The 115,343-nt window shown below is 53.3% G+C and carries 101 protein-coding genes, 4 tRNA genes and 1 pseudogene (1 of these 106 running past the window's edge); 69 read left to right on the top strand and 37 right to left on the bottom strand.

Annotated features, from left to right (window positions below; genetic code table 11):
• Window positions 1–3,465, top strand: the 3' portion of a protein-coding gene (locus B2U47_RS16090) for a PilC/PilY family type IV pilus protein (protein ID WP_296676166.1). 210 nt of this gene lie to the left of the window's left edge; 3,465 of the gene's 3,675 nt are visible here — the last part of the coding sequence; its start codon lies beyond the left edge, outside the window; the stop codon is at window positions 3,463–3,465.
• Between the two features lie 43 nt (window positions 3,466–3,508).
• Window positions 3,509–7,177 carry a PilC/PilY family type IV pilus protein gene (locus tag B2U47_RS16085; RefSeq protein ID WP_296676164.1) on the top strand — a complete coding sequence of 1,223 codons (3,669 nt, stop codon included), beginning with the start codon at window positions 3,509–3,511 and terminating at the stop codon, window positions 7,175–7,177.
• Here the strand turns inward: B2U47_RS16085 and prmC are convergent, their stop codons facing one another.
• The 3 genes from prmC to hemA are packed head-to-tail and all read right to left on the bottom strand — an operon-like array spanning window position 7,178 to window position 10,432.
• A complete protein-coding gene (gene prmC / locus B2U47_RS16080) occupies window positions 7,178–8,089 on the bottom strand; it encodes a peptide chain release factor N(5)-glutamine methyltransferase (RefSeq protein ID WP_296676162.1) in 912 nt (303 codons plus the stop codon). It abuts the gene before it with no gap.
• Window positions 8,082–9,161, bottom strand: coding sequence for a peptide chain release factor 1 (gene prfA / locus B2U47_RS16075; RefSeq protein ID WP_296682883.1), 1,080 nt, complete (start codon window positions 9,159–9,161; stop codon window positions 8,082–8,084). The genes prmC and prfA overlap by 8 nt, the downstream gene beginning before the upstream one ends.
• Complete coding sequence (gene hemA / locus B2U47_RS16070; protein WP_296682880.1) at window positions 9,158–10,432, bottom strand: glutamyl-tRNA reductase; 1,275 nt, start codon at window positions 10,430–10,432, stop codon at window positions 9,158–9,160. The genes prfA and hemA overlap by 4 nt, the downstream gene beginning before the upstream one ends.
• 142 nt (window positions 10,433–10,574) lie before the next feature.
• Between hemA and B2U47_RS16065 the strand changes: the two genes are divergently transcribed.
• The 9 genes from B2U47_RS16065 to ychF all read left to right on the top strand — a co-directional run bounded on the left by B2U47_RS16065 (window position 10,575) and on the right by ychF (window position 17,515).
• Window positions 10,575–12,296, top strand: coding sequence for a tetratricopeptide repeat protein (locus B2U47_RS16065; protein WP_296682877.1), 1,722 nt, complete (start codon window positions 10,575–10,577; stop codon window positions 12,294–12,296).
• Window positions 12,297–12,323: 27 nt separating this feature from the next.
• A complete protein-coding gene (lolB, locus tag B2U47_RS16060) occupies window positions 12,324–12,959 on the top strand; it encodes a lipoprotein insertase outer membrane protein LolB (RefSeq protein WP_296682874.1) in 636 nt (211 codons plus the stop codon).
• 56 nt (window positions 12,960–13,015) lie between these two features.
• Entirely contained in the window at window positions 13,016–13,858 is an 843-nt protein-coding gene (gene ispE / locus B2U47_RS16055) for a 4-(cytidine 5'-diphospho)-2-C-methyl-D-erythritol kinase (RefSeq protein ID WP_296682872.1), read from the top strand.
• 20 nt (window positions 13,859–13,878) lie between these two features.
• Window positions 13,879–13,953 (top strand) — tRNA-Gln (locus B2U47_RS16050).
• 58 nt (window positions 13,954–14,011) lie between these two features.
• Window positions 14,012–14,086, top strand: a tRNA-Gln gene (locus tag B2U47_RS16045).
• A gap of 48 nt (window positions 14,087–14,134) precedes the next feature.
• Entirely contained in the window at window positions 14,135–15,076 is a 942-nt protein-coding gene (locus B2U47_RS16040; protein WP_296682886.1) for a ribose-phosphate pyrophosphokinase, read from the top strand.
• A 160-nt stretch (window positions 15,077–15,236) separates the two neighbouring features.
• Entirely contained in the window at window positions 15,237–15,809 is a 573-nt protein-coding gene (locus tag B2U47_RS16035; RefSeq protein ID WP_296674837.1) for a 50S ribosomal protein L25/general stress protein Ctc, read from the top strand.
• An 11-nt stretch (window positions 15,810–15,820) separates the two neighbouring features.
• Window positions 15,821–16,396, top strand: coding sequence for an aminoacyl-tRNA hydrolase (gene pth / locus B2U47_RS16030; RefSeq protein ID WP_296674840.1), 576 nt, complete (start codon window positions 15,821–15,823; stop codon window positions 16,394–16,396).
• 24 nt (window positions 16,397–16,420) lie between these two features.
• Window positions 16,421–17,515, top strand: coding sequence for a redox-regulated ATPase YchF (gene ychF, locus B2U47_RS16025; protein WP_296674843.1), 1,095 nt, complete (start codon window positions 16,421–16,423; stop codon window positions 17,513–17,515).
• Here ychF and B2U47_RS16020 read toward each other — a convergent pair.
• Genes B2U47_RS16020 through B2U47_RS16010 form a run of 3 tightly spaced genes read right to left on the bottom strand, consistent with a single transcriptional unit; the run spans window position 17,505 to window position 20,442 of the window.
• Window positions 17,505–18,737 (bottom strand): TIGR03862 family flavoprotein, encoded by a 1,233-nt coding sequence (locus B2U47_RS16020; protein WP_296675084.1) that lies wholly within the window; start codon window positions 18,735–18,737, stop codon window positions 17,505–17,507. The genes ychF and B2U47_RS16020 overlap by 11 nt on opposite strands.
• 5 nt (window positions 18,738–18,742) lie before the next feature.
• Window positions 18,743–19,516, bottom strand: a complete 774-nt coding sequence (locus B2U47_RS16015; RefSeq protein ID WP_296674844.1) for an ABC transporter permease — start codon at window positions 19,514–19,516, stop codon at window positions 18,743–18,745.
• Window positions 19,513–20,442, bottom strand: a complete 930-nt coding sequence (locus B2U47_RS16010) for an ABC transporter ATP-binding protein (protein WP_296674847.1) — start codon at window positions 20,440–20,442, stop codon at window positions 19,513–19,515. The genes B2U47_RS16015 and B2U47_RS16010 overlap by 4 nt, the downstream gene beginning before the upstream one ends.
• A 73-nt stretch (window positions 20,443–20,515) precedes the next feature.
• On the opposite strand from B2U47_RS16010, the gene mtgA reads away from it, so the two are divergent.
• Both mtgA and B2U47_RS16000 read left to right on the top strand, forming a co-directional pair.
• Window positions 20,516–21,238 carry a monofunctional biosynthetic peptidoglycan transglycosylase gene (mtgA, locus tag B2U47_RS16005; RefSeq protein ID WP_296674849.1) on the top strand — a complete coding sequence of 241 codons (723 nt, stop codon included), beginning with the start codon at window positions 20,516–20,518 and terminating at the stop codon, window positions 21,236–21,238.
• 210 nt (window positions 21,239–21,448) lie between these two features.
• Entirely contained in the window at window positions 21,449–22,990 is a 1,542-nt protein-coding gene (locus tag B2U47_RS16000; RefSeq protein ID WP_296674852.1) for an ATP-binding protein, read from the top strand.
• A gap of 75 nt (window positions 22,991–23,065) precedes the next feature.
• Here B2U47_RS16000 and B2U47_RS15995 read toward each other — a convergent pair whose 3' ends face one another.
• Entirely contained in the window at window positions 23,066–23,998 is a 933-nt protein-coding gene (locus B2U47_RS15995; RefSeq protein WP_296674855.1) for a LysR family transcriptional regulator, read from the bottom strand.
• A gap of 160 nt (window positions 23,999–24,158) precedes the next feature.
• Here B2U47_RS15995 and B2U47_RS15990 point away from each other — a divergent pair, with 160 nt between their 5' ends.
• The 5 genes from B2U47_RS15990 to B2U47_RS15970 all read left to right on the top strand — a co-directional run bounded on the left by B2U47_RS15990 (window position 24,159) and on the right by B2U47_RS15970 (window position 29,804).
• Window positions 24,159–25,580 (top strand): form I ribulose bisphosphate carboxylase large subunit, encoded by a 1,422-nt coding sequence (locus B2U47_RS15990; protein ID WP_296674857.1) that lies wholly within the window; start codon window positions 24,159–24,161, stop codon window positions 25,578–25,580.
• Between the two features lie 161 nt (window positions 25,581–25,741).
• Window positions 25,742–26,098 carry a ribulose bisphosphate carboxylase small subunit gene (locus B2U47_RS15985; RefSeq protein WP_296674859.1) on the top strand — a complete coding sequence of 119 codons (357 nt, stop codon included), beginning with the start codon at window positions 25,742–25,744 and terminating at the stop codon, window positions 26,096–26,098.
• A 71-nt stretch (window positions 26,099–26,169) separates the two neighbouring features.
• A complete protein-coding gene (locus B2U47_RS15980) occupies window positions 26,170–26,484 on the top strand; it encodes a hypothetical protein (RefSeq protein ID WP_296674862.1) in 315 nt (104 codons plus the stop codon).
• Window positions 26,485–26,514: 30 nt separating this feature from the next.
• On the top strand, window positions 26,515–27,327 hold the full coding sequence (locus B2U47_RS15975; protein WP_296674863.1) for a CbbQ/NirQ/NorQ/GpvN family protein: 813 nt from the start codon (window positions 26,515–26,517) through the stop codon (window positions 27,325–27,327).
• A gap of 131 nt (window positions 27,328–27,458) precedes the next feature.
• Complete coding sequence (locus B2U47_RS15970; protein ID WP_296674866.1) at window positions 27,459–29,804, top strand: nitric oxide reductase activation protein NorD; 2,346 nt, start codon at window positions 27,459–27,461, stop codon at window positions 29,802–29,804.
• Window positions 29,805–29,807: 3 nt separating this feature from the next.
• Here the strand turns inward: B2U47_RS15970 and B2U47_RS15965 are convergent, their stop codons facing one another.
• Window positions 29,808–30,731, bottom strand: a complete 924-nt coding sequence (locus tag B2U47_RS15965; protein ID WP_296674868.1) for a LysR family transcriptional regulator — start codon at window positions 30,729–30,731, stop codon at window positions 29,808–29,810.
• Between the two features lie 168 nt (window positions 30,732–30,899).
• On the opposite strand from B2U47_RS15965, the gene B2U47_RS15960 reads away from it, so the two are divergent.
• The 3 genes from B2U47_RS15960 to B2U47_RS15950 all read left to right on the top strand — a co-directional run bounded on the left by B2U47_RS15960 (window position 30,900) and on the right by B2U47_RS15950 (window position 35,627).
• Complete coding sequence (locus B2U47_RS15960) at window positions 30,900–32,279, top strand: ribulose-bisphosphate carboxylase (protein WP_296674871.1); 1,380 nt, start codon at window positions 30,900–30,902, stop codon at window positions 32,277–32,279.
• Window positions 32,280–32,435: 156 nt separating this feature from the next.
• Window positions 32,436–33,239, top strand: coding sequence for a CbbQ/NirQ/NorQ/GpvN family protein (locus B2U47_RS15955; protein WP_296674873.1), 804 nt, complete (start codon window positions 32,436–32,438; stop codon window positions 33,237–33,239).
• A gap of 135 nt (window positions 33,240–33,374) precedes the next feature.
• Window positions 33,375–35,627 carry a nitric oxide reductase activation protein NorD gene (locus tag B2U47_RS15950; protein ID WP_296674874.1) on the top strand — a complete coding sequence of 751 codons (2,253 nt, stop codon included), beginning with the start codon at window positions 33,375–33,377 and terminating at the stop codon, window positions 35,625–35,627.
• A 213-nt stretch (window positions 35,628–35,840) separates the two neighbouring features.
• On the opposite strand, the gene B2U47_RS15945 is transcribed toward B2U47_RS15950, so the two are convergent.
• Window positions 35,841–36,305, bottom strand: coding sequence for a hypothetical protein (locus B2U47_RS15945; protein ID WP_296674877.1), 465 nt, complete (start codon window positions 36,303–36,305; stop codon window positions 35,841–35,843).
• Window positions 36,284–37,105, bottom strand: coding sequence for a hypothetical protein (locus tag B2U47_RS15940; RefSeq protein ID WP_296674880.1), 822 nt, complete (start codon window positions 37,103–37,105; stop codon window positions 36,284–36,286). Before B2U47_RS15940 ends, B2U47_RS15945 begins: the two co-directional genes overlap by 22 nt.
• A gap of 363 nt (window positions 37,106–37,468) precedes the next feature.
• On the opposite strand from B2U47_RS15940, the gene cas2 reads away from it, so the two are divergent.
• Window positions 37,469–38,704 (top strand): CRISPR-associated endonuclease Cas2, encoded by a 1,236-nt coding sequence (gene cas2, locus B2U47_RS15935; protein ID WP_296674882.1) that lies wholly within the window; start codon window positions 37,469–37,471, stop codon window positions 38,702–38,704.
• A gap of 36 nt (window positions 38,705–38,740) precedes the next feature.
• Here cas2 and B2U47_RS15930 read toward each other — a convergent pair whose 3' ends face one another.
• From B2U47_RS15930 to B2U47_RS15920, 3 genes are all read right to left on the bottom strand, one after another.
• Window positions 38,741–38,959 (bottom strand): hypothetical protein, encoded by a 219-nt coding sequence (locus B2U47_RS15930; RefSeq protein WP_296674885.1) that lies wholly within the window; start codon window positions 38,957–38,959, stop codon window positions 38,741–38,743.
• Between the two features lie 304 nt (window positions 38,960–39,263).
• Window positions 39,264–40,580, bottom strand: coding sequence for a sodium:proton antiporter NhaD (nhaD, locus tag B2U47_RS15925; RefSeq protein WP_296674888.1), 1,317 nt, complete (start codon window positions 40,578–40,580; stop codon window positions 39,264–39,266).
• 59 nt (window positions 40,581–40,639) lie between these two features.
• Window positions 40,640–40,792 carry a hypothetical protein gene (locus B2U47_RS15920; protein WP_296674890.1) on the bottom strand — a complete coding sequence of 51 codons (153 nt, stop codon included), beginning with the start codon at window positions 40,790–40,792 and terminating at the stop codon, window positions 40,640–40,642.
• Window positions 40,793–40,873: 81 nt separating this feature from the next.
• Between B2U47_RS15920 and B2U47_RS15915 the strand changes: the two genes are divergently transcribed.
• Entirely contained in the window at window positions 40,874–41,077 is a 204-nt protein-coding gene (locus B2U47_RS15915) for a hypothetical protein (RefSeq protein WP_296674893.1), read from the top strand.
• 96 nt (window positions 41,078–41,173) lie between these two features.
• Here B2U47_RS15915 and B2U47_RS15910 read toward each other — a convergent pair whose 3' ends face one another.
• The 5 genes from B2U47_RS15910 to B2U47_RS15890 all read right to left on the bottom strand — a co-directional run bounded on the left by B2U47_RS15910 (window position 41,174) and on the right by B2U47_RS15890 (window position 48,451).
• Entirely contained in the window at window positions 41,174–42,070 is an 897-nt protein-coding gene (locus B2U47_RS15910) for a DMT family transporter (RefSeq protein ID WP_296674895.1), read from the bottom strand.
• A 70-nt stretch (window positions 42,071–42,140) separates the two neighbouring features.
• A complete protein-coding gene (locus B2U47_RS15905) occupies window positions 42,141–45,575 on the bottom strand; it encodes a pyruvate carboxylase (RefSeq protein ID WP_296674898.1) in 3,435 nt (1,144 codons plus the stop codon).
• Window positions 45,576–45,692: 117 nt separating this feature from the next.
• The gene (locus B2U47_RS15900) at window positions 45,693–46,082 is read right to left on the bottom strand and encodes a hypothetical protein (RefSeq protein ID WP_296674901.1); all 390 of its coding nucleotides are present in this window, start codon (window positions 46,080–46,082) and stop codon (window positions 45,693–45,695) included.
• An 18-nt stretch (window positions 46,083–46,100) separates the two neighbouring features.
• Window positions 46,101–47,768 (bottom strand): vWA domain-containing protein, encoded by a 1,668-nt coding sequence (locus B2U47_RS15895; RefSeq protein ID WP_296674903.1) that lies wholly within the window; start codon window positions 47,766–47,768, stop codon window positions 46,101–46,103.
• 5 nt (window positions 47,769–47,773) lie between these two features.
• Window positions 47,774–48,451 carry a hypothetical protein gene (locus tag B2U47_RS15890; protein ID WP_296674906.1) on the bottom strand — a complete coding sequence of 226 codons (678 nt, stop codon included), beginning with the start codon at window positions 48,449–48,451 and terminating at the stop codon, window positions 47,774–47,776.
• Between the two features lie 203 nt (window positions 48,452–48,654).
• Between B2U47_RS15890 and gnd the strand changes: the two genes are divergently transcribed.
• Both gnd and zwf read left to right on the top strand, forming a co-directional pair.
• Window positions 48,655–50,094 (top strand): decarboxylating NADP(+)-dependent phosphogluconate dehydrogenase, encoded by a 1,440-nt coding sequence (gene gnd / locus B2U47_RS15885; RefSeq protein ID WP_296674909.1) that lies wholly within the window; start codon window positions 48,655–48,657, stop codon window positions 50,092–50,094.
• Window positions 50,091–51,581, top strand: coding sequence for a glucose-6-phosphate dehydrogenase (gene zwf / locus B2U47_RS15880; protein WP_296674910.1), 1,491 nt, complete (start codon window positions 50,091–50,093; stop codon window positions 51,579–51,581). Before gnd ends, zwf begins: the two co-directional genes overlap by 4 nt.
• 11 nt (window positions 51,582–51,592) lie before the next feature.
• Here zwf and B2U47_RS15875 read toward each other — a convergent pair whose 3' ends face one another.
• Complete coding sequence (locus tag B2U47_RS15875; RefSeq protein WP_296674913.1) at window positions 51,593–51,892, bottom strand: YhbY family RNA-binding protein; 300 nt, start codon at window positions 51,890–51,892, stop codon at window positions 51,593–51,595.
• Between the two features lie 46 nt (window positions 51,893–51,938).
• Between B2U47_RS15875 and rlmE the strand changes: the two genes are divergently transcribed.
• From rlmE to B2U47_RS15715, 32 genes are all read left to right on the top strand, one after another.
• Window positions 51,939–52,559: a 23S rRNA (uridine(2552)-2'-O)-methyltransferase RlmE gene (rlmE, locus tag B2U47_RS15870; protein WP_296674916.1), complete on the top strand. Its 621-nt coding sequence runs from the start codon at window positions 51,939–51,941 to the stop codon at window positions 52,557–52,559.
• A gap of 58 nt (window positions 52,560–52,617) precedes the next feature.
• Complete coding sequence (gene ftsH, locus B2U47_RS15865) at window positions 52,618–54,546, top strand: ATP-dependent zinc metalloprotease FtsH (RefSeq protein ID WP_296674919.1); 1,929 nt, start codon at window positions 52,618–52,620, stop codon at window positions 54,544–54,546.
• 60 nt (window positions 54,547–54,606) lie between these two features.
• Window positions 54,607–55,416 (top strand): dihydropteroate synthase, encoded by an 810-nt coding sequence (folP, locus tag B2U47_RS15860; protein WP_296674922.1) that lies wholly within the window; start codon window positions 54,607–54,609, stop codon window positions 55,414–55,416.
• Window positions 55,417–55,435: 19 nt separating this feature from the next.
• Window positions 55,436–56,770 (top strand): phosphoglucosamine mutase, encoded by a 1,335-nt coding sequence (gene glmM / locus B2U47_RS15855; RefSeq protein WP_296674925.1) that lies wholly within the window; start codon window positions 55,436–55,438, stop codon window positions 56,768–56,770.
• Between the two features lie 79 nt (window positions 56,771–56,849).
• Window positions 56,850–57,602 (top strand): triose-phosphate isomerase, encoded by a 753-nt coding sequence (gene tpiA, locus B2U47_RS15850; RefSeq protein ID WP_296674927.1) that lies wholly within the window; start codon window positions 56,850–56,852, stop codon window positions 57,600–57,602.
• A gap of 16 nt (window positions 57,603–57,618) precedes the next feature.
• Window positions 57,619–58,125 carry a preprotein translocase subunit SecG gene (secG, locus tag B2U47_RS15845; RefSeq protein ID WP_296674929.1) on the top strand — a complete coding sequence of 169 codons (507 nt, stop codon included), beginning with the start codon at window positions 57,619–57,621 and terminating at the stop codon, window positions 58,123–58,125.
• A 21-nt stretch (window positions 58,126–58,146) separates the two neighbouring features.
• Window positions 58,147–58,231: transfer RNA gene (locus B2U47_RS15840), tRNA-Leu, on the top strand.
• Window positions 58,232–58,588: 357 nt separating this feature from the next.
• A complete protein-coding gene (gene ndhC / locus B2U47_RS15835) occupies window positions 58,589–58,945 on the top strand; it encodes an NADH-quinone oxidoreductase subunit A (RefSeq protein WP_296674932.1) in 357 nt (118 codons plus the stop codon).
• Complete coding sequence (locus B2U47_RS15830) at window positions 58,936–59,412, top strand: NuoB/complex I 20 kDa subunit family protein (RefSeq protein ID WP_296674936.1); 477 nt, start codon at window positions 58,936–58,938, stop codon at window positions 59,410–59,412. The genes ndhC and B2U47_RS15830 overlap by 10 nt, the downstream gene beginning before the upstream one ends.
• Before the next feature lie 3 nt (window positions 59,413–59,415).
• Window positions 59,416–60,132, top strand: a complete 717-nt coding sequence (locus B2U47_RS15825) for an NADH-quinone oxidoreductase subunit C (protein WP_296674939.1) — start codon at window positions 59,416–59,418, stop codon at window positions 60,130–60,132.
• Entirely contained in the window at window positions 60,132–61,385 is a 1,254-nt protein-coding gene (locus B2U47_RS15820; protein WP_296674942.1) for an NADH-quinone oxidoreductase subunit D, read from the top strand. The genes B2U47_RS15825 and B2U47_RS15820 overlap by 1 nt, the downstream gene beginning before the upstream one ends.
• Window positions 61,385–61,906, top strand: a complete 522-nt coding sequence (gene nuoE, locus B2U47_RS15815; RefSeq protein ID WP_296674945.1) for an NADH-quinone oxidoreductase subunit NuoE — start codon at window positions 61,385–61,387, stop codon at window positions 61,904–61,906. The genes B2U47_RS15820 and nuoE overlap by 1 nt, the downstream gene beginning before the upstream one ends.
• Window positions 61,907–61,910: 4 nt before the next feature.
• A complete protein-coding gene (nuoF, locus tag B2U47_RS15810) occupies window positions 61,911–63,191 on the top strand; it encodes an NADH-quinone oxidoreductase subunit NuoF (protein WP_296674948.1) in 1,281 nt (426 codons plus the stop codon).
• A gap of 3 nt (window positions 63,192–63,194) precedes the next feature.
• The gene (gene nuoG, locus B2U47_RS15805) at window positions 63,195–65,564 is read left to right on the top strand and encodes an NADH-quinone oxidoreductase subunit NuoG (RefSeq protein ID WP_296688450.1); all 2,370 of its coding nucleotides are present in this window, start codon (window positions 63,195–63,197) and stop codon (window positions 65,562–65,564) included.
• Window positions 65,565–65,568: 4 nt separating this feature from the next.
• The gene (gene nuoH / locus B2U47_RS15800; RefSeq protein ID WP_296674956.1) at window positions 65,569–66,639 is read left to right on the top strand and encodes an NADH-quinone oxidoreductase subunit NuoH; all 1,071 of its coding nucleotides are present in this window, start codon (window positions 65,569–65,571) and stop codon (window positions 66,637–66,639) included.
• Between the two features lie 10 nt (window positions 66,640–66,649).
• On the top strand, window positions 66,650–67,141 hold the full coding sequence (gene nuoI, locus B2U47_RS15795) for an NADH-quinone oxidoreductase subunit NuoI (RefSeq protein WP_296674959.1): 492 nt from the start codon (window positions 66,650–66,652) through the stop codon (window positions 67,139–67,141).
• Window positions 67,142–67,150: 9 nt separating this feature from the next.
• A complete protein-coding gene (locus B2U47_RS15790; RefSeq protein WP_296674962.1) occupies window positions 67,151–67,750 on the top strand; it encodes an NADH-quinone oxidoreductase subunit J in 600 nt (199 codons plus the stop codon).
• Window positions 67,747–68,052 carry an NADH-quinone oxidoreductase subunit NuoK gene (gene nuoK / locus B2U47_RS15785; RefSeq protein ID WP_296674965.1) on the top strand — a complete coding sequence of 102 codons (306 nt, stop codon included), beginning with the start codon at window positions 67,747–67,749 and terminating at the stop codon, window positions 68,050–68,052. The genes B2U47_RS15790 and nuoK overlap by 4 nt, the downstream gene beginning before the upstream one ends.
• A gap of 3 nt (window positions 68,053–68,055) precedes the next feature.
• Window positions 68,056–70,044: an NADH-quinone oxidoreductase subunit L gene (gene nuoL / locus B2U47_RS15780; RefSeq protein ID WP_296674968.1), complete on the top strand. Its 1,989-nt coding sequence runs from the start codon at window positions 68,056–68,058 to the stop codon at window positions 70,042–70,044.
• Between the two features lie 28 nt (window positions 70,045–70,072).
• Window positions 70,073–71,626, top strand: a complete 1,554-nt coding sequence (locus B2U47_RS15775; protein WP_296674971.1) for an NADH-quinone oxidoreductase subunit M — start codon at window positions 70,073–70,075, stop codon at window positions 71,624–71,626.
• Window positions 71,626–73,065, top strand: coding sequence for an NADH-quinone oxidoreductase subunit NuoN (gene nuoN, locus B2U47_RS15770; protein ID WP_349675722.1), 1,440 nt, complete (start codon window positions 71,626–71,628; stop codon window positions 73,063–73,065). The genes B2U47_RS15775 and nuoN overlap by 1 nt, the downstream gene beginning before the upstream one ends.
• A complete protein-coding gene (locus B2U47_RS15765; RefSeq protein ID WP_296674976.1) occupies window positions 73,062–73,352 on the top strand; it encodes a DUF2818 family protein in 291 nt (96 codons plus the stop codon). The genes nuoN and B2U47_RS15765 overlap by 4 nt, the downstream gene beginning before the upstream one ends.
• Before the next feature lie 66 nt (window positions 73,353–73,418).
• A tRNA-Met gene (locus tag B2U47_RS15760) sits at window positions 73,419–73,495 on the top strand.
• Window positions 73,496–73,560: 65 nt separating this feature from the next.
• Window positions 73,561–74,037 (top strand): ribosome maturation factor RimP, encoded by a 477-nt coding sequence (gene rimP, locus B2U47_RS15755; protein WP_296674979.1) that lies wholly within the window; start codon window positions 73,561–73,563, stop codon window positions 74,035–74,037.
• Window positions 74,034–75,527: a transcription termination factor NusA gene (gene nusA / locus B2U47_RS15750; RefSeq protein ID WP_296674982.1), complete on the top strand. Its 1,494-nt coding sequence runs from the start codon at window positions 74,034–74,036 to the stop codon at window positions 75,525–75,527. Before rimP ends, nusA begins: the two co-directional genes overlap by 4 nt.
• A gap of 22 nt (window positions 75,528–75,549) precedes the next feature.
• Window positions 75,550–78,474: a translation initiation factor IF-2 gene (gene infB / locus B2U47_RS15745; RefSeq protein WP_296674984.1), complete on the top strand. Its 2,925-nt coding sequence runs from the start codon at window positions 75,550–75,552 to the stop codon at window positions 78,472–78,474.
• Between the two features lie 3 nt (window positions 78,475–78,477).
• Window positions 78,478–78,882 carry a 30S ribosome-binding factor RbfA gene (gene rbfA, locus B2U47_RS15740; RefSeq protein WP_296674987.1) on the top strand — a complete coding sequence of 135 codons (405 nt, stop codon included), beginning with the start codon at window positions 78,478–78,480 and terminating at the stop codon, window positions 78,880–78,882.
• Window positions 78,883–78,888: 6 nt separating this feature from the next.
• The gene (truB, locus tag B2U47_RS15735; protein WP_296674989.1) at window positions 78,889–79,794 is read left to right on the top strand and encodes a tRNA pseudouridine(55) synthase TruB; all 906 of its coding nucleotides are present in this window, start codon (window positions 78,889–78,891) and stop codon (window positions 79,792–79,794) included.
• A 304-nt stretch (window positions 79,795–80,098) separates the two neighbouring features.
• Complete coding sequence (locus tag B2U47_RS15730; RefSeq protein WP_296674992.1) at window positions 80,099–80,398, top strand: hypothetical protein; 300 nt, start codon at window positions 80,099–80,101, stop codon at window positions 80,396–80,398.
• A 373-nt stretch (window positions 80,399–80,771) separates the two neighbouring features.
• Window positions 80,772–81,095: a hypothetical protein gene (locus tag B2U47_RS15725; protein WP_296674995.1), complete on the top strand. Its 324-nt coding sequence runs from the start codon at window positions 80,772–80,774 to the stop codon at window positions 81,093–81,095.
• A gap of 6 nt (window positions 81,096–81,101) precedes the next feature.
• A complete protein-coding gene (locus B2U47_RS15720) occupies window positions 81,102–81,803 on the top strand; it encodes a prolipoprotein diacylglyceryl transferase (protein ID WP_296674997.1) in 702 nt (233 codons plus the stop codon).
• Window positions 81,793–83,163: a radical SAM protein gene (locus B2U47_RS15715; RefSeq protein WP_296675002.1), complete on the top strand. Its 1,371-nt coding sequence runs from the start codon at window positions 81,793–81,795 to the stop codon at window positions 83,161–83,163. The genes B2U47_RS15720 and B2U47_RS15715 overlap by 11 nt, the downstream gene beginning before the upstream one ends.
• On the opposite strand, the gene B2U47_RS15710 is transcribed toward B2U47_RS15715, so the two are convergent.
• Window positions 83,164–83,583, bottom strand: coding sequence for a secondary thiamine-phosphate synthase enzyme YjbQ (locus B2U47_RS15710; protein ID WP_296675008.1), 420 nt, complete (start codon window positions 83,581–83,583; stop codon window positions 83,164–83,166).
• A gap of 64 nt (window positions 83,584–83,647) precedes the next feature.
• Here B2U47_RS15710 and gcvA point away from each other — a divergent pair, with 64 nt between their 5' ends.
• The 6 genes from gcvA to mltB all read left to right on the top strand — a co-directional run bounded on the left by gcvA (window position 83,648) and on the right by mltB (window position 92,927).
• Window positions 83,648–84,607, top strand: a complete 960-nt coding sequence (gcvA, locus tag B2U47_RS15705) for a transcriptional regulator GcvA (RefSeq protein ID WP_296675010.1) — start codon at window positions 83,648–83,650, stop codon at window positions 84,605–84,607.
• 330 nt (window positions 84,608–84,937) lie between these two features.
• On the top strand, window positions 84,938–88,834 hold the full coding sequence (purL, locus tag B2U47_RS15700; protein ID WP_296675013.1) for a phosphoribosylformylglycinamidine synthase: 3,897 nt from the start codon (window positions 84,938–84,940) through the stop codon (window positions 88,832–88,834).
• Window positions 88,835–88,840: 6 nt separating this feature from the next.
• Window positions 88,841–89,656, top strand: a complete 816-nt coding sequence (locus B2U47_RS15695; RefSeq protein ID WP_296675016.1) for a DUF3025 domain-containing protein — start codon at window positions 88,841–88,843, stop codon at window positions 89,654–89,656.
• 94 nt (window positions 89,657–89,750) lie between these two features.
• Window positions 89,751–90,938, top strand: a complete 1,188-nt coding sequence (locus tag B2U47_RS15690) for a glycoside hydrolase family 18 protein (RefSeq protein ID WP_296675086.1) — start codon at window positions 89,751–89,753, stop codon at window positions 90,936–90,938.
• 74 nt (window positions 90,939–91,012) lie between these two features.
• Complete coding sequence (locus tag B2U47_RS15685) at window positions 91,013–91,678, top strand: hypothetical protein (RefSeq protein ID WP_296675019.1); 666 nt, start codon at window positions 91,013–91,015, stop codon at window positions 91,676–91,678.
• Between the two features lie 91 nt (window positions 91,679–91,769).
• Entirely contained in the window at window positions 91,770–92,927 is a 1,158-nt protein-coding gene (gene mltB, locus B2U47_RS15680) for a lytic murein transglycosylase B (RefSeq protein WP_296675022.1), read from the top strand.
• A gap of 58 nt (window positions 92,928–92,985) precedes the next feature.
• Here mltB and rapZ read toward each other — a convergent pair whose 3' ends face one another.
• The 9 genes from rapZ to B2U47_RS15635 all read right to left on the bottom strand — a co-directional run bounded on the left by rapZ (window position 92,986) and on the right by B2U47_RS15635 (window position 99,654).
• A complete protein-coding gene (gene rapZ / locus B2U47_RS15675; protein ID WP_296675024.1) occupies window positions 92,986–93,852 on the bottom strand; it encodes an RNase adapter RapZ in 867 nt (288 codons plus the stop codon).
• 9 nt (window positions 93,853–93,861) lie between these two features.
• Entirely contained in the window at window positions 93,862–94,338 is a 477-nt protein-coding gene (locus tag B2U47_RS15670; protein WP_296675026.1) for a PTS sugar transporter subunit IIA, read from the bottom strand.
• Window positions 94,339–94,341: 3 nt separating this feature from the next.
• Window positions 94,342–94,674: a ribosome hibernation-promoting factor, HPF/YfiA family gene (hpf, locus tag B2U47_RS15665; RefSeq protein ID WP_296675029.1), complete on the bottom strand. Its 333-nt coding sequence runs from the start codon at window positions 94,672–94,674 to the stop codon at window positions 94,342–94,344.
• Window positions 94,675–94,752: 78 nt separating this feature from the next.
• Window positions 94,753–96,195, bottom strand: a complete 1,443-nt coding sequence (locus tag B2U47_RS15660) for an RNA polymerase factor sigma-54 (RefSeq protein ID WP_414717823.1) — start codon at window positions 96,193–96,195, stop codon at window positions 94,753–94,755.
• A 164-nt stretch (window positions 96,196–96,359) separates the two neighbouring features.
• Window positions 96,360–97,085, bottom strand: a complete 726-nt coding sequence (lptB, locus tag B2U47_RS15655) for an LPS export ABC transporter ATP-binding protein (protein WP_296675089.1) — start codon at window positions 97,083–97,085, stop codon at window positions 96,360–96,362.
• Window positions 97,085–97,597 carry a lipopolysaccharide transport periplasmic protein LptA gene (gene lptA / locus B2U47_RS15650; protein ID WP_296675035.1) on the bottom strand — a complete coding sequence of 171 codons (513 nt, stop codon included), beginning with the start codon at window positions 97,595–97,597 and terminating at the stop codon, window positions 97,085–97,087. The genes lptB and lptA overlap by 1 nt, the downstream gene beginning before the upstream one ends.
• Window positions 97,566–98,129: an LPS export ABC transporter periplasmic protein LptC gene (gene lptC / locus B2U47_RS15645; RefSeq protein WP_296675038.1), complete on the bottom strand. Its 564-nt coding sequence runs from the start codon at window positions 98,127–98,129 to the stop codon at window positions 97,566–97,568. Before lptC ends, lptA begins: the two co-directional genes overlap by 32 nt.
• Entirely contained in the window at window positions 98,126–98,677 is a 552-nt protein-coding gene (kdsC, locus tag B2U47_RS15640) for a 3-deoxy-manno-octulosonate-8-phosphatase KdsC (RefSeq protein WP_296675041.1), read from the bottom strand. The genes lptC and kdsC overlap by 4 nt, the downstream gene beginning before the upstream one ends.
• Entirely contained in the window at window positions 98,677–99,654 is a 978-nt protein-coding gene (locus tag B2U47_RS15635) for a KpsF/GutQ family sugar-phosphate isomerase (protein WP_296675044.1), read from the bottom strand. The genes kdsC and B2U47_RS15635 overlap by 1 nt, the downstream gene beginning before the upstream one ends.
• Before the next feature lie 125 nt (window positions 99,655–99,779).
• Here B2U47_RS15635 and B2U47_RS15630 point away from each other — a divergent pair, with 125 nt between their 5' ends.
• Entirely contained in the window at window positions 99,780–100,316 is a 537-nt protein-coding gene (locus B2U47_RS15630; RefSeq protein ID WP_296675047.1) for a hypothetical protein, read from the top strand.
• A 9-nt stretch (window positions 100,317–100,325) separates the two neighbouring features.
• Here the strand turns inward: B2U47_RS15630 and B2U47_RS15625 are convergent, their stop codons facing one another.
• The 4 genes from B2U47_RS15625 to B2U47_RS15610 form a co-directional block, all read right to left on the bottom strand.
• Window positions 100,326–101,633, bottom strand: coding sequence for a DUF2201 family putative metallopeptidase (locus tag B2U47_RS15625; protein WP_296675050.1), 1,308 nt, complete (start codon window positions 101,631–101,633; stop codon window positions 100,326–100,328).
• Complete coding sequence (locus tag B2U47_RS15620; RefSeq protein WP_296675053.1) at window positions 101,626–102,669, bottom strand: AAA family ATPase; 1,044 nt, start codon at window positions 102,667–102,669, stop codon at window positions 101,626–101,628. The genes B2U47_RS15625 and B2U47_RS15620 overlap by 8 nt, the downstream gene beginning before the upstream one ends.
• A gap of 97 nt (window positions 102,670–102,766) precedes the next feature.
• Window positions 102,767–103,705, bottom strand: coding sequence for a DUF4412 domain-containing protein (locus tag B2U47_RS15615; protein WP_296675055.1), 939 nt, complete (start codon window positions 103,703–103,705; stop codon window positions 102,767–102,769).
• A 3-nt stretch (window positions 103,706–103,708) separates the two neighbouring features.
• A complete protein-coding gene (locus B2U47_RS15610; RefSeq protein WP_296675058.1) occupies window positions 103,709–105,301 on the bottom strand; it encodes an AAA family ATPase in 1,593 nt (530 codons plus the stop codon).
• A gap of 48 nt (window positions 105,302–105,349) precedes the next feature.
• Here B2U47_RS15610 and mrcB point away from each other — a divergent pair, with 48 nt between their 5' ends.
• Genes mrcB through tsaB form a run of 4 tightly spaced genes read left to right on the top strand, consistent with a single transcriptional unit; the run spans window position 105,350 to window position 110,969 of the window.
• On the top strand, window positions 105,350–107,782 hold the full coding sequence (mrcB, locus tag B2U47_RS15605; RefSeq protein WP_296675060.1) for a penicillin-binding protein 1B: 2,433 nt from the start codon (window positions 105,350–105,352) through the stop codon (window positions 107,780–107,782).
• A gap of 5 nt (window positions 107,783–107,787) precedes the next feature.
• A complete protein-coding gene (locus B2U47_RS15600) occupies window positions 107,788–108,336 on the top strand; it encodes a tetratricopeptide repeat protein (RefSeq protein WP_296675064.1) in 549 nt (182 codons plus the stop codon).
• A 13-nt stretch (window positions 108,337–108,349) separates the two neighbouring features.
• On the top strand, window positions 108,350–110,287 hold the full coding sequence (locus B2U47_RS15595; protein WP_296675067.1) for an ATP-dependent DNA helicase: 1,938 nt from the start codon (window positions 108,350–108,352) through the stop codon (window positions 110,285–110,287).
• The gene (gene tsaB / locus B2U47_RS15590; protein ID WP_296675070.1) at window positions 110,268–110,969 is read left to right on the top strand and encodes a tRNA (adenosine(37)-N6)-threonylcarbamoyltransferase complex dimerization subunit type 1 TsaB; all 702 of its coding nucleotides are present in this window, start codon (window positions 110,268–110,270) and stop codon (window positions 110,967–110,969) included. The genes B2U47_RS15595 and tsaB overlap by 20 nt, the downstream gene beginning before the upstream one ends.
• 86 nt (window positions 110,970–111,055) lie before the next feature.
• On the opposite strand, the gene ung is transcribed toward tsaB, so the two are convergent.
• From ung to cysZ, 3 genes and pseudogenes are all read right to left on the bottom strand, one after another.
• Window positions 111,056–111,760 (bottom strand): uracil-DNA glycosylase, encoded by a 705-nt coding sequence (gene ung, locus B2U47_RS15585; protein ID WP_296675073.1) that lies wholly within the window; start codon window positions 111,758–111,760, stop codon window positions 111,056–111,058.
• Window positions 111,757–111,969: pseudogene (locus tag B2U47_RS15580) on the bottom strand (PD-(D/E)XK nuclease domain-containing protein); the annotation flags it as partial. The pseudogene B2U47_RS15580 and the gene ung, both read right to left, overlap by 4 nt.
• A 50-nt stretch (window positions 111,970–112,019) precedes the next feature.
• Entirely contained in the window at window positions 112,020–112,748 is a 729-nt protein-coding gene (cysZ, locus tag B2U47_RS15575) for a sulfate transporter CysZ (RefSeq protein WP_296675076.1), read from the bottom strand.
• Between the two features lie 78 nt (window positions 112,749–112,826).
• Here cysZ and B2U47_RS15570 point away from each other — a divergent pair, with 78 nt between their 5' ends.
• A complete protein-coding gene (locus B2U47_RS15570; RefSeq protein WP_296675078.1) occupies window positions 112,827–113,450 on the top strand; it encodes an NAD(P)H-dependent oxidoreductase in 624 nt (207 codons plus the stop codon).
• 49 nt (window positions 113,451–113,499) lie between these two features.
• Here B2U47_RS15570 and aceK read toward each other — a convergent pair whose 3' ends face one another.
• A complete protein-coding gene (gene aceK / locus B2U47_RS15565) occupies window positions 113,500–115,245 on the bottom strand; it encodes a bifunctional isocitrate dehydrogenase kinase/phosphatase (RefSeq protein WP_296675081.1) in 1,746 nt (581 codons plus the stop codon).
• Window positions 115,246–115,343 lie beyond the last annotated feature (98 nt).

Here is a 115,343-nt window from a genome sequence, read left to right as displayed (position 1 = left end):
GAGGTGTTTGACAGCGTGATGGCTTCAGCACCTTCCAACCTGAATATTGGTTTGATGCGTTACGGTGGGCATGGGGAAAATGCCGCCAATGGGGTCAGCTTCCCGGTGAAGCCGGTTGATTTGGCAAAAGACGGTACAGGGGATGCGCAAACCATTATTTCCGACCGTATCTCCCCGGCACTCGACAATTTGCCTGATCCGGCAAGCAAACAGCCGGTGCGGACTTTTTTGCAGGATGTTGCCAACAACTGGACCGCCCAAGGGTATACCCCGATTGTGGATGCATTGTACGAAGCAGCACTGTATTACCGAGGAGATAATGTGAATTGGGGCAGGCTGCAAGCTGATCAGGTACGGGCAGCTCACCCGGCTACCTATAGTGGAACATTAAGCTATGACCCGGAGGGCGGTGGTTGCGATGCGCCCTATGAGTGCCTCAAAGAATACTGCTACGGAAAAATCGTGCCCGACAGTTGCAGTATCAAATCTGTGCCCATGTGCCAATGGGGAGAAACCAGCCCGACCGGTGGTTGCTGCGCTTATGAGCCAAATGCTTACGATGAGGCAGGGAATGCCACCGGCTGGGTGTGCAAGGATGACAACAAGACTTGTCCTACTTACGGTTGTGTTACCTACGAAGATAAAGACAAGGAAGTATGCAAAGCGCAACACTGTACGGGTGCTGTTACCGGGGATGCGCAGTACGTTTCCCCCATGCAGTACGGTTGCCAGGCCAATTACATTGTACTGATGTCAGATGGCAAGCCCGAGTATTCCGGGGGAACGGGTGTGCTGCCCCCTTCTGCCACCCCGATTCAAACCCTGACAGGCAATAGTTGCGCCGATAGCCCTTCCGGTTATAAAAGTGGTACGTGCGGGTCGGAATTGACCAGTTTTCTTGCCACCAAAGATCAGAATGGCAGTCTGGATGGCGATCAGTTCGTCAACACGTTTACTGTTGCTTTCGGGGTGGATGATGCTACGGCTACGGAATACCTCGCCAGCCTTGCCAACCTGTCAAACGGTGCGATGGCTGCGCGGGATGCAGAGGGTTTGAAACTGGCTTTCGAGCGCATTTTGCAGCAGGTGAATACCGCCAACCCGACAGTGATGGCATCTGCCACGCCTTCCTACAAATTGCAGGCGGGCAAACTGCCTGTTCCCATGCTGGCACGTCAGGAACAACCGCAGGGTTTATTCCGGCAGACATTCGGTCTGCTGGGCGACGGTATCGGTAATGTGGAAGTCCGCAGCCTGTTGCTGGATGTGTTTAATCCGCTGCAACAGTTCCGCCAGTTGGCAGCCACTAACGGGGCGTTTTCTGCCAACAACCTGCAAGAGCTGACCGATGCTTTCAACAGTATTCTGGACAAGATTGATGCTTCGGCAGCGTCGTTCAGTTCACCTGCCTATAACGTGGACAAAAATGTCATGTTGGCACACAGCGATGAAGTGTTCCTTCCAGTATTTGAACGTGATTTGTTGCCGCTGTGGTCGGGCAATCTGAAAAAATTCAAGCTCAAGAATGGCGTGATTGTTGGCAAGGATGACCAGCCAGCCGTGGATGCGCAGGGTGTCTTTACTGATACGGCGTGGGATTTATGGTCGGATACAGCCAGTGGCAAGGATGTCAAGGCGGGTGGTGCTGCCAACAAATTGCCAGCACCAGCCTCGCGTATGCTGTATACCGATGCCGTTGGGTTGAACTTGAGCGCCCTGAATATTGGCAATACTGCGCTCAAGATCGGTAATTTGTACGTGGATAATGACGGTAACAATGGGCATGACAACAACCCGACAGGTTGTGACCCGGATAACTCCGATGCGGATACACACCCTGCCTGCGTCACCTACCGCACCAACCTGATCAATTTTGTGCGCGGGGCTGGCAAGGATGGTCAACAGCGCTTCCACATGGGGGATGTGATGAACAACAAACCGCTGGTAGTGGATTACACCAGCAACGGGTATGTGCTTGTCGGCACAAATGAGGGATTCCTGCACGCTATTGATAGCGCTACCGGTGTGGAAAAGTGGGCATTCATGCCCAAAGACTTGTTGAAGAATTCAGCCATTTTCTACGACAACACCCAAGCCAAACAGCATGTGTATGGTATCGACGGCTCGTTTACCCCCTGGTTCCGCGACAAGAATGCCAATGGCAAGGTCGACAAGGCAGACGGTGACAAATTCTACCTGTTCTTCGGGATGCGTCGGGGCGGGCGTGCTTACTACGCACTGGATTTATCCGACATTGAAACGCCCAAAGTGCTATGGAAAATGACCCAGGATACTACCGGTTTTGCGGAACTGGGTGAAAGCTGGTCGAAACCGGCGTTGGCGCGGATGCGTTTTGCGGAGGGTCTGAAAGACGTACTGGTGTTCGGTGGCGGTTTTGACCCGGCATTGGAAGAAGCTGACCCAAGCAAACGGGCAGATGACAGTATGGGGCGTGATGTCTTCATCGTTGATGCTGAAAGCGGCACGTTACTGTGGTCATTGCGGCAAGCGGTGACAGGTGCTGCTGACAGTTTGCTCAATAGTATTCCGGGCGATATTCGGGTGCTGGATATGGATCGCAACGGTGCGCTGGATCGTCTGTATTTCGCCGATACCGGCGGCAAGGTCTGGCGGGTCGACATGGACATGGACGTGCGTGATGCCGATAGCAGCTTGTATGACTACAACAAGGCCAAACTGACGGTATTTGCGAATTTGGCAGGCAGTGGCACGGACAAACGCAAGTTTTATTACGAGCCAGATGTAGCCTTGATGCAAAAAGATGGGCATACCGTCCTGACTGTGGCATTGGGCAGCGGCTACCGTTCCCGCCCGCTCAATGCTGACATCCAGGATCGTTTCTACGTGATGCTGGATGAAAACGTCTATCAGCCACCGTCAGATACCCGTTTGCCGCTGACAGACACCGACCTGACAGAAGCCGATACGCTGGCACTGCAAGGCAAGACCTTGCAGGATGGCAGCAGCAAGGGCTGGTATATGGCGTTGCCGAATAGTGGGGAAAAGGTACTGGCTCCGGCACTGACGTTCCTCAACAAAGTGGTGTTTACCACGTTCGCCAATGACGGAGCAGCCAGCACTGACCCCTGCAAGGTTTCACCCAATACGGCACGGGCGTATGTGCTGGATCTGTTTGATGGGCAGGCAGTTGCCAACCTTGACCGTTCACTGGATGACAGCAAGGACAAGTCCGTGGTGGCGGGTGTTAATGAAATCCTCGGTTCGGCACAGATTCTGTTCCGCAACCCGGCAGCATCGGATGGCACAAGCTGTACTGCAACAGACTGCCGCCAGACGGTGGAAATCCGGGTTGGCAAAATGCAGGCTCCGTTGATGGATTCAGGCAATAGTCAGAACGGAAGTGGTAATAGAGCAGGGTCAACTGACCTGAGCGACATTTTGCCAAGGATTTTCTGGCGTGATGACAGAATATCCGGGAATTGAGCGGGACTGGACAGGGCAATAAGAAATACAGCGGACAATAACCATGAAAACTAAACGTCGTGCCTTGCAACTGTTGCTAACCCTCTTGCCACTGGCTTTTGCCACGGCATTGATGGCGGATGAAACCGAAATCTACTCGGCTTATGAAGGCAGCCCAAATGTCCTGTTCCTGCTGGATGTTTCCGGCAGTATGCGCAAGACCATTGATGACGGTGATGGCAATACTGCCAACGACAAGACCCGGATGCAGGTACTCAAGGAGTCCTTCAGTCAGGTCATGTCAACCGCCCCAGAGGGCATCAATATTGGCTTGATGCATTACGCCAATCATGGGCTGGGCAATGATTACTGGTGGAGTTCCGTCAAGGGTGTCAATGTGCCGGTCTTGCCGATTGACAGCCAGATTCAGGATGTTATTGCCCCTTACAAGCATAATGACAACCTGCCTGATCCAACAGGGACAACCACGGTGCGCCAGTTTCTTGCCAGTGTGGTCAATGACTGGGGTGGAACCAGCAGCTATGTGGAAGGCTACACCCCCATTGTCGATGCCTTGTATGAAGCTTCCCGCTATTTCAAGGGCGATGCAGTTGCCTGGGGGCGCGATGAACCCATCATGGGGTGGGCTGCCCACCCCATGGCTTATACAGATTCTGTCACCTGTAAAGCCGGAAAATCCACGCAGGAAAGCTGTGTCAAAACCTGGGGCGAATGCAACGCCAGCGTCAGCAACTGTACCAGCGAATCCTACAACGTTTGCTGCAACTGGGTTACAACCGGTGGGGATGGCTCAGGTTACTGCGAAAACAACGATTACACCTGTTCGACCACAATTGAAACCTGCCAGCATAGCGTTTGTACCGAATTTGAAGGCACACCAGCTTACAAAAGCCCGATCAAGAACAAGTGCCAGCCCAGCTATCTGGTGCTGATGTCGGATGGCAAGCCCGAATATCCCTATTACCCTGGCGCAACGGAAGTGGACGGAACTCATTACTATCCGCCATCCTCGGCACGTTATCCGGGCAATTCAACGGTTGGTGCAACCACGGGTTACGCGGCTGACCGTACTGATCACATGAACCGTCATTTCAGCCAGAAAGTTGAAAACTACCTAGGGATTGCCAATACGGCCTGTGTGGATGGTGTGGATGCCGCTGTTGGGTACAAAAGCGGAACCTGCGGGCCGGAAATTACCCATTGGCTGGCAAATACCGATTTGAGCACAGCACTGGGGACTGACAAAAAGGAAACCGTCAAAACCTATACCATCGGCTTTGCCATGCAGGATGAGCCGAAAGGCAAAAAGTATCTGGAACTGCTGGCACAGCAAGGCAATGGCGAATTCTTTACCGCCAACAACACCAGCGAACTGGTTGATCGTTTCAACGAAATTCTGGATGAAGCGGGCAAATCGGTGACGTTTACTTCACCTTCGTATGCGGTCAACCAGAATACGCTGTTGTCTCATAGCAGCGACGTTTACATTCCGGTCTCCCAACCCGGTAGTGCAACTGGCTGGGAAGGCAACCTGAAAAAGTTCACCCGCAATACCGAAGGGGTGATTGTCAATGAAAATGGTACGCCCGCCTTTACCGAACAAGGTGAAGCTACGGAAGCCACGGATGATGTCTGGGGGCCAGCCGGTGAAGAAGTTTCTGCCGGTGGAGCTGCCAGCCAGTTGCCAGCGCCGGATGACCGCAAGTTGTATACGGATGTCAGTAGCTCTACTGACCTGACAGCCACCTCCAACGCCCTGAAAGTCTCCAATTCAAACATTACTGGAGCCATGTTGGGCGGGACATTCACAACCCAACACTATCTGCCGGATTTTTACAACGGTGTATCTGATGGCATCAGTTGTGCGGGGTGGTACAAGGACTGTAATGGCAATAATCATATTGTCTTGGGTAACCCAGTCACCAATGCCAACTGTGTCAATATCCAGGAAGTGACCACCTGTCCAGTCAATAACGTCAGTGCCAGTGAACGTGAGCAGTACATCGAATTTGCCCGGGGGAAAACGCCAGTCACGGGTGAGCCACGTCAGCACATGGGTGACATTCTCAACAGTAAACCGGTTGTGCTGAGCTATGCGGATGAACAACGCATTTTTGTTGCCACCAATGAAGGCTTCCTGCATTCGATTGATACCACCGAGGGTGAAGAGCAATGGGCTTTCATGCCCAAAAGCCTGCTGGACAACATCCGCCTGTTCTACAATCAGACACCCAGCAATGAGCACATGTACGGTATTGATGGCCCGATTACGCCGTGGCTGGTGGACTGGAATGGCAACGGCAAGATCGAAAAGTACAGCAACACCAAGGACAACAACGAAGACGGATTGAAGGATACCAACGACGATGACAAAGCCTACCTGTTCTTTGGTCTGCGCCGTGGCGGCAAAGCCTATTACGCGCTGGATGTTACCGAGCCGGACAAGCCCTTGCTGAAATGGAAATATGAAAACGTTGATGGTGTGGATGATAACGAGTGGGATGAACTGGGTGAAACTTGGTCAAAGCCCGCTCTGGCAAAAATGCGTACCGGCAGCTCTACCAGCAACACGTTAAAGACAGTGCTGGTATTTGGTGCAGGTTACGATGCCGCCAAAGATGAGCAGACGGTCGCCAACAGAATCGCTGATGGTGCGGGTCGCGATGTCATGATCGTGGATGCGCTGGATGGCACGTTGCTATGGTCATTGCGCAATGACGTAAACGGTGCAGATGACCTGTTGCTCCACAGTATTCCGGGCGACATCCGCGTGATGGACATGGATCGCAACGGCGCACTCGATCGCCTGTATTTCTCTGATACGGGTGGCAACATCTGGCGGGTGGACATGGATCATGACCTGCGTGACAGTGATGCCGACATGTACAACTACGATGATGCCAAGCTCACCAAGATTGCCGCACTGGGAACCAGCAGTGACAACACGGTTGACCCGCGCAAGTTCTTCTACGAACCGGATGTGGCTCTGATCCAGCACAATGGTCAATCGCTGATGACCATTTCCATTGGTAGTGGCTACCGCACCCATCCGTTGAATACTGCCACCAATGACCGTTTCTATGTGCTGATGGAACCCAACGTCTACAACGAGCCACCCAGCAATTTTGCCGCCATCACCAATACCGACCTGACGGTGCACAGCAATGCCGACTTGGATTTGCTGAAACAAACCTACAAGGGTTGGTATTACGACTTCAGTCTGAGCGGTGAAAAAGTGCTGGCTCCGGCAGTGACGTTCCTCAACAAGGCGTTGTTTACCACCTTTGCGCCAGTGGATGAAAACGGTAATCCGGTAACTGTTGCCGCAGAATCCTGTGCAGCGCCGGTTAGCAGTGCCAGGGCTTATATCCTGGATCTGTTTACCGGCAAACCAGTTGCCAATCTGGATGGCAATGCTACCAACGGTACATCTGGCAAGGACGAGTTCGTGGTGGCGGGGATCAATGAAATCCTCAATTCAGCCCAGATTGTGTTCCGCCCGCCGGAATATGTGACGGGTGATGATGGTTCTGTGACCGGCTGTACGGATGGTTGCCAGCAAACGGTTGAAATCCGCGTGGGCAAAATGAGCGTGCCCCTGATGGATGAAGACAACAGTAACAATGCAGGCAGCAAAATGTCGGAAAAAACCGACCTGACTGACATCATCCCACGCATTTTCTGGCGGGACAACAACGTCTCCAACCCTTGATCAGTCGAGGTATTGCCCCAGACTGACCCGCTCGTTGCCTGCCAAATCCGGCAGGCAACGCACTTGCTGGAAACCGGCAGCTTGCAGCAAAGCCGTCACTGCCTTGCCTTGGTTATAACCATGTTCCAGCAATAGCCAGCCACCATTTTCCAGCCATTGCGGTGCGGTTTGCACGAGGTGGCGGATGTCATCCAGCCCATCCACACCGGATGCCAGTGCCGTGCTTGGCTCGAAGCGCACGTCGCCCTGATTCAGGTGCGGGTCTTGTGCTTCGATGTAGGGCGGGTTGGAAATGATCAAGTGGAAACGTTGGGGGGGTAGGGCGCTGAACCAGTCGGAGAGGATGAACTGTACGTTGTGGATGGCGTGGGTACGGGCATTTTCTGCGGCGACGGCGAGGGCAGCGGGTGAGAAGTCGATGGCGGTTATTGGCAGGTCGGGGCGTTCGGTGGCGAGAGCCAGGGCGATAGCGCCGGTTCCTGTGCCGAGATCCAGGGCTGCGCCCTTGCCCCCCATCCCCAGCCCTTCCCCCGCAAGGGGGGCAGGGAGTAAAGAGAGGGCGGTTTCGACTAGCAGCTCGGTTTCGGGGCGAGGAATCAAGGTATCCGGGGTGACTTTGAGGTTCAGCGTCCAGAATTCGCGCTGGCCTGTTAGATAGGCAACCGGTACACCTCGCGCCCGTTCTGCCAGCAAGCGCTGAAACTCTGCCCTAATAGCGGGATCAACTTCTTTCTCAGGCCATGTAAACAACCATGTGCGTGGTTTTTGCAAGCAGTGCGCCAGCAATATCTCCGCATCCGCCCTAGCTGATTCCGACACTATCAGTTGTTGCACCGCCCAAACCAACAACTCCCGAACTCTTGACCCCTGCCCCCCTTGCGGGGGAAGGGCTGGGGAAGGGGGGTTATTCATCCGCCAGCGCCGCCAACTGATCCGCCTGATACTCGTTGATCAGCGGCTCAATCACCTGATCGACACTGCCCGCCATGATTTCATCCAGCTTGTACAAGGTCAGGTTGATGCGGTGGTCAGTCACCCGCCCCTGCGGGAAATTGTAGGTGCGGATGCGTTCGGAACGGTCGCCCGAACCGACCAGGTTCTTGCGGGTTTCTGCCTGTTCGTTGGCCTGTTTTTGCCGTTTACCCTCAAAGATGCGTGCCTGCAACAGCCCCATCGCCTTGGCGCGGTTCTTGTGCTGGGAACGTTCATCCTGACATTCGACCACAATGCCGGTCGGCAGGTGGGTGATGCGGATTGCGGATTCGGTCTTGTTGATGTGCTGCCCGCCCGCCCCGGAGGCGCGGTAGGTGTCTACCTTCAAATCTGCCGGGTTGATGTCCACTGCTTCCACTTCGTCCAGTTCCGGCAGTACCGCAACGGTGGCGGCGGAGGTGTGGATGCGCCCCTGCGATTCGGTGGCGGGTACACGCTGTACCCGGTGGGCGCCGGATTCAAATTTCAAGCGGGAATAAGCCCCTTGTCCGATGATGCGGGTAATGATTTCCTTGTAACCGCCGTGTTCACCCTCGCTCTGGCTGATGATTTCGATTTGCCAACGACGTAATTCGGCATAGCGCGAGTACATGCGGAACAGATCGCCTGCAAAAATGGCGGCTTCATCACCCCCTGTTCCTGCGCGGATTTCCAGAAACACGTTGCTGTCGTCGTGCGGGTCTTTGGGCAGCAGCAGTTTTTGCAGTTCCAGTTCCAGTTCGGCACGGCGGGCTTTGGCAACGTCGATTTCTTCGGTAGCCATGTCGCGCATTTCAGGGTCAGCCAGCATTTCCTGCGCGGCTTCAATGTCAGCGGCGGTTTGCTGGTAATCGCGGAAGCCTTGGGCAACCGGCTCAAGCTGGCTGTATTCAATCGACAGCTTGCGGAACTGGTTCTGGTCACTGATTACGTCGGCTTCGCCCAGCAGGGCAGAGATTTCGGTGTAACGTTCGCTCAGGGCTTCAAGTTTGTGCAGGATGGATGCTTTCACGGGTGTTGGTCGCTGGTGTCCGTCGGGGACAGGTTAAACAGGATGCGGGCGTGTGCCAGTAACTGGTGGTCGCCATTGCGGGCTGCGTGGTGCATGGCCTGGGTGGCATCATGCGACAGTTTGTTGGTCAGGGTATGGGCGAGGAATTGCAGGGTTTCTTCCGCACTTTTGCCGTTATGCAGCATGGTGGTGGCTTTCTCGAACACTTCCTGACGCAGGCGCTCGGCGTGGGCACGGTACTGGCGGATGGTATCCATGTGATCCTGCGCCCGCAGCCAGTCCATGAATTTGTCAACTTCTTCCAGTACCATGCCTTCGGCTTGCTCGGCAGCCGCGCGGCGGGATTGCAGGTTTTCCTCGATCACGGATTGCAAATCGTCGACGGTGTAAAGGTACACATCATCCAGTTCAGCCACTTCCTGCTCAATATCGCGTGGTACGGCAATGTCCACCATGAACATGGGGCGGTGTTTACGGATCTTGAGGGCGCGTTCTACCGTGCCTTTGCCGAGGATGGGTACGGGGGCAGCGGTGGAAGAAATCACGATGTCGGCTTGCGGCAGGTATTCGCCAATATCCTGCAAGCCAATGCCTTTGCCACCGTATTCGGTAGCCAGTTTTTGCGCCTTGTCCACACTGCGGTTGGCCACCAGTATCTTGCCAATGTGGTTGGTGGCAAGGTGTTTGCCGACCAGTTCAATGGTTTCACCTGCACCGATCAGCAGGGCAGTCTGTTTTTCCAGTTTGCTGAAAATCTGTTTCGCCAGACTGACGGCAGCGAATGCGACCGAAATCGGGTTGGCGCCGATGCTGGTTTGGGTGCGTATCCGCTTGGCAGTGGAAAAAGCGTGCTGCATCAGCTTGTTGAGGTGGTTGCCGGTGACAGCGTTGTCAGTAGCGGCTTGCAGGGCTGATTTCAGTTGCCCGAGAATCTGTGGTTCACCCAGTACCAATGAATCCAGCCCACAGGCTACCCGCAGGGCATGACGCACGGCGTCGTCTTGCTGGTGGATGTACAAATAGGGGAGAAGCTGGTCAGCGGGAATGTTGTGCCAGTTCGCCAGCCAGCCGACCAGGGTTTCCACGGGTTGTTGCTGATGACTGGCAGCGTAGATTTCGGTACGGTTGCAGGTGGAGAGAATAAGGTTTTCAGGCACAACCTGATGGGCAGAGCGCAACGCTGCCGACATGCTGTCGGGCGCAAAAGAAACCTTTTCCCGAATGGCGACCGGGGCGGTTTTATGGTTAACTCCAACGATCAGGATAGACATTCAGATACTTATACGGGATACATTATTTCGGAACCGCGAATTTTCTGATACGTTATACCTGATTACAAGGTGATTAACGGAATATACCCTTAAATCTCTTACAAGCAATGCAATCAGGTATGACGCCACACCGGAGAGATACATGCAGAATTTCCAGTTGCCCCGCCGTTTGGCAAAAGTAGCCCTTGCTGTCTTGGCGGGTAGTCTTGCATGGGGTAGCCCGAGCTTTGCGGAACAGCAAGCCGGTAATGTAGCTACTTTCAGCAGCCCCCTCAGTTATCGTATTTACAATATTCTGGCAGCGGAAATGTACCTGCGTGATGGCAAGCCGGGTCAGGCTGCCCTGCATTATCTGGCCGTCGCCCAGCAGGACAGCGACCCCAAACTGGCACAAAAGGCAGCGGAACTGGCTATCAATGCGCAGGATAACCAGTTAGTCGGACGAGCGCTGGATCATTGGCTCAAACTGGAACCTGCCTCGGCGGAAGCCTTGCAATACCGGGCGCTGAGCAACCTGCGGGCGGAACGTTACGATGAAGCCGCCAAGGATTTGGTCATGATCCGCAAAGATGTGGAACAGCGTGACGGGCGCGGGCTGGAATTCATCGTTTCCTTGCTGGCACTGGAGCCACAGGGCGGCAAGTCGTATGAAACCTTCAAACGCTACGTTGATACCGCAGACAAATCAGCACCGGCGCAGTTGGCACTGGCATCACTGGCTCTGGGGGCGGAAAAGTTTACAGAAGCCCTGCAAGCGGCTGAAACAGCCAAACAGTCTGGCAACAAGGAACAAAAAGCCCAGGCAACACATCTCGCCTCTAAAGCCCTGTTGGCGCTTAACCGGTTGGATGAAGCCGTCAAGGAATTGGAGCCGGTTGCCGCCAGCAGCAAAAACAGCAACCTGAAGCTGGATTACGCCCGCATGTTGATCCTGTCCGACCGGCGCAAGGAAGCAACCCCGCTCTACAAACAGTTGTACAACAGTCAGCCTGACAATACCGACATCCTCTATACCCTTGGTCTGTTGCATCTGGAGCAGAAAGAATTTGCCTTCGCTGAGCCATTGATCAAAAAACTGCAACAGGTTCCAGGGCGTGCCGAAGACGCCAATTATTTCATGGGACAATTGCAGGAGGGCTTGAAGCACCCCAAAGAAGCGATTGCCGCCTACAAGGGCGCGGTGCGGCACAACAATTTCGGCCTGGAAGCCACCAGCCGTGTTGCCAGCTTGCTGGAAGAAACCGAAGGGGCGGAAGCTGCCCGTCAATGGTTGCAGGATGAAGCAAAATCTGCCAGCAGTGATTCCCATAAAATACAGTTGCTGCTGGTGGAAGGTCAGCTTTGGCATGATAAAAAACAGTACCAGGATGCCATTGCCAGTTTTGACAAGGCGTTAGCCATCAAAGCTGATGATTTCGATGTCTTGTATAGCCGCTCGCTCAGTCGGGAAAAAATGGGTGATTTTGCGGCGGCTGAAACCGATTTGCGTACCTTGCTGACCTTGCAACCTGATAATGCCACTGTCCTGAATGCACTGGGTTACATGCTGGCAACCAATACTGACCGTTTTGCTGAAGCCGAACCTCTGATCCGCAAGGCGCTGGAATTACGTCCCACTGATGCTGCCATCATGGATAGCATGGGTTGGGTCGCGTTCCGCATGGGCAAGCAGGACGAGGCAGAAAGCTGGTTACGCAAGGCATTCAATCAGTTGCCTGATCCTGAAGTTGCCAGCCATTTGGTGGAAGTCCTGTCGGTTGCGGGCAAGTCTGCCGAAGCCAAAACCCTTTTGCAGGACATGCTGGGCAAATTTCCTGATGACCCTTTGTTGTTGAAGGTCAAGGAAAAGCTGGTTGGTCTCTGATAATTGACTCACGTTTAGGATACAGCAATGAAAACATGGATACTGGCGGCATCCTTATGCCTGCTGACACTTGGCGGTTGTGCCACCCAAAACAAGAATGCCAGCCAGCAAACCGGTTCTGGCACGGCAACCAGCCCGCAGGTGGCGTGGGAACAGCGTCAGGCCGATTTCGCCCGCATGAGTTCCTGGCGAATGCAGGGGCGGGTCGGCGTACAGTTCCGTGAGGAAAGTGCTTCATTCGGCATTTCCTGGCTCCAGAACGGCAGTGACAATTACGAAATGAATATCAAGAACCCGCTGACAGGTTCCGTGGTGGCTTATCTGCAAGGCTCTGCCAACAAGGTCAGCCTGCAAGCCAATGGCAAAACCTATCAGGATGCCAATGCCGAGCGTCTGCTGCAAAGCCAGATGGGTGTTTCCCTGCCGCTGGATGGCATGAAGTACTGGATACGGGGTATCCCTTCCCCCAAATCAGCGGTTGATGCAGTGAAACTGGATGCGCAAGGGCGTCCGCAGACCTTGCAGCAATCCGGGTGGTTGGTGGAATACACCGGCTGGCAAGGTGATAGTGCCAAAGCCATGCCTGAAAAAATCAACCTGAGTCGTGCGTCAGAAAATACCCGCGTCAAGGTTCTTGCCAAAGACTGGCAAACCCGTTTCTAACCCCCCATCCCCAGCCCTTCCCCCGCAAGGGGTGAAGGGGGCGAAGATATGATTTGATGGAAATATTGGTACTTCCGGCTCCAGCCAAGCTCAATCTGTTCCTGCACATCACCGGGCGGCGGGCAGATGGTTATCATCTGCTGCAAACCCTGTTCGTGTTTCTGGATTTTGTTGATGAAATTACCTTGTCCGTGCGTGAAGATGGCAGGATTTGCCGTCCGCAAGGCGCTGTAGATGTGCCGGAAGATGCTGATCTGACAGTACGGGCTGCCCGCTTGCTGCAACAGGAAACCGGTTGCCATCTGGGCGCAGACATCAGCGTGCAGAAAAATATTCCGATGGGTGGTGGTCTGGGAGGTGGCAGTTCGGATGCTGCCACGGTGCTGCAAGGTTTGAACCGTTTGTGGCATTGCGGGCTGGATGACGACCATCTGGCAGCATTAGGCTTGCGTTTGGGAGCGGATGTGCCCGTGTTTGTGCGTGGTCGTGCCGCCTGGGCGGAGGGGGTGGGGGAAATCCTTACCCCTGTGGACTTACCGCTTGTCTGGTATGTGGTGATTCACCCCGGCGTACCTGTCCCCACCGCCCAACTTTTTGCAGCGCCGGACTTGACACGCGACTGCCCGCCCATTACATTAGCCGCCTTCCACGCAGGCCAGGGGAGCAATGTGTTCCAGCCGGTGGTGGAGCGGTGTTTCCCGGAAGTTGCCCGAGCAATCGGCTGGCTGACGGGATATGCAAAAACAAGGTTAACCGGCTCCGGCAGTTGCCTGTTTGCCACTGTCAGTAGCAAGCAAGAAGGTGAAAATATCCTGCGAGGCTTGCCATCCGGGTGGTTCGGTTTTGTTGCGCAAGGTCACTCTGTTTCACCTTTGCAGCAGAAACTGGTAGCATTGTAAAAGTTTCACTTTGGTTCAACAGGGCTGTCGCCAAGCGGTAAGGCACTGGATTTTGATTCCAGCATACCTAGGTTCGAATCCTAGCAGCCCTGCCATTCCTTTTGACCAAAGTGTAAGCCTTTCCGACCCCATAGGATTAAAGCGTGTTTCAACAGGGCTGTCGCCAAGCGGTAAGGCACTGGATTTTGATTCCAGCATACCTAGGTTCGAATCCTAGCAGCCCTGCCATTTTCTCTTCCCCCTACTCAAAGCGGATCAAGCATGTCTGACGATAGAATGATGGTGTTTACAGGTAATGCCAACCCTGAACTCGCCCACAAAATCGTCGATCACCTCGGTATTCCTTTAGGCAAGATCAAGGCGGAGCGTTTCAGCGATGGTGAAGTGCACGTCGAACTGCTGGAAAACGTGCGTGGTCGTGATGTCTTCGTAATACAGTCTACCTGTGCACCGACCAACGACAATATCATGGAATTGCTGATCGTCGCTGATGCCCTGTACCGTTCTTCAGCGGGGCGCATCACTGCGGTTATCCCCTATTACGGTTATGCGCGACAGGATCGTCGGGTGCGTTCACGGCGTGTGCCGATTTCCGCCAAACTGGTGGCGGACATGATTTCTAGTGGGCATGTTGACCGCGTATTGACCATCGACCTGCATTCCGATCAGGTGCAAGGGTTCTTTGACCTGCCAGTTGACAATATTTATGCCTCTGGTGTGTTGTTGAATGACATTCTGGCACAAAATCTTCCCAACCTGATGGTGGTTTCACCGGACGTGGGCGGGGTAGTGCGTGCACGCGCTTTGGCCAAAGGTCTGGAAGATGCTGACCTTGCCATCATTGACAAGCGTCGTCCTGAACCCAACAAATCCGAGATCATGAATATCATCGGTAATGTGGAAGGGCGTCATTGCATCCTGATTGATGACCTGATTGACACAGGTGGCACACTCTGCAATGCGGCAACTGCGCTCAAGCAGCACGGTGCATTGAGTGTGCGGGCGTATGCAACCCACGCGGTCTTTTCCGGCAAGGCAGTCACCAATATTGATAATTCCCAGCTTGATGAGGTTGTTGTCACCGACTCGATTCCATTAAGCGAAAGTGCCAGAACATGTGCTAAGATTCGCCAGCTTTCGGTAGCCGGTGTACTGGCGAAAACGATTTTACGCATCAATCAGGATGAGTCTGTCAGCTCCCTGTTTGAAGGTTTATGATTTTGTACCCCTCACCCTAACCCTCTCCCTCAAGGGGAGAGGGAACGAGAGGGTTCCCTTCTTGCTCCCCTCGCCCCTTGAGGGAGAGGGGCTGGGGGTGAGGGGATTTTAACCCGACCGGGTCTGGTCGCGGACACTGGTCATTATTTGGAGAAACAACATGTCAAAGAAATACGTCCTGAATGCACAGGTACGTGAGTTGCAGGGCAAGGGTGCGAGCCGCCGCCTGCGTAACGAAAACCTGGTTCCTGCCGTGATTTACGGTGCAGGTCAGGAAGCTAAATCCATCACGCTGCGTCATAACGAAATGATCCGCAACCTTCAGGAAGAAGGGTTTTATTCCCAGATCATTACGGTTGACTTCGGTGATCATCAGGAACGGGCGATCCTGCGTGACCTGCAACGTCATCCTTCCAAGCCGGTTGTGATGCACGCTGACCTGCAACGCATCACTGACGATCAGGAAATCAGTGTCCACGTTTCCCTGCACTTCCTCAACGAAGACGTTTCCAAAGGTGTGAAAGAGCAGGGTGGTACCATTAGCCACGTGGTTGCCGAGGTTGAAGTCGCCTGCTTGCCGAAGAACCTGCCTGAATACATCGAAGTTGACATGATCAACATCGAAAAAGGCCAGATTCTGCACCTGTCTGACCTGAAACTGCCAGAAGGCGTCAGCCTGCCAGCATTGGCACTGGGTGAAGACCATAACTCAGCCGTTGCTGCCTGCCACTAAGGTAGATGCCGATGGGAACCCCGATACGCCTGATTGCAGGCTTGGGCAACCCCGGTAGCCAGTACGACAAAACCCGGCACAATGCCGGGTTTTGGTTTGTTGACGAACTGGCACGGCGTTACTCGGGTCAGTTCGCTGCTGAAAAGCGCTTTTCCGGCGATGTCTGCAAGCTGCAAGTGGGCAGCAATGTGGTCTGGCTGATCAAGCCGATGACCTTTATGAACCGCAGTGGTTTGGCAGTGCGTCAGTTGGCTGATTTCTACCGTATTCCGGTGGAACAGGTATTGGTGGCACATGATGAACTGGACATTCCCGCCGGGGATGTACGCCTGAAACAGGCCGGTGGTCATGGTGGTCATAACGGTTTGCGTGATTTGCACGCCCATCTGGGTGCAGATTACTGGCGGTTGCGTTTGGGGGTTGGTCATCCCGGCGACCGCAACAAGGTGGTGGATTACGTGTTGTCACGCCCTTCGCAAGACGATGAAATCGTTATCCTGCGGGCAATTGATACTGCCGCCGACCAGATTGGACTGATTTTGCAGGGTGAAATGCAAAAAGCCATGCAGGCATTGCACACCCGTTAATTTGATACACAAGGTACGGAAGTCATGGGATTCAAGTGTGGAATTGTTGGTTTGCCGAATGTGGGTAAGTCTACCCTGTTCAATGCCTTGACCAAGGCGGGGATTCAGGCCGCGAATTACCCTTTCTGTACCATTGAACCCAATGTGGGCATCGTGCCCATGCCTGACCCGCGTCTGGATGCGCTGGCTACCATCGTCAAGCCGGAACGCATTATTCCAACCACGATGGAATTTGTCGATATTGCCGGGCTGGTAGCCGGTGCGTCACAAGGCGAAGGGCTGGGCAACAAGTTCCTTGCCCATATCCGTGAAACCGACGCGATTGCACAAGTGGTGCGCTGCTTCGACAATGACGACATTATTCACGTGTCAGGGAAAATCGACCCCGCGTCAGACATTGATACCATCAATACCGAGCTAGCGCTGGCGGATCTGGATACGGCTGAAAAGGCCGTCAACCGCCTGACCCGTTCCGCCAAATCCGGCAGCAAGGATTTGCTGGCACAAAAAGCCTTAGCTGAACGCTTGTATGCCCATCTGTCCGAAGGCCATTCCGCCCGTTCACTGCCGATGTCCCCGGAAGAGCGTGCAATGGCAGTGCGTGAATTCCACCTGATTACCATCAAACCGCTGATGTTCATTGCCAACGTCAATGATGATGGTTTTGAAAACAACCCGTATCTGGATCAGGTGCGTGAAATCGCGGTGCGTGAAAACGCTGTGGTTGTGCCGGTGTGTGCGGAGATGGAATCGGAACTGTCGCAACTGGATGATGCCGAACGCGACGAATTCCTGGCGGGCATGGGGTTGGATGAGCCGGGCTTGAACCGGGTAATCCGCGCTGGCTACGATTTGCTGGGCTTGCAGACCTATTTCACCGCCGGTGTGAAAGAAGTGCGGGCTTGGACGATTCCGAAAAAAGCTACCGCACCGCAGGCGGCGGGCGTGATCCATACCGACTTTGAGCGTGGCTTTATCCGGGCGCAGACGATTGCGTATGAGGATTTCATTGCTTACAAAGGTGAGCAGGGCGCGAAAGAAGCCGGGAAAATGCGGGCGGAAGGCAAGGATTACATCGTCAAGGATGGCGATGTGATGAACTTCCTGTTTAACGTGTAAGTTTCATGCGGGTGTCGTGCAACCAGCGCACGACACCTTGTCCCGCTTGCCTGCCGCTTGCAAAGCAGGCCGTCAGCAAATAGCCCCCCGTGGGCGCTTCCCAGTCCAGCATTTCTCCGGCACAGAATACGCCCGGTAATTTCCTTAGCATCAGATTTTCATCCAGTTCCTCAAAGGGTACACCGCCTGCGGTGCTGATGGCTTCATCAATGGGTGTCGTTGCGGTGACGGTGACAGGCAGTGCTTTCAGGGTGGATGCTAGGAGAGGAATGGTTTGCCAGTGTTGTTTTTCGAGTGTTTCAAACAATAGGGTAGTTTTGGCTCCATCCAGCTTAAAACGGCTTTTCAGGTACGCCCCTAATGTCTTGCTGGCTGGCTTTTTGTGAAGGGCATCTTCAATGTGAGCCTGGCTATGGTTGGGCAACAAGTCCAGATGGAAGGTTGCGCAACCCTGTAAGTCGAGCATGTCCCGCAAGCGGGCAGCAAAGGCGTAAATCAGGCTGCCTTCCACCCCACGTTCCGTGATGATCATTTCACCCATGCGGGTTTCTGTGTGCCCGCTCAGGTCGGTGAAACTGAGGGTGACGGATTTCAGCGGGGAACCGGCACAGCGGCTACGCAAATGTTCGCTCCACTGGCACAGGAAGCCGCAGTTGGCTGGCTTGAGTGGCGTGACTGGAATGGCCTTTGTCGCCAACAGGGGAATCCATGTGCCATCGCTGCCGAGTTTTTTCCAGCTTCCGCCGCCCAGTGCCAGCATAACGGCGGAATAGGGTGCGGTGATGTGCCCTTGCGGGTTCTGAAAAACTAGCTGCCTTTGCTCATCCCAGCCCAGCCAGCGGTGGCGCGGGTGCAGGCGCAAGCCCTGCTGTTTCAGACGCGCCAGCCAGGCACGTAACAGTGGTGCCGCCTTCATTTCCTTGGGAAATACGCGCCCGGATGTGCCGACGAATGTTTCAACTCCCAAGTCGCTACACCACTGGCGCAGTTCCTCAGCGCCAAACTGTTCCAGCAATGGTTGTATCTGTGACTGGCGTTCGGCATAGCGGCTGCAAAAGGTGGGGAAGGGTTCAGCATGAGTGATGTTCAAGCCACCAATGCCTGCCAGCAGGAACTTACGCCCGACAGTGGGCATGGCGTCGTACAAATCGACCAAATACCCGGCTGCCAGCAGTTGTTCGGCAGCCATCAGACCCGCCGGGCCACCACCGATGATGACCACTGGTTTCAACTGCGAATCCCCGTCCCCTTGTTCAACAGGTACATGCTATACCCGCCCAACATGAGGATAAACGCCATAATCACCCCATAACTCACCCACAGCGGAATATCCGATACCCCCAGAATCCCATAACGGAAGCCATTCACCATGTACAGTACCGGGTTGAGCAGTGATACCTTCTGCCACAGCGGTGACAGCATGGCGATGGAATAAAACACCCCGCCCAGATAGGTCAGCGGCGTCAGTACAAAGGTGGGGATGATATTGATGTCGTCGAAACTTTTTGCATACACCGCATTGATCAGCCCCGCCAGCGAGAACAGCACCGCCGTGAGGATCACGATCGTCACCATCACCCAGAAATGCTGCATCTGCAAGTGGGTGAAAAACAGTGAAACCACGGTCACGGCAACCCCGACAGTCATGCCGCGAGCCACGCCGCCACTGACAAACCCTGCCAGAATGATCCAGTTGGGGGTAGGTGACACCAGCATTTCGGCAATATTGCCCTGGAATTTGCTGCCGTAGAACGACGCCACCACATTGGCGTAGGCATTGGTGATGACGGTCATCATGATCAGCCCCGGCATGATGAAGTCGATGTAGCGATGTCCATCCATGTTACCAATCTGCGGGCCGATCAGGTTGCCGAAAATCACGAAATACAGTGACGTGGTAATGACCGGCGGCAGGATGGTCTGTTTCCAGATGCGGGTAAAACGCAGGATTTCCTTGATCAGGATGGTGTAATACGCAATCCATTTCTGTTGGGTGTTCATGCCTTGTTGCCCTCCACCAGTTCCAGGAAAAGCTGTTCCAGCCGGTTGGTCTTGTTGCGCATACTCTGGACAGTAATGCTCTGCTGGTTGAGGAAACTGAACACTTGATTGAGCGAATAGTGTTCCTTGTGGAAAGCCACTTCCAGTGTGGTCGGGTCAAGCAGGGTGCAGTGGCACAGGTTGCTGCTGGTTGCGGGCAGGTGCTCCAGCGGCGAGGCCAGGTCGAACACGTAGCTTTCGGTATCCAGCCGGTTGAGCAACTGTTTCATGCCGGTGTTTTCGATCAGCTCGCCCTTGTCGATGATGCCGATATTGCGGCACAGGCTTTCGGCCTCTTCCAGATAGTGGGTCGTGAGGATGATGGTCGTACCTTCGGCATTCAGCTTGCGCAGGAATTCCCACATCGAACGGCGGATTTCAATGTCCACCCCGGCAGTCGGTTCGTCGAGGATCAACAGGCGCGGCTGATGGATCAGGGAACGGGCAATCATCAGGCGGCGCTTCATCCCGCCGGAGAGGTTACGGGCTTGCTCACGGGCTTTTTCCCACAAGCCCAGTTGCTTGAGCAGGGTTTCGGCACGTACAAACGCTTCCTGACGCGGAATGCCGTAATAGCCGCCCTGATTGACCACGATTTCTACCACCGGCTCGAACATGTTGAAATTGAATTCCTGCGGAACCAGCCCGATCTGTGCCTTGGCCTGTTCACGCTGGGTGTCGAGGTCGTAACCAAAAATGTTCACCTTGCCCGCCGTTTTGTTCACCAGCGAACTGACGATGCCAATGGTGGTGGATTTGCCCGCACCGTTTGCCCCCAGCAAGGCGAAGAAATCCCCTTGTTCTACCTGCAAATCAATGCCTTTCAGCGCTGTGAAACCGTTGTGGTAGGTTTTGCGTAATCCCTGAATATCGAGTGCCGTTGTCATGTGGTTTTTCTGTCGGAATCGAAAGCTGGGATGGTAGCACGTCTCCCGTGAATAGGGTTTAATACGCGCCATTATGAAATTGAATGATACTGCTACCTCAGGTTCTGCCCGCTGGAAAAGCTGGCTCTGGCGCATTCCGCTGCGCGTGTTCGTGGTCTTGTGCCTGTTGCTGCTGGTGTTTCGCTGGCTGCCTGTACCGACCTCGGCTTTCATGCTGCGCCAGGACATTACCGCCATTTTCAGCCAGGAAACGCCCTTTGTACGTCATGACTGGGTGAGTCTGGATGATATTCCGCGTCATGTGCAACTGGCTGTGATTGCCTCCGAAGACCAGCGTTTTGCCGAGCACTGGGGGATTGACATGGAGGCGACCGAAGCTGCTATCCGTGCTGAAATGCGCGGCAAAGCCAAAGGTGGCGGCAGTACCATCACCCAACAACTGGCGAAAAATCTGTTCCTGTGGGAAGAGCGCAGTTATATCCGCAAGGGGCTGGAGTGGGGTATTGCCAGCCTGATTGAAATTTTCTGGTCGAAGGAACGCATTCTGGAGGTCTACCTGAATACTGCCCAGTTCGGCAGGGCGGATTACGGGGTAGGGGCAGCGGCGCAAAACCTGCTGGGCAAGCCTGTCAGCAACCTAGGCGCAGCGGATGCAGCCTTGCTGGCGGCGGTATTACCTGCCCCGCGTAAATACAGCGTGACCAAACCCTCCGGCTATGTACGCGCCCGTCAGGGGCGGATTCTGAGGCAAATGCGCTCAATTGGCGGGGCAGCCTATTTGCAGCGGCTGGATTGATCTATCGGGACTTGACAATCGCTTGCTGGCGGTCATCAATGCTACCCACCCGCTGAAGGCAGTGATGAAAAACAAGGTGGATGAGTACCAAAAGAAGTTTGCCGAGATGAAAATCAAACAGGCATCGAAGGTGTAACGCCCGCGCCATGCGGTCTGCCTGCGGGTGTAAACGTGCTATCCTAAGCCCATGAACATCTGAGGCAGACCACCATGTTGCAGCGTTTACCCGTTGGTATCCAGACTTTTTCTGAGCTTATCAGCCGTCAGTGCCTGTATGTTGACAAGACGGAAGCGATTGCTCGGCTATTGAAGCAGGGCAAGTATTTTTTCCTGTCACGCCCGCGCCGCTTCGGCAAATCCCTGCTGCTTTCCACCATCAAGGAAATCTACCAAGGCAACCGCGCCTTGTTTGCGGGTTTGTGGATCGAAAATCAGCGGGATTGGAATCAAGTGCATCCCGTTATCCACCTGTCATTTGCCAGCATGGGCTACCGTGAACTGGGGTTGGAAGCTGCACTTTTATTGCAATTACAGTCCATTGCAGCGGATTACGGTTTGGTTTGCCAAAATACCAGCAGCATTGCGCGACTGTTTGCCGAGTTGCTGGAAAAGATCGCCGCACAGCACGGCAAAGTAGTGCTGCTGATCGACGAATACGACAAACCGCTGATTGATTACCTTGACGACATCCCGCAAGCCAAAGCCAACCAGCAAATCATGAAAACCTTTTATTCGGTGCTCAAAGACAGTGACCCGCATCTGGAGTTTTTGCTGATTACCGGGGTATCGAAATTCAGCCGTGTGTCGATTTTTTCTGACCTGAATAACCTGTTTGATCTGTCGATGGATCGCAGTGCCGCGACGTTATTGGGTTACACGCAAGCAGAACTGGAACACTATTTTACCCCGTACATGCCTGAAACCGAGCAGTACCTCAACCTGAGCCGCACGGCATTGCTGGAGAAAATCCGCCTCTGGTACAACGGTTATACGTGGGATCTGCGCAACAAGGTTTACAATCCTTATTCGATCCTGAGCTTTTTTCAGGCGCAAGCGTTCCGTAATTTCTGGTTTGAATCCGGCACACCCACCTTCCTGCCCAAGTTAATGCGCAGTAACAAGGTTTATCGGGTCGATGATCTGGAAGTGGATGAACTGGCACTGGGCAATTACGACTTGGAGCGTCTACAACTTGCTCCAGTATTGTTTCAGACTGGCTATTTGACACTGAAAAGCATTGATGATTGTGACCTGTATCAGCTTGGCTACCCCAACCGTGAAGTGAAAGGCTCAATGTCGATGTACCTGATGGCGGAATGGGCGCATGAAGAACCCGCCCGCACCACGCCGTTGGTGGTCAAATTGCACAAGGCATTCCAGAAAAACGATGTACCCGCCGTGATTGACATCATCAAGACGGTGTTCAAAAAAATCCCCTACCAGATTTTCCTGCAAGAACGCGAAGCGTATTACCACAGCCTGATTTACCTGACGTTTTTCTATCTGGGGCAATACGCCGAAGCTGAAGTCAACGACAGCAACGGGCGGGTGGATTGCGTGGTGAAAACCCCGACCCACATTTACATCCTCGAATTCAAGCTGGATAAGACCGCCAAAGCCGCGTTGGAACAGATCAAGAATCGCGACTATGCCGGGGCATTCCGCACTGATTCACGCCCGAAAGTGCTGCTCGGCATCAATTTCAGCAGTGAGGCCAAGAGCGTGGATGATTGGCTGATGGAAATGGAGTAACAGGGATACACGCTGACCTTCTTTATCACTGGGCAATCGCATTAAAAAAATCTTTTTTTACAATGTTCTAAATCATTAATCCTGTGCCTGGTTAGGTTGCTCCCAGATCCTGACAAACCTAGGGGCTTCAGACATCACAAAGCGTTTGAACTCCCGTGCAATCGGTGACAGCCGCTTGCCCTTGCGCATCACAACATGCCAATGGCGTCGAATTGGAAAATTTTCTACCTGTAAAATCACCAGCCGTCCACTATCCAGTTCCGGCTGAATGGTGTGCATTGACACAATTCCTAAGCCTAACCCCGCTTCAACGGCGTGTTTGATGGTTTCATTGCTGCGCATTTCCAGTGTATTTTTGCAACTGGCATGATGTTTATGCAGGTGACGCTCAATCGCACTGCGTGTGCCTGAGCCTTTTTCTCGCACGATAAAGCGTTCCGCCAAGACATCACTCAGCAAAAGCTGACGTTCAACGCCCACCAGCGGGTGGTTGGGCGCAGCAATCACTACCAGCGGGTTTTCCATCAATCGCTCGGATTGTAAGCCGTGACCTTTGGGCGGCTCACCCATGATCACCATATCCGGTTCGTGGTTTTCCAACTGATCCAACAGGGTGTGGCGGTTGGTGACATCCAGTGTGATATTGATGCCTTCGTGTTGCTGTGAAAACTCCGCCAACAATTGGGTAACGAAGTAATTGGCTGTGGTTGCTACCGATACGATCAAGTGCCCGCCTTTGGTACCTTTGAGTTCTTTCATCACGCCCAACATATCGTTATGGGCTTGCAAGACACGGCTGGCGTAGTGCTGCACCTCCTTGCCTATCGGGGTAAGGCGCATTTTCTTGCCCTGTCGCTCAAACAAAGCCAAGCCACTTTCATCTTCTAGTTGTTTGATTTGCATGGAAACAGCCGGTTGAGTCATGAACAGCTTTTCCGCTGCACGGGTGTAGCTTTCGTATTGTGCGACCGCTTCAAAAATGCGGATTTGACTCAATGAGTACGGCATGGAATTCCTCCTAAAAACATCAGTATTACTTATATTTATCAGTTTAATTATTGAGTTTCAATTATACTTACTCTTTGCCATACTTCTCCCCATCAGCAAGCAGTGCTTGTTGTTTAGGCAAAAACACTTTTCTTACAACCTCGTTGGAGGCAATCACTTCATGGCAGTTAAAAACTACAGCGCCGGTGTTAAAGAATACCGCGAAACCTACTGGATGCCGGATTACACCCCGAAAGAAACCGACATCCTAGCTTGCTTCAAAGTTACACCACAGGCAGGTGTTCCACGTGAAGAAGTCGCCGCAGCGGTAGCCGCAGAATCTTCCACCGGTACATGGACTACCGTTTGGACTGACCTGTTGACCGATCTGGACTACTACAAAGGCCGCGCTTACGCTATCGAAGACGTACCTGGCGATGACACTTGCTTCTACGCTTTCGTAGCATACCCCATCGACCTGTTTGAAGAAGGTTCAGTCGTTAACGTCATGACCTCGTTGGTTGGTAACGTGTTCGGTTTCAAAGCACTGCGTGCGCTGCGTCTGGAAGACATCCGCTTCCCTATCGCTTACGTCATGACGTGCAACGGTCCACCACAAGGTATCCAAGTTGAACGTGACATCCTCAACAAATACGGTCGTCCGATGTTGGGTTGCACCATCAAGCCTAAACTGGGTCTGTCTGCCAAGAACTACGGTCGTGCGTGCTACGAAGGTCTGCGCGGCGGTTTGGACTTCACCAAAGACGACGAAAACGTCAACAGCCAGCCATTCATGCGCTGGAGACACCGTTTTGACTTCGTAATGGAAGCGATCCACAAAGCCGAAGCCGAAACCGGCGAACGCAAAGGTCACTACCTGAACGTAACTGCACCAACGGCTGACGAAATGATGCGCCGTGCAGAATACGCGAAAGAAATCGGTGCGCCGATCATCATGCACGACTACATCACCGGCGGTTGGGCAGCGAACACCCAATTGGCGCAATGGTGCCAAAACAACGGCATGTTGTTGCACATCCACCGTGCGATGCACGCGGTACTCGACCGCAACCCGCACCACGGTATCCACTTCCGCGTACTGACCAAAATTTTGCGTCTGTCCGGCGGCGACCACCTGCACTCCGGTACCGTTGTTGGTAAGTTGGAAGGCGACCGTGAAGCGACCTTGGGCTGGATCGACATTATGCGTGACAGCTACATCAAGGAAGACCGTTCACGCGGTATCTTCTTCGACCAAGACTGGGGTTCCATGCCGGGCGTATTGCCGGTTGCATCCGGTGGTATCCACGTATGGCACATGCCTGCGCTGGTCAACATCTTCGGTGATGATTCCGTCCTGCAATTCGGTGGCGGTACATTGGGTCACCCGTGGGGTAACGCTGCTGGCGCGGCTGCTAACCGTGTGGCGGTTGAAGCTTGCGTGGAAGCACGTAACATGGGTCGCGAAATTGAGAAAGAAGGTAAAGACATTCTGGTTAATGCCGCGAAGTCCAGCCCTGAACTCAAAATTGCGATGGAAACTTGGAAAGAAATCAAGTTTGAGTTTGACACCGTTGACAAGCTCGACGTTGCTCACAAGTAATTTTTAATCCCCTCACCCCCTAGCCCCCTCTCCCTCAAGGGGCGAGGGGGAACAAGAGATAACCACTCTTAGCCTCTCTCCCCTTGAGGGACGACCCCGCAGGGGGCTGGGTGCGGGGTTGGGGTGAGGGATTCTTAACCTAAATTTTGGAGTTTATGAAAATGAGTGATATGCAAGACTACAAATCAAGCTTGAGCAATCCCGAAAGCCGCAAGTTTGAAACTTTTTCTTACCTGCCAGCGATGAATTCGGATCAAACACGCAAGCAAATCCAGTACATCGTTAACAAAGGCTGGAATCCGTCTATCGAACACACTGAGCCAGAAAATGCTTCCGGCAGCTACTGGTACATGTGGAAACTGCCAATGTTCGGCGAAACCAACGTTGACACCATTTTGGCAGAACTCGAAAACTGCCACGCTGCGCACCCGAACAACCACGTTCGTCTGCTCGGCTTGGACAACTACGCACAATGTGCGGGTGCTTCGATGGTTATCTATCGCGGTAAAACTGTCTAATTGATTAGGTGACAGTGTGTGGGGGTGTATACAATACCCCCCCACATTAATCGCTAGAGGAGTACCGTTTCATGGCAACAAAACCCGACCGTTACATCGGCATCGACAATGACATCAACGGTGGCATGACCACGATTGGTAAGATTATCCGCGATGCGTGGGTCTTTGGCCTGATTCCCGAAACCGAAACCTGTCAAAATTGGAACCTAGCCGGGATTGACGCTTTGCTGCAAAAGGTTAATGCCGAGTGGGACAAATACGGCTGTCTAGTCAGCCGCCTTCCCCCTGAGTTGGCAGCACGCCACCAACAAATTCACGGTGCCGCGATTGCTAAAGCACGCGCGGCAGGCTGGTCGGGCGAACACGAAACCGACTACGAAGATTAAAAACTTCACAGAATTTCAAGAGGATTAGCCATGTCTGCATCCGTTGACCCAAACCAATACACCGTTAAACACGAACCTTATTACGAAGCAGTTGGCGACGAAATTGCGCTTTATGAAGCGGCTTACAGCGCACGGATGCCGATGATGCTCAAAGGCCCGACCGGTTGTGGTAAATCGCGTTTCGTCGAACACATGGCCTGGCGGCTAAAACGCCCGCTGATCACGGTTGCCTGTAACGAAGACATGACCGCCTCCGACCTCGTGGGGCGTTTCCTGCTCGATAAAGATGGCACGAAATGGCAAGACGGCCCGCTGGCAACGGCGGCACGCATGGGCGCAATCTGCTATTTGGATGAAATCGTGGAAGCGCGGCAAGATACCACCGTCGTGATTCACCCGCTGACCGACCACCGCCGTACCTTGCCGTTGGACAAAAAAGGCGAACTGGTGAATGCGCACCCCGATTTCCAGTTGGTCATTTCCTACAACCCCGGCTACCAGAGCCTGATGAAGGATTTGAAGCAATCCACCAAGCAACGGTTTGGCGCACTGGATTTTGACTACCCGCGTGAGGCGATTGAAATTGCCATCGTTGCCAAAGAATCCGGCGTGGATGAAAAGACGGCGGCGAAACTGGTACAAATTGCCCACCGTGCGCGTAACCTCAAAGGTCACGGGCTGGATGAAGGCATTTCCACCCGCTTATTGGTTTACGCAGGACAATTGATCGGCAAAGGGGTGACACCGTTAGCGGCGTGTTCAATGACAATGGTGACACCGTTGACTGACGACCCGGATATGCGGGATACATTGAACGCAGCGGTACAGACGTTCTTTGGGTAATAAAGAAGAAGACCCTCACCCCCAGCCCCCTCTCCCAGAGGTAGAGGGGGAGCAAGAGGGTGTTTTCTTAGCCCCTCTACCTCTGGGAGAGGGGTTGGGGTGAGGGTAATTTCGGAGACAGGCAGGCAACTATGGCAATCCATCTTGAAGAATATCGGGAGTTCCTCGAAAAAATAACGCCGCGCGTGCGTGATGTCCTCGATGGTTCCTACCAAGAAGCCACGCGGGTGATGTCGCCCGGCGGGTTGCAAGATTATCTGGACGGTGCAAAAGCCATTCAGAAACTGGGGCGCGGCGAAGACCTGATCATCACCTATTTGCAGGAAATGCCGCTGGTTGCCAAAGAATGCGGCGAAGACATTATCCCCGATGTGGTCACGGCGGCGATGAAACTGTCGTCGATGGTATCGGGCGAAGTCATTACCCTGATGATTTCCAGCCTGCCTACCGCTTCGCGTCACTTGGGCGATGCGGAACTGGTGCGCGGCTACCTGACCTTTATCCACCAGTTTGCCTCGACCGCAGCACGTGGCTTGCGCCCGATGCTGAATCACATGGATGAATTGCTCTCCAAACTGACCTTGAGCGGCTTGCGTCGTTGGGCGAATTTTGGGGCGCAAGCCTACCGCCGCGATTTCAATAACCTCACCAAGTATTTTGATTTGGAATCAGCGGATAGCCGTGCGACGTTGCAGAAAGAACGCCGGGGCGTGCTGTTCGTCAAAACCCAGCGCAAATTGAATTTCTACCTGCGGGCGTTGTGGGGACGGGATTTCTTCCTGCGTCCGACGGGTGCGGATTACACCGATTTTCGCCCTTACATCGAACACCGCATTTTCCACATGCCGGATGCGGTGGATGACATCGGCGATATTCCGGGGCTGGAATTGTATCGCGCTACCGCTGCGCACATGGCTGCGCATTTGATGTATACCCGCAAGGCATTGTCGGCGGAACAACTTAGCCCTGCGCAATTGTTTTTCATTGGTTTTATGGAAGATGCGCGGGTCGAATACAAAGCCACGCAAGCCTTTCCGGGGCTAAAGACCTTGTGGAGTCGGCTGCTGACCGCGAATTATGACGGGGCGGTGGAACACCCGACCATGCGTTTGCTGGAAAACATCGCGCTGATGTTGTTGGATGAGCTGGTCACAGGCAAGGGTGATGAGGCGATTAGTGCTTTCGTGGCGAAATTCCACGCCAATATTGCCGACAAGCAGGATGACGGGCAGTTCTCGTGGCTGATGGGCGTGGAGCTGTACAACCTGTTTGCCGGGCGGCGTGAAGTGCCGAGTTTGCGGATTCTGGAGCGCATCCGCATCCCCTACCGCGATGACAACCGTTATGTCTGGACGATGGAAGAAATGACGTGGGATGTCGGGTTTGAATACGTCCCTGCCAGCCAGCGTCAGGTACGCCGCCAAGTCAATGTGATGATGATGGCGAACGAGGTCGATTGCGAACTGGCGGGCGATGACGCACAGGAAATCTGGACGTGTTCCACCGAAATGCGTCCGTATGAAGACGATTTGACCGACAACACCAAGACTTTCAATGAGATGTGGGGTAAAGAGCCAGTTTCTGAACCGTTTCATTATCACGAATGGGATTACCACATTCAGTTACACCGCCCCGATTGGGTGACGGTGTACGAAAAACGTCAGCAACGCGGTGATCCTGATGATATTCGCGCCATTATCGACGCTTACCGTCCGGTAGCGCACCGCATCAAGCAAATTATCGACTTGCTGACCCCCGAAGGTGTGCAGCGCCAACGTGGTTTGGAAGATGGTGATGAAATCGACATCAATGCGGCAGTGGATGCGATGATTTCGCTACGCATGGGTGAACAGCCCAACCCACGCATTACGATGCGCAATGTCATCAAAAACCGTGATTTAGCTGTAGTGGTATTGCTGGATTTGTCGGAATCGACCAATGAGGCGATGAAAGGTTCAGACAAAACAGTGCTGCAATTGACCCGTGAAGCTTCCACCTTGGTGGCAACCGCGATTGAAGGCATCGGCGACCCGTATGCGATTCACGGCTTTGCGTCGGATGGGCGGCATGATGTGCAGTATTTCCGCTTGAAAGATTTTAATCAGCATTTTGATGATGAGGCCAAATCACGGCTGGCGGGGATGAAGGGCGGGCTTTCCACCCGCATGGGGGCAGCGTTACGCCATGCCGCCCACCATTTGCACAAGCAACCGGAACGCCGCAAGCTGGTGCTGCTGGTGACGGATGGCGAACCAGCGGATATTGACGAGCGCGACCCGCAGCATTTGCGTTTCGACGCGAAAAAGGCGGTGGAGGAGTTGTATGCCACGGGTGTGCAAACCTACTGTCTGACGCTTGACCCACACGCCGATGATTATGTGAAGCGGATTTTTGGGCAGAATAATTACACGGTGATTGACCATGTGGAGCGGTTGCCGGAGCAGTTGCCGCTGTTGTTTGCGAGTTTGACGAAGTAGGGTCTAAGCCAGCAACAACTGCTGATAATCCTGCGAATACGTCGCTGCTTCCGCGATCACGTATTCCTTGAACGCCTGCGCTGCTGGGGAAAGCCATTTCCCCTCCCGCGTCACGATGTGCCAGTAGCGCTGGATGGGGAAACCGACCACATCCAATATTGCCAGCGAATGCGTTTCTATTTCCAACTGAATACTGTGTAACGACACAATCCCCAAGCCCAGCCCCGCAATCACCGAATACTTGATCGACTCATTGCTACCCATTTCCAGCGTACTGGTAAAGGTATGCCCGTGTTCGGCAAAGAACCGTTCAATCGCGGCGCGTGTTCCCGACCCAGGCTCGCGCACCACAAACTTTTCGCCAATAATCGCAGACACCGGAATGTCCTTTTGTCCCGCTAACGGATGATTGGCAGGCGCAATCAGCACCAGTGGATTGCACATCAAGCGTTGCGAATGCAAGTCCAGATTCGACGGCGGCTCGCCCATCACTACCAAATCTGCCTCATAATTCTGCAATTGTTCCACCAAGGTCTTGCGGTTGGTGATATTGAGAGAAACGGTAATGCCTTCATTCTGTTGTGAAAAACCCGCCAACATCCGGGTGATGAAATAAATCGACGTGTTGGCAGCGGAAACCTTGATATAGCCTTGATGAACATTCTTGAGTTCTTCAAGCGTTTCCACCATACCCTGATATTTTGCTGCAATCTCGCAGGTGTAGGTGTGCATCGCCCGCCCTGCCGCCGTCATTACAATGCGTTTACCTTGACGCTCAAACAAAGACAACCCTACGTTATCTTCCAATTGCTTGACCTGCATCGAGATAGCGGGTTGGGTCATGTGCAACAATTCGGCGGCGCGGGTGAAGTTTTCCGTCTGGGCAACGGTCTGGAAGATCTGGATCTGGCGAAATGAGATGTGCATCTTGACTAATCCACTCGGAAATTCAGGGTTTCTTGCTATCACTGTAACATAATAAAACCTGATGTTTAAGTAAGAACAAATGAGTTTTCATTATATTAAGCATCACTTATACTTGCGCTAATTGAAAGTTATTGAACCTTATCTATCCATACCTTGAGGAGAGAAACCATGGACCAATCTGGACGTTACGCTGATCTTAGCTTGAAGGAAGAAGATCTGATTGCAGGCGGCAAGCACATTCTGGTTGCCTACAAAATGAAGCCTGCGGCTGGCTACGGTTATCTGGAAGTTGCTGCACATTTCGCCGCTGAATCTTCCACCGGCACTAACGTTGAAGTATGCACCACTGACGACTTCACCAAAGGCGTGGATGCGTTGGTGTACCATATCGACGAAGCCACTGAAGAAATGCGTATTGCCTACCCACTGGATTTGTTCGACCGCAATGTGACCGATGGCCGCATGATGCTGGTGTCGTTCCTGACACTGGTTATCGGTAACAACCAAGGCATGGGCGACGTTGAACACGCCAAGATGTATGACTTCTACATGCCTGAGCGGGCTATCCAGTTGTTCGATGGCCCATCCAAAGACATCTCCGATATGTGGCGCATCCTCGGTCGCCCGGTCAAGGACGGTGGTTACATCGCAGGCACCATCATCAAGCCCAAGCTGGGTCTGCGCCCTGAGCCGTTCGCCCACGCTGCTTACCAGTTCTGGCTCGGTGGCGACTTCATCAAGAACGATGAACCGCAAGGCAACCAGGTATTCTGCCCAGCGAAAAAAGTTTACCCACTTGTATATGACGCCATGAAACGTGCGCAAGACGAAACCGGGCAAGCCAAAATCTTCTCTGCCAATATCACCGCTGACGACCACTACGAGATGTGCGCCCGTGCTGACTTCATCCTCGAAACCTTCGGGCCGGATGCGGACAAGGTTGCGTTCCTGGTTGACGGTTACGTCGGTGGCCCTGGCATGGTAACCACTGCACGCCGTCAATACCCTAACCAATACCTGCACTACCATCGTGCTGGTCACGGCGCGGTCACTTCCCCATCCGCCAAACGTGGTTACACTGCGTTCGTGCTGGCGAAAATGTCCCGCCTGCAAGGTGCTTCCGGCATCCACGTCGGCACCATGGGCTATGGTAAAATGGAAGGCGACGCCAGCGACAAACTGATCGCGTACATGATTGAGCGTGACGAGTGCCAAGGGCCGGTCTACTTCCAGAAGTGGTACGGCATGAAGCCAACTACCCCAATCATCTCTGGCGGTATGAACGCACTGCGTCTGCCGGGCTTCTTCGAGAACTTGGGTCACGGTAACGTCATCAACACCTCCGGTGGTGGTTCTTACGGTCACATTGACAGCCCAGCGGCTGGCGCAATCTCCTTGCGTCAATCCTATGAGTGCTGGAAATCCGGTGCTGACCCGATTGAATTTGCGAAAGAGCACAAAGAATTTGCTCGCGCATTCGAGTCATTCCCTGGCGATGCTGACAAGATCTACCCAGGCTGGCGCGAAAAGCTGGGCGTACACAAGTAAGCCGCAAGCTACAGTGAAAGCCCCCCCATCCCCGACCCTTCCCCCGCAAGGGGGGAAGGGAGCAAGAGGGTAATTGGGAGCGCATCTTTTCCCTCCCCCCTTGCGGGGGAGGGTTAGGGTGGGGGGTAATCTTGAACCTTTATCGGAATCCCACCCATGACCGACGCTACCCAATACACCATCCAACACGAACCCTTCTACCAAGCCACCGGACGCGAAGTCGAACTGTACCAAGCTGCGTACCGTTCCCGCTTGCCCGTGATGGTGAAAGGTCCAACGGGGTGTGGCAAATCGCGTTTCGTCGAACACATGGCGTGGAAACTCGGCAAGCCACTGATTACCGTCGCTTGCAACGAAGACATGACCGCCTCCGATCTGGTCGGACGCTATTTACTCGAAGCCAATGGCACACGCTGGCTGGATGGCCCATTGACCACCGCCGCCCGCATTGGCGCAATTTGCTACCTCGATGAAATCGTTGAGGCACGCCAGGATACTACCGTAGTCATTCACCCGCTGACGGATCACCGCCGCACCTTGCCCTTGGATAAAAAAGGCGAGTTGGTACAGGCTCATCCCGATTTTCAGTTGGTGATTTCCTACAATCCGGGCTACCAAAGCCTGATGAAAGATTTGAAACAGTCCACCAAGCAACGCTTCGTGGCATTCGATTTTGATTACCCCGCTGCTGAAGTGGAATCCACCATTTTGCAAAATGAAGCAAAGGTGGACGCGGCAATGGCGGATAAGCTGGTGAAGATTGCCCACACCGCCCGTAACCTAAAAGGGCATGGGCTGGACGAAGGCATTTCCACCCGTTTGCTGGTGTACGCCGCCAATTTGATGCGCGACGGGATTGCCGCCGGTGACGCTTGCCGCATGGCACTGGTCAGCCCGATCACCGATGATGCCGACATCCGCAGCACCTTGAACCACGCGATTGACGCGATTTTTGGGTAGGAAGAAACCCCTCACCCCCTAGCCCCCTCTCCCTCAAGGGGCGAGGGGGAACAAGAGAATAATGGCATTCCTTTCTTAGCCCCTCTCCCCTTGAGGGAGAGGGGTTGGGGTGAGGGGTAATTCCCGGAGTCAATTATGCAAGAAGCCAACGAAACCATCGCCCGTTACCGCGCCCAACTAAGCTGCAACTTCAAGCAGCTTGATGAAGCCTTCGCCGCCTGTATGCAGGACGCACTCGCGCTGTTGAGCGAGCAAGGCATCAAGGATTACCTCGACGGTGCGTCGTTGGTGTGCAAAATCGGGCGCGGTTTCGACCCCGTGCTGACCTATCTGGAAGAAATGCCGGTCATCGCCCACAAGCTCGGCGAAGGAATGTTGACCCGTGTTAGCCAAGCGGTGTGGAAAATCTCGCGTACCCCGAACGGGCGCATTATTCCCATCTTCTTGCAGACCCTACCCGACGTATGCCGCCGTCTCGAAAGCGAGGAATTGGTTGGGCATTACATCGCCCTGCTGTTTGAAATGATGGAGCGCACCACAGGTTCGATCCACGGTTTCCACACCACCATCCCCAGCCCCGGCTTGCCCAAATTGCTGGAACAAATGCCTTATTTAATGAGCCAGTTAGCCTTGGGCGGCTTGAAAAACTGGATCGACTACGGCATCCGCAACTACGGCAAACACCCGCATCGGCAAGAAGAGTATTTCAGCCTGCAATCCGCTGATGCCAAGGCGATGTTGCAGCACGAACGCCACGGCACACTGTTTACGCATAACGAGCGCAAGCTGAATTTGTATTTGCAAGCCTGTTGGCAGAGCCACGAATACCTCGTGCCGTATTCGGTGGATTTCCGCGATGTGCGCGAACAGCAACCGTACTTTGATGAATACGGGATGCGCATTCCCGATGTGTTCGACGATGCACACGGTGTGACGGGGATTGACCGTTACCGCGCGGTGTTGGCGCACATGGCGGCGCATCAACGCTGGACGCATAAAGTGGTGGCAGATAATTTCAGCCCACAGCAGCGCATTGCGATTGAACGCCTCGAAGACAGTCGGGTGGAATATCTGGCAATGCAGGAATATCCCGGTTTACGGCGGATATTCACGGCGTTGCACCCTGCCCCGCTGGAAAACGAGTGCGATTCCAAGACCGAATCTTGCTTCCGGCATCGGTTGGCGATGTTGTCCTGGGCGATTTTGAATCCGGCGCATGGCTATCAGAACGCGAAAATCAATGAATTTGCGGGCAAGTTCCACGCAAAAATGGCAGAAGGCAACGCGACGACGGCGGATATGGTGACTGTGGCGATTTCGTTTGTGGCACAGACGCGCTTGCAAACTGACCAGTTGCCGAGCGTGTATTTCAACCATACCGCCATTCCTTACCGCGATGATAACCGCCATTTGTGGCAGTACATCGAGGAAAGCGACGACGAAGAATTCTTCGACGAACACAAGCAAACCGCGCAGCAAAACGAACAATCCGGTTTGCCACCGCGCCATTACCCTGAGTGGGATTACAGCACGCAGACCTATCGACCGGATTGGACAAGCGTGTATGAAAGTTTGCATCCGGCGGGTAATCCGGCAGTGATTGATGCGCTGTTGCAAAAACACGCGGCGTTGGCGAAGCGTTTGAAGCAGATTGTGGATTTGTTGAAGCCGCAAAATTACACGCGGGTACGCTATCAGGAAGAAGGCAGCGAGCTGGATTTGGATGTGGCGATCCGTTCGCTGATTGATTTCAAGGGCGGGGCGAACCCTGACCCGCGCATCAATATGAGCCACAAGCATGACGGGCGCAATATCGCGGTGATGCTGCTGCTGGATTTGTCGGCTTCGATCAGCGAAACGCCGGAAGGCTGCACGCAAAGCATTCTGGAACTGAGCCAGGAAGCGGTGTCGTTGCTGGCGTATGCGATTGAGGCGTTGGGCGACCCGTTTGCGATTGCCGGGTTTGCGTCCAATACGCGCCATGAGGTGCGTTACCAGCACATCAAGGGTTTCAAGGAACACTGGAACGATGAGGTGAAGGGGCGGCTGGCAGCGATGCAGGCGGGGTATTCGACGCGGATGGGTGCGGCGGTTCGCCATGCGGCGCATTATCTGGAGCATCAACAGGCTGATAAAAAACTGCTGCTGATTTTAACCGATGGCGAACCGTCGGATATTGATGTGGATGACCCGCAATTATTGACGCAAGATATGCGCCAAGCGGTGAAAGAACTGGATCAGAAAGGCATTTACAGCTATTGCATTAGCCTTGATCCGCGAGCGGATGAATATGTGCGGGATATTTTCGGCAAGCGCGTTACCGTGGTGGATAATGTACAGCGGTTGCCGGAAAGGATGACGCAGGTGTTTGTTACGTTGACGGGGTGAGTGAAAATATTATTTTTCAAAAAACCCCGAAAAACTGACTCACCAAGTTAAATTAGCGAAGAATATTGTTAAAATACCCTGTATATTCATAACGTTATGACATTAGCCAATACAACTATAAATTTTCAAACCATTGATCAACAATCTAATTATTATTTGTAGAAGCACCATCCTACGCTACCGATAACTGCTATTATTTCCCTGTATCCAAAATCATTCCTCTAGAAAAGACCTAAGCAGCCTTACCCTATCAAAATGACCTAGCAAGTTATATATATATAACTCATATTTTAATGTTGTTAATGGAAAGCTCATGCCAAAAGCATTAAATATTTCAATACTATTACTCCACTCTTTATTAACAACCCACTTATCACCTATCAAATTAACTGGGTCAGCCATGACATCTATATTTAATCCATTAAACTTTATAATGCAAAAATTAGAAATAATTCGCTCGGATTGAGTATATTCATAATTCTTGAAAATATAATTCAAAAATTTATTACTTATTTCTAATCCTGTTTCCTTAGTCGTTATTATGTCAACATCATTAATCTCACTAACAATGCCTCTAATAAAATGATTGGCTCCACCTGTTATCGCCCAAAGGCCATTAACAGGCAATAGCTCTTCATTTAACTTCAATATTTTATTTATGCCATCTTTTGCTTCCATAGTGATGCAATCCTATCTCCATGTTTATTATATATTGAGAATGGTATATTAGGTGTAATCAACTTTGCTTCATTATAACGAGAAAAAACATCAATAATTATCTGGCTATCAGCACTTGTATTTTTCGATAAAAACTCATCAACGCCCTTCATAAGATCGACTGTTTTTTTAGTTTTCATGGTTTCTTCAAAAAACTCATAAATTAAGCCAATTGATAGAATTGTGAATGCAAGTTTAGGGATAGTTAGCGATGGATCATCTTTTATGTATGGCATTAATATTAATAAAGAAAATATTAATATTACAATCGCAACAACAAACATCCTCATGTTTTCCGCATAAGAATAATTATAGAAATGTGAGTTCTTAAAACTATTTTCATGAATCATCCATCTCAATTTTTCAAGACCTGAATAAGAATCTTCTTTGAAATATGTTACAGAGTCCTGTTGCTGTTCTATTTTTTTCTTAACAGCATCGACAACTCCTAAGCTTACTTGGCTTTTTAAATTAGCCACATCTTCAACATCAATACTATCAGGCATAGTATTTCCCAACATTGAATGCTTTTGCAAGTTATGCCCAAGCATATATAAGCGATCAACTTGAGATTTTAAGTAAGAAATACTGATTTGACAAAAAAACAAGGCCGTCATAATTATATACAACAAGTAGCCATTCACAAAAACTGATACCACTAAAAATAGTAGCATAATTTTAAATAGCCATTTTCTAAAAGATGAATATCTTGCCGCTTCGTCATAGACAGAAGTATAATAATGCTCTAAGTCGTCAATCACAAAGCCCCCAATCTTATTAGTAAATATTTGGATTGTACCACAAATCAATTTTGGTTAAAGATTTCTCATCAAACTGTGGCTACAATCTATGACTTTTCCAAAAACGCTAGCACAATGTCTTCTTCATCTTCATGCAAACACCCAAAGCATTGATTTTTATAGAATTAATCTAAACTCCAGCCACCAATCTGTTTCACACTCTTGTGACCAAACAGGAGATAATATAACACTGAAATACAAGCTACATAACAGTCGAAAAGACTGGAATGGAATTTTTTTCAGCAAGTCAATCCTAATTATCTTGAATTTTCAGTGATTTATTGGCAGTCTATTAATTTAAATAATTGTAATATTGTTTTCTTTATGGACACCTACCTCGCCTGCTTCGACATCCAAGACGACCGTAACCGGCTACACATCGTAGCATTGCTGGAGGCATATGGCCTGCGGGTACAGAAATCTGTGTTTGAGATCAGTGTACAGTCGACGAAGCAGTTGCTAGCGCTGAAAATTTCCCTAAAATTCTGGCTAGAACCTGGCGACGATCTGCGTTTCTACCACCTGTGCCACGATTGCCGCAGCAAGTCTCACATAGTAAAGAGAGACGAGCGAATTGCTGATTTCCCCCCTACTGATAATGCTGCAAGCACAGCCACTGACGTTTTCCCATTCTATTCCCTGTTACCTCTGCGCGGTCTAGTCGTCACATTGCGGTGCGTCTCCACTGCCCGTCCGTCCTTTTTCCACCAACCTGCCCTCACCGCATTTTTGCGCTTCCTCACCGGTTCGCCGGACGCTTATGACCAACTTGTTCGCCTAGATGCGCCGGAAAGCGGGCAGGTAGCCTACCGCAAGCATGATCATTACCGTTTCTTGCTAATCGGGTTGGCTGGCAGTGATGCGCTGCTGGAGATGATGCTGACCAAACTGGCGCAATTGCCGTTCAGTGCCCCCAAACAAGGGCATGAACTGCCATTTGCCGACAACTGGAAACTCGAAGCGGTGCAAGACATGTTCAGCGGAACCATCATCACCAGTATGGAGCAGGCTGGCTACTACGGGGAGAAAGAGTTACGAGGCGAGGCAGCGCTGTGGGCTGGCAAGCAACAAGTGCAATGGCGATGGTTGGCTCCTGCTCTGCTGCTCAAAAATAAGCAGCAACGCGAGGCGAATGGTGTAAAAGCCAAGGGTGATAAGCGCTATGTGCGCGATAGTGCGGAAGTGGGCGCCAACTTACTATTCAGCCGCCTGCATAGCAGCGTGGCGGATTTACTGCGCCGTCGGGGCGAGATCCAGCCGCTACAACAAACCGTCCCGGATTCTACTGTGATAGCCTCCCACTTGTTTTGGTTAGATGCGGGCTATAGAGGTGCGAACCATAAGTATAAGGAAATGGGCGGGATCAACGGGCACATTCACCTGCAACTCCCCACAGATTTGTCCACGTTCTGGTGGGAATTGCTAGTACTGGGGCAATACCTTGGATTAGGTCAACGCACCACATTCGGCTGGGGACGTTATCTGCTGGTGGATGCCGACGGAGAGCAAACCTACCACCGGGTTCCTCCCGCCAGTTCATTGCTGCCACCGAATCAATAAGGCCAAACTTCATTGATTTCCATTAAATGAAGCCTATTATCCACGTGTCACCATAGCTTTGCGCAGCAACTCCAGCCCGCGCTCAGTCTTGCCACCTCCTCGCTCTGCCCGTAGCAAAAAGTGGGGTTCTTGCTGATTCAATGGATTGCTTGGGTCTTGCTTGAGCTTGAGAATATCGGCCCTAATTTCTTCCAATGTCGGATTACCCAACCACTGCTGACGCTCTTCGGTGTAGTTGTGCTTAACAGAGTCCATGCAGCTCCTCAAGCAATTCTGCTTCGTTTAAGTGAAAGGGGGAAGATAGCAGCAGCAAGGCGCATCTCACGCACAAAACCAGCCGGATCAAGGTGCAGCGAAGGTAGCACAGAATCAGGCACTTGGATTATTACCGTTGTCATACGTTATTTCCTCACATGCTGTGACGTCGATGGCTCAGTATAGTAAACGCAAACACATGGTATCCCTACCTCCGTCAGAGAAAATCATCGGGGTCAATGGAACAACCATCCAGATCGTATTCATCAAACACCGGCTTCGCCACGCTATACGGTGGTTCCTGTTACACACCATTAAGCCACAGGTGTACCAAAATGCTGGCGATATAACCCAGCATGATCGCACCTGACCATTTCAAATGAGAATTGAAGGTATACATGCCGCGTGCCTGCCCCATCAGTGCCACCCCGGCAGCCGAGCCGATGGACAGCAGCGAGCCACCGACCCCGGCAGTCAATGTCACCAGCAACCAGCCACCCAGTGACATATCCGGGTGCATGGTCAACACCGCAAACATCACCGGAATATTGTCCACCACCGCTGAAATGATCCCCACCAACACGCCTGCCCACACCGGCCCCATGCCGGTATAGATCACTTCGGAAACCAGCGCCAGATAACCCAGCGCACCCAGCCCGCCAACGCACAACACCACGCCGTAGAAGAACAGCAGCGTATCCCACTCCGCCTTCTGCAACTGGGAAAAAATGTCGAAACGCCCGACCTCAGCCACTTCGTTGTCATTGTCGGGAATATTGTCGGAAATCTTCAGATACCAGCCAAACAATTGCAGGGCCGCCAAACCGGTCATCATCCCCAGCACGGGTGGCAGGTGCAGCGAGTTGTGGAACGTCACCGCCGTCACGATCGTGCCAATAAACAGGGCGAGAATCACCAGTCCGCCGCGCTTGATGGAAACGGTGGCTGTCAACGGATCAGGATGCCCCTTGTCGATGAAGAACGACATGATCAGCGCAGGCACAAACCAGTTCACCAGTGACGGCACGAACAACTCGAAAAACTCCCAGAATTTGACGACACCGGACTGCCACACCATCAGGGTAGTAATGTCGCCGAACGGGCTGAATGCCCCACCCGCATTGGCTGCCACCACCAGATTGACGCACGACATGGCAAGGTATTGCGGGCGGTTGGGGGCAACCGCAATCACCACTGCCGACATCAGCAATGCAGTGGTCAGGTTGTCAGCTATAGAGGAGATGAAAAACGCCAGAATCCCGGTGATCCAGAAAATCCAGTACAGCGAAAAGCCCTTCGACACTAGCCAGGCGCGTAATGCCTCAAAGATGTTGCGCTCTTCCAGCGTACTGATGTAAGTCATCGCCGCCAGCAGGAACAGCAACAACTGGGCGTATTCCAGCAAGTTGTGGTTGAAGATTTCCTGCATTTCCTCAATCTTGCCCACGCTAGCGTAGGCCAAAGCGACCAGTACCCAGATGAGTCCGGCGGCGAACATGACAGGCTTGGACTTACGCAAATGGAAGCGTTCTTCCAGTATCACAAGCGTGTAGGCGGCAAAAAAGATCAGCAGCGCGATAATGCCGTAGCCTGAGCCGGTAAAGCTGGCAATCTCAGTCATGGTAGTTCCTTATGGGCGTTTCAAGAAGTTAGCATCATGCGCAAAATAATTTCCGTGCGTCATTGAGGCAAGTCATTGTTTTGGCGCTTTTCTGATGCGATGCAGCGTTCCGGCGTACTCATCAGGTCACGTTTATTCGCCGCTGCCCAGAAGCTGGGGTCGTTGAAATCGACTTTTTGTATCAGTTTGGCGTGCAGCTTGCCCAGTGTCATGCAATATGCATTACGTTGTTGCGCTTTCTGAAAAATCGGTGATCCCTACCCATTATTTTCTCCATGATGATTGGTGGTGACGTGACTACCGACCAACGCCAACAAATCGCCACCATCATAGGTAGTTTGCTCAAGGATCTTGGCAGTCTTGATCCTGAGTCCCTTCTGGCTGTTGCCGAAGTGAACAAAGCACTTGTCGCTCCACAGGATAAACCCAAAGCCCGTAACTTGTTGGGTAAAGTCTGGAATGGATTGAAAGACACCCTCAGCACAGTCAAACAGTAGTGCGGAAGCAGTTCAGGGGATTCTGGCGACAGGAATGGGGGTGGCAGCGGGGATTAATCAGCGATCGATAACATCATGCCAACACCTTCGTGCTGTTCATGTCTCACCCTTCACCAATCCTGCTATGGGTAAACGTGCTTGCCCCAGCATCACCAGCAACCCGGCGGCAATGATAATCCCGATCCCTGCCATCGCCAGCAACGTCAGGCTTTCATCCCATAACCACCAACCCAATACCGCCGCGAAAATCACCGACGCATAGGTAAACGCCCCCAATTGCCCCGCAGGAGCATGACCATACGCCGCCGTCAACGCCCACTGCGCCAAGGTTGCCAACACCCCCAACAGGAATAACCACAGCAAGGTTTCCCCAGTCAGCGGCAACCACGCTAATGCTGCCGGAATCACCGACAACATACTGGCAAACAAGGCAAAATAAAACACCACCCGCAAAGCTGGCTCCTCGCTCGAACGCATCCGTCGGATACTTACCTTGGTTGAGCCGCCCATCACTGCACCAACCAGCCCCAATACCACCGCCAGATTGAAAACTGCCTCCTCCTGAAACGGGTTCAGCACCAACAGCACCCCGGCAAACCCCAAGCCAATCGCCACAAAGTTACGCCAGGACAAGCGTTCCCCCACCCAGAAAAACGCCACAATCGGTACGAACAGCGGCATGGTTTGCTTCAACAACGCGCTTTGCGCCAAGGGCAGATGCCCCCAAGCATAGAACATGCAGCTCATGGCGGTGACGCCCAGCAGCGAGCGCAAAAAATGCAGGTGCAAGCAATCGGTTTTCACTGCCCGCAGCCCACTGCGCCACAACCACGGCAACAGCAGCAACAGCGCAAACGCATTGCGGAAAAACACGGTTTGTTCCGTCGAGACCACGCCGTTCAGGTGTTTAATCACCATCCCCGCGCTCACCAGAAAAAATTCGGATGCTAAAATCAGCAACGCGCCGTAAGCTAGGCCGGATAGTGGCAGCATAGCCGTAACCTTCTCCAGTTCCCTCCACCCCTTGCGGGGGGAGGGCGAGGCAGAGAGGGGAGTTTCCCGTTTATTCCATTTCAACCACAAGATCACCTTGTTCAACCAGTTCCCCGGCTTTCAGGTGAATCGCCCGGATTTTACCCGGCAGTGGTGCAGTGATGGTGGTTTCCATCTTCATCGCTTCGATAACGAACAACGGAGTGTTCTGCTCCACTTCGTCACCGACCTTGGCCATGATCGTAGACAGCTTGCCTTGCAGCGATGTGCCGATTTCCTTGTCCCCCACCGCCTTGCGGTTGGTTGCCTTGGTCGGTTTGACGGAAAGGTCACGTACCTGCACGGAACGGATTTGCCCGTTGAAGTCAAAGGTAACGGTACACATGCCGTTTTCATCGGCAGGTGAGCGGTACAGCAGGCGGATGATCAGCACCTTGCCCTTGCCGAGTTCCACCAAGACTTCTTCGTTGAGCTTCAAGCCGTAGAAGAATACCGGGGTTGGCAAATGGCTGAGGCTGCCGTATTCCTGCTGGTGCTTGTAGAAGTCACGGAACACTGCCGGGTACATTTTGTAGGACAGGAAGTCGAGGAAGGTTTGTTCAGGGTCAAACTCCTGCTTGAATGCGGCAAATTCGGCATCAAGGTCAACCGGCTTCAGATGGTCGTTGGGGCGACCCGGATACGGCTTTTCACCCTTGAGAATAATGTCGCTCAATGGTTTCGGGAAGCCGCCTGGTACTTGACCCAGACCACCCTTGAACAGATCGATCACGGAATCCGGGAATGCCAGCGATGCACCGCGTTCCATCACATCCTGCTCGGTCAGGCCGTTGGAGGTCATGTAAATCGCCATGTCGCCCACGACCTTGGAAGACGGGGTAACTTTCACGATGTCGCCGAACATGCGGTTGACCACCGCGTAGTTTTCCTTTACTTCCTCGAACTTGTGTTCCAGACCCAGCGCCACCGCTTGCGGACGCAGGTTGGAATACTGACCGCCCGGAATTTCGTGGTTGTAGACTTCCGCCGTACCCGCTTTCAAGCCGGATTCAAACGGATAGTACATTTCGCGCACGTCTTCCCAGTAGTTGGCGTAGTCGTTGAGCGACTTGAGGTTGAACGGCTGTTCACGCGGCTGCCCTTCCATCGCAGCAATCAGCGAGTTCAGGTTGACCTGTGAGGTCAGGCCGGACATGGAACTCATGCAACCATCCACCACGTCAACCCCGGCTTCAATCGCTTTCAGCAAGGTAGCTGACTGGATAGATGCCGTGTCGTGCGTGTGCAGGTGGATCGGGATGTTGACGGCTTCTTTCAATGCGGAAATCAGGGTGGTGGCGGCATACGGTTTCAGCAAGCCTGCCATGTCTTTGACTGCCAGCATGTGGGAACCGGCATCTTCCAGTTGGCGTGCCAGGTCAAGGTAGTATTGCAGGTTGAACTTGTTAGACGGGTCAGTGTTCAGCACGTTGCCGGTGTAGCAGATCGTACCTTCGGCAATCCCGCCGGTACGCTCGCGCACCACCTGGATGGACTTGCGCATCCCTTCGATCCAGTTGAGGGAGTCAAAGATACGGAACACGTCGATACCATTTTCCCACGACTTCTCGATGAAGGCTTCCACCACGTTGTCCGGGTAAGCGGTGTAACCAACCGCGTTCGAGCCACGGAACAGCATCTGGAACAGGATGTTTGGCATCGCTTCGCGCAGCAGTTGCAGACGTTCCCACGGGCATTCGTGCAGGAAACGCATCGCCACGTCAAAGGTTGCCCCGCCCCACAATTCCAGCGAGAACATTTGCGGGTGGTTCTTGGCGAAACCTTCTGCCACTTTCAGCATGTCTTCGGTACGCACACGGGTAGCCAGCAAGGACTGGTGCGCGTCACGCATGGTAGTGTCGGTATAGAAAATGTTCGGCTGTTCTTTGACCCACTGGCAGAATTTTTCTGCGCCCATTTCGGTCAGCAGGTTTTTGGTACCTTTCGGATAATCGCCCACCTTGTCGAACGCAGGCACGATCGGCTTGCGGAAATGCTTGTGCGGGTCAACGTATTTTACGTCCGGGTTGCCGTTAACGGTGACGTTGCCGATGAATTTCAGCGTCTTGGTTCCCCGGTCAAAGCGCAGCGGGGTATGGAACAGTTCCGGGTGGTTGTCAATAAAGGTGACAGTGCAGTTGCCACTGGTGAAGACCGGGTGTTCCAGCACGTTTTCGAGGAAGCCGATGTTGGTTTTGACCCCACGGATACGGAATTCCTGCAAGCCACGCAAGTTGCGGCGGATGGCACCATCCAGCGTGCGTCCCCACGCGGTTACTTTTACCAGCATGGAGTCAAAGAACGGGGAAATTTTCGCCCCCGGATAAGCTGCACCAGCATCCAGGCGGATACCGAAACCGCCGGTACTGCGGTAAGCGATGATCGTACCGTAGTCAGGTTTAAAGCCGTTTTCCGGATCTTCAGTAGTGATACGGCATTGTACTGCGTAACCATTGCACTGGATGTTGTCCTGACTGATGTTTAGGTCAGCTAGGCTAGCACCGCCAGCAATCAGGATTTGGCTGCGTACAATGTCAATCCCGGTGATTTCTTCGGTGATGGTGTGTTCCACCTGCACCCGTGGGTTGACTTCGATGAAGTAGATGTTTTCATCTTTGTCGACCAGAAATTCAACTGTACCGGCACAGGAATAGTCTACATGGCGGGTGATGGCCAGTGCGTATTTGTAGAGGTTTTCACGGGTTTCATCTTTCAGGCCGGTACTGGGCGCGACTTCCACCACTTTCTGGAAGCGGCGTTGCACGGAACAGTCACGTTCATACAGGTGGACGAGGTTGCCGTGGTTGTCTCCCAAAATCTGGATTTCAATGTGCTTGGGCGAGTCGATGTATTTTTCGAGGAATACGGTGGCGTCGCCGAAGGCTTTCAGGGCTTCGTTGCGGGCGTCGTTATACGCGCCTTCCAGTTGGGAAGAGTCACGCAGTACGCGCATCCCGCGACCGCCACCACCGGCAGCGGCTTTCATCATCAGCGGGTAGCCGATGCGGTCAGCTTCGCGGCGGGCGATTTCTACGGTGTCCAGCGGTTCTTTGCTGTCCTGGATGATTGGCAGGCCAGCGGCAATGGCGTTTTCCTTGGCTGCTACCTTGTCACCCAGCTTTTGCATGGCTTCAGGGGTCGGGCCAACAAAGATGATGCCTTCTTCACGGCAACGGCGAGCCAGCGTCACGTTTTCGGACAGGAAACCATAACCAGGGTGGATAGCATCGGTATGGGTACGCTTGGCAACCTCAATGATGGCCTCAATGTCCAGATAGGGCTTGAGTGGCTCGTCGTCCTTGCCGATCTGATAGGCTTCATCAGCCTTGTAGCGGTGCGGGGAGAAACGGTCTTCGTAAGTGTAGATCGAAACCGTACACAGCTTGAGTTCGGCTGCGGCACGCAGGATACGGATAGCAATTTCGCCACGGTTGGCGACCAGAAGTTTCTTGATGGGCCGGGTCATCGGACTACCTTTAGTCAAAGTGGAACAGGCTGCGGCTAGCTGTGACTTACGGTGCGGTCAAATGCCGCACTTTTGTTGTGACGATAGTTTGCGGGAGAGCGGGGCTGCTGTAAAGCGTTAGGGGAAGCTGATGACTTTCCAGCCGCTAGGTCGGATGCTGCCATCAGATAGCAAAATTTTCTCGCTGGCCTGTATCTGCTCGTAACGTTTGAGGTTGTCTTCACTCATGCGCCCAAATACGGTGCGGAAGATGGTCGCTTTCGTGGGGATGGCATCCAGCTTGCCCAGCATGGCCTTGTCTGTGCCGATGATGATGTTTTTGTAGCGGGTGCGGGCTTGCAGGTTGTTGATCCAGCTTTCCATTGCCGGAAATTGTGGTTTGAGGGCGTAGGAGGTATCTACAACCACAAGCACGTCTGGCTGGTGTTGTTGCAGGTAGAGGTGCGTGCCTGCCCATGCAGCAGCGTGCAGGACGATAAACAGGCCAAAGATTTTCAGGGCTTTCAAGCTGTACCTCCTGCCGGTTTACATTTCAGCATTCAACAGGTTGCCGATGCGGAACGAGGCGGAACCAGTGCTGGATTCGGTGTAAGCACCTTCTGCCCAGCTTGCCATGTCCTTGAGGGCAGGGGAGCTGAGTTCATAAGCAATCGTATGGATGGGTACACCCAGTTGCTCCAGCAGGAGTTTGGCTTCCTCGAAATCGATTCCGGTATTGGTTTCACCGTCGGATAGCACGAAAATGACGGTCTTGTAGTCAGGGTGAGTTTTCTTGAATTCCAGCAACAGGTCAGCCGCTACCAGGGTGGCGCTGTAAGTGGCGGTCTTGCCACCCACGGAAAGCTGTTCCACCGCGCCATTGAACAGCGATTTCTGCTGGACGTTGAACGAGCTGATGGGCAAATCCACGTTGACGGTATCGCTGTAGGACACCAGCCCGATGGCGTTGTTGGCACTGATCAGGTCGGAGGATTCGATCAGGGCTTTTTTCAGGTTTTTGATGCGTTCGCCTTCCATCGAGCCGGAAATGTCGGTGACGAACACAGCAGCAATCGGTTTGCCCCCGGATTTTTTCTGTTTCCACAGTTTTTGTGCCTGGGCAATCACATTGCCGTCAGGAATTTTGTAAGCGTCTTTGTAATCCGGGCTGGTTCCAAACCCGTATTTTTGCAGTACGTCTTGCTGGGTTTTGACGAACTGGGCGAAACGTTTCAGCACTTCCTGTTCTGCCGGGTCGGCTTCACTGGTGGCGTATAGCGGGTTGTCGTGGCGCACACCGAAGGGCACAAACTGGTAGTCTTCCATGCCTTTGGTGCTGAGCCAGGTTTGTTCACTGCCGACGAAACCGTCCAGTACGCCGCTGCCCATCGCCGCATCACGCATTTGCAGGGTATTTTGTGCCACGAATGGCACGCCCAACTGGAAGGCTTCAAATGCGCTGGCAACGTCCGGTGACAGCATCTGGGTCTGATCCCCCTTGGCGAATGCATCCAGTACCGTGATCAGAAAATTCAGCCCGGTGGCTGACTGGTAGGGGTTGGTGTAACCCATCGCAAACGAGCCATTGCTGACATTGGTTAAGAGCTTGGCAACATCCAGCTTGCCATCGGCGCTGATCTGGTCGAGTTTGGATTTGCGGGCAATGATGCCGCCGACACTGGGGGCTGTCACCTCCGCAACGGTGGTGAGCTTGTTGCTACCGCTATTGACCAGATTACCCCACAAAGCGTTAGCAGGGGAGTAGCCTTCAGCGATGTATTGTCCGGTCATGATGAATTGCGCACCCAGCCCTGAATCCAGCTTGCGGATGGTGACAGCAGCTTTTTTGCCATTGTCGAGGGTCTGGCCTTGCTGGTTGAACTTGTCGGCCAACTCCAGGTAGACACCATCCTGACCCTTGCCTGCCTTGTCAGCAGAGGTAAAGATTTCTGCCACTTCAGTGGTGGCATCGTCTTTTATGTCAATCAGCAGCGGGTATTCCGCCAGATCGGGCAACATCGCCAGCAGGTTGGTGGGGGTAAGCTGGATATTGGCACGATACTGGTTTTCATTGTGCGTTGGCTGCACGACGTTTTGCACGATGTCGTGGATTTGGGATTCAATCTTGTTCTGGGTGTCAGTGGTTTCACCGCAACCGGCAAGAACTGTTGCCAACAGGGTAAGGGAAGTCAGGGTGGTGATGCGGTATTTCATGATGACTATTTTCCTGTCTGGTTGGCGGTCTGGGCAAGGCTGACCAGACGTGCCAGTGTGTCCAGCCGTTCAAACTGGCTGATGGAGCGGATATTGGCGACTTCCACGGCGGTTTCATTCAGGGCGGTGAACAGCTTGTCGTTTTCTGCCAGTAGCCCGTTGATGCGTTGCTCCTGTTCCTCATGCAATTCGGACTGGTCAGACTGGCGGCTCAGACCGGCGAGACTGTGCCCGACGGCTACCATGTCGGTGAGGTTCTGGATGACGTGTTCCTGTACACTGCGGGCGGCACTCAGGTAGGTCAGGGGTGCAAATTGCTTGCCGATAAAGCGGGTTTCCACCACTGACTGGTAGTCGTTGAGGATGTCGTTGAGGATGTCAGCCTGCCTGACTCCAGCATTGATCCGCAGGTCGTGGAGGCTTTTGCGGGCGCTTTGCAGCCGATCCAGCAGGGCTGTGTGTTCGCGCAGGTTGCGTTCATGCAGCCAGATGGCTTCGTCCAAATCCTTGTGACCGGTAAGGCGGTACATCAGGGGTACGCTCAGGGCAATCAGCAGCGCAGCAAGGGCATAAGCAGCCAACATCCACCACGGTGGCTGGAACCACCAGGCAAACAGGCCAACCAGCCCGGCGGACAAGGCCAGTGCGACAAGGGTGTAAGCCGCGATGGAGCGGTGAGGCATTGCAGCAGAAATGGGAATTCTCCTTGCACGGTTGCTTATACTGTTACTGTAGCAAAAGGCTGCTCAGGCTACGCTGAAAAAGCATAACCCTTTGTCTGGACAAGCATACGATAAACGTTGGCGGGAAGGGTTAAACATCCGATAAAACCGATGTTATCCTTGTCTTGCCAATCGCCCCACACTAACACCAAAACGAGGTAGGCATGAACACCACACATATTGGTCTGATCGGTCTCGGCGTCATGGGTTCCAACCTGGCACTGAACCTGAGCGATAAAGGCTATTCCCTCAGCGTTTACAACCGCACTTACGCCAACACGGAACAATTCATGCAGGAACAGGCGCAGGGCAGGGCAATCCGGCCTGCGGCAACCTTGCCCGAATTGGTCAGCCAGCTTGGTAGCCCGCGCATCATCCTGTTGATGGTGACGGCAGGTCGGGCGGTGGATGCGGTGATCGAACAATTGCTGCCTTTGCTTGTGCCCGGCGACATCGTTATTGATGGCGGCAATTCTTTCCATAAAGACACAACCCGGCGCTGGCAGCAACTGATTGCCCAAGGCATCCGTTTTGTTGGCATGGGTGTTTCCGGTGGGGAAGAGGGTGCAAGGCATGGGCCTTCGCTGATGCCCGGTGGCAATGCCGAAGCATGGCTTGTTATCCGGGACATGTTCCAGACTGTAGCAGCCCACGTTGACGGTGAGCCGTGCTGCCAGTGGCTGGGCGAAGGTGGCTCCGGTCATTACGTCAAGATGGTGCATAACGGCATCGAGTACGGCGACATGCAACTGATTGCGGAAGCCTGTCACCTGATGCGTCACGCACTGGGGATGGATTACGCCGCAATGGCGGACACCTTCGTGGCGTGGAATGGCGGCAAGCTGGAATCTTACCTGATCGAAATTACCAGCCAACTGCTGCGCCAAAAAGATACGGATGGCAGCCCGCTGGTAGACAAAATCCTCGACCGTGCCGGGCAAAAGGGTACGGGTTTGTGGACGGCGCAAGACGCGCTGGAACACGCCGTTCCTTTGACGCTGATTTCGGAGGCTGTCCATGCGCGGATGCTGTCTGCCCGCAAGGATGAGCGCGTTGCTGCTTCCACCCTGCTGGGCGGTATGGCGGAACCTGTTGAGGCAGGCCAACATCAAGCCTATCTTGATGCCATCCACGATGCGCTTTACGCCGCCAAGCTGGTGTCTTACGCGCAAGGTTTCATGCTGCTGCAAACGGCAGCGGCAGCAAATGGCTGGCATTTGCCTTACGGCGACATCGCCTTGTTGTGGCGGGCAGGTTGCATTATTCGTAGCCGTTTCCTCGCTGACATCAAGGCTAGTTTTGCACGTGATCCCGTGCCACAAAGCCTGTTGCAAGACCCGTTTTTCGCGGAGGAACTGCGACAGGCGGCAAGTGGCTGGCGCAAGGCGGTAACGCTGGCGGTGATGCAGGGTGTACCTGCCCCTGCCTTGTCTTCCGCGCTGGCATTTTACGATGGCTACCGTTGTGCCAACGGTTCGGCAAACATTTTGCAGGCACAGCGTGATTTTTTTGGGGCGCATGGTTATCAGCGGGTGGATCGTGATCCGGCGTTACATTTCCATACCAACTGGAACGGGGATGGTTCTGAGGAGCAACTGCCATGAAGTGCGGTGGAATTTCCCACGCCTACGTCATTTTCGGCGCAACCGGCAACCTTGCCACCCAGAAACTGCTGCCCGCTCTGTACCAGTTGCATTGCATGGGGCATCTGGCGGCGGATGTGGAAATCCTGGGTTGCGGGCGTACTGCCCACTCCCAGGCAAGCTGGCGCGAGGAAGTACGCAAGCAGATGACAAGCGCAGGTTTGGCTGCCAGCCCATGTCTGGATAGTTTTATCCAGCGGCTGGATTACCTGTCCGGCAGCCTCAATGATGCAGCGTTCTATCAGGCTTTAGGAACGTGGATTGGTGGTAATGGTTGTGAAAACAACGTCATTTTCTATCTGTCAGTCAGCCCGGACTTGTATGTGAACGTGACTGAGGGGCTGGCAACGGTAGGTTTGTTGCAGGAGGACAGCGGCTGGCGGCGCATGGTGATCGAAAAGCCGTTTGGGCACGATCTGTCATCTGCCAGTGCCTTGCAGCACAGTCTGGAAGTGCATTTGCGTGAAGAGCAGATTTACCGCATCGACCATTACGTCGGCAAGGAAGCGGTGCAAAACCTGCTGGTGCTGCGTTTCGCCAACCTGATTCTGGAACCATTGTGGAACCGCCATCATATCGACCATATCCAGATTACCCATGCCGAAACGGTGGGTGTGGATGGGCGAGCCAGTTATTACGATAAAAGCGGCGGCGCAGTGCGTGACATGATCCAGAGCCATTTGCTGCAAGTGATGGCCTTGCTGGCGATGGAACCGCCTGTCTCACTGGAAGCCGAAGCCTTGCGTGATGAAAAGGTCAAGGTGCTGAAATCTATCCGCCCGTTGGTTGTGGATAAACTTGCCAGTCATGCCGTTCGGGGGCAATACGCAGGGGGCGACCTCAAGGGTACAAGTGTGCCGGGCTATTTGCAGGAAGAAGGGGTGGTGGCAGGCAGTCATACCGAGACTTACGCAGCATTGAAACTGCACATCGACAACTGGCGCTGGAAGGATGTTCCGTTTTACCTGCGTACCGGCAAGCGTTTGCAAGAACGTCGTTCGATGGTGGCAGTCCGTTTTCGCCAGCCACCCATGCAATTGTTTCATGGCAGTGGCATCGCCCAGCCGCACCCCAACTGGCTGCTGATCGGCATTCAGCCGGAAGATGCCGTGCGTATGGAAATTTCTGCCAAAGTACCGGGGCTGGAAATGCGCACCCGCCAGATTGTGATGGATGCTGCCGTTGCCCACCCCGGTGAGCGCAAGGCTGAAGCCTATGAAGAGTTGCTGCTGGATGTGATCCAGGGCGACCGCTCACTGTTCCTGCGTTACGATGAGGTGAAAGCCGCGTGGAATGTGGTTGACCCGGTGTTGCAGTTCTGGGGTCAGGATGAGCAATTGCCGTTGCAATACCCCGCCGGAAGCTGGGGGCCGAAAGCTGCGGGGCAACTGTTTGGCGACAGCGGGCGCGAATGGCGGCACACGCTGGCTTGCAATGGTGTTGGCTGACGGGAGAGGGTTCAGAAATCCTGTTTGAGGATGTCAGGGCGGTCAGTGTTGCGGCGGTACAGGATGGCGATGTTTCCGATCCGTTGAACCAGTTCGCATTGGCTATCGGCAACGATCTGGGCAATGATTTCATCGCGCAGGTCGCGGTCGCCAACGCTCAATTTCACTTTGATCAATTGATGGTAATCAAGGGCTGAAATGATTTCTTCCAGTATGGTCGGTTTCATACCGTGCTGACCAACCATGACAACTGGCTTGAGATCGTGGGCGCGGGTGCGCAGGCGTTTTTTCTGTGCTTCGGTCAGTTCCATGATACGCTTCCGTAAATTTGCGAAGTGTAATGAGTGATAACGAGGCATGGCAAGAAGCAAAAGCAGCAACCGCTGGTTAGGTGAACATTTCAGCGACGAATATGTCAAAAAGGCACAGCAGGAAGGCTACCGTTCCCGCGCAGTGTACAAGTTGAAAGAGATCCAAGAAAAGGATCATATTCTGCGTCCTGCCATGAAAGTGGTGGATCTGGGGGCTGCTCCCGGAGGATGGAGCCAGTATGCGACCCAAATTCTGGGGAAAAAGGGTCGAATGGTGGCGAGCGACATCCTGCCGATTGATCCTTTGCCGTTTGTCGAGTTTGTGCTGGGCGATTTCCGCGAAGATGCCATTCTGGCGGAAATCCTGCATTTGTTGGGTGATGACAAGGCTGACCTTGTTATTTCCGATATGGCACCCAATATGAGTGGTGTAGATGCCGTTGATCAGCCGCGTGCCATTCATCTGTGTGAACTTGCACTGGATATGGCGCGACAGGTATTAAAGCCGGGTGGGACGTTTCTGGTGAAACTGTTCCAAGGAGACGGGTCGGAAGCGTTTCTGCGGGATGTGCGCAGCAGTTTCAAGGTCGTAAAAGTCAGGAAACCAGCCGCATCAAGACCCCGGAGCCGGGAGGTTTATGTGTTAGCGCAGGGTTTTGTGTTGTAATATTCGCGTAATGGGTGTTACATCGGGAATCACCCCCTGTTGAGAGTGGAGAAATCATTTGAACGATTTAACCAAAAATTTGCTGATCTGGGCTGTTATTGCATTCGTCCTGATTGCAGTGTTCAGCAAATTTAGTGTGCCTGCCCAACCGGCAGCTTCCTTGCCGTATTCGGATTTCCTGACGAATGTCCGCAGCGGCAGTGTCAAGGAAGTTGAAATCAAGGGGCAGAAAATTGTTGGTTTGGATAGCAACAATAGTCGCTTTGTGACTTATAGTCCTCCCAATGATCCCAAGCTGGTGGATGATCTGGTAAGCAATAAAGTCAAGTTTCAGGCAGCCCCGCCGGAAGAGCGTTCCATCTTCTGGGACATCATCATTAGCTGGGTTCCGTTTCTGCTGATCATTGGTTTGTGGATTTACATCATGCGCCAGATGCAAGGCGGTGGCGGTGGTCGTGGGGCGATGTCCTTTGGTAAGAGCCGTGCCCGCATGATGACTGAAGATCAAGTCAAGGTGAATTTCAACGATGTTGCTGGTTGTGATGAAGCCAAGGAAGAAGTGGGTGAACTGGTTGAGTTTCTGCGTGACCCAGGCAAGTTTCAGAAACTGGGTGGCAAGATTCCGCGCGGTGTACTGATGGTTGGTTCGCCGGGTACAGGTAAAACCCTGTTGGCGAAAGCGATTGCGGGTGAGGCAAAAGTACCGTTTTTCAGCATTTCTGGTTCTGATTTCGTCGAAATGTTTGTAGGTGTGGGGGCATCCCGTGTCCGTGACATGTTCGAGCAAGCTAAAAAGCACGCACCATGTATTATTTTCATCGACGAGATTGATGCGGTAGGTCGTCAGCGTGGTGCAGGTCTGGGCGGTGGTCACGATGAGCGTGAGCAGACACTCAACCAGTTGCTGGTTGAAATGGATGGTTTTGAGGGCAGTGAAGGCATTATCGTCATCGCTGCGACCAACCGCCCGGATGTGCTGGATGCCGCGCTGCTGCGTCCTGGTCGTTTCGACCGTCAGGTGGTTGTGCCACTGCCGGATGTACGTGGTCGTGAGCAAATCCTCAAGGTTCACATGCGTAAAGTGCCGTTGGGTGACGACGTGAAGCCATCCCTGATTGCGCGTGGTACACCTGGGTTTTCTGGTGCTGATCTTGCCAATCTGGTCAACGAAGCAGCTTTGTTTGCTGCCCGTGCCAACAAGCGCACTGTGGATATGACTGAATTCGAGAAAGCCAAAGACAAGATCATGATGGGTGCTGAACGCAAGTCAATGGTGATGAAGGAAGAGGAAAAGCTGGCAACAGCTTACCACGAGGCTGGTCATGCTATTGTCGGTTTGAGCGTGCCTGAACACGATCCTGTTTACAAGGTCAGCATCATTCCGCGTGGTCGTGCCTTGGGCGTAACCATGTACCTGCCGGAAGAAGACCGCTACAGTGCCAGCAAGCAGCGTCTGGAGAGTCAGATTTCCAGTCTGTACGGTGGTCGTATTGCCGAAGAGCTTATCTACGGGTTTGAAGGCGTGACTACCGGCGCTTCCAACGACATCGAACGGGCTACCAGCATTGCCCGTAGCATGGTGACGAAATGGGGGCTGTCTGACAGCATGGGGCCATTGGCCTATTCGGAAGACGAAGGGGAAGTGTTCCTTGGTCGTTCTGTGACTCAGCACAAGCACATGTCGGATGAAACTGCCCATGCGATTGATCGGGAAATCCGTGAAGTTATTGACCGTAACTATGACCGAGCCAAACAGATTTTGACCGACAAGTTGGATATTCTCCATGCCATGGCCAAAGCGCTGGTTAAGTATGAAACCATCGACCGTGGACAGGTGGATGCTATCATGCGTGGTGAAGAACCACCGCCGCCAGCCGATTGGAATGATGATGATTCCAGTGGTGGTCGGGGCAGCAAGGTATCTGCTTCCGGTGGCAAAACAGGTTCCGGTGACAATGTTATTGGTGGAGCTGCCAGCTCCCACTGATAGGTTAGCATGAACAAAGGCGCGGGATCCGTTCCGCGCCTTTATTTTTTGGGTGACAGGATGAATTGGCAGGTTGGACACACTGTGCAGGTAATGGGCATCCTGAATGTGACGCCTGATTCCTTTTCGGATGGGGGCAGTTTCCATGCCCGTGATAAAGCCTTGCAGCGTGTCGAACAGATGGTGCAAGAAGGTGCTGACATCATTGATATTGGTGGTGAGTCCACACGCCCAGGTGCAGCAGCCGTGAATGTGGAGCAGGAACTGGAACGGGTAATTCCTGTGATTGAAGCTGTCCGTGCCCGTTTTGATGTGCCTGTGTCTGTCGATACCAGTAAGCAGGAGGTCATGTTTCAGGCAGTCATGTCTGGTGCAAACATGATCAATGATGTGCGTGCCTTACAGGAACCAGGTGCTTTGACAGTGTGTGCCAGTCTGTCAGTACCGATATGCTTGATGCACATGCAAGGCGAGCCGCGTACCATGCAACAGAACCCGCAATATGCGGATGTCGTACAGGATATTTGTCAGTTTTTCGCCGAGCGTATTGCAGTTTGTGAACAGGCAGGTATTGCCCGTAGTCGGCTATTGCTTGATCCGGGGTTCGGTTTTGGTAAAACATTGCAACACAACCTGGATTTGTTGCGTCGGCTCAACAGGCTTGCTGTTTTTGGACTACCTTTGTTGGTCGGTATTTCACGTAAATCCATGATTGGCAGCCTGTTGGGTAATCGGTCTGTTGATGGACGTTTGCATGGCAGTGTAGCTGCTGCGGTGATTGCCGCCATGCAGGGTGCGCGGATTGTGCGGGTGCATGATGTGCAGGCAACCGTGGATGCGATGAAGCTGGTTAATGCTTGGCAAGAATGAACAAGGTGAGGTTTGGGTAATGGCGAGAAAGTATTTTGGTACAGACGGGATTCGCGGCAAGATTGGGCGTTATCCGATGACACCTGATTTCGTCCTGAAGCTGGGTTGGGCAGCAGGTAAGGTGCTGGCAAGCACTGGTCATCCGCTGGTGCTGATTGGCAAAGATACCCGCATTTCCGGCTACATGCTGGAATCTGCCCTGCAAGCCGGGCTGGTGGCAGCCGGGGTCAACATCCGTCTGCTAGGGCCAATGCCAACGCCAGCCGTGGCGTATTTGACCCGGGCGTTCCGTGCGTCTGCCGGAATTGTGATCAGTGCTTCCCACAATCCTTACGATGACAACGGTGTGAAGTTCTTTTCCGGCAAAGGTACCAAGTTGCCGGACTCGATTGAGGAAGAAATTGAGAGCTGGCTCGAAAAAGAGTTCAAAACGGTTTCTTCCGATGAGTTGGGTAAAGTGGAGCGTGCCAAGGACGCTGCTGGTCGTTACATTGAATTCTGCAAGCGGGCGTTACCTAGCGATGTTTCCCTGAAAGGGCTGCGCATTGTGGTAGATTGTGCCAATGGCGCTACTTATCATGTTGCCCCTGATGTGTTACGTGAACTGGGAGCCGAGGTGATTGCGATTGCCAATGACCCGGATGGCCTGAATATTAATGATGAATGTGGTGCAACCCATGTGCAGGGATTGCAGGAAACGGTATCTCGTTACCGTGCGGATGCCGGGATTGCGCTTGATGGTGATGGCGACCGTCTGATCATGGTGGATCAAAAGGGGCAGATGGTCGATGGTGATGAAATCCTCGCTATTATTGCTCATCATCGGCACGCTGACGGCAAATTGCAGGGTGGTGTCGTTGGTACATTGATGAGTAATCTGGGGCTGGAAAAAGCGGTAGAGGCGCTAGGCGTGCCATTTTACCGTGCCAACGTTGGCGATCGTTATGTCATTGAATTAATGGAAAAGCACGACTGTGATCTGGGCGGGGAGTCCTCCGGACATATTATCGTGCGTGATTTCATTACGACCGGAGACGGCATCATTGCAGCCTTGCAAGTGCTGCGTGCCATGCGGGCTACTGGCAAGTCGCTGCATGATTTGAAGCAGGTCATGCTGAAATATCCGCAAACCTTGATCAATGTCCCGACCCGGCAGAAAATTAACCTGAACGAATCCGAATCTATCCAGTCTGTGGTTCGTCAGGTTGAGGAAGTGCTGGGCAGTCGTGGACGTGTGCTGCTGCGTGCTTCAGGCACTGAGCCACTGATCCGGGTCATGGTTGAGGGTGAAGATGCCGTGGAAACCAAGGCATTGGCAGAAACCATTGCTGAAGCAGTACGTACTGCCGCATAAGTGCCTGCCTGCTGTGGAGATTGATTTCCAAGACTCATGCAGGTAATCTTTCGCCCTTGCTTTGAGGAGAGGTGAAATCATGCGTCAAAAACTGGTGGCAGGAAACTGGAAGTTGAACGGATCAAAGGCAAGTATCGAGTCTTTGGTTGATGGCATTCTGACAGGTTTGAACGGTCTGGATAACGTGGCGGTCGCTGTATGTGCACCGTATGTATACATTCCCATGACCCAAGGATTGCTGGTTGGTAGCAATGTTGGGTTGGGTTCGCAGGATATTGCCGACCAGGATTCAGGCGCCTTCACTGGCGAAGTTTCCGGGTCGATGTTGAAAGAATTTGGCTGTGAATATGCTATTGTCGGGCACTCTGAGCGCCGTGCCTTGTACGGTGAAAAGGATGAAGACACTGCCCGCAAGTTTGCGGCTGCCCGCAAGCATGGTTTAACACCTATTCTGTGTGTGGGTGAAACATTGGAAGAGCGTGAGGCTGGTATCACCGAACAGGTGGTTGCCCGCCAACTTGATGCGGTAATTGCGCTCGTGGGTGTGGAAGCACTCACGGACGGTGTGATTGCTTATGAACCTGTCTGGGCAATCGGTACAGGTAAAACGGCTACGCCACAGCAGGCGCAGGATGTCCACGCTTTTATCCGTGGCAAATTGGCAGGCTTGAGTGCGGTAGTCGCTGAGAAGGTACAAATTTTGTATGGTGGCAGCGTCAAAGGTGCAAATGCTGCCGAGTTGTTTGCAATGCAGGATATTGATGGTGGTCTGATCGGTGGTGCATCTCTGGATGCCCGCGAATTTCTTGCCATCTGTCAGGCTGGAAATTAAGGTTAATCAAAATACTATGTTATACAATGTCTTGCTTATCGTTTTGATCGTTGTTTCTGTTGCCATGATTGTGCTGATCATGATGCAGCAGGGTAAAGGTGCAGATGCTGGCGCTGCGTTTGGCAGTGGTGCTTCTGGTACTGTGTTTGGCTCGCGCGGTTCCGCCAACTTTCTCAGCCGCACTACCGGCATCCTGGCTACGGTCTTTTTTCTGGTGGCGTTGGCATTGGCATTTCTGGCATCAGGCCGAACCATTCAGTCTGGCAGTATCATGGATGCGGCTACACCGGCTGCGGTCAAAACGGAAGTTGTTCCGGTAGCCCCGGCAAACACGGATGTTCCGCCTGCACCGACAGCCGACAAGACAGATGTTCCGTCGTCACCCGCAGCCAAAACCGACAAACCGGTAGAAACGGACAAGCCTGCTGAAGCTGAATCAAAGGCTGAAACAGATGCAAAGCCTGCTGCTGACGAGAAAAATCCAGCGAATGCTGAAAAAGCCGTGCAAGACAAAAAAGACTAACGTAGAATATGCCCCTGCTTTGCCGACGTGGTGGAATTGGTAGACACGCTATCTTGAGGGGGTAGTGGCGAAAGCTGTACCGGTTCGAGTCCGGTCGTCGGTACCAAACTTTAAAAGCCTGTTACTGTTGAGGTAACAGGCTTTTTTCGTTATGGGGTTCTGTTTTCCTTGAGATTGTCGACATATTTACGGAAAATTTATATAAAAACAGGCTATTCTTCCCTACAATGTTGACAATCTTGTTGAAGGTCGATGGTTACTCAATAGTTGAGTGAGTAAAGCCTCAAAGCTCGTAATTGTTGATATACTGACAATACCCACTTTGGGGAGTTAATCTGTCGTTCATGCATCGTTATATTCGATGCCATAATGAACAATGGCACAAAACATGTGGTTTTGTGATCATGACGACATACGACCGGAAGTGAGAGAGGCACGAACGGTTTGCACCAGGAGTTACATAATGCTAGGAGAATACCTTCCTATTCTCGTGTTTCTGGCAGTAGGCTTCGGTTTGGCAGTTATTCTGCTGGGCTTGGGTTTGCTGGCAGGGCCGCGCCGTCCCGACACGGAAAAAGACTCACCGTTTGAGTGTGGCTTTCCTGCCTTTGAAGACGCACGCATGAAATTTGACGTGCGATACTACTTAGTTGCAATCCTGTTCATCATCTTCGATCTTGAAATTGCATTTTTGTTTCCCTGGGCTGTGGTGCTGGATACCATCGGTGTGTTTGGCATTGTTGCCATGGGGATTTTCCTGACAATCCTGATTGTCGGTTTCATTTACGAATGGAAGAAAGGGGCGCTGGAATGGGAGTAGAAGGCATTCTGGAGAAAGGCTTCGTCACCACGACAGCCGATGCCCTGATCAACTGGGCGCGTACCGGTTCGCTGTGGCCCATGACCTTTGGTCTGGCTTGTTGCGCAGTGGAAATGATGCACGCCGGTGCAGCACGTTATGACCTTGACCGTTTCGGTATTGTGTTCCGCCCCAGTCCACGTCAGTCGGACGTGATGATCGTGGCAGGGACACTGACCAACAAGATGGCTCCGGCACTGCGCAAGGTTTACGATCAGATGGCGGAACCCCGCTGGGTGATTTCGATGGGGTCTTGCGCCAACGGTGGTGGTTATTACCACTATTCCTATGCGGTGGTGCGTGGCTGTGACCGTATCGTGCCAGTAGATATCTATGTGCCGGGTTGCCCACCCACGGCTGAAGCGTTGCTGTACGGAATCATCCAGTTGCAGAACAAAATCCGTCGAACCAACACCATAGCGCGGTAATTCATGGCTGTATCACTCGAATTCATCAAGGATTATCTTCAGGACGGACTGGCTGGCAAGCTGTCTTCCATCAAGTTGGCATTTGGTGAACTGACGCTGGATGTTTCTGCTGATCAATGGCTGGAGGTTGCTCGTTTCCTGCGTTACAACGAAATGCTTGATTGCGCCCAGTTGACTGATTTGTGTGGAGTGGATTACCTCACTTACGGTGATGCGGAGTGGGATGTTACTACTGCTACCCGTACTGGCTTCAGTCGCGCCGCGCAAGCCAATGAGGCTGATCCGTTTGCGTTTGCTGACGAAGAGGGGCAGGCTGCTGTATCCACTGGCAAGCGTTTTGCTGTCGTCATCCATTTGTTGTCAGTGTCTCGTAACCTACGTGTCCGTGTGCGTACTTGGTGTGATGACAATGATTTTCCCGTTGTCCCTTCGTTGGTGGAAGTCTGGAGTTCTGCCAACTGGTATGAGCGTGAAGCCTTCGACCTGTTCGGTATCCTGTTCAGTGGGCATCCTGACCTGCGCCGTATCCTCACTGACTACGGTTTCGTCGGGCATCCATTCCGCAAAGATTTCCCGCTCATTGGACACGTAGAAATGCGCTACGATGCCGAGCAAAAGCGCGTCATTTACGAGCCTGTCTCCATTGGCCCGCGTGTACTCGTGCCGCGCACCATCCGCGATGACGCGCGGTTCTCCCAGCCACAGGAGCGCGAAGACTAATGCCTGAAATTCGTAACTTTACGCTGAACTTTGGTCCAGCCCACCCGGCAGCGCACGGCGTGTTGCGTCTGGTGTTGGAAATGGATGGTGAAAACATCGTCCGTGCCGACCCGCACATCGGTCTGCTGCACCGTGGCACGGAAAAGCTGGCGGAAAGCAAGCCTTACAACCAAAGCATTGGCTACATGGATCGCCTCGACTACGTGTCGATGATGTGCAACGAACATGGCTACGTGCTCGCAATTGAGAAGCTGCTCGGTATTACTGCCCCGGAACGTGCGCTCTACATCCGCACCATGTTTGACGAAGTGACCCGCATCCTCAACCACTTGTTGTGGATTGGTGCACATGCGCTGGACGTGGGTGCAATGACCATGTTCCTGTACGCCTTCCGTGAACGTGAAGATTTGATGGATGCTTATGAAGCGGTATCCGGTGCACGTTTGCACGCGACTTATTACCGTCCAGGTGGGGTCTATCGTGACCTGCCGGATTCCATGCCGCAGTTCCTGCCTAACCGTTTCCGCACCGAAGCTGAAGCCAAACGCCTGAATGCTAACCGTGGCGGCTCACTGTTGGACTTCCTGGAAGATTTCACCAACCGTTTCCCCGGCTATGTGGATGAGTACGAAACCCTGCTGACTGACAACCGCATCTGGAAACAGCGTCTGGTTGGAATCGGCGTGGTATCACCGGAGCGTGCGCTGCAACTCGGTTTCAGCGGGGCAATGTTGCGCGGTTCGGGTATCGAATGGGATTTGCGCAAGAAGCAGCCGTATGCTGCTTATGATAAGATGGATTTCGACATTCCGGTCGGAACGCACGGTGATAGCTACGACCGTTATCTGGTACGTGTTGAAGAAATGCGCCAGTCCAACCGCATTATCAAACAGTGCATCGACTGGCTGCGTAAAAATCCGGGAGCTGTCATGTTGGAAGACAGCAAGGTTGCTCCACCCAAACGTGGCGAAATGAAGCAGGATATGGAGGCGCTGATCCAGCACTTCAAGCTGATGACCGAAGGCTACTGTTTGCCGGAAGGTGAAGCCTATGCCGCTGTAGAACACCCCAAGGGTGAGTTTGGCTGCTATATCCTCTCCGACGGGGCGAATAAGCCCTACCGTTTGAAAATCCGCGCTCCCGGTTTTGCCCATCTTTCCGGCATCGACGAAATGGCGAAAGGCCATATGCTGGCTGACGTAGTGGCGATTATCGGCACACAAGATATTGTTTTCGGCGAGGTTGACCGTTGATGACTGAACAGCCCATCACCATGCTCAAGCGCAAACGCGACCTGCTCAGTCATCACGAGCGGGACGAGATTGACGCTTGGCTGAAACGTTACCCGGACGACAAGAAACAGTCCGCACTGCTGGCCGCATTACGTGCTGTCATGCACGAAGACCACTACCTGTCACGTGAGAAAATGGATGCGGTTGCCGATTACCTCGGCTTGCCAGAAATCGCGGTATACGAAGTCGCCAGCTTTTACTCCATGTACGAACTGGACAAGAAGTCGGCGGCAAAATACAGCATTTCGGTGTGTACCAATGTCTCCTGCATGTTGTGTGGTTCGGATGAAATCCTCAGTCACATTGAAAACAAACTTGGTATCAAGCTGGGTGAAGCGAGCGCCGATGGCAAATTCTTCCTCAAAATGGAAGAAGAGTGTCTGGCAGCGTGCAGTAGTGCGCCAATGATCCAGGTCAACCACGTGTATCACACCCATCTCACCCCCGCGAAAGTGGACGAGATTCTGGACGGGCTGGAGTAAGCACATGGCAAATCAAGTCTGTTTCATCACTACCCAGTTTGGCGATCAAGCTCACACGCTGGAAAGCTACCTGAAAGTTGGCGGTTATTCCGCGTGGAAAAAAATCCTCGCCGAAAAGACCCCTGCCGAAGACATCATTGAAACCATTAAGGAATCCGGTTTGCGCGGGCGCGGTGGTGCGGGTTTCCCTACTGGCATGAAGTGGAGCTTTATGCCGCGCAATATGCCGGGGCAAAAATACATCGTCTGCAACTCGGATGAATCCGAACCTGGTACGTGCAAAGACCGTGACATCCTGCGTTTCAACCCGCACGCGCTGGTGGAAGGCATGGCAATTGCCGGTTACAGCATCGGTGCGACGGTTGGTTACAACTATATGCGCGGCGAGTTCATGGATGAGCCGTTCATCCGTTTCGAGCAAGCGGTGAAAGAAGCCTACGAACTCGGTTTGCTGGGCAAAAACATTCAGGGCAGCGGGGTCGATTTCGACCTGCACGGCACACTCGGCGCGGGTGCGTATGTGTGCGGCGAAGAAACCGCGCTGCTGGAATCGCTGGAAGGCAAGAAAGGCCAACCGCGTTTCAAACCGCCATTCCCGGCCAGTTTTGGCTTGTACGGTCGCCCGACCACCATCAACAATACTGAAACGCTGTCCTCGATTCCGGTGATTATGCGCAACGGTGGCAAGTGGTTTGCTGACTTGGGCGTGAAGAATTCCGGTGGCGAAAAGCTGTTTTCCATGTCCGGGCACTTGAACAATCCGGGCAACTTTGAAATCCCGATGGGGATGCCGTTCCCGGAACTGCTGGCACTGGCGGGCGGGGTACGCAACGGGCGCAAGCTCAAAGCGGTGATTCCGGGCGGTTCATCCGTCCCCGTGTTGCCCGGTGAGGTGATGATGGGGCTGACGATGGATTACGACACCATCGCCAAGGCTGGCTCTTACCTGGGTTCGGGTGCGGTCATCGTGATGGACGACACCACCGATATGGTCAAGGTGTTGCAACGCATTTCCCGTTTCTATTTTTCCGAATCCTGTGGGCAATGTACCCCGTGCCGCGAAGGCACTGGCTGGTTGTACCGGATGCTGACCCGCATTGTGGAAGGCAAGGGCAAGATGGAAGACGTAACGCGGCTGGAAGAAATTTCCCACAATATCGAAGGGCGTTCCATTTGTGCGCTCGGCGAGGCGGCGGCAATGCCGGTGTGGAGTTTCGTCAAGCACTTCCGCGCAGAATTTGAATACTACGTCCAGCACGGGCGCAGCATGGTGGCGAAGGGGTAAGGCATGGCAGAAGAATTCGTCACAATCGAGATTAACGACCAGCCAGTCGAGGCGCGTAAAGGTGCAATGCTGATTGAAGTCGCGGATGCGCACGGGATTTCCATCCCGCGTTTCTGCTACCACAAAAAGCTGTCCATCGCCGCCAACTGCCGGATGTGTCTGGTGGAAATGGAAAAGTCGTGGAAACCTGTCCCCGCTTGTGCCACCCCGGTGGGTGCAGGCATGAAGTTCTGGACACGTTCCGACAAAGCCAAAAACGCGCAGAAAGCCATTATGGAGTTCCTGCTCATTAACCACCCGCTGGATTGCCCCATCTGCGACCAGGGCGGTGAGTGTGAGTTGCAGGACGTGTCGGTGGGTTACGGCAGCAGCAAATCGCAATACGCCGAAATCAAGCGCGTGGTCAAAGACAAAGACATTGGCCCGCTGATCGAAACTGAAATGACCCGCTGCATCCAGTGTACCCGCTGTGTACGCTTCGGCGATGAAGTTGCCGGGATGCGCGAAATGGGCGGGGTAGGGCGCGGCGACCGTCTGGAAATCGGCACTTACATCGAAAAATCGCTCAAGTCTGAACTGTCCGGCAACGTGATTGACCTATGTCCAGTCGGTGCGTTGACTGCCAAGCCATCGCGTTACAAGGCACGGGCGTGGGAACTGAAAGCCCACGACAGCATTGCGCCACACGATTGTGTCGGCTCCAACATTCAGGTGCATACCTTCCGTAAGGAAGTGGTGCGTGCCGTGCCACGTGACAATGAAAGCATCAACGAATGCTGGATTTCCGACCGTGACCGTTTCAGCTACCAAGGCATTGCCAGCCCTGACCGCATTACCAAGCCGATGCTCAAGCGCGATGGTCACTGGTATGAAGTGAGCTGGCAACAGGCTCTGGAAGCTACCGCCGAAATCCTGCGCTCCGCCGACCCGGCTCGCATCGGTGCGTTGGCAAACGCGACTTCCACGCTGGAAGAACTCTACCTGTTCCAACGTCTGATGCGCGGTTTGAATGTCCGCAACATCGACCACCGCCTGCGCCAGAGCGATTTCTCCGACCAAGCGGCAGCCCCGGTTTGCCCTTACTTGGGGATGGAAATCGAGCAACTGGAACAGCAAAACGCGGTGTTCCTGATTGGCTCGAACGTGCGTCAAGAGCAACCCATGCTCAACCATCGCCTGCGCAAAGCTGCGCTCAACGGCGCGAAGGTGATGGCACTCAACCCACGGGCGTATGATTTCAACTACGATGTGGCGCAACAGGCGGTTGCCCCTGCTGACATGGTGCAAGCCCTTGCCGCGATTGCCAGCGATGCCAGTCACCCGACCCTACAGGCGTTGAAAGATGCTGACAACGCGGTCGTCCTGCTGGGCAATGTGGCAAACCAACACCCTGATTTTGCCGCGTTGCGTTCACTGGCAAGCGAGATTGCCAAGCAGACAGGCGCGAAGTTCGGCTATCTGGCGGAAAGTGCCAACAGCATTGGCGCGTGGATTGCCGGGGTTGTGCCACACCGTTTGTCCGGTGGGCGCGAACTCAAGCAAGCTGGTGCAGCCGTGGGTGAGTTCCTCAACGAAAATACCCGCACTTTCGTGTTGCTGAATACCGAACTCGGCGATTTCGCCAATCCGCAGCAGGCGATGCAGGCATTGTCCGCCGCTGACAATGTGGTTGTGATCGCACCGTTTGCCGATGACACTACCCGCAAGTACGCGACGGTGTTGCTGCCAGCCTCCACTTTTGCGGAAACTTCCGGCACGTTCGTCAACACGGCGGGTCACTGGCAGCACTTCAAGGGGGCAACCGAGCCGCCCGGCGAAGCGCGTCCAACTTGGAAAATCCTGCGGGTTCTCGGCAATCAGGCGGGTGTCCCCGAATTCGATTGGGTCGCTACCGAAGAAATTGCGGCTGAACTCAAGCTGGAATTGCACGGCGCAGAGGTTTGCAATAATTCGTACCCCTCACCCCAACCCCTCTCCCTCAAGGGGAGAGGGGCTGAAGAATCCTCTGTTCCCCCTCTCCCCTTGAGGGACGACCCTGCAAGGGGCAGGGTGCGGGGGCTAGGGGGTGAGGGGTTCTTCCAGCGCATCGGCGACGTGGAAATGTACCGCGCTGACCCGTTGGTACGCCGTGCCAAAGCCCTGCAAGCGATGATCCCGGAAGCGGCGGTCGCGCTGAACCCGGACGATGCCGCCAAACTGGGCGTTGCTGCTGGCGACAAGCTGAAAGTGACGCAAGGTGCAGTGTCGATCACGCTGCCTGCCACGCTGGATGCAGGTATTCCCGCAGGTTGCGCCGGGGTGCAGTCCGGTATCGAAGTATCCAACGTGTTGGGTGCTGCCTTCGGTTCTCTCCAGATAAGCAAGGCGGGGTAAGGTTATGGTCGAGTTTCTGAACAACCTGTTGACAGCATTCCTCCCCGACTGGCTGGCATTGCTGGTAATGATTGTCCTCAAAATCGTGGCAATCGTGCTGCCGTTGATCCTGCTGGTGGCTTACGCGACTTACGCCGAGCGCAAAATCATCGGTTATATGCAGGTGCGTCTGGGCCCCAACCGGGTTGGTTTCAAAGGCTTGTTGCAGCCGTTTGCGGATATGTTCAAGCTGATTTTCAAGGAAATTGTTGTCCCGGAAAAATCCAACCGCTTCCTGTTCCTGATCGCGCCCTTGCTGGCAATGGGGCCTGCGTTTGCGGCGTGGGCGGTCATACCCTTTAGTGACGGTATGGTGCTGGCGGATGTGAATGCCGGGTTGCTGTTCCTGTTGGCACTGACTTCGCTGGGTGTGTACGGGGTGATTATTGCGGGTTGGGCGTCCAACTCCAAGTATGCGCAACTTTCCGCGCTGCGGATCGGGGCGCAAATGGTGTCCTACGAAATTGCGATGGGTTTCGCGCTGGTCGGGGTGCTGATGGCTTCCGGCAGTTTGAACCTCGGTGACATCGTGCGGGCGCAATCGGGCAGTATTTTTAGCTGGTTCGTGTGGCCATTGTTCGGTCTGTTCCTGGTGTATTTCATCTCCGGGGTGGCGGAAACCAACCGTGCGCCGTTTGACGTGGCAGAGGGTGAATCCGAGATCGTGGCGGGTTTCCATGTGGAATATTCCGGCATGGCATTCTCGATTTTCTTCCTCGCCGAATACGCCAATATGTGGCTGATTTCCGCGTTGACTTCGCTGATGTTCCTGGGGGGCTGGTTGTCACCGTTCCAAGGCTTAACCTTCCTGACCGATACGCCCGTGATTGGCTTGCTGTTTGGTGATGGCATCCATTGGTTATTGCTGAAGGCATCGTTCTTCATGCTGCTGTTTTTCTGGTTCCGCGCGACATTCCCGCGTTACCGTTATGACCAAATCATGCGTCTGGGTTGGAAGGTTCTGATTCCGGTGACGCTGGTGTGGATTTTTGGCGAAGGTCTGGCGATTGCGCTGGGCTGGACACCGTGGCTGTAAGGGGGCTGATATGGGTTTCAACCTGAAACATTACGTCAAGTCGTTCAGCCTGCGGGAGCTGATGCAAGGGATGGGCGTAACCGGCAAGTATTTCTTCGGGCGCAAGCTGACGATTCAGTACCCGGAAGAAAAGACGCCGATTTCTAACCGTTTCCGGGGGCATCACGCGCTGCGCCGCTACCCGAACGGTGAGGAACGCTGCATTGCCTGTAAATTGTGCGAAGCGGTTTGCCCGGCACTGGCGATTACCATTGATCTGGAAGAACGCCCGGACGGCACACGCCGTACCACGCGCTATGACATTGATATGTTCAAGTGCATTTATTGCGGCTTCTGTGAGGAAGCCTGTCCGGTGGATGCGATTGTGGAAACCAACATTTTCGAGTATCACTTTGAAAATCGCGGTGAAAACATCCAGACCAAGGAAAAACTGCTGGCTGTGGGCGACAAGCACGAAGCCGAAATTGCCAGAATGAAAGCCGCTGATGCGCCGTACCGTTAAGGGGATGCCATGACATTTGAGCAGATTATCTTTTACCTGTTTTCCGCTGTGTTAGTGACGGCGGCAGTGGGGATGGTGACGGTACGCAACCCGGTGTATGCGGCGTTGTGCCTGATTTTGAGCTTCTTCACCAGTGCCGCGCTGTGGTTGCTGCTGGAGGCAGAGTTCCTCGGCATCGTGCTGGTGCTGGTCTATGTCGGGGCGGTGATGGTGCTGTTCCTGTTTGTGATTATGATGCTGGACTTGAACCTTGATCCGTTGAAAGAGGGGTTTGCCCGCTACGCGCCTGTGGGTTTCCTGGTGGCGGCAGTGATTGCGGTGGAAATGATTATGGTGCTGCAAAGCGGGCCATTCCAGACCACCACGCCCGCAGCCGCAGCACCTGCCAACAATACCGAGGCGTTGGGTGCGATTTTGTATACCGATTACGTGTACCCGTTTGAAATTGCAGCGGTGATTCTGGTGGTGGCGATTATTGCCGCTATCGTGCTGACCTTGCGCCGCCGCCCGGATGCGCGTAAGCAGGATATTAGTCAACAGGTGCAGGTGAGACGGGAAGACCGTGTACGTCTGGTGAAGATGAAAGCCGAAACCAAGGAGCAAGCATGATTCCTTTGTCGCATTTCCTGATTGTGGCGGCTCTGCTGTTTGCCATCAGCGTGGCGGGTATGTTTATCAACCGCAAGAACGTGTTGATCCTGTTGATGTGTATCGAAATGATGTTGCTGTCGGTCAACCTGAATTTCGTGGCGTTTTCCCATTATCTGGGGGATATGGCGGGGCAGGTGTTCGTGTTTTTCATCCTGACCGTCGCGGCGGCGGAAGCAGCGATTGGTCTGGCGATTCTGGTGGTCTTGTTCCGTAACCGGCGCACGATCAATGTTCAAGAACTTGATGCGATGAAGGGGTAAGCGATGGAAGCGATTTATACAGCAATTCCGCTTGCGTCTTTGTTCGGGGCGATCGTTGCGGGGCTGTTTGGTAAAAAGATCGGGCGTGCTGGAGCGCATTGGGTAACAATCCTTGGTGTGGCGGTGGCGTTCCTGTTGTCGGTGGTGGTGGCGTATGATGTCATGTCCAATGGCAATACCTATAACGGTACGGTGTATACGTGGGCAGTGATTGGTGATATCCGCTTTGAAGTGGGTTTCCTGCTCGACAACCTCAGCACCATGATGATGCTGGTGGTGACATTCGTCTCCCTGATGGTGCATATCTATACGATTGGCTATATGCACGAAGATCCTGGTTATCAGCGTTTCTTTAGCTATATATCACTGTTTACTTTCTCAATGCTAATGCTGGTCATGAGCAACAACTTCATGCAGTTGTTCTTCGGCTGGGAAGCAGTGGGTCTGGTGTCCTATTTGCTGATCGGTTTCTGGTTCAAGAAAGAGACAGCGATTTTTGCCAACATGAAGGCGTTTCTGGTGAACAGGGTGGGGGATTTTGGTTTCCTGCTGGGGATTGCCGCGATTGTCACTTTCTACCAGACGCTGGATTATCAGGAAGTTTTTGACGTGTTGCACATCGCCAAGTCGCCGCTTGTCCTGTTGCCTGGTGTAGAAACGGAGTTGCTCACTTTTATTGCTGTTTGTCTGTTTATTGGTGCAATGGGTAAGTCGGCGCAAGTTCCGTTGCACGTTTGGTTGCCGGATTCGATGGAAGGCCCAACACCTATTTCAGCACTGATCCATGCGGCAACCATGGTGACAGCCGGTATTTTCATGGTGGCACGCATGTCGCCCATCTTTGAAATGTCTGATACGGCTTTGAACCTGATTCTGGTGGTCGGGGCGACAACCGCATTTTTCATGGGTTTGATCGGTGTTGTGCAGAATGACATCAAACGGGTGGTAGCTTATTCTACTTTGTCCCAGCTTGGTTATATGACGGTGGCTTTGGGTGCGTCTGCTTATTCCGCAGCGGTATTCCATTTGATGACTCATGCTTTCTTCAAGGCATTGCTGTTTCTGGCGGCCGGTTCAGTCATTATTGCCATGCACCATGAACAAGATATCCGCAAAATGGGTGGTTTGAAGAAATACATGCCCATTACTTACTGGACATCCCTGATTGGTTCATTGGCTCTGATTGGATTCCCCGGATTTTCGGGTTTCTTCTCTAAGGATTTGATTATTGAAGCGGTGCATCATTCTGATCAGGCAGCAGCGGGTTACGCTTATGTGCTGGTTCTGCTGGGCGTGTTTGTTACTGCATTTTACAGTTTCCGCATGTTCTTCCTCGTTTTCCACGGTGAAGAGCGTATGGATGACCATACCATGCACCATCTGCATGAGTCCCCGTGGGTTGTTACGCTGCCATTGATCATGTTGGCAATACCTTCTGTCTTGGCAGGTTATTTCCTTGATCCGATGGTGGTGGGTGACTTCTTCAAAGGGGTAATTCATGTCAATGATCAGGCACACGGTTTTGTGAAGGAGGATAATCCGCTTGTGTCGGCTCACCTCTCCATCCAGGAAATTAGTGCAGGGTATCACGGCGTGATGGGTTTCATTCTGCACGGGCTGATGGCTCCTCCGTTCTGGTTGGCCATGTCGGGTCTAGCGGCGGCCTGGTATGTCTACATGAAGAATGATTCGATTGCCGATTGGGCTTACGAGAGGTTCCGTTGGTTACATTCCCTGCTGGATAACAAGTATTACGTGGATGATTTCAACCAGAAGGTATTTGCCAAGGGGTCGTTGAATCTGGGTAATAGTTTGTGGTCATTGGGTGAGCGCTTGGTGATTGATGGCCTGATTGTGAATGGTTCTGCCAAAGTGGTTGGGTGGTTTGCTGGTGTGGCACGCCATCTTCAGACGGGTTACCTCTATCACTATGCTTTCTCGATGGTCGTGGGAATCCTGTTGATGATTACCTGGTTCCTCTTTTTCAACTAGGCTCCATTGGTTTTAGCTGGAAGTACAAATGCTTGATTTGCCAATACTAAGTTTTCTGATCTGGCTGCCTGTTATCGGCGGTATCGGGGTTTTGATTGTTGGGGACCGTTTTGGTGCCAAACAGTTTGCCTTGGGGATTGCCTTGTTGACATTCCTGTTTAGTCTGCCGTTGTATGGTAGTTTTGATCGGAGCACGGCTGCCATGCAGTTTGTGGAGTTTTTACCTTGGGTAGAAACCTTCAGGATCAACTACCATCTGGGGGTGGATGGCATTTCGATGCCATTGATCCTGCTGAATACCTTTATTACCGTGCTGGTGGTCATTGCGGGTTGGGAAGTCATCAAATACCGTGTTTCCCAGTACATGGCTGCTTTTCTGGTTATGGAGGGGCTGGTTAACGGTGTGTTTGCATCACTGGATGCCATGCTATTCTACATTTTCTTTGAAGCCATGCTGATTCCTCTGTTCCTGATTATTGGTGTCTGGGGTGGTTCACGTCGGGTATATGCCAGCTTCAAGTTTTTCCTTTATACCTTTTTCGGTTCGGTTTTCCTGCTTATCAGCCTGATCTATCTGTATCAGTTGGGCGGAAGTTTTGCGGTTGCTGACTTGCAAAAGCTACCGATTGAGCGGATGCCACAGATTCTGATTTTCCTGTCTTTCCTGTTGGCGTTCGGGGTGAAAGTGCCCATGTGGCCGGTACATACTTGGTTGCCGGATGCACACGTGGAAGCACCAACGGGAGGCTCCGTCATTCTGGCAGCGATTACCCTGAAAGTTGGTGGTTATGCTTTCCTGCGCTTTGCTTTGCCGATTGTCCCGGATGCTGCGGCTCAGCTTGACTGGCTGGTCTTGCTTATGTCATTGACTGCGGTTGTTTATATCGGTTTCGTGGCTCTGGTGCAGCAGGACATGAAAAAGCTGGTGGCTTATTCATCCATTGCGCACATGGGGTTTGTTACTCTGGGTTTCTTCCTTGTTTACAGCATTGCCGAGTTTGCTCAGGGCAACACCGGTGCCAACATGAGTGCAGCCATTATGGCAGTGCAGGGGGGAATGGTGCAGATGGTGTCCCATGGCTTCATTTCCGGTGCGATGTTCCTTTGTATCGGCGTGTTGTATGACCGTATGCATACCCGTGAAATCAATGCCTATGGTGGCGTGGTTAACCGGATGCCTGTATTCGCTGCTTTCTACGTGCTGTTTGCAATGGCAAATACCGGTTTGCCAGGTACGTCAGGGTTTGTAGGTGAGTTTTTGGTCATTTTGGCTAGTTTCAGTACCAACAATGTCTGGATAGCCATGCTGGCTGCTACCACCTTGATTGTGGGTGCGGCTTATACTTTGTGGCTGGTGAAGAGGGTCATCTTCGGTGACATAAAAAACAGTGCTGTTGCTGAATTGCAGGACATTAACCAGCGTGAGTTCATCATGTTGGCCTTGTTGGCTGGTGCAGTTCTGTTGCTGGGGATATGGCCTCAACCATTGACAGACGTGATGGAAGTTTCAATTGAAAATCTGCTTGTCCAGGCTTTGCAAAGCAAGGTGTGTATCGGAGCACCAGTGGGAGGATGCCTATAATGGTCAATATTGCAATTGCCACCCCGGAAATTTTCCTGCTTAGTACGATCTGCCTTATTTTGCTGATTGATCTGGTTTTAAAAGATACTGACCGGATGGTTACATACCTGTTGTCGCAAGTGGCTTTGCTGGCAACAGCCTTGTTGGTTTTCAGCAGCATGGGAAGTGAGAAAATCACGGGTTTAAATGATATGTATGTGCGTGATGATCTGGGCGGTGTACTCAAGGTCAGCATCCTGTTACTCACTGCGGGTGTTTTTGTCTATGCCCGCAAGTATTTGCGTGACAAGAAACTGTGGCGTGGTGAGTTTTTCCTGCTGGCCTTGTTTGCCGTACTGGGCATGATGGTGATGGCTTCTGCCAATAACCTGTTGGTGGTGTATCTGGGGTTGGAGCTGTTGGCCTTGTCCATGTATGCACTGGTGGCGTTCAACCGTGACGACGGACGTAGCACCGAAGCCGCGATGAAATACTTTGTGCTGGGTGCGGTGGCTTCTGGTTTGCTGTTGTACGGCTTTTCCATGTTGTATGGCTTGAGCGGCAAGCTGGATATTGCTGGTGTGGCTGCTTATATCAGTGCGCAAAACGTCATGCAAAACCTGCCATTGCTGTTTGCTTTGGTATTTGTTGTAGCGGGGATTTCATTCAAGTTTGGTGCAGTACCTTTCCACATGTGGGTTCCCGATGTGTATCAGGGTGCTCCCACTGCTGTTACCCTGTTCCTTGGTAGTGTGCCCAAAGTGGCAGCGCTTGCCATGCTGTTGCGTGTGTTGGCGGAGTCACTCGGTGTTGCCAACCCGGCTTGGGCGCAGATGTTGCTGGTATTTGGTTTGTTGTCAGTATTTCTGGGTAATATTGTCGCTATTGCGCAGTTTAACCTGAAGCGGATGCTGGCTTATTCCACCATTGCGCATATGGGCTTCATTCTGCTGGGTTCCCTGAGTGGTTCTACGGAAGGCTACAGTGCAGCGTTATTTTATACAATCACTTATGCGATGATGGCAGCCGGTGGTTTTGCCATACTGATACTGTTGGGCAAGGAAGGTGTTGAAGCAGAAACGCTGGATGACATCAAAGGTTTGAACGAACGCAGCCCTTGGTATGCCTTCATCATGATGTTGCTGTTGTTCTCTATGGCAGGTATTCCGCCTACAGTAGGTTTTTATGCCAAGCTCTCCATTATTCAGGCGGTCATGCAAGCGGGTTATTTGTGGCCTGCCATTATCATGGTGGTCATGTCAGTGATCGGCGCGTTCTACTATTTGCGAGCCATCAAAATGATGTACTTCGACAAGCCGGACAACGCTGAACCTATCACGGCTGAAGCGGACTTTAATATTCTGCTCGGTGTTAATGGGGTGTTGATGTTGGTATTGGGTCTATTTCCTGGTACCCTGATGGGAATTTGTTCTGCTGCGATGGTTGCCAGTCAGTTATGAGTTTGTTAATCGTACAATGGGGTTTTCTGGCTGTTACTCTGGTGCTTGCCAATTTGCCCTGGCTTAGCCAGCGTTGTTTCTTGATTTTGCAATGTGAACGGAAATCGCCGTGGTTGCGCTTGCTGGAGTGGTTCATCCTTTATTTTGTGGTAGGAGGGATTGCGATCCTGTTGGAAAGTCGCACGATGGGGAATGTTCATGCGCAAGACTGGGAATTTTACTGGGTTGCCTTGTTCCTGTTTGCGGTATTTGCCTTCCCAGGGTTTGTTTACCGCCATATCCGGTAATTTTGCATCTTCTTGAATATAACGCTTGCAAGCCTCAACGCTTTTCTCTATAGTTCACACCTCTGATGCGGGGTGGAGCAGTCTGGCAGCTCGTCGGGCTCATAACCCGAAGGTCGCAGGTTCAAATCCTGCCCCCGCTACCAAATACAAAAAGCCCCTTTAAGGGGCTTTTTTATTATCTGCCGTATGGAAAGGTGCGTAAAAAAGTATGCAGGAACAACTGGATACACTGATTAACACAACTGTAACCGGTCTTGGTTATGATTTGTGGGGATATGAATACCGCCCGCAGCAGGAGAGTGCCCTGTTGCGCGTCTTCATTGATGCTGAAGATGGCATTACCGTGGATGATTGCGGCAAAGTCAGTAACCAGTTGAGTGCGGCTCTGGACGTGGATGACCTGATTCCGGTTGCCTACATCCTCGAAGTATCTTCCCCCGGTATGGATCGGGTGCTGTTTGTTCCGGCTCATTTTGCCCGTTACCTGGGTGAACAGATCAAGGTGCGTACCCGTCTGCCGGTTGAAAAGCGACGCAATTTTGTAGGCAAACTGCTGGAAGTGGATGATGAAAAGATTTCCATGCAGGTAGAAGGTAATAGATACACCATTCCGCACGATATTATTGACCGTGCCAGACTGGTTCTGGATATTCGACCTCAGCGCAAGGGCGGTAAACACGCATGAATAAAGAAATTCTCTATGTTGTTGATGCAGTATCAAACGAAAAAAATGTCGGCAAGGAACTGATTTTTCAGGCTGTCGAAACTGCACTGGCAATGGCTACCCGCAAACGTTACGGCATGGGCATGGATGTGCGTGTTGCTGTCAACCGTCAGACAGGTGATTATGAAACCTACCGTCGCTGGAAAGTGATGGATGACGAAGACCCTGAATTTGAAAGCCCGGAGCGTCAGATTCTGCTGAGCTATGCCAAAGATCGCGGCCTGGATGCACAGATCGGTGATTATATCGAAGAGTCAATTGCTTCCGTGGATTTTGGGCGCATTGCCGCACAGACTGCGAAACAGGTCATTGTCGCCAAGGTACGTGAAGCCGAGCGTGAAAAAGTGGTTTCCGCTTTTCGTGATCATGTAGGGCACTTGATCATGGGTGTAGTCAAACGTGCCGACCGCAAAGGTGTGGTGCTGGATCTGGGTGAAAATGCGGAAGCCTTCATTCCGCGTGAAGAAATGATTCCCGGTGACATGCTGCATACCGGTGCACGGGTACGTGGCTACCTTAAGGAGATCCGTCAGGATGCGCGTGGCCCGCAGATGATTGTCAGTCGTGCTGATGTCAATTTCCTGATTGAGCTGATGAAACTGGAAGTGCCAGAAGTCAGCCAAGAAATGATCGACATCATGGGAGCTGCCCGCGATCCTGGTTCCCGTGCCAAGGTTGCCGTGCGTGCCAATCTGCCCAATATTGACCCGATTGGTGCATGTGTAGGGATGCGTGGTTCACGTATCCAGACTGTCACTAATGAGCTGGGGGGCAAGGAGCGCGTCGACATTGTGCTCTGGAACGATGACATTGCCACCTATGTAATGAATGCGATGGCTCCAGCCGAAGTCTTGTCTATCGTGGTGGATGAAGAAAGCAAAACCATGGACATCGGCGTGGATAGCAGCAAGCTGTCACAGGCTATCGGGCGTGGTGGTCAGAATGTGCGTCTTGCCAGTGACCTGACGGGGTGGATTCTGAATGTGATGAGCGTAGAAGAAGCCGAAGCCAAAACTCAGGCAGAGCAACAAGCTGTCGTCAACATGTTCATGGAAAGATTGGATGTTGATGAAGAAGTCGCTGTCCTGTTGGTGGAAGAAGGCTTCACCAGTCTCGAAGAAGTGGCTTATGTGCCGGTAGAAGAATTCATGCAGATTGAAGGCTTTGATGAGGGTATCATCAATGAATTGCGTGACCGCGCCCAGACAGCCCTGCTGTCCCAGGCCATTTCGCAAGACAGCCATTTGCCAGCCGAAGATCTGCTGCACATGGACGGCATGGATGAGGCATTGGCATTCAAACTGGCAGAAAACGGCATCTGCACTATGGAAGACCTGGCAGAGCAGGCTGTTGACGAGTTGATGGAAATTACCGGGATTGACGAACAGCGTGCCGCCAGCCTGATCATGACAGCACGCGCCCCTTGGTTTGCGGATACGGCAGAACAGTGATTCTGCGGGAGAAAGAGTAAGTATGTCGGATATAGCAGTTAAAAAACTTGCCGAGATGATCAACGCTCCCGTTGAAGTTCTGCTCAAGCAGCTACAGGACGCAGGCATCACGGTAGATGGCCCCAATGCATGGATTACTGATGCCCAGAAGTTGACACTACTGGCACATATCCGTCAGGGGGCTTCTTCTACCGGCACACCCGGCGGTGGTGGTAACAAAATTACCCTGACGCGCCGTTCTACCAGCGAAATGACGGTAGGTGCCGGTCGTGGCAAAACCACGGTCAGTGTTGAAGTCAGACGCAAGAAAAGTTTTAACCCTGGGCAGGCGGGAGATGATGACAGATCAGGGCCGTCGGCTCAGGAAAGAGCCAACCGTGCCGAAGAAGTAGCTCGTCAGATGGTTGCAGAACGCAATATGCGCGAAGCCGCCATCCAGAAAGCCGAGCAGGAGCGCCGCCAACTGGAGGCTCGCCGTATTGAACAACAGCGTCAGAAAACCCAACGTCCTGAAAATGTTGAGCCTGTGCCGGTGGTAAATGAGCCGAAGCCTGCTCAGGTTGAGACAGTACCAGCAGGTGTACGGGTTGAAACCGGCGTTGTCCAGAATGTACCAGCTTCCCCAGTGGTGGAAGAGACTGTAGCTGTACAAGAAGTACAGCCAGCACCTGTTGTCAATCCAGAACCCGTGGAAAAACCGGCGCCAGTTGTCAGGCCTGGGCTTGTGGTGAGAAAAGTGGTTGCTGCGGTTGAACCCGTGGCAGAGGCTAAGGTTAGTGATGCCGTTGAGGGAGAAAAACCTACTGCAATGGAACAGCGTGTGGCTGTTGCAACGGCTGCCCGTGAAGAGGCTGCGGCTGCGTTGAAACGCCGTCCTTCCAAGATCAAGCCGAAACCTAAGCCTTCTCTGGCTCCCCGCACGGTGACAGAAACGGTGGAAGTGGAAGAAGCTGCACCGCAGTTGCCGACGCCTTTGCGTGAGGATGACTTCAGTGCAGATAAAAAAGTGGCACGCAAGCCGGTCAAAGGCGGCAAAAGTACAGGTGGTCGTGACCGTGAAGAATTGCATGTGCCGGGTGGGAACCGTTCTGGCAAGAAAAAGGGGGGCGGCAAACAGGCAGGCAAACCTGATCCTCGTCAGGCCAGCAGCAACAATAAGCACGGTTTTGAAAAGCCGACAGCTCCCGTGGTAAAAGACATCGAGATTCCACCCACTATCGTGGTTTCCGATCTGGCGCAAAAACTGGCGATCCGTGCCACTGACATCATCAAGGCCATGATGAAAATGGGCATGATGGTCACAATCAACCAGTCGATTGATCAGGATACGGCGATTCTGGTGACAGAAGAGCTGGGTCACAAAGCCAAGCCCATGCAGGAAATGGATGATGCTGCGCTGTTGGCAGCGATGATGGATCAGGATACCGAATACGAACACCATACCCGTCCACCTGTTGTCACCATCATGGGTCACGTTGACCACGGTAAAACCTCCTTGCTGGACTACATCCGCAAAACCCGCGTTGCTGCGGGCGAAGCCGGGGGCATTACCCAGCACATTGGTGCTTACCACGTTGATACCGATCACGGTACTGTTACTTTCCTCGATACCCCAGGCCATGCGGCATTTACCAAAATGCGGGCCCGTGGTGCACAGGTTACTGACATCGTGGTGCTGATCGTGGCGGCTGATGATGGCGTCATGCCACAAACCAAGGAAGCTATCCAGCACGCCAAGGCGGCAGGTGTTCCTATGGTGGTTGCCATCAACAAAATCGACAAACCGGCGGCTGACCCTGACCGGGTGCTGGCTGAACTTTCCCAGAATGATGTCAATACTGAAGCCTGGGGCGGTGATGTCCCCGTGGTCAAGGTATCTGCCAAGACAGGGCAGGGTATTGATGAACTGCTCGAAACCTTGTTGCTGGTAGCGGAAGTACAGGAACTGACTGCGCCGACCAATGCCCCGGCTGTGGGTAACGTTATCGAAGCCAGTATCGAAAAAGGCCGTGGGGCAGTTGCCACCATCCTGGTGCGCAGCGGTACTTTGAGTAAGGGCGACCTGTTGCTATGCGGTTCCGAGTATGGGCGTGTGCGTGCCATGTTCGACGAAACCGGTCGTCCAGTTAGGGAAGCAGGCCCCTCCATTCCGGTAGCGGTATTGGGTCTTTCTGCTGCACCGGAAGCAGGCGATGAAGTTGTCGTGTTGAACGACGAACGCAAAGCCAAGGAAATTGCTGAAATGCGCCGTGAAAAGCAGCGTGACAGCCGTTTCGCCGCGCAAAGCAGCGCCAAACTCGACAATCTGTTCAGCCAGATGCAATCCGGCAACCGTGCTCAGGTCAACCTGTTGGTCAAAGCCGACGTGCAGGGCAGCGTGGAAGCCATCCGCAGCGAGTTGCTCAAGTTGTCTACCGAGGAAGTGGAAGTGCGTGTGGTATCTTCCGGTATCGGTGGTATCAACGAAAGCGATGTGGATTTGGCCGCCGCTTCCAAGGCCATCATGGTGGCGTTCAACGTGCGGGCTGATGCGACAGCACGCAAGTCAGCCAGTGATGAAGGCGTGGAAATCCGCTACTACAGCATCATTTACGACGTAATCAACGACGTGAAGGAAGCAATGAGTGGCTTGCTGTCGCCGGAAGTCCGTGAAGTATTTGTCGGTTTGGCAGAAGTCCGCGAAGTGTTCCGTGCCTCTGGTTTCGGTCAGGTAGCAGGCTGCCTGGTGGTGGATGGTGCGGTACGCCGTGGCTTGCCAATCCGTGTACTGCGTGACAACGTAGTGGTGTTTGAAGGTGAGCTTGAATCACTGCGCCGCCACCGTGATGACGTGAAAGAAGTCATCATGGGTACGGAGTGTGGTATCGCGGTCAAAGACTACAACGACGTGCGTAAGGGCGACCAGATCGAATGTTATGAAAAAATCGAAGTGGCGAGGAAGATCTAGACAATGCCTGCCCGCCATTCGCATCACGGCTTTGCCCGGACTGACCGGGTAGCCGAACAAATCCGCCGGGAACTGGCGGTGTTGGTTCGCGACCGGGTAAAAGACCCGCGCGTAGGCATGATCACCCTGCTGGATGTCGAAGTTTCCAAGGACTTGGCTCATGCTAAGGTTTGGTTCGATGTGCTCCAGCAGGATCACGGTCTTGAAGCTCAGGAAGCCCTCAATCATGCAGCCGGTTTTCTGCGCCATGAGTTGGGGCATTTGCTGAAACTGCGTATTACCCCGACCTTACACTTCCTGTATGACGATACCCAGGCACGTGGTAATGCATTGTCCGTGTTGATTGACCGGGCAGTAGCATCCGACCGCCACAGCGATGCGGATAATACTTCTACTGACCGCGAGTAAGCCAGTTTGGGTCGCCGCAAATTCCGTCCATTGAATGGCATTCTGTTGCTAGACAAAGCGTTAGGCGTGTCCAGCAACAAAGCCTTGCAGGATGCTCGTTTCCTGTTTGCTGCCGAAAAAGCCGGACATACTGGCAGTCTTGACCCTCTGGCAACTGGTATGTTGCCGATTTGCTTTGGTGAGGCTACTAAAGTTTCTGCTTTCTTGCTGGATTCCGACAAACGCTATATCACCACCGCTTCGCTCGGGTATGTCAGTACTACCGGGGATGCTGAGGGTGAAAAAATTAACCCACGTCCAGTTCCTCATCTGACTGATACAGCGTTGGAAAGTGTGCTGGATAAATTTCGTGGAAATATCAGTCAGATTCCGCCCATGTATTCCGCCCTGAAAAAAGAGGGACAGCCACTCTACAAGCTGGCACGGCAGGGCGTGGAAGTGGAGCGTGAAGCGCGTAATGTGGTCATCCATTCCTTGCAAGTGTTGGCTCGCACGGACGATACTCTGACACTGGATGTGGTATGCAGCAAGGGAACCTACATCCGTTCGTTGGTTGAGGATATTGGTGAATCCATCGGTTGTGGTGCTTATGTTGCCCGCTTGCACCGCGAGTTCGTCATGCCGTTTGGTGGGCAGAAAATGTATACGCTGGAAGAGCTACGCAATGTGGCTGAGCAGGGTATGGATGCATTGGATCAATTACTGTTGCCAATGGATCAGGCACTGCCGGATGTGCCATCCATGACGCTGGATGATGGGCAAATTACACGTTTGCGTCAGGGACAACGTTTATTTTTTCCTGGGCAGATGGATAGTGAATTGATCAAGATTTATTCGACTGCGCATGAGTTTGTGGGGTTGGCCTGTGTACAGACACAGGTACTGATGGTAAAACGCTTACTGGCTTGCTGAGTTATCTGGTTATTCACGCTGTTCATTAAAAATACTTTATCAAATAAGGTTTGCCCTGTTGATAATAGATCGAATTAATGTAGAATAATCGCGTGGGTTTGATACAAGACCGGGTTGAGGATACAAGGCTTGTTTTGGATTGGCAGTGCGTGCTGATTTCCAAAGGATTGGGGGCGTGTCGGTTACTTGCTGTCGCGAGTGTGTGTGTTTATCTTTTTGATTCAAAACTAATTCCTGTATTGTAAAGTCCGTCTTGTGGCTGCGCTGTCAAGGGTTTTTGGCGTTGTCGCGAAGAGGGGATTGAATGCTGTACCGTTATCGTTATTCTGTCGGCCAAAAAGCCATGTTTGTTTCCTTGTGGCTTTTAAGTGGTTTGTTTGTTACTGCTAATTTTTTTGCAAATCCCATTTTCTCTCTGGATAACTCTACGCAAACGTTATCCATGCTAATGGCTGTTTTGCAGGTTTCATTATTGGTTGTGTTGTGGTGTCAGTTTGCCAAAGCTAGTTGTTCCATTAGTGGCATGTTGCGTTGGTTGGGTGCTGGTGTTCTTGTTTTGCCTTATTTCGCCCAAGTCGGGTTTTTGTCTTATATCACTTTGTAAGGCATGAGTAGTGTTGAGGGAGTGTGAGCCTGCCGTCAGGTTAATCCTGACGGATGTGGCTGGTTATATTTTCTATAGCAGGCTTTTCCTGTTTGCCGCATACTCTTCCCATTAATAACGGGGAGAGAAAAGACATGATATTTTCCAAGTCCATGTTTTGGTTGATGGGTGGCGTAGTTGCCATCTGGCTCGCATTGGGTTGTTCCAGTCTTCCATATGCCAACAATTCCCGTCCGGTGTCGCCCCCCGCATCTTCTGCTGCTCCAGAACAGTCTGTAGCATTAACGACGCTTATGCCACCATCCTCTCACAAGCAGCCCGCATCTTCTGCTGCTCCAGAACAGTCTGTAGCATCGCCTGCGAGTCGCTGAGCATGGTCAGCAATACCTATTCGTTGGGCTGGGGTGTCATATTCTGGCTATTGTGGCTAGCTGGTTTGCTGATATTGTTCCTGTTCGGGGCATTTTTCCTGATTACGGCAATGGATGCACCGTTGATGGCATTCTGGAATGCTTTGGTGGTGTTAGCAGAAGGTTTCCTACTGTTCAAGACAGCACGGCATTTCGTGCGCAAAGACAAGCCTGCCTCTGAATTGTTGTTGCTGGTGGCGGTGGCCGCGTTTGCCGTACCGCTGGTTGCCAGTGGCGGCTGCCTGCTTGTTGACAGTATGGGCAGCGGTTTGCGGTTCGCCGGGTAGTACAAATTGATCATTCACTTTGTGTTCGACTTGTTGGCATTACTGAGTGGGGTGCTGCTCAGTGGGTGGTTTCGCCGTCGTTATGCATTGCAACTCCCAATGGGGCTTAGCCATTCGTCCCAACACCATTATTACCTGCTGGCTTTGTTACTGGGGTTGGCGGCGGGCAGCACCGCGTTCGGCACGCTCAACCTATACCTTGCCGGGCAGGGTGGTATTGCCAAAAGCATGTTGGGGGGTGTGTTCGGGGCGATTGTGGCGGCGGAAGTGTTCAAACATTTCGCCGGAATCCGCCAGTCCACCGGGCTGTATTTTGTCCCCGGTCTGATCCTGCTGATTGCGGTCGGGCGGGTAGGGTGCTTCCTCGCCGGGTTGCCGGATTTCACCTACGGGGTGGCAACCAGCCTGCCGTGGGGCGTGGATTTCGGCGATGGCATCGAACGGCATCCGGTGCAATTGTATGAAACCTTCACCATGCTGATTTTCCTCGCCGTGTTGTTGCTCAGCTATCCGCGCCAGCCCGTTTTCTGGCAACGACAGGGGTTTTACGTGTTTGTGCTGGTGTATGCAGGGCAACGTTTCGCGTGGGAATTCCTCAAGCCCTATCCACCCGTGCTGGCAGGTCTGAACCTGTTCCACTGGATCAGTCTGGCGCTGCTGGTGTATGCGCTGCTCATGCTCAACCGGAGTCAAGCCGATGTCGAATAAAGCCCGCCCCTACATCTTCTACGGTCAGACCCAATCGTTGTGTGAGGAATGCCTCGCGGTTGTGCCTGCCAAAATCCTGTTCCAGCATGGCAATGTCTACTACCAGAAGCGCTGTAATGAACACGGGGTGCAAAAGACGCTGATTTCCACCGACATTGAGTATTACAAGCGCTGCAAGGAATACCTGAAACCGGGCGACATGCCACAAGCCTTCCAGACCGAGATCAATCAGGGTTGCCCGCACGACTGTGGTCTGTGCCCCGACCACGAACAGCATTCCTGCCTGGCGCTGTTTGAAATCATCGACGAATGCAATATGCACTGCCCGGTGTGTTTCGCCAATTCCGCCCCCGGCATGGGCAACCCGCGCAGTATGGAAGACATCGAAACCATGCTGCAAACCCTGTTGGCGAGTGAACAGCAACCCGATCTGGTGCAAGTATCCGGCGGTGAACCGACCCTGCATCCGCAACTGATGGAGATCCTGCGCCGCCTCAAGGCCAGCCCGATCCGCCATTTGATGCTCAATACCAACGGCATCCGCATTGCTCGTGATCCGCATCTGGTGGAAGAACTTGCTACCCTCAAGCCCGGTTTCGAGGTTTACCTGCAATTTGATTCACTGAAGGCGCAGGCGCTGCAAAACATTCGCGGGCAGGATATGCGCAAGATTCGCCAGCAGGCACTGGAAAGGCTGGAGCAACACAACATTTCCACCACGCTGGTGTGCGTAATCCGCAAGGGTGTGAATGATGACGAAATTGGCGAGATCATCAACTTTGCCCAGCAGTGGCAATGCGTGCGCGGTATTACTTTCCAACCGGTGCAGGATGCCGGGCGCAATGAGGGCGACAAGCCGCAGAAGCGCATTACATTGAGCGAAATCCGTACCCGAATTATTGAAGCGGATAACCCGTTTGGCGATACAGACATGATTCCGCTGCCTTGCCACCCGGAAAACATTGCCATCGGCTACGGGATTAAAATGGGTGGGGAAATCGTACCCGTGACAGGTTTACTGCCACGTGAAGAACTGCTCAAAGGCGTGGATAATACCATTACCTTTGAAAAAAGTGCCGGGTTGAAAGACGCTTTCCTTAAACTGTTTTCGCTGGATGCGTGCAGCGAACAAACTACTGAAAACCTGCAAACCATGCTGTGCTGCCTGCCGCGCATCCAGAGCGAGGGGCTGACTTACGACAACGTGTTCCGCATTGTGATCATGGCATTCATGGACAAATATGACTTCGATATTGGCTCGGTGAAACGTTCCTGCACCCATTTTGTTGAGCCGAACGGCAAGATTTATCCGTTCGATACTTGGAACCTGTTTTACCGCGACAAGGTACGTGGAAAGTAATCATTCTCCGTAGATAGTGACAGTCAGTTTGCGTTGGAAATGCCCGTGGCGGTGTTCGTACAAGTACAATCCTTGCCACGTCCCCAAAGCACTTTGTCCGCGTGTAACCGGAATCGTCAGGTCGGTATGGGTCAATATGCAGCGTACATGCCCAGACATGTCATCATCCCCTTCATAATCATGCCGGTAGGCCGGGTCGCCATCAGGTGCCAGACGTTGCATGATCGTTTCCAGATCCTGCCGCACGGAGGGATCGGCATTTTCGGTAATGATCAGTGATGCGCTGGTGTGATGGATGAAAACATGGCACAAGCCGGTTTTGATGCCGCTTTGGCGGATCAGTTCGTCCATTTTGTCGGTAATGTGGTAAGTGCCGCGTCCGTGGGTGGCTATGCTTAAATTTTGTTGGTAAATACTCATGCTAATGCCGTGTATGATGTGGGGCTGCTTTTCCCTGAAAACAAAATGCAGGCATCATTGTATCATGTCACAGCAATTACCACCCTTGAACGCATTGCGTGCTTTTGAAGCTGTTGCCCGCCATTTGAGTTTCACCAAGGCGGCAGCGGAATTGAATGTTACCCGTGCCGCGATCAGTCACCAGATCAAGTATCTGGAGGATTTTCTGGGATTTGCGCTGATTGAGCGCAATAACCGTGCCGTTACGTTGAGTGCGGGAGCAGAAGCTGCCTTGCCCAAATTGCGTACCGGGTTTGATTGTCTGGCAGAAGCCGTTAGCCTGATGCGTGGCAGCAGGGCAGGGGAAAGCATTACGGTGTGGGCAGCCCCGTCGTTTGCGGCCAAGTGGCTGGTTCCGCGTCTGCACCGTTTTTCACAGCGTTACCCAGATGTAGACATGCAAATCAGCAGTGATGCCGGGTTGGTGGATAGTGATTTGCCCCAGGACAAACACTTGATGGATGCTTCTTTTCGCCAGCATGGGGTGGATGTCATGATCCGGTTTGGCTTGAACCAGCTAGGTGACAGCCGTGAGGAAAAACTGTTTCCTGTCTGGGCAGTGCCCTTATGTAGCCCGTTACTGATTAGCGACCGGCATCCTCATCCCTTACGCACCCCTGCCGATTTGGTATATCACACCTTGTTGCATGACGATACGGCTTATGCCGGGCATCCTCACTGGCTGACATGGCTGGCGTTGCAAGGTGTGGAAGGGGTAAAGGCAAACCGTGGCTTGCATTTCAATCAGGTTTCACTGGCACTGGATGCGGCGGGCGACGGACAGGGTGTTTTGCTGAGTCTCCAGCATTTGGCGCAACTGGATATTGATGCAGGCAAGTTGTGTATTCCGTTCAATTTGCCGATGCGGCTGGATCAGGCTTATTACGTGCTGCGGCGCAAGCAAACGGAATCTCGGCCTGCTGTCGATGCCTTTGTTGCCTGGTTGAAAGAAGAGGCTAATGCCCAGCTTGTTAAGCATGGTTAGCTTTTCTAACCATCGCGTTGAAAAATAGTAGCTTGTTTGCGTGGGCGGATATACCTATGATTTGTTGCATTGCAGCACACGTGGTTCTGTTCCTCTCTCCTCCTCCTAGCGAGAACCACCTGCATACGCCCGCAGCCGTGTAAGGATATTCCTCTCCTCCTCCTCTCTTCCTTGTTTTTGGCTGCGGGCGGCCTTTTTCTGTTCCCGCGCGTGCTTATTGGTTCTGCTTGTCAGGCGTGACGGGGATTGCAGGAAGTAACGAGGGGATTTTCTTGCTGCTTTTCGTTATCATACCTGCCTTGATGAACTGCCCCGTTGGTTGACCTGATTATGTTGATTCTCCCCGGTAGCGTTGCCCTTTCTGCTTTCCGTCGTGCCAAACTGCTTGATGCTTTGCAAACCGCCGTGCCTGTTGTCACTGGCCTGCAAGCGGAATATGTGCATTTTGTGCGTACATCTCGAGAACTGGATGCAGATGAACTCGCTCGTTTGCAAACACTGCTGACTTACGAAGAAGTGCAAGGCAGCCATGCTTTCAACGGAACCCTGTTCCTCGTTACCCCTCGGGTCGGCACGATTTCGCCTTGGTCAAGCAAGGCAACCGACATTGCCCACAACTGTGGTTTGAACTGGGTGGAGCGGATTGAGCGCGGCGTTGCCTACGATGTGCAAACCAGCATGGCGCTCTCTGACGCAGAACGTGCCCAGCTTGCCAAGTTGCTGCATGACCGCATGACCGAAATGGTGCTGTCTGACATGCAGGATGCCGTAGTTCTGTTCAGTGAAGCCGAGCCTGCACCCTTGCGCCATCTGGATATTTCCGGTGATGCTGTAGCAGCCCTACAAACAGCCAATGTGGACTGGGGTTTGGCGCTGTCCCCGGATGAAATTGATTACCTTGCCGAGAATTACGCCGAACTGGGGCGCAACCCGACCGATGTGGAACTGATGATGTTCGCGCAGGCCAACTCGGAACACTGTCGCCACAAGATTTTCAATGCCGACTGGATTATCGACGGACAGGAACAGCCCAAGTCGCTGTTCGGCATGATCCGCAACACTTATCAGCACGCCCCGGAAGGCATACTCTCCGCCTACAAGGACAACGCTTCGGTTGTCGAAGGTCCGTTGGCTACCCGTTTCCTCACCGACGTAAAAACCGGTGAATACCATTACACCAACGAGCCGGTGCACCTGTTGATGAAGGTGGAAACCCACAATCACCCGACAGCCATTTCCCCCTTCCCCGGCGCGGCAACTGGCTCTGGCGGTGAAATCCGTGACGAAGGTGCAACCGGCAACGGTTCCAAACCCAAGGCTGGCTTGTGCGGTTTTTCGGTGTCCAACCTGCGTATTCCCGGCTACCAGCAGCCGTGGGAAAAGGATTTCGGCAAGCCTGACCGTATCGTTTCCGCCCTCGACATCATGCTGGAAGGGCCGATTGGCGCGGCAGCTTTCAACAACGAATTTGGTCGCCCCAACATCGCGGGCTATTTCCGCACCTTTGAAATGCAGGCTCCCGGTGCGAAAGGCACGGAACTGCGCGGCTATCACAAACCCATCATGATTGCCGGGGGGATGGGCAATATCCGCGACGGCAACATCCAGAAACACGCCTTGCCGGAAGGTACGCCGATTGTAGTATTGGGTGGCCCGGTGATGCTGATCGGTTTGGGTGGTGGAGCAGCTTCGTCGATGGCGAGCGGAACCAGTGCAGAAAACCTTGATTTCGCCTCCGTGCAGCGTGGCAACCCCGAAATGCAGCGTCGCTGTCAGGAAGTCATCGACCGCTGTGTGGCGCTGGGGGCTGACAACCCGATCCTGTCCATCCATGACGTGGGTGCAGGTGGCATTTCCAACGCTATTCCCGAAATCATCAACGATGCTGGGCGTGGCGGGCGCATTGAGTTGCGTACCGTGCCCAATGATGAGCCGGGCATGTCGCCGATGGAAATCTGGAGCAACGAGTCGCAAGAACGCTATGTACTGGCGATTGCCGAAGAGCGTCTCGATACCTTCCGCGCCTTGTGTGAACGGGAACGTGCAATTTATGCCGTCGTCGGTACAGCAACGAAAGAACAGCAATTGCTGGTGGGTGATTCCCTGTTCGACAACTACCCGGTCGACCTGCCGATGAACGTGTTGCTGGGCAAACCACCGAAAATGCTGCGTGATGTGCATCATCAGACATTCCACAAGCCGGAAGTGGATTTATCCGGGGTTGAGCTGGCAGATGCTGTTGAACGGGTTTTGAGCTTGCCGACAGTCGCTTCCAAAGCCTTCCTGATTACCATTGGCGACCGTACTGTGACCGGCATGGTGGCGCGTGACCAGATGGTCGGGCCGTGGCAAGTGCCTGTTGCGGATGTGGCAGTTACCGCCACCGATTACACCACAAACTTCGGTGAAGCGATGGCGATGGGTGAGCGTACCCCACTAGCACTGGTTGATCCGGCGGCTTCCGGGCGTATGGCGATTGGCGAAGCGCTTACCAATATTGCCGCTGCGGAGATTGGCAATATTCGCAACATCCGCTTGTCTGCCAACTGGATGGCAGCGGCTGGCTATCCCGGTGAAGATGCTGCCCTGTTTGATACCGTGAAAGCGGTTGGGGAAGAACTGTGCCCGCGTCTGGGGCTTGCTATTCCGGTTGGCAAGGACTCGCTGTCAATGAAAACCGTCTGGCAACAGGAGGGTGAAAACCGCGAAATGATTGCGCCGTTATCCCTGATTGTGTCGGCTTTCTCACCCGTGCAGGACATCCGCAAGACACTGACGCCGCAATTGCGCACGGATCAAGGGGATACCGACTTGATTCTGGTGGATTTGGGCAAGGGTAAAAACCGCCTGGCTGCCTCTGCATTGGCGCAGGTTTACGGGCAAGTCGGGCATCATGCGCCTGATCTGGATAACCCGGATGCGCTCAAGGCATTTTTCGACACCATTCAGGATTTGCGTAACGAAAACCTGATCGTTGCTTATCATGACCGTGCTGACGGCGGTTTGCTGGCAACCTTGGCGGAAATGAGTTTTGCCGGGCATGTCGGGGTAACGGCTTGTATCGGCCAGTTCAGTGAAAGTCTGTTGCCTGCACTGTTCAATGAGGAACTGGGCGCGGTGCTGCAAGTACGGCATTGCGATACCGATGCCGTGATGGAAGCCTTCCGCGAATCTGGTCTGGGGCATTGCACGCATGTGTTTGGCGAGTTGAATGATAGCGATGAACTGGTGATCCAGTTTGGGCATGAAACCGTCTACCGCGCACCGCGTGCGACCTTGCAGAAAATCTGGGCGGAAACCAGCTACCGGATGCAGGCGTTACGCGACAATGCCGATTGCGCCACGCAGGAGTTTGTGCGGCTGGATGATGCACAAGACCCTGGCTTGCCGTTCAGTCTCAGTTATGAAGCAGACAAGGATGTGGCTGCACCTTACATCAGGACAGGGGTGCGCCCGGCAATGGCTATCCTGCGTGAGCAGGGGGTCAACGGGCAGGTGGAAATGGCTGCTGCTTTTGACCGTGCTGGTTTCAGGGCTGTCGACGTACACATGACCGACATTATCAGTGGGCGGGTCAGCCTGAAGGACTTCAAGGGGCTGGTGGCGTGCGGCGGTTTCTCTTACGGTGACGTATTGGGCGCTGGTGGTGGCTGGGCGAAAACCATCCTGATGAATCCGCGTGCCAGCGACGAGTTTGCAGCATTCTTTGCCCGCGAGGATTCCTTCGGCCTTGGGGTGTGCAATGGTTGCCAGATGTTCTCGCAGTTGCGCGACATGATTCCGGGAGCAGCGCACTGGCCGCGTTTCTACCGTAACCGTTCCGAGCAGTTTGAAGCCCGTTACTCAGCGGTTGAAGTACTGAAATCACCTTCACTGTTCCTGCAAGGCATGGACGGCTCACGCTTGCCGATTGCGGTGGCTCATGGGGAAGGGCGTGCAGTATTCGATGCCGATGTGGCTCCAGCAAGCGTGCTGGCGGAAGGGCTGGTGGGGTTGCGCTACGTCGATAACTATGGCAATGCGACCGAGCATTACCCGGAAAATCCGAATGGTTCACCGTTGGGTATTACGGGTGTGACTAGCGTTGACGGACGTTTTACCATCATGATGCCGCATCCTGAGCGCCTGTTCCGTGCTGTGCAACATTCGTGGAAGCCAGATGGCGTGCTGGGTGATGATGGTGCGTGGCTGCGGATGTTCCGCAATGCGCGGGTGTGGGTGGGGTAAATCCCCATGCCTGATGTTTGGAACTCGGCATTTGCCGACCTGCATCCCTGTTTTCAGCAGTTACAAAACGTGCGCTGCTGGCAGGGATGGGATAACTGGCCTGCCTGCGGGCATCTGGGCGGTATTTTGCCACAGGGATTATGTGCGCAGTCGGGTCAGCCGGTTTGTTTCCTGCCGCAGGATGACACCTTGCCGTTCCCTGAGCTGTATTACGAGGAGCGGATTTTTCAGCATGGCATCGTCGCTACCCGCCCCAATTGGCATGATTTCTTTAACTCCCTGATCTGGGGTGTGTATTCGCACACCAAAGTCATGATCAATGCCTTGCACGCGCAAGATATTCGCACGCAAGGCAAACCACGTACCCCGCAACGTGATGCCTTGACCATTCTGGATGAAAGTGGGGTCATTTTGGTGGCAACCCGGCGTGAATTGTTACAACTGGTGCAGGGTTTCTCCTGGGAAACCTTGTTTTGGCAGGAACGTGCGGCGTGGGGCAAGGAGATTGGCTGTTTCATCATTGGTCATGCCATGCTGGAAAAGATGCTGACGCCTTATGTCGGGGTGACAGCTCATGCCTTGCTGCTGGAAGTGAATAGCGGTTTTTTCGATAAACCGCTGGCAGTGCAACAGGCGCAGATTGACCGTATGGTCGCCAATGCGCTGAGCACGTCACGCTTGCTGGAACCCGATTACCTGACGCCTTTACCCATATTGGGGGTTCCGGGGTGGTGGGATAATGACATGCTGGCGTTTTACCAGAACAGCACGTACTTTCGTCCCAAACGTCGTGACCGAAAAGTTTCCATTATTACCGAATAGAATATTTCTGTTGCCTTGCATCCCATAAATACCAGCGTATCTGTGCCAGTCTGTCTATAAAGACAATATTTTTCCAATCAAGGCAAGATTCGTGATGTCAGGCAAACAGCAAGGTGTATCCATAAAGCAATTGGCGGTGTTATCCCTGTTTACTTTGGTGACGTATGCCTGTCAGGTGCAGGCAGACAAACCCTGGGTGACAGGTTACATCCCGGCTTATGCGCAAGGGCAGGGTGGCAGTATGCCCTTCATGGAACCGGAAGACTGGAAAATGCTGACTCATGTGGTACACAACTCGATAAGCATCAAACCCGACGGTAGCCTTGATTTTGATGCCAACCTGTTTTCTTCAGCCAATCGTGCAGCCGCTATTCGGGAAGCCCATCAGCAGGGGGTGCCGATTTTGCTGGGGTTGAGTGGCTGGATAACCAACTACCAGCAAGTGGTGAATGATGCCTCAGCTAGGACTGCGTTGGTGAATGGTCTACTTGCGGTGATGCGCGAAGGTTACGATGGTATTGATGTCGATCTAGAGCCCTTGACCGAATGGGGCAAGGAAAAAGCCGGAAATCCGGGCTACGTGGCTTTCGTCAATGAACTCCATGCTGCCATGCAGTCCTACAAGCCGCCCTTATCGGCGAAACCCTTGCTGATGGTGGCGATCATTGGACGTGATTGTGCGGTACTGACGGGGCTGGAAAGCAAGCTCGACCAGATTAACCTGATGTTGTATGACATGGCCAGCACTTGGGAAGACATGACTTGGCACGATTCTGCCTTGTACAGCGGCAAGGATGTCTATGCAGGTACTGACAAAAAGGTAGCTTCAGTTGAACGAGAGGTGGAAGCCTGCCAGCAGGCTGGGTTGCCTCGTCACAAATTGGGGTTGGGTATCAATCTTGAAACACGTTTGTGGATTGGGGGCGTATCGGAACCACGCCAAAGTTGGGGAATGTTGGCAGCAAAGCCGCGCCATTACATGACCTCCCCAGATGTACCTAAGGAAAGTTATGCTGACCTACTGAAAAAGTATTACAAACCGGAATACTACCAGTGGGATGACAGCGCCAAGGTTCCCTACCTGAAAATTGACAAGCCTGGTTCAAAGGAAGACATGTTCGTCTCTTTCAATGATGAACGCTCTGTGCAAGAGAAAGTGCAATACATGCGCAAAGCCGGTTTGGGCGGGTTGATGATCTGGAGTATGCAACTGGATTACCGCCCGGAACAGCCTGAAGGGCAACGCAGGCCAATCATGAAAGCCATCCGTGCGGCTTTCTAGCCAAAGGGATTATGATTGCCCGAATGCTTTTCTGTTATTCTAGGTCGCATAGATAGTTTATGTGGATCAGACTTATGAAAACATTACAAGGCAGCCTGATAATTGCCCTGTCACTGGCTGCGGGGGCATCACAGGCAGAGGGTACTTCTGAAGGCTTGGGCTTGATGCCGGGGCAAACAACTGCTTTGCCACCCCAACCTGTTGCCAGCATACCTGTACAGCCTTCAATAGCAGCGCAGCCGCAAGCCTTGACCTTTCCACCCAGTAGTCAGGTTGGCAATCAGATGCAGTACCCTGGAATAGGGCAAAGTGGTTTGCAGTTTCCGAATCAGGCATACATACAGCAGCAGCAAGCCTACCCTTATAGCTCCTATGGGAATTACTACGCTTATCCGGTGCAGTCCTATGCCTACCCTTATGCGCAGAATTATTACAATCCCTATGCCATGAATCGTATGTCGCCTTACGCCATGCGTCCTCCCGTCCCGCCACAGCCGCAGAAAAAAGAAGTTAAGCCGTGGGGAGATACCCGCTATATCTGGCCTGATTTCTATACGGATTTTACCGGAGATGTATGGGACAAAATGATTAATGCACCCTCTGATATGGGGTATATGCCGGGTGGCTGGCGCTTTCCATCCTTTAGCTCACCTGACCCTGTGACGGTTGGCGATGCTGTGACCAACCAGTTCCCCCCCATTATGGAAGAAGCAGGTAATTTCGTAAATTTTGCCAATTAGTCGGTATATTGGGGTATTATTTATCTTCGGGATAAGGGCGGAAGTGTGTGTTTCCGTTTTTTTATTATCGTGTCTATAACAGGAGGATTGGATGCGTCTGTCGAAGAGTGTGTGTCAGTATTTATTGCCGGTAGTGCTGGTGTCAGGTTTGGCTGCGTGTAGTCAGGCTCCGCAAAAGGACAGTGAGGGGGAAACTGTCGCCAAACCGAAAAAGCAGCAACAGCAGCAACAAAGTCAGTCATCGTCGCAAGGTGACAAGCAGCCGCAGGTGGTTAGTTATGGTGGACAGGGTGTTGGTAATTATTCTGCTGCCGGTTTAAGCGGGGATTTTGCCGGTAATGCCCAGTTAATTGGTTTTATTGAGAATCTGGCGCGTACCCGTGGTTTTGACCGCAATTACCTGTATGGGGTGTTTTCTCAGGTGCGTAACCGGGATGATGTAGCCCGCTTGTGGGCTAATGCCAGTTCCGACCCCGGTACGCCCAAGGGCTGGCACGCTTACCGTGACCGTTTCGTCAATGCAGCCAATGTTCGCCGTGGCGTGGAATTCTGGAACCAGTATGCACCGCATTTGCAGCGTGCCCAGCAACAATATGGCGTACCTGCGCAATACATTGTGGGCATCATGGGAGTGGAAACCCGTTGGGGGCGCATTCTGGGCAAGCACCGTGTGATTGATGCCCTCGCTACTTCCGCCATTACTAATCAACGCCGTAGCCAGTTTTTCTTTGAAGAACTGGAAAATTACATGCTGATGACCCGCAGCGAGCGTATGGATCCTTTGGCTCCCAAAGGTTCGTATGCTGGGGCAATGGGTTATGGTCAGTTCATGCCAAGCAGCTTCCATGCTTTTGCTGTCGATTTTAACGGTGATGGTGTACGTGATTTGTGGAATCCGGTGGATGCGATCGGCAGCGTCGCCAATTACTTTGCCAAGAACGGCTGGCAGCCGGGGGGTGAGGTCGCAGTGCCTGCGCAAGTCAGTTCCGATACCTATGCTAATGTGCCGGATGGTTTCAAGGTCAAGTATTCCATGGCAGACTTGCACAACATGGGGGTCGTACCCAAATACGGACGTGGTTCAGGCGGTCAGGTACATTTGTTGGCGCTGAGTACTGTACCAGGTGGGTACAAAGAACCGTGGGTGGGTTACAAAAACTTCCATGTGATTACCCGTTACAATCGCAGCAACTACTACGCGATGGCAGTGCATTTGCTAGCAGATGCCGTGCATAACCAGACGAAATAAGACTACAGGGGAGTGTTGCCGCAATGCAGCACTTTCCCCCTTGCAGTATTGCGCTGATTTAGCGCATGTAATTGAGTTCGCGGTGGCGCAAGATCACGCTTTCGCCCAATGCCGCGCGAAAGTGTTGGTAGAGTTTTTCCGTGATGTATACGGAGCGGTGTCTACCACCAGTACAGCCAATGGATATGGTCAGGTAGGCACGTTGGCAATTGTTGTCATGAGATGGCAGCCAACGATTCAGAAAGTCACGGATGTCGGCATACATCTGTTGCACGGTATCGTGTGTTTCCAGCCACTCAATAATCCCGGCATCCCGTCCGGTCAGGGTACGCAATTCTGGAACCCAGTAGGGATTGGGCAGACAACGGACATCGAACATGAAATCCGAGTCGGAAGGGGCTTCATTCTTGAAGCCAAATGACTGAAACATAAGTGAAAAATGGCGGTTTTCTGTCTGGCAGATACGCGCTTTCAGCATTCGCCCCAGTTCGTATACACTGGTGTGAGACGTATCCACCCGCAAGTCGGCATCCGCAGCCAGAGGAGCCATAAGCGATGTTTCCAGTGCGATGGCCTTGTCTAGTTCCTGTATTTCACCAGCCAGTGGATGGCGACGACGGGTTTCGTTGTAACGCTTGCGCAGGATTTCCTGATCAGCATACAAATAAACAAGCTGGGTGTTGGGAACGCGCTGGCGGATACGCTTGATAATGCCTGGTGTATCCAGCAGGCTATCGCGCCCCCCGCGAATATCAATGCCAATAGCCAGATAAGGCTGGCGTGCTATCTGGGCAGTTCCCAGCAGCGCTTCCAGTAATTGTGAGGGCAGGTTGTCGATACAGTAATAACCATTATCTTCAAGCGTATGCAGGGCGAAACTCTTACCTGCTCCTGACATACCGCTGATGATGACAATTTGCTGCATAATCGGGCGTCAGGCGGCGATACGTTGTTCGGGAGGGGAAAACAGGACAGCCAGATAATCCATCAAACTGGAGGGACTGTGCAACTGTTCAAGCTGTTCCATCGTGGATTTGTGTTGCAATACGCCCGCAAGTTCAGTGATAAGATCGGCATGACTGCTTTCCCGGTTATTAGGAACCAGCAAGGCGACAAACAACTGTACGGGCTTTTTATCTGGTGCATCCATCCCGATGCCTTCCTGCAACAGCAACAGGGCAGCAGACGGTTTGGAAATTGGCAGGCAAGCATGGGGAATGGCAACGCCATTCCCCAATGTGGTACTCCCCAGCTTTTCCCGGTTGATCAAGGCATCAAAGACGGTTTTAGTGCTGATGCCTGACTGGGCATTGGCTAGCATGGTGGCGAGCCGCTCAATCGCGCGTTTTTTGCTGGAAACTTCCGTTTCACAGGCTATACGTTCCGGGGAAAAGAGGGAGAGGATGTCCATGGATCAGTCCGCAGCAACCGCTGAAGCCATATGACCTGACTCCTGACGATGATGGTTTTTCAGTTTTTCCTTGTGTTTGACAATTTGGCGGTCCAGCTTGTCGACTAGGGAATCAATGGCGGCATACATGTCCTCGGCGTGGGCATCGGCGAAGATGTGATTACCACTGACATGCAGGGTAGCCTCCGCCTTGTGGCGCTGCTTTTCGACTTCCAAAATAAAATGGATGTTCATTACCTTGTCGAAATGGCGCTTGAGGCGGTCAGACTTTTCACGAATATAAGTACTCATGGAGTCTGTCACTTCGAGATGATGACCAGTGATTTCTAATTGCATATGCAAGCTCCTTTTTTCAGGTCATGGTAGAAACCACTCTCCTGCCTGACGCTCAGGCGCCTTGGCAGGGGAGATGGTTCAGCACGGAACCAATGTTTTCCGTTCATGGGATGAAGGGATGGACATTGCTTCACGATATTTGGCGACAGTGCGCCGTGCCACGTTGATGCCTTGCTGTTTAAGCATGTTGGTCAACTGGCTATCACTTAACGGGGATGCGGAACTCTCCTCTGCAATCAGCTTTTTCAGCATGGCGCGGATTGCGGTTGATGAACAACTGGAGCCGGTATCGGTGTCGATCTGGCTGGAGAAAAAGAATTTGAGTTCAAATACACCTTGCGGGGTGTGCATGTATTTGTTGGTGGTAACGCGGGAGATGGTGGACTCGTGCATTTCTAACTCTTCTGCAATATCCCTGAGTACAAGCGGCTTCATGGCCTGATCTCCATATTGCATGAAAGCAGCCTGACGATCAACTATTGCTTTAGCAACGTTCAGCAGGGTGGTGTTGCGGCTTTCCACGCTACGAATCAGCCAACGTGCCTGTTGCAGGTTATTCTTGAAATAGCTGGTGTCAGCGTCACTTTTTGCCTGCCCCAACAGGTCAGCATAAAACTGGTTGACTTGCAGGTTCGGGGTCACTTGAGCATTTAACGTAACCACCCATTGTCCTTTGATCTTGCGCACAAACACGTCAGGAACAACATAATCAGGAGAAGATGCCGAATACGCACTCCCTGGTCTTGGTTGCAGGCTGCGTAGTAGCAGGATCATCTCCTCCAGTTCATTTTGTTCTATTTTTAGTCTCTTCTGTATTTCTTTATAGTCGCGCCGTTCCAGCAAGTCCAGATTTTTTTCAACCAGTTGGCGAGTTTTGTACAAGAGCCGACTTTCGGGCAGCGCTGCCAGTTGCACCAGCAGGCATTCCCGCAGGTCACGGGAACCAACCCCGATAGGATCAAGGTGCTGGATAAACTTGAGGACGACCTCGACATCTTCTAGTTCAATCGGGAGTTCCTGGCTGAGTAAGGTAAAAATGTCTTCCAGCGAGTCGCATAGATAACCAGCTTCATCCAACGAACGGATGATGGCATCGGCAATTTGCTTGTCGATGGCGGTGAGGTTGCTCATGCGGATTTGCCATAACAGATGTTCCTGCAAGGCTATATCGGCAGCTCCCTGGTTTTCAAGGAAACCGCTGTTGTCACCACCACCCTCGTTATGGCTACTGCTGCGGGTATCGTAGATGTCTTCCCAATCAGCATCCAGATTGAGGTCATCGGGGATGTCCTGATCCATGCTTGGGGCAGTGTCGTTGCCAGTTTCAAAGTCCTCGGTGGCTTCTATTTTGCCTGTTTCATCATGGTTGGGAGATTCAGCAATGCTGGTAGCAGCGTTTTCTGGATATTCTTCGGCAATTTCCAGCAGGGGGTTTTCTTCCAGTGCCTGTTGTATTTCGTTTTGTAGTTCCAGCGATGACAGTTGCAGCAAGCGGATAGCCTGTTGCAATTGAGGGGTCATAGAAAGTGTTTGACCCAGCCGAAGATCAAATCCCTGTTTAAGCATTATTCTTGTTATTCCTTTGGCTGTCTGCCGTGTGTATGAAACCTCTATTCATGGTTTCATACTACTCCATTCATTTCGCGGTGCAAAGATGCGTTGGTCTGCGGAAATGTTGGGCGGGCTTAAAGTTTGAAGTTTTCACCCAGATAGACGCGACGGGCTTGTTCGTTATGGAGGATTTCGTCAGGTGTACCAGCCACCAGTATTTTGCCTTCGCTGAGGATGTAGGCGCGATGGCAAATGCCGAGGGTTTCACGCACATTGTGGTCGGTGATAAGGACACCGATGTTGCGGGCTACCAGATGACGGATGATTTTCTGGATTTCCAAGACGGAAATGGGGTCAACCCCGGCAAATGGCTCATCCAGCAGGATGAAGGCTGGTTCGGCTGCCAGTGCACGGGCGATTTCGGCGCGACGCCGTTCTCCACCGGACAGGCTGATGCCCTGGCTGTCGCGCAAGTGGGTAAGCTGGAATTCTTCCAGCAGGCTGTCAACCTTGTCTTGCCGTTGTGCTTGGCTGAGATCCTTGCGCATCTCCAGCACTGCCATGATGTTTTGGGCAACCGTCAGTTTGCGGAAAATACTGGCTTCCTGTGCCAGATAGCCGATACCTTCGCGGGCGCGTTCGTGCATGGCTGCACTGGTAATGTCCTTGTCGTTGAGTAGGACTTGTCCGCCGTCAGGCCCGACCAGCCCAACAATCATGTAGAAACAGGTGGTTTTGCCTGCGCCATTTGGCCCCAGCAAACCAACAACTTCGGCATTGTTGACGTGCAAATCCACACCTTTGAGGATTTGGCGTTTCTTGTAGCTTTTTTGCAGGTTGCGAGCTGCGAGGGTATTCATCATTCAGCTTTGTTGGTGGGGTAGAAAACCGCTGACACGCGGCCTGATTTGCCTGTGCCACCTGCTTTCAGTTGCCCGCTGTCAGGTAGGTATTCGATATGGTTGCTGGCGAAACGATCCTGATCCTGCATGAGCTCGGCATTGCCGGTCATGATCAAGCGTTTGTCCTTGACCAGATACTGGATGCTGCTGGCTTTGCCTTGCACCAGTTTGCCGTTGTCCATTTTCTGTTTGAGGCTGACGGGCGTGCCGGTGGCAACAATGCTGTGGATTTCGTTGCCGGGGGCGTTGATCTCGATGTGCGCAGCCAGAATTTCCAGTGTGCCCTGACGGATGATGACGTTACCGTCATAGGTGGCAGTGCCTGCTGCTTTGTCGAACACGGCAGAGTTGGCTTCAATCTGCACAACCTCTTCCACGTCAGACTTGAGTGCGTAAGCCGGAAGAGAAACGCTTGCCAGCAGCAAGCACAGTAGCCATTCATTGGTTGACTTGATAAGTTGAACGGACATTGGCATTGAATCTCAGTAAATTTTCGTCCAGTTTACCTGCCAGCCCGGTTGATTGCATAGTACCGGACGGGCTGGTGATGGAAACAGGCTCAGCGGTGAAGATTTCACGGCTTTGCATGTTGTAACTCAGGCGGGCTGTTTGCAGTCTGAATTCCTCTTGCTGGCCTGATGCCGGTTTTAGAACCTGTACGTTACCATCCAGTTCCGCGATGCGGGTGTTTTGGTCGATACGGGCTTCATCGGCGCGTAACTGGAGACGTTCGTCGGCAGTTTTGCCTTCTCCCCGGATTTGCGGAGCAATGATCAGGCTCTGTTTTTGTGCTTGCCAGTGGGACAGGTGGCGTCCTGCCAGTTCGTAGCTGACCGTACCATCGCTGGCAACAGCCATGACCGAGAAATCTGCCAGATAGTAGTCAATCTGGTCTTTTTCCATTGTCAAACGGCTGATGTCGGTTTGCCCAAGGTAATCTTCCAGTTGGGTAATCAGCAGGATGATGAGCAGAGCCGCTATCAGTGTCAGCAGGTGTTTCATGCCAGATAGCTTGCCAGCTTGGCTTGTAATTTGCCGTGGGCGTGCAGCAGCAATTCGCAGACTTCACGGGCTGCCCCACACCCGCCAGCGGTTTGCGTGACCCAGTGGGCGTGTTGCTTGACGTAGTAATGGGCATCATTGACGGCAATGGCGAACCCGACTTGCGTCATGACCGGCAGATCCACTACATCATCGCCGACGTAGGCAATGTTTTCCGGTTTGAGACCCGTCTGGGCAAGCAAATCTGCAAAGGCGGGGCGTTTGTCCCGGTAGCCTTGCCAAATGCGGTTGCGCGGTACTTTGAGGTTGTCGGCGCGGTGTAATACCAGTTCGGATTGCCGCCCGGTAATCAGCGCCATTTCCAGGCCACTTTCCAGCAACATGCGGATACCGTGCCCGTCTTTGGAATTGAAGGCTTTGTATTCTTCCCCCTGATTGTCGAAAAACAGGCTGCCATCAGTGAGTACCCCGTCGATGTCGAAAATGACCAGTTGGGTTGAACGGGCGCGTTGCAGTACAGCATCAGGAATAGTGTCAAAAGGGTACATCAGGCAATTCCAGCTCGTAAAAGATCATGCATGTGGATGATACCGGTAATGCGCCCAGTCTGCACGACCGGCAAAACGGTGATGGCGTGTGCCTGCATCTGGTTGAGGGCTTCCACTGCAAGGCTATCCGGTGCAATTTGTTGGCAATGGTGCGTCATCATGGCACTAATCGGTTGTTCTTGTAGGCTTTGCCCTTTTTCAAACGAGCGGCGCAAATCACCATCGGTGAAAATGCCTAGGAGTGTACCGTCATCGCGGGTAACGGCGGTCATCCCCATCTTTTTGCGGGTCATTTCCAGAATGGCTTGTTGCAGGCTGACCTCTGGGGTGACACGCGGAATCTGGTCGCCAGTATGCATGATGTCTCGCACGTGCACCAACAGACGTTTGCCCAGCCGTCCACCCGGGTGGGAGCGGGCGAAATCTTCGGCAGTAAAGCCTCGTACTTCCAACAGGGCAACAGCCAGCGCATCACCCATGACCAGGGCTGCCGTGGTGCTAGAGGTGGGTGCAAGCCCCAGTGGGCAGGCTTCCTTGTCCACGCCAGTGTCGATATGGAAATCGGCGGCCTGTGCCAGTGGCGAGGTCGGATTGCCTGTCATGGCAATGATGCGGACATCCAGACGGCGGATAACGGGGAGGATGGCGAGAATTTCTTCACTAGTACCGGAGTTTGACAAGGCAATGATGACATCACCATTGACGATCATGCCCAGATCACCGTGACTGGCTTCACCGGGGTGCAGGAAAAAGGCCGGAGTGCCAGTACTGGCAAGTGTTGCTGCAATCTTGTTGCCAATATGCCCGGATTTGCCCATGCCAGTGACGATGACGCGCCCTTTGCAGGCCAGAATGGCTTCGCAGGCGTGCAGGAAATCAGTGTCCAGCCGCTCTGGCAATGCGCTGAGTGCAGCAATTTCCGTGTCAATAACAGCTTTGGCCAGTGCCAACAGGTCGGTTGCTTTTCTGGAGATCATGCTGGTTGTTTCTTTAATCCTGTATAGAAAAATATTGTGCTTGTTTCACGTTATCTTCGATAAAAAACAATACTATAAAACGTTTCTTCATTTGGAAAAAAAGCGACAGGGAGTTCGGTTTTATCATGAATAAAGTAAATTTTTTGACTGTTGGATCTCGTGTTCTGTGGGGTGTTGCTGCGGGAGTGCTACTCTCGGGTTGTTCCTCGGTCAATGGCCTGTTGGGCAGCAACGGGTCACTGACGGCTGATCCGCAACAACTGGCTGATTATACAGCCAATCAGGAGGGGGTCTATCAGGAGTTGTTGAAGCTTTCCGGTTTGCAGGCAGAGCCGGTGAATAGTGCAGAATGGCAGCAGTTCATTTTGGCAGGTGTCCAACATGCGAATGATGAATGCGAACAGCAACTGGTTGATAAAAACACGGGCAACGCCCAAACCCGCCCGGTGATTCACAGCCTGCAACAGCAATATGCAGACAGGCTGATGGCTAACCAGTATGACAACAGGGTGGCGGCAATGACAGCAATCCAGGGTTATCGTGGTCTGTGTTTGCCGGGGAACATTGAAACCGCCATGCAACACCAGATACGCATCACCCAGCCCAGCAAGGGGATAGAGGGTGGCATGAACCTGATTCCACAAGTTGTGGCTGTGCCATAAGCGTCTGCTTCAGTTGAGCTGTACACGGGTTCCCCACGGTACTCTGGTTTTGCCCTTGACGAGCCAAATCACTGGGAAACTGGCTGGTAGCGTGGGGAATATCCCTTGTGCGTCGGTGAAATACACTAGGATGTCCGGTGGTTGATCCTGTTGTTGTATCCAGTCAAATACCGGGCGGAAATCGGTCGAGCCACCCCCCGGCATGTCTTGCGGTAGGGTGGCTTCTTCCCACGGCTCAAAACGTTGCGGAAAGCCTTGCACAATCTCGGCATCACAGGCCAGCAGCGTAACGGCAGCCCGCACTTGCCCCTTGATGGCGTTGATTTCCGACAGGCAATCCTGCAATTCCTTGTCTGTGACTGAACCACTCACATCCAGCGCCACCACCGCATTGATCTGGTGGCTTTTCAGCGTGGGGAAAATGGCCGGGTCGCCACGCCGGGAAGACGGGCGGGTGTAACTGTAATCATCACGGGCGACGGCGGTCATGTAATGTGCCAGCAGGGTGCGCCAGGGCAGACGCGGTTGCAGCAGTTCCTCCACCAGCCGTTTCATGATGCCGCTGAGCTTGCCTGCCTGTTGCGCTTGCTGGGCAGCGCCCGCCAGCCGTTGTTGCCATTGCACGCTGAGGTCGTCTGCTTCCTGCTGGTTCAGGGGGGGCGGGGGAGGTTCTCCGCTACCGTTGGCCTGTTCATCGAATTCCTGCTGCTGACTCGTGCCTTTGGAACCATCGCGCTGCTGTGGGGTGGTGTTGCTATCGGCATCTTTTGGCGGTGGTGGTTCCTCCTGCCGGTCACGGTTATCCAGCGGGTTTTCGCTGCTGTTCTGGCTGCCTTCGCTGGGGTTGTTTTCCTTGTCGTACAGGTGCTGGTCGAGGGTTTCGGTCATGTCATTGTCGCTGAGGAGCGGGTAAATCTCCTCGGCGGACATGCCGACGTATTCCTTCATCATGATCATGCCGGGAGGCGGTTTGAGGCCGTCTGCCAGCAGGATCGGGTTGATGGCGTAATCGCAGGCCAGATCCCAGCGGTGCTTGACGCGGTGCTGGCGGCGGGCGAAATGCGACAGGGCGCAATGCAGGGCTTCGTGGGCAAGTACAAACTGGGCTTCGTCAGTGAGCAATTCCTGCACATATTCGGGGTTGTAATAGAACTTGCGGGCATCCGTGCCGGTAGTGGGACACCAGGCCGGGTTGGCAGCCTGCAAGGGTAAGCGCAACACCAGTGCGCCCAGAAACGGCTTGTCGAGGATCAGTCTGGTGCGGGCGGCAACCAGCTTGTCTTCGATGGCTTTGAGGTCAAAGTTAGCATCAGTCATACAGCATAATGTCCCCGATCGACTGCGCCCACTGGGCAAATTCCGGGAGGGCAAAAATCTCGTCCCCAACTGCCCGCAGCATGTCAGATACCAGCATGACCCCCATTTCCTTGAGTGGAAAGGCTTTGGCGTAATTGAGGATGTGCCCGTAACTGCTGGCAGCATCGGCTGTACCACGGGCGCGGATGGCACGGCCTACCAGGGCGGAAGCAACGGCGTATTGCAAGTCCACTTCCTTGGGAGCCTTGATGTCTTCACCGCGCAGGATGGCGTCCAGATCAGGCATTTGGTCGAGGCTGTCGACGAAGGCTTTCAGCTCAATCCCCGCAGCCGGGCCAACACAGGCTTGCAACGTGCCCAGCAAGAGCGCAGGGGAATCGGCAAACTTTTGCAGGGCACGGTGGGCAAATTCCCATGAACGCGGGGTTGGGAAAGCTACCGGATTGTGTGCCGGGTCAAACTTGAACAATTGTTCCGGGCGGAAACGCAGGAAACCGATGATGCGTTCGTCGATGTTGTTTTTATAAGCCCATGCCACCCAGTCATCCAGGTTCAGGTCGACTTCAAAGTGGGAAAAGCGGTTAGCCAGCGGGGCAGGCATGGTGTACGTCACACCCCGGTCGCCTTGGCGGTTGCCTGCGGCGAAAATGGCCCAACCTTCCGGTACGCGGTAATCACCCAGTCGCCGATCCAGGATCAACTGGTAGGCGGCAGCCGATACGCTGGGAACGGCAGAAGTAATTTCATCCAGAAACAGGATGCCTTGTGTGCCGTGGCGCTGGGCATCCGGCAGCATGGACGGGATGGCCCATTCCACCATGCCCTGCTCACGGAAAGGGATGCCGCGCAGGTCGCTGGGTTCCATTTGCGACAGACGGATGTCGAGCACCGGGACATGATGACGTTGCCCGATTTGTGCCACGATCTGGGATTTGCCAACACCCGGAGGCCCCCACAGCATCACAGGTGTGTGGAAGCCCTGCAAGGTGCCGAGAAATTCTTTGTCGAGGATGGAACTGAGGTGCGCAGGCCGCATGGTGAATCCTTCATCTTGATAGTAATGGGGCAAGATGATAAAGGCAGGGTGCAGCAGTGCAAATACCCCCCTTCAGGGAAGGGGGGCACAAAGGAGGTTACTTAGCGGCTGGCGGTGCAGCTTCTGGTGCTGGTGAAGCAGCCGGAGCCTGAGCCGGTGCTGGTGCTGGATTGCCAGCAGGTGGTGCGCCTGCCGGAGCTGCTCCTGTCGGTGCAGGTGGGGCTGATTGCGCTGGCGGTGGTGGAGCAATGCTCGGTTCAAATACCGCATAGTCGGCTGGAACCTTGAAATCATCGTCTTTCAGCGCATCCTTGCTGATGCCGGTCAGCTCGCTGCGCGGGCCTTGCGGTAGCCCTTGAATGCGCAGTGCCAGCCCTTCCTTGTGGACAGCGGCAGAGCCTTCCGCAGGTGGGGTAATGCCTTGCACCTTGGCAGATTCGGCGGCAATGCCATCCATGTATTCAAACATAGTGACAAGCATCTGGTGGTCGCTGCTGTCCATGGCATCGCTGCCTGCGATACACACGTCACGTACAGCCTGGTCAGCCATTTTGACGGTGGAAATGGTGCAACTTATGTTCTGGACGGTTTCCTTGCGCTCGGTCTTTTCCATTTTCATGGCTGGCGGTGCAGCTTTCATGGCTTCTTCGGCCTGTTTCATGCGCTCTTCGATCACTTTGCGTTGATCTTCTGGCATGGAGGCCATTTGCTTTTTCATCTCTTCCTTGAACTGGTTTTGCATTTCAACCACTTTGCTCATGCGTTCACGGATTTTGTCCGGTGTGGTTTCGATGAACTGCTTGGTCTTGGTGTTGACCGTGAAGAGGGCTTTCTTGCCATTGTCATACAGGGTATAGATGCCGCTGTCGGCTTCTTCCATACGTACCTTGTCGCCATGAATCTGGATGACGGTCTTGCGTTCCTGTGGGCCAACACCCGTATCGGTGTAGGTCAGTTTGGTATCAGCAAAAGTCACTGTGGAAAGGCCGACCGAGAGTGTTGCCAGCCAGCGTAATGATGTTGGATTGAAATGCATTTTTTACTCCTGATTGCTTCGCAGGCGCTGTAAGCGTGCCAATATTGTGTCGGTTGGTAAACACCCGCTGGTGGGAACTGTTACACAAGGTTCGTCTGCCTGCAATGGTTTGTAAGTGGCTAATTGTTTGTGCAGTACAGCAATATCGGCGTCGGAAGCGTCAGTATTGGCCTGCTGGCGGCGCAGGATATTGCTTTCCAGTTGTGCCTGCGAACCGCTGAAATGCAGGATCAGGAAAGCCACCCGCTGCTGTTGTGCCAGTGCCTGGAATGACTGGCGTTGTTCCCGGTGCAGGAACGTCGCATCTACCACCACCGGATAGCCGCTGCGAAGAATGTCGGCTGCCAGTGTTGCCAGCCGTGCATAGGTACGCTGACTCATGTCACTGCTGTAAATGCCCGTATCTGGCTTGCCAGTATCGCGTTCAGTCGCTGCCATGCTGGCAAGGCGTTTGCGTTCCACGTCGGAACGTATCTGGATGAAACCGAGCGTTTCCACCAGTTGGCGACAGCCTCTCGATTTACCGGAGCCGCTCAGCCCGTGGGTAATTAGTAGGGCAGGCTGTCTGGCATGGGTGTAACTTTCCGCAAGTTGCAAATAGGCCTGGCAGTGATGGATGGTGGTGTGGCGTTCAGTCGGATCGGTTTGTTGGGCAAGGCGTAGGGCGTTGACTTTGGCACGAACCAGCGCCCGGTAAACCCGGTAAAAATCCAGCACCTGTAGCAAGCTGTAATCACCACTGATTTCCAGATAAATATTCAGCAAACGCCGGGCGTGTTCAGAAGCGTTACGATCCTGCAAGTCCATGACCAAAAAGGCTATTTCGCTGGCAGTATCAATCCAGCGCAGGTCGTCATTGAATTCGATACCATCGAAAATGGTGATTTTGCCTGCAACCAGGGCTATATTCCCCAGGTGCATGTCACCGTGGCAAGCGCGGATGTGCTTGTCCTGTTTGCGTTGCAGCAGGGTGGTGTATAGGCGGGAATATGTCTGTTGTGTCCAGTTTTCCAGTGTGTCCAGTTGCTTCAGCAAATCAGGCTCTTGCAGGTGCTGACGCAAGAGGTCGAAATTTTGTTGCATGGGGCGTAATACCTGTTCCGGCAAGCCGAAGCGACTGTCAGTTGGGGCGGTTTCGATGCCCTGATGGAAGCTGGCAATCTGGCTGGCAAGCGCGTCGATACAGGTGGCTGGTAAAGCGTGTTTGGTTAGAAGCTGATCCAGTTGTTGCTCCGGGTTGAACTGACACATTTTGACTGTATATTCGGCTATGTGAGGATCATCCTCGGGCGTGTCGGTTGTGCCTAAATGACAAATATTGCCCATGCGTAAAATAGGCAGGACTTCCAGGTACAATTCGGGGGCAAGGCGGCGATTGAGGCGTAATTCTTCCTCACAGAAATGTTTCCGCTCAGCCAATTGTGTAAAATCCAAAAAGCCGAAGTTGACAGGCTTTTTTATCTTGTAAGCGAACTCGCCAGTCAGGAAAACGGTCGATATGTGCGTGTGGATTACTTGTATAGTATGCACAGGATGAGGATAAAATGCGGGGTTGCGCATCGACTCCAGCAGGGTGTCAGAGATTTCAAGGGACATGAAGTACCTCGTCGTGGCCTGAAAATACAATCATAGCAGGAAACTAACTTGAGTCAGGAAGCTGGTCAGGAAACACAACAGGAATCGTTTTTTACGCGATTTTTCAAGGGATTATGGTTTGTTTTGGCCTTGTTTGGTCGCGTGTTCCGTATTCTGTTCCTTGTAGTACTGGTATTGGGGTTGCTGGTAGGGTTGGTCTACACCATGCAACTGGATGAAAAGGTGCGTGCCCAGTTTGAAGGGCGGCGCTGGGAGTTGCCTGCGCGGGTGTTTGCCCGCCCGCTGGACATGTACGAAGGCCAGCAGGTGTTTGCTGACCATCTGGAACAGGAAATGAAGCTGTTGGGGTATCGCAAGGTCGATGAACCCATCGAAACAGGGCAATATCGCCGCAAGGGCGATGATTTCATGATCAATACCCGAGGGTTCCGCTTTGCTGATGACATGGAACCTGCCCGCAGTGTCAAAATTAACATTCAGAGTGGCAAGATTGCTTCACTCGGCTACTCGGATGGCAAAAGTCCTCTGAACCTGATGCGGTTGGAACCGGTACTGATCGGCAATTTCTACCCACGCCACAACGAAGATCGGGTACTGGTCAAGCAGTCGGATGTTTCTCCTTTGCTGATCCGGGGTCTGCTGGCGGTTGAAGACAAGAAATTCTACGAACACCAAGGGGTCAACCCGTTGGCAATCGGGCGGGCGGTGATTGCCAACCTCAAGGCAGGGCACACGGTGCAGGGTGGTAGTACCCTGACCCAGCAATTGGTGAAAAACTTCTACCTGACCAATGAACGTAGCTGGCAGCGCAAGCTCAAGGAAGCCATGATGGCTTTCCTGCTGGAACTGCATTACGACAAGAAAGACATCCTCGAAGCCTATCTGAACGAAATCCATCTGGGGCAGGACGGCGACCGTGCCATCCATGGCTTTGGGCTGGCAGCACAGTTCTATTTCAACCGGCAGGTCATTGAGTTGAAATCTGACCAGATTGCCTTGCTGATTGGCCTTGCCAAAGGTGCTGGTTACTACGACCCGCGCCGTTTCCCTGAGCGGGCACTGGAGCGTCGCAATCTGGTGTTGCAGGTCATGTATCAGGAACAGGTGATTGATCAGGCTGAATATGCTAATGCCATTCAGCGCCCGCTGGGAGTGAGCGAAGCCAAACCTTCCGGGGCTTCACCGTTCCCGGCCTATCTCGATCTGGTACGTCAGCAGTTGCAGCGTGACTACAAGGAAGAAGATGTTCGCAGTGCCGGTCTGATGATTTTCACCGCAATGGATCCCATTGTGCAGTTGACCGCAGAAGCCATTTTGCAAAAACGGGTGGCGCAACTGGAACGCTCCCAAGGGATCAAAAAAGGCAAATTGAATGGTGCACTCATCGTCAGCAGTACCCAGGGCGGGGAGGTTATGGCGCTGGTGGGTAGCCGCGATGTGCGTTACGCCGGTTACAACCGGGCGCTGACAGCCCAGCGGCAGATTGGCTCGCTGGTCAAGCCTGCTATTTATCTGGCAGCACTGGAAAACAAGCAGAAATACAATCTGGGAACCCGCATCAGTGATGGCCCAGTCACGGTCAAGATTGACAGGAACAAGTACTGGCAACCCGGCAACTATGATCAGAGTCATATGGGGTATGTCACTGTGCTGAAAGCCCTGACTCTGTCACGCAATACCCCGGCAGTACGGATCGGGGTGGATGTAGGCCTGGACAAGGTGATCAACACCTTGCATGGGCTGGGTGTCAGCACCAAAATTCCCGAGTACCCTTCCATCCTGCTGGGGGCATTGGAAATGGCTCCCATTGACGTGCAGCAAATGTACCAGACCATAGCCTCGGGTGGTTCTTATTCGCCGCTGAAAGCCATTCGCAGTGTCATGAATCTGCAAGGCAAGGTGCTGACCCGTTATCCCCTGACGGTACAGCAGGTCGCTAACCCCGAAGCAGTTGATTTGCTTACCTATGCCTTGCATCGGGTAACGGTGGAAGGGACAGCGAAAGAGTTGTCTAGTGTGCTGCCTGGCTGGAAAAAGGTCGCCGGTAAAACCGGTACAACCAACGATAAGAAAGATAGCTGGTTTGCCGGTTTCTCTGGGCAACACGTTGTTACCGTTTGGGTAGGGCGGGATGACAACAAGCCGACCAACATGACGGGTGGTACTGGTGCATTGAAAGTGTGGGCAGACCTGTTCCGGGTGTTGCCAACCAAGCCATTGCAGAATAATTCCTCCCGGTTGGTATGGGTAGACATTGACCCAACCAGTGGTTTGCGTGCCAACCCTGCGTGTGGAACGGCAGTATCCACGCCATTTATCAAGGGAACCCAGCCGCAGAAAACCCATTACTGTGCGCCGCCGCCTGAAGCTGTGCCAGCAGGCGGCGTGCCTGTGGAAGGAGCACCAACCGGAGTACCCGCCCCTAGTGGTGCTCCTGCGCCCCGAAATCCATCCAGTTGGATTGATAACTTGATGCAATAAAGCCTATGAAAATGAAACTGAACAATTATTCCACCTGGCTGTTTGTCCTGGCTGGCAGCAGCCTGTTGTCTGCTTGTACCCCTAATCCGAATGTCTTGCCCGAGCGCGTGCAGGCCGGGCGACCGGTAGCACCCGCTACAACTTATGTACAAACTCGCCCTGCCGTACCGGTAGTGCCTGTGCAGAAGCCAGCACCGGTTAGCCGTACTTTGCCGTTGCCCAAGGAGTCTGCTCCGGTAGTTGAAGTGCTGCAACACCGTCAGGGGGATAGCCCGCTACAACAGCAAGGTGAGCCGGAAGTTCTTGAAGTCAAACCTTCCGCTAGATATGACGCCTCTCCAGCGGTGCGTGCCCTGATCAAACAGGCAGATACCGAAATTGACCAAGGGAAATTGGCAACTGCCACCGCTACGGTTGAGCGTGCCTTGCGTATCGAGTCTGACAACCCTGATTTGTGGCTGAAGCTAAGCGAGTTGCACAAGCGACAGGGTAACGACCAGCAGGCTGCCAGCATGGCGAGCAAGGCTGAGTACTATCAATCGCAACTCCGTTAGTACTGTTGCCGATATGCAGCCTGAACTGGAAATGGTCGATTTGCTGGGCGAGGCAGGCCCTTTCGCTCGCCTGATTGATGGTTTCCAGGCACGCCCGCAGCAGCAATCCATGCTGACGGCAGTGCAGGCAACCCTGCAAACGCAGGGCACTGCCGTGATTGAAGCCGGTACGGGGGTGGGCAAAACCTTTGCTTACCTCGCCCCGGCCTTGCTATGCGACGAGCGCGTGATCATTTCCACCGGCAGCAAAACCCTGCAAGACCAGCTTTACCACAAGGATTTGCCGCTGGTGCGCAAGGCGCTGAAAAGTGCCAGCAAAACCGCCCTGCTCAAGGGTCGTGCCAATTACCTGTGTATCCACCGTCTCAACACCACGCTGGCGGAAGGTCGTTTGCCCGACCGCAAGAGTGTCACCTGGCTGAAACGTATCCGCGATTGGTCGGAACTGACCAGTAAGGGTGATATTGCCGAGCTGTCTGCCGTGCCGCATGACGCTGAAATCTGGGCGCGGGTCACATCCACTACTGAAAATTGCCTGGGTGCGGAGTGTGGCGACTATCAGGACTGCTACGTGGTCAAAGCCCGCCGTGCTGCGCAGGAGGCTGATCTGGTAGTGGTCAACCATCACCTGTTTTTTGCTGACATGGCGCTCAAGGAAGAAGGCTTCGGCGAACTGCTGCCACTGGCGAATGTGGTGGTGCTGGACGAAGCCCACCAGTTGCCGGAAATCGCTTCCAGCTTTTTCAGCGACACCCTCAGTAGCCGCCAGTTACACGACTGGAAACGCGACACATTGGTGGAGGTGCTGGAAAGTGCCTCCGACATGCCGCAATTGCGCGAATTCCTCGACAAGCTGGAAAAGTCGGTGCTGGATTTGCGGCTGGCAATGGATATACCGGGGCAACGTGCACCGTGGATACGCCTGCGCAACAAACCCGCCATTATCGAGCATTTGCAGACCCTGCAAGACAGCATGGAAGAACTGGCAGCCTTGCTGGCACACGCCGCCGAGCGCAGCAAGGGCTTGCAGTCCTGCTATGAGCGTTTGCAGGAACAGCAGGCGCGGCTGCAACGCTTGCACAATCCTCCCCCCGACACGGTGCAATGGTTTGAAACCTTCACCCGTGGGTTTGCGATTACCACCACGCCGCTGGATGTCGCCGTGCCGTTCAAGAAGTGCATGGATGAATTGCCGTGTAGCTGGGTGATGACCTCGGCTACGCTGGCGGTAGGGCAGTCGTTTGAGCATTTCAGCCAGCGTATGGGGCTGGATCAGGCCACTACCCTGCAACTCGACAGCCCGTTTGATTACTGGCGCAATTCGTTGCTGTACCTGCCTGCCGGGTTGCCGGAGCCGCAAGATGGCGGGTTTGTGGCGGCGCTGGTGGAGGCGGCGATTCCGGTGATCAATGCCTGTGGCGGGCGTACCTTCATGCTGTTCACCAGCTACCGAGCCCTGAATGAAGCGGCGGAATTGTTGCAGGAGCGGATCGAATATCCGCTACTGATCCAGGGTGAATCACCGCAGCGTGACATGATTGAGCGTTTCCGCGATCTCGGCAATGCGGTGCTGCTGGGGACGGCAAGTTTCTGGGAAGGCGTGGATGTGCGCGGTGAAGCCTTGAGTTGTGTGATCATCGACAAGCTACCGTTTGCTGCCCCCAATGACCCGGTGATGGAAGCGCGGCTGGATGCAATCCGCCAGCGCGGCGGTAATCCGTTTGCCGAATACCAGATTCCGCAGGCAGTGATTACCCTCAAGCAGGGTGTCGGGCGCTTGATCCGTGACCAAAGTGACCGGGGGGTGCTGATGATTTGTGATGTCCGTCTGCGTACCCGCAGTTACGGAAAAATTTTCCTCGACAGCTTGCCGCGTATGCCGCGTACTCAGAAGCTGGAGATTGTAGAACGGTTTTTTGCTGGAACCCTGAATGAAACTGCTAGCGCTTGATACATCAACCGAAGCCTGTTCTGCCGCCGTTTATGCGGATGGTGCAACCTTCAGCGAATTTGAACTGACGCCACGGGCGCATACCCAACTGATCCTGCCGATGGTGGACAAGGTGCTGTCAGCGGCTGGCCTGCGCTTGCAGGATGTGGATGCGATTGCCGTCGGGCGTGGGCCGGGGGCGTTCACCGGCATCCGCATTGGCATTGGGGTGGCGCAAGGCTTGGCAATGGCGGCGGACAAGCCGGTGATCCCGGTTTCCACGCTAGCGGCGTTGGCGCAGCAGGTATACGTGCAGCACGGTACAACCCAGGTGCTGGCAGCGCTGGATGCCCGCATGGGTGAAGTTTACTGGGGGCAATACGCCATGCAGTCCGGGTTGATGGTATTGCAAGGGGCGGAGCAGGTTTGTGCACCAGCCGATACGCCAGTACCGGAAACTGAGGGTTGGTTTGCCATCGGGCATGGTTGGTCAGCTTATGCCGAGGCTTTGCAGGTACGCTTTGCCGACAAAATTGTTGGAACAGACACAGACTCCCTGCCTGCTGCCGAATTCATGTTGCCGCTGGCGGTTGAGGCATGGCGAGCGGGCAGGGCGGTGCTGCCGGAAAATGCCCAGCCGGTTTACCTGCGCAACAAGATTGCCCTGACGACGCAGGAACGCATAGCAGGATTGTCTAATTGAGAAATGAGCTTGAACGGCATGAAAGCCAGATATTGCTGCATGGATGCGGCACTTCTAAACATTAACATGCCAACACTACACAGGTTTCATACCAGCTTTGGGGTTTGTTCTGGTGCAGGCAGCGCCCAATTGACCGGCGTCCTGCCATTGGCTTGCAAAAACGCATTGGTGCGGGAAAACGGACGGCTGCCAAAAAAGCCACGTCGTGCCGACAAGGGTGACGGGTGCGCACTGGTAATGATGCAATGACGGCTGCCGTCAATCAGATCCGCCTTCTTCTGCGCATGATTGCCCCACAGGATAAATACCACGGGTTGGGCTTGGGCACTAACGGCCTGGATGATGCTATCGGTGAAGGTTTCCCAACCGCGTTTCTGATGACTGCCCGCATTGCCTGCTTCCACCGTCAGTACGGTATTGAGCAATAAAACACCCTGCCCTGCCCATGCTTGCAAGCAGCCGGTATGGCTGTTGTCGATGCCGAGGTCGTCTTGCAATTCGCGGTTGATATTGAGCAGCGAACGCGGCAAAGGGCTAACGTGAGCTTGCACCGAAAACGCCAGACCGTGGGCATGACCCGGCGTGGGGTAGGGGTCTTGACCGAGAATGACCACCTTGACCTGTTCCAGCGGCGTGCTTTGCAGTGCGTTGAAGCGCTGTTCCGCAGGCGGCAGGATCAGTTTCCCAGCAGCGGCTTCGGCTTGCAGGAACTGGTTCAGGGTGAGCATGTAGGGTTTGGTGAACTCTGCGCCGATGACGCTCTGCCAGAAGTCAGCCGTGCTGGAATTCATCCCTGTTCTACCTCAAAGCCAACGATATTGCGCGATGCCTTGCCCTTTGGTGCGATTTCCACCACTTTGAACTCGAAGATATAGATCTGGCGGTTGAACTTCAGGGTCATGTCAATGCGCCCCAGATTGGTGATGTCTTCCAGCGTCATAGCCAGACCCAATGCGGCAAAGTAGGAGTAAAACACCGATGTGTAATAACCTTCGTAGTTCTAGATGTCATTATTGCAGCCAAACCCCATTTCATTGATGTGATGATGCACTAGACGGTTTTTGAGAGTTTTTTCACCCACAGTGCTGTGCCACCTGCTACTCCCACCGGCATTGACAGGAAATTCAGCACGGGCACTACCGTCATCAACGACAGCAGCCAGCCAAATCCCAAGGCTTCCGCACGGTTTTTCTTCAATGCTGCCAGCTCATCCTTGAAAAACAGGTTGTGGTTGCCCATCGGGTAGTCGGCGTATTCAATCGCCAACATCCACGCGCCGAATAGTGTCCACGCTACCGGTGCGACGATGTTCACGCCCGGAATCACGGTCAGGATCAGCAGCAGCACGAACCATTTCCCCATGTACCACAGTTTGCTGAGTTCGCTGCGGAAGGTGCGGGTGATCAGCGCGGGCAGGCTTTTGTACCCGGCAAACTCGGGGATGGGTTGCCCATTCAGACGGGCTTCGACCTTTTCCGCCAGTACCGCATTGAAAGGGGCGGCAAGAATGTTGGCAACGAGGGTGAACACATAAAACACCACAAAGAAAATCAGTACCGCAAAGATTGGCCACAGCAGCCATTCCAGCCAGCTCAACCAGCTTGGCAGCAGGTGCGCCATCCAGTATTCCAGTTGCGACTTTGCCAGCCAGATGCCGCCAGCAAACAGCACCGTGTTGATCAGCAGCGGAACCAGCACAAACGGGCGGATACCTTTTTGCGTAATGAGCGATAGCCCGGTGAAGATGTAACCAAAACCTTTGAACAATCCCGTTATCATTCTACCTGTTTCCATGTGTGACGCTTGGCTATACTGTAGCGCATTTACCAGACTGGTTTAAGTTAAGGAGTTTTAACCATGCAGCCATTCCTGCAAGCGATGAATTTTCGCCATGCCTGCAAGAAATTCGACCCGCAGCAGAAGATTGCCGAGGCTGATTTCCAGCAGATTCTGGAATTCGGACGTTTGTCGCCGTCTTCCTTTGGTATGGAGCACTGGCGTTTCGTGGTAGTGCAAACCCCGGAACTGCGCGAGAAACTGCGTGAGCAATGCTGGAACCAGCCACAGATTACCGACAGCAGCCATGTGATGGTGATTCTGGCGAAAAGCGCAGCGGTAGAACCGGGCAGTACTTACGTGAAGCAACTGTTCGGTCGGCGTGGCTTGCCAGTCGAGGCGGAACAGGCGTATCTGGAGCGTTATGCGGCTCACAATGCCAGCGAAATTGCCCCGTATATGAACACGTTTGCATGGGCTTCCAAACAGTGCTACATCGCGCTTGCCAACATGATGACCGGTGCTGCCAGTCTGGGGATTGATTCCTGCCCGATTGAAGGTTTCTCCAAAGCCGGGGTAGAGGAAGTGCTGGGGGTGGATACAGCGCAATACGGTGTGGCGGTGGTGGTGGCATTCGGCTACCGTGCAGGGGAGCAGACCTCACGCCTGCGCCAGCCGCTAGCGGAACTGGTTGAATACCGCTGATGACGCCTAGCTGCCGGGACATGCGCCCGGCAGTGGCTGGTGTAACATTTCAGCGTTTGAAGCGTAGCTCTTGCGGGTAGGGGAAAACGTCTTCGTACTCGCCAGCCTTGATCTTGTCCTGTTTGCCTTTCCAGTAGCGGTAATCCAGCAAATCGCGGTGATACTTGAGGAAAATCTTGCGAATTTTCGGTGTCGCCAGCAGGAATGTGCCGAATTCTTCCGGGAACACATCGTTCGGCTCCACCGAGTACCACGGTTCAGAACTGAATTCGTCTTCCGGGAAGCGTGGGGGGGGGATCTTGCGGAAGTTGCATTCCGTCATGTAGGTAATTTCGTCATAGTCGTAGAACACCACCCGTCCCAGTTGTGTAACCCCGAAGTTCTTGTAAAGGAAATCGCCTGGGAAGATATTCGCGCCCGCCAGTTGTTTGATGGCAGTACCATAATCCTCGATGACGCGCTCTAGGGTTTCATCGTCGGCTGTTTCGATGAAAATGTTCAGCGGGATCATGCGCCGTTCCAGATAGATGTGGTGGAAGATAATGTTGCCGTTTTCATGCTTGATGCTGCTGGCACAGGTATCCTGCAATTCCTGTAACAACGTCGGGTTGAAACGTTCAACAGGCAGGGACACATTGGAGTATTCCAGCATGTCTGCCATGCGCCCTACACGGTCATGGCGCTTGACCAACTGGTATTTTTCCTCGACGACCTGACGGCTGAACTCTTTCTGTGGGGCGAACTTGTCCTTGATGATCTTGAACACGTAAGGGTAGGACGGCAGAGTAAACACCATCATCACCATCCCGCGAATCCCCGGTGCAATCACAAACTGGTCGCTGGAATGTTTCAAATGGTGCAGAAAGTCGCGGTAAAACGCCGATTTGCCCTGTTTGTGCAGACCGATGGCGGAATACAGTTCCGACATGTTGCGGCGTGGCATCAGCTTTTGCAGGAAAGTGGTCACGGCAGACGGAACCTGATGTTCCATCATGAAATACGCTTGTGAATAGCTGAAGACCACCGAAAGCTGCTTTTCTCCCCAGATCAGCGCATCAATGTATAACCCGCCCTGTTCATTGTTGAGGATAGGTAGGGCAAAGGCGACTTCCTCGCGCCCGTTGATCATGCGCCCGACAAGGTACGCAGCCTTGTTGCGGAAAAACGCATGGCGAATGACCGAAAGCTGGAAATTCAGTTGGGCTTTGCGCTTGGTGCGCCCCGGATAGTATTTGACGATGGCGCGGTAAATGTTGCGCAAGTCACGTTCCAGATTTTCAAAGGGCAGGGTGAAACCGGCATTGTGCAGGATGCTGATAATGGCTTCACGCAGGCCGGTAGTGCCGGGGTAATAGGCAACGTAGCTGGTTTCTTCAGAATCAATATGTTCGGTGGAAATCGAACTGCGCATGAAAATGTATTGGTTGTTGTAATACTGGATCGGGAACTGGCGACAGAAAACCGAGGTATAGAAGGTTTCTGCCAGTTCCGGCTGTGGGTGATCCAGCAACATGCGCATGTAGCAGTATTTGACTTCCCGCCACAAATCCGGGTCGATAGTTTTGATCTGGTAGAGGTCGCGGATCAGGGTCATGGTTTCTGCAATACGCTGATCGTACAGCACGATGCGTTCGCGGGAAGCCAGTTGCACGGCAAACCAGTCAGCATCCTCGAAACGCTGGCGAGCCCCTGCGGTAATCCGCTGAAAAATTTCAAAGTGCCGATTGAAACCTTGCAGGATGGTGGTGGCAATGCCACGTGCAAGCGGATTGATCTGCAAAGCCTGTTCTGCCATACCCTGTGATCCAACAAAGCCAAGAAAAGAGGTCAAAATATTACAGGAATATTTATGTGCGCAGCAACAAAGGTATCATCACCGGGTGTGACCGGAAG

The sequence above is a fragment of the Thiothrix sp. UBA5583 genome, assembly GCA_002425225.1.
In the GTDB taxonomy this organism is placed as follows: Bacteria; Pseudomonadota; Gammaproteobacteria; order Thiotrichales; family Thiotrichaceae; genus Thiothrix; species Thiothrix moscowensis.
The sequence above is the reverse complement of the archived record's forward strand: the minus strand, read 5'-3'. Positions and strand labels throughout refer to the sequence as shown.

Coding starts and splice junctions, on each gene's coding strand:
- B2U47_RS16085 (WP_296676164.1), top strand. CDS start 3,509: ATGAAAACTAAACGTCGTGCCTTGCAACTGTTGCTAACCCTCTTGCCA.
- prmC (WP_296676162.1), bottom strand. CDS start 8,089: ATGAATAACCCCCCTTCCCCAGCCCTTCCCCCGCAAGGGGGGCAGGGG.
- hemA (WP_296682880.1), bottom strand. CDS start 10,432: ATGTCTATCCTGATCGTTGGAGTTAACCATAAAACCGCCCCGGTCGCC.
- B2U47_RS16065 (WP_296682877.1), top strand. CDS start 10,575: ATGCAGAATTTCCAGTTGCCCCGCCGTTTGGCAAAAGTAGCCCTTGCT.
- lolB (WP_296682874.1), top strand. CDS start 12,324: ATGAAAACATGGATACTGGCGGCATCCTTATGCCTGCTGACACTTGGC.
- ispE (WP_296682872.1), top strand. CDS start 13,016: ATGGAAATATTGGTACTTCCGGCTCCAGCCAAGCTCAATCTGTTCCTG.
- B2U47_RS16040 (WP_296682886.1), top strand. CDS start 14,135: ATGATGGTGTTTACAGGTAATGCCAACCCTGAACTCGCCCACAAAATC.
- B2U47_RS16035 (WP_296674837.1), top strand. CDS start 15,237: ATGTCAAAGAAATACGTCCTGAATGCACAGGTACGTGAGTTGCAGGGC.
- pth (WP_296674840.1), top strand. CDS start 15,821: ATGGGAACCCCGATACGCCTGATTGCAGGCTTGGGCAACCCCGGTAGC.
- ychF (WP_296674843.1), top strand. CDS start 16,421: ATGGGATTCAAGTGTGGAATTGTTGGTTTGCCGAATGTGGGTAAGTCT.
- B2U47_RS16015 (WP_296674844.1), bottom strand. CDS start 19,516: ATGAACACCCAACAGAAATGGATTGCGTATTACACCATCCTGATCAAG.
- B2U47_RS16010 (WP_296674847.1), bottom strand. CDS start 20,442: ATGACAACGGCACTCGATATTCAGGGATTACGCAAAACCTACCACAAC.
- mtgA (WP_296674849.1), top strand. CDS start 20,516: ATGAAATTGAATGATACTGCTACCTCAGGTTCTGCCCGCTGGAAAAGC.
- B2U47_RS16000 (WP_296674852.1), top strand. CDS start 21,449: ATGTTGCAGCGTTTACCCGTTGGTATCCAGACTTTTTCTGAGCTTATC.
- B2U47_RS15995 (WP_296674855.1), bottom strand. CDS start 23,998: ATGCCGTACTCATTGAGTCAAATCCGCATTTTTGAAGCGGTCGCACAA.
- B2U47_RS15990 (WP_296674857.1), top strand. CDS start 24,159: ATGGCAGTTAAAAACTACAGCGCCGGTGTTAAAGAATACCGCGAAACC.
- B2U47_RS15985 (WP_296674859.1), top strand. CDS start 25,742: ATGAGTGATATGCAAGACTACAAATCAAGCTTGAGCAATCCCGAAAGC.
- B2U47_RS15980 (WP_296674862.1), top strand. CDS start 26,170: ATGGCAACAAAACCCGACCGTTACATCGGCATCGACAATGACATCAAC.
- B2U47_RS15975 (WP_296674863.1), top strand. CDS start 26,515: ATGTCTGCATCCGTTGACCCAAACCAATACACCGTTAAACACGAACCT.
- B2U47_RS15970 (WP_296674866.1), top strand. CDS start 27,459: ATGGCAATCCATCTTGAAGAATATCGGGAGTTCCTCGAAAAAATAACG.
- B2U47_RS15965 (WP_296674868.1), bottom strand. CDS start 30,731: ATGCACATCTCATTTCGCCAGATCCAGATCTTCCAGACCGTTGCCCAG.
- B2U47_RS15960 (WP_296674871.1), top strand. CDS start 30,900: ATGGACCAATCTGGACGTTACGCTGATCTTAGCTTGAAGGAAGAAGAT.
- B2U47_RS15955 (WP_296674873.1), top strand. CDS start 32,436: ATGACCGACGCTACCCAATACACCATCCAACACGAACCCTTCTACCAA.
- B2U47_RS15950 (WP_296674874.1), top strand. CDS start 33,375: ATGCAAGAAGCCAACGAAACCATCGCCCGTTACCGCGCCCAACTAAGC.
- B2U47_RS15945 (WP_296674877.1), bottom strand. CDS start 36,305: ATGGAAGCAAAAGATGGCATAAATAAAATATTGAAGTTAAATGAAGAG.
- cas2 (WP_296674882.1), top strand. CDS start 37,469: ATGGACACCTACCTCGCCTGCTTCGACATCCAAGACGACCGTAACCGG.
- B2U47_RS15930 (WP_296674885.1), bottom strand. CDS start 38,959: ATGGACTCTGTTAAGCACAACTACACCGAAGAGCGTCAGCAGTGGTTG.
- nhaD (WP_296674888.1), bottom strand. CDS start 40,580: ATGACTGAGATTGCCAGCTTTACCGGCTCAGGCTACGGCATTATCGCG.
- B2U47_RS15920 (WP_296674890.1), bottom strand. CDS start 40,792: ATGACACTGGGCAAGCTGCACGCCAAACTGATACAAAAAGTCGATTTC.
- B2U47_RS15910 (WP_296674895.1), bottom strand. CDS start 42,070: ATGCTGCCACTATCCGGCCTAGCTTACGGCGCGTTGCTGATTTTAGCA.
- B2U47_RS15905 (WP_296674898.1), bottom strand. CDS start 45,575: ATGACCCGGCCCATCAAGAAACTTCTGGTCGCCAACCGTGGCGAAATT.
- B2U47_RS15895 (WP_296674903.1), bottom strand. CDS start 47,768: ATGAAATACCGCATCACCACCCTGACTTCCCTTACCCTGTTGGCAACA.
- B2U47_RS15890 (WP_296674906.1), bottom strand. CDS start 48,451: ATGCCTCACCGCTCCATCGCGGCTTACACCCTTGTCGCACTGGCCTTG.
- gnd (WP_296674909.1), top strand. CDS start 48,655: ATGAACACCACACATATTGGTCTGATCGGTCTCGGCGTCATGGGTTCC.
- zwf (WP_296674910.1), top strand. CDS start 50,091: ATGAAGTGCGGTGGAATTTCCCACGCCTACGTCATTTTCGGCGCAACC.
- B2U47_RS15875 (WP_296674913.1), bottom strand. CDS start 51,892: ATGGAACTGACCGAAGCACAGAAAAAACGCCTGCGCACCCGCGCCCAC.
- rlmE (WP_296674916.1), top strand. CDS start 51,939: ATGGCAAGAAGCAAAAGCAGCAACCGCTGGTTAGGTGAACATTTCAGC.
- folP (WP_296674922.1), top strand. CDS start 54,607: ATGAATTGGCAGGTTGGACACACTGTGCAGGTAATGGGCATCCTGAAT.
- glmM (WP_296674925.1), top strand. CDS start 55,436: ATGGCGAGAAAGTATTTTGGTACAGACGGGATTCGCGGCAAGATTGGG.
- tpiA (WP_296674927.1), top strand. CDS start 56,850: ATGCGTCAAAAACTGGTGGCAGGAAACTGGAAGTTGAACGGATCAAAG.
- secG (WP_296674929.1), top strand. CDS start 57,619: ATGTTATACAATGTCTTGCTTATCGTTTTGATCGTTGTTTCTGTTGCC.
- ndhC (WP_296674932.1), top strand. CDS start 58,589: ATGCTAGGAGAATACCTTCCTATTCTCGTGTTTCTGGCAGTAGGCTTC.
- B2U47_RS15830 (WP_296674936.1), top strand. CDS start 58,936: ATGGGAGTAGAAGGCATTCTGGAGAAAGGCTTCGTCACCACGACAGCC.
- B2U47_RS15825 (WP_296674939.1), top strand. CDS start 59,416: ATGGCTGTATCACTCGAATTCATCAAGGATTATCTTCAGGACGGACTG.
- B2U47_RS15820 (WP_296674942.1), top strand. CDS start 60,132: ATGCCTGAAATTCGTAACTTTACGCTGAACTTTGGTCCAGCCCACCCG.
- nuoE (WP_296674945.1), top strand. CDS start 61,385: ATGACTGAACAGCCCATCACCATGCTCAAGCGCAAACGCGACCTGCTC.
- nuoF (WP_296674948.1), top strand. CDS start 61,911: ATGGCAAATCAAGTCTGTTTCATCACTACCCAGTTTGGCGATCAAGCT.
- nuoG (WP_296688450.1), top strand. CDS start 63,195: ATGGCAGAAGAATTCGTCACAATCGAGATTAACGACCAGCCAGTCGAG.
- nuoH (WP_296674956.1), top strand. CDS start 65,569: ATGGTCGAGTTTCTGAACAACCTGTTGACAGCATTCCTCCCCGACTGG.
- nuoI (WP_296674959.1), top strand. CDS start 66,650: ATGGGTTTCAACCTGAAACATTACGTCAAGTCGTTCAGCCTGCGGGAG.
- B2U47_RS15790 (WP_296674962.1), top strand. CDS start 67,151: ATGACATTTGAGCAGATTATCTTTTACCTGTTTTCCGCTGTGTTAGTG.
- nuoK (WP_296674965.1), top strand. CDS start 67,747: ATGATTCCTTTGTCGCATTTCCTGATTGTGGCGGCTCTGCTGTTTGCC.
- nuoL (WP_296674968.1), top strand. CDS start 68,056: ATGGAAGCGATTTATACAGCAATTCCGCTTGCGTCTTTGTTCGGGGCG.
- B2U47_RS15775 (WP_296674971.1), top strand. CDS start 70,073: ATGCTTGATTTGCCAATACTAAGTTTTCTGATCTGGCTGCCTGTTATC.
- nuoN (WP_349675722.1), top strand. CDS start 71,626: ATGGTCAATATTGCAATTGCCACCCCGGAAATTTTCCTGCTTAGTACG.
- B2U47_RS15765 (WP_296674976.1), top strand. CDS start 73,062: ATGAGTTTGTTAATCGTACAATGGGGTTTTCTGGCTGTTACTCTGGTG.
- rimP (WP_296674979.1), top strand. CDS start 73,561: ATGCAGGAACAACTGGATACACTGATTAACACAACTGTAACCGGTCTT.
- nusA (WP_296674982.1), top strand. CDS start 74,034: ATGAATAAAGAAATTCTCTATGTTGTTGATGCAGTATCAAACGAAAAA.
- infB (WP_296674984.1), top strand. CDS start 75,550: ATGTCGGATATAGCAGTTAAAAAACTTGCCGAGATGATCAACGCTCCC.
- rbfA (WP_296674987.1), top strand. CDS start 78,478: ATGCCTGCCCGCCATTCGCATCACGGCTTTGCCCGGACTGACCGGGTA.
- B2U47_RS15730 (WP_296674992.1), top strand. CDS start 80,099: ATGCTGTACCGTTATCGTTATTCTGTCGGCCAAAAAGCCATGTTTGTT.
- B2U47_RS15725 (WP_296674995.1), top strand. CDS start 80,772: ATGGTCAGCAATACCTATTCGTTGGGCTGGGGTGTCATATTCTGGCTA.
- B2U47_RS15715 (WP_296675002.1), top strand. CDS start 81,793: ATGTCGAATAAAGCCCGCCCCTACATCTTCTACGGTCAGACCCAATCG.
- B2U47_RS15710 (WP_296675008.1), bottom strand. CDS start 83,583: ATGAGTATTTACCAACAAAATTTAAGCATAGCCACCCACGGACGCGGC.
- gcvA (WP_296675010.1), top strand. CDS start 83,648: ATGTCACAGCAATTACCACCCTTGAACGCATTGCGTGCTTTTGAAGCT.
- purL (WP_296675013.1), top strand. CDS start 84,938: ATGTTGATTCTCCCCGGTAGCGTTGCCCTTTCTGCTTTCCGTCGTGCC.
- B2U47_RS15695 (WP_296675016.1), top strand. CDS start 88,841: ATGCCTGATGTTTGGAACTCGGCATTTGCCGACCTGCATCCCTGTTTT.
- B2U47_RS15690 (WP_296675086.1), top strand. CDS start 89,751: ATGTCAGGCAAACAGCAAGGTGTATCCATAAAGCAATTGGCGGTGTTA.
- B2U47_RS15685 (WP_296675019.1), top strand. CDS start 91,013: ATGAAAACATTACAAGGCAGCCTGATAATTGCCCTGTCACTGGCTGCG.
- mltB (WP_296675022.1), top strand. CDS start 91,770: ATGCGTCTGTCGAAGAGTGTGTGTCAGTATTTATTGCCGGTAGTGCTG.
- rapZ (WP_296675024.1), bottom strand. CDS start 93,852: ATGCAGCAAATTGTCATCATCAGCGGTATGTCAGGAGCAGGTAAGAGT.
- B2U47_RS15670 (WP_296675026.1), bottom strand. CDS start 94,338: ATGGACATCCTCTCCCTCTTTTCCCCGGAACGTATAGCCTGTGAAACG.
- hpf (WP_296675029.1), bottom strand. CDS start 94,674: ATGCAATTAGAAATCACTGGTCATCATCTCGAAGTGACAGACTCCATG.
- B2U47_RS15660 (WP_414717823.1), bottom strand. CDS start 96,195: ATGACCCCTCAATTGCAACAGGCTATCCGCTTGCTGCAACTGTCATCG.
- lptB (WP_296675089.1), bottom strand. CDS start 97,085: ATGAATACCCTCGCAGCTCGCAACCTGCAAAAAAGCTACAAGAAACGC.
- lptA (WP_296675035.1), bottom strand. CDS start 97,597: ATGTCCGTTCAACTTATCAAGTCAACCAATGAATGGCTACTGTGCTTG.
- lptC (WP_296675038.1), bottom strand. CDS start 98,129: ATGAAACACCTGCTGACACTGATAGCGGCTCTGCTCATCATCCTGCTG.
- kdsC (WP_296675041.1), bottom strand. CDS start 98,677: ATGTACCCTTTTGACACTATTCCTGATGCTGTACTGCAACGCGCCCGT.
- B2U47_RS15635 (WP_296675044.1), bottom strand. CDS start 99,654: ATGATCTCCAGAAAAGCAACCGACCTGTTGGCACTGGCCAAAGCTGTT.
- B2U47_RS15630 (WP_296675047.1), top strand. CDS start 99,780: ATGAATAAAGTAAATTTTTTGACTGTTGGATCTCGTGTTCTGTGGGGT.
- B2U47_RS15625 (WP_296675050.1), bottom strand. CDS start 101,633: ATGACTGATGCTAACTTTGACCTCAAAGCCATCGAAGACAAGCTGGTT.
- B2U47_RS15620 (WP_296675053.1), bottom strand. CDS start 102,669: ATGCGGCCTGCGCACCTCAGTTCCATCCTCGACAAAGAATTTCTCGGC.
- B2U47_RS15615 (WP_296675055.1), bottom strand. CDS start 103,705: ATGCATTTCAATCCAACATCATTACGCTGGCTGGCAACACTCTCGGTC.
- B2U47_RS15610 (WP_296675058.1), bottom strand. CDS start 105,301: ATGTCCCTTGAAATCTCTGACACCCTGCTGGAGTCGATGCGCAACCCC.
- B2U47_RS15600 (WP_296675064.1), top strand. CDS start 107,788: ATGAAAATGAAACTGAACAATTATTCCACCTGGCTGTTTGTCCTGGCT.
- B2U47_RS15595 (WP_296675067.1), top strand. CDS start 108,350: ATGCAGCCTGAACTGGAAATGGTCGATTTGCTGGGCGAGGCAGGCCCT.
- tsaB (WP_296675070.1), top strand. CDS start 110,268: ATGAAACTGCTAGCGCTTGATACATCAACCGAAGCCTGTTCTGCCGCC.
- ung (WP_296675073.1), bottom strand. CDS start 111,760: ATGAATTCCAGCACGGCTGACTTCTGGCAGAGCGTCATCGGCGCAGAG.
- cysZ (WP_296675076.1), bottom strand. CDS start 112,748: ATGATAACGGGATTGTTCAAAGGTTTTGGTTACATCTTCACCGGGCTA.
- B2U47_RS15570 (WP_296675078.1), top strand. CDS start 112,827: ATGCAGCCATTCCTGCAAGCGATGAATTTTCGCCATGCCTGCAAGAAA.
- aceK (WP_296675081.1), bottom strand. CDS start 115,245: ATGGCAGAACAGGCTTTGCAGATCAATCCGCTTGCACGTGGCATTGCC.